The following is a 112,591-nucleotide window of genomic DNA, read 5'->3' on the forward strand; positions in this document are numbered from 1 at the left end:
GGGTCGGTCGTCCGCAGGTCCTGCGGTGCCACGACGAGGCGCTCGCTGCCGCGCACGCCGCCGCCCGAGATCAGCCGCAGGGGTGAAGCGAGGACGCCGCCGGTCGCGCGAAGCCCGTGCCTGGCCAAGAGCATGGCCAGCCGCCAGCGGTCTCCCATTGCGCGTGTCGTCACGGCCCGGCCACTCCGAACGCCCGGCGGTCCGGGCCCGCCGTCCTCTCGCCCCATCCGACGGACGCCGGTCAGATCACCCTGCCGCCAACATGGTTAACGCATGCTTACCGCATCCTGCGCAGGCGCCCGACGAAGAAACCGTCGCAGCCGGAAAGCCGGGGATCCTCGTGGGGGAGCATGTTCGGCAACGTGCGCACGTCGCCCTCCCCCGTGATGGCACCCTCCAGTCCGGGAAGCTCCTCCGGCCGGATCGGCTCGCGCTCCAGCTCCAGATGGCGGGACAGGGCCGCAGTGACCTGGCGCTCGCCCTCCTCCTTCTCCAGCGAGCAGGTGCAGAACACGATGCGTCCGCCAGGCTTCACCACGGCGACGGCGCGGTCGAGAAGACGCGTCTGCAGGGCAGCGAGGCGGAACACGTCCTCCTCCGTCTTGGTCCAGGCCACGTCGGGGTGGCGGCGCAGCGTCCCCGTGGCGGTGCAGGGCGCATCGACGAGGACGGCGTCGAAGCCGGTCTCCTCAAGCTGCGTGGCGTCGGCCGCGAGCGTGCGCACCGCCAGTCCGAGGCGCTTCATGTTGGTGGCGAGCCGGACCAGCCGCTGCTCGGAGCGGTCGACGGCCAGGACGTCTGCGCCCGCAGCGGCGATCTGGGCCGTCTTGCCGCCCGGTGCGGCACAGAAGTCGGCGATCTTCTGTCCCGGGCCGGCACCGAGGAGCCGCGCCGGCAGGGCCGCGGCGGCATCCTGTACCCACCAGCCGCCGTCGGCGTAGCCGGGCAGATCCTGCACCGCCGTGCGCTGGCGCAGCCGCAGCGATCCCGTGGGCAGCAGGAGGGCATCGAGCCTGCCGGCCCAGCCCTCCGCGTCTGCGGCGACGCTGATGTCGACGGGCGCCTCGTTGCGGTGGGCGGCTGCGATGGCGCGCGCCGTCTCCTCGCCCCACGCCGCCACCCAGCGCGCCTTCAGCCAGGCGGGGGTGTCGTCGTCCAGCGGGTCGGACGCGGCCAGGATCGCGTCCTTCTCGCGCGACACGCGGCGCAGCACGGCATTGGCCAGGCTGGAGAAGCGGTCGGCCTCGCGGTCCTCGTGGATGAGGCGCATGGCGAGGTCGACGGCCGCATGGTCGGGCACGTCGAGGAAGAGGAGCTGCGCGCAGGCCGCGACAAGAATGTCGGCGAAGCGGCCGGCCCGATCCGGCATTCCCGAGCGAAGCCGCGCCAGGAGCACGCCCCGGATGGTGCCGAAGCGGCGGATGCCGACCGTCGCGATGGCGCGCGCCAGCCCGCGGTCGCGCGGTTCGAGATCGCCGCCCTCACGCTGCAGCAGCCGGTCGAGGGTCTCGTCCAGCGCCTTGTTCTCGTTCAGCACGGCGGCGAGAGCGGAAACAGCGATGCGGCGCGCGGCGAGCCCGGGCGAGGTATCAGGCTCGCGAGGCCGCTGTTCGCCAACCGGCGCCTTGCCTGCCGGTGCCTTGCGCCCAGGCGACTTGCCCCCGCGTGGATTTCCCCCCGTATTGCCGCCCTGCCTTGCCATCGTTCCGTCCATGCCACGCCCCTGCGGCGCGCGCATTGCCTCCGCCCGTTCCACCCGGTTGTCAATCACGCAGGGCAGGCCTACTTGCCCTCCATGACCGACACGGACCCGAACAGGACGCTGGGACGATGACGGACGAGACAGAAGCCGGCCTGCCGCCGGAGGTTGAACCGGCGCCAGAAAAGCCTCTCACCGAGGCGGCGCGCCGTGCGCTCGCGGAAGCCGAGGCGAGGCGCGTGGAGCTGGACGAGCGCCGCCGCGCGCTGGAACAGCGGGCCGAGACGAACGGCCGCGAAGGGCCCGAGCCGGTGCGCTACGGCGACTGGGAAGTGAAGGGCATCGCGACCGACTTCTGAGGATGGTGCGGCCTCGATTGCCGTCCGGCTCACTTCACAACCATAAGTTGTGCCCACTAGAGTGCCGCTCCCCGGAAGGAGGAGCGATGCGAGACGACAAGGCCGAGACGAGGCTGCGGCTGTTCAGGGAGATCGTTGAGGAGGCGCACCGCACCCTCGGCCTGCGGTTCGGCTTCGGGCTCTGGGACGGAACCCTCGTGCCTGCCGGCTGGCCGCAGGACGGCCTGCGGCTCGTGCTGAAGGACGAGGGCGTGGTGGCCGAGATCATCCGGCGCCCGCGCATCGACACTCTGGTCGCCGCCCACATGGCCGGACGCATCGACCTCGAGAATGGCAGCCTCTTCGATTTCGCCAAGGCCCGTCCGGAGGGCCGGCCGGGACGCCTCCTGCGCAAGCTACCCAAGCTGAAGCTCGCCCGCACCGCGGCCCTGTTCTGGCGCGCGCCGAAAATCGCGGAAGGCGGGCCGCTCGACGCCGTGAAGGAGGAGAAGGACGCGCGCGCCGGCACGGCTGCGGTGAACAAGCGCAACGTCTCCTACCACTACGACGTGTCGAACGCTTTCTACCGCCTCTTCCTCGACGAGGAGATGGTCTACACCTGCGCCTACTTCCAGCCGGACTGGCACGACGACCTCGATCGCGCCCAGCGCGACAAACTCGACATGATCTGCCGCAAGCTCCGCCTGATCCCGGGGGAACGCCTGCTCGACATAGGCTGCGGCTGGGGCGCTCTCGTCTGCCATGCCGCGCGCCACTATGGCGTGACGGCAGTCGGGGCGACGCTGTCGGAGGAGCAGGCCGCCCTGGCGCGGGAAAAGGTGGAGCGGCTGGGCCTATCAGGCCAGGTGACGATCATGGTGCAGGACTTCGCCGCGCTGGAAGGCCCCTTCGACAAGGTCTCTTCGATCGGCATGTTCGAGCATGTCGGCATCGACAACCACCGCAAGTACTTCGCCGCCGTCAATCGCGTGCTGAAGCCGGGTGGCCTTTACCTGCACCACGCCATCTCGCGCCCGGCCAAGGGCGACGACCGCAGCTTCCGCAAGATGCGGGCCGAGTATCGCGCGCTGACCCGCTACATCTTCCCGGGTGGCGAGCTCGACCATCTCGGCATGTCGATCGCCAATCTCGAGCGCGCAAAGTTCGAGATCCACGACGTCGAGGGCTGGCGCCGGCACTATGCGCGGACGACCCGGCTCTGGTGGGAGCGTCTCAACGCCCGCCGGGCGGAGGCCGAGGCCGAGGTCGGAGCGGAGAAGACGCGGCTCTGGCTGCTCTATCTCGCCGGCTGCTCGCTGGCCTTCGAGCGCGGCGCCGTCGGCATTTTCCAGACGGTGGCGCAGAAGCGGGCGAAGGGCTTCAGCCCGCTGCCGCCGACGCGCGCCGACCTCTACGAGGCCTCGAGCACGGCCGGTGATTGACATTCCGCGCGCGAGGGTGTTTCACCTCGCAAAGGCTCACCGGCCCCGGACCATCGCGCTCATGCCGTTCGCATCGTCGACGAAAACGACGGAGAACACGCCCGCCGCCAAACGCGGCGCGGCGCGCTGACGCGTCCTCGCTCCGGTCTCTCCTCCGGCGGAGGACAGAGGCCGATCCGCCCCGGCGGGTCATGAGAGCCGGGGGAGACCACGTTCCGAAAAGGGTTCATGTCATGGGTTTCAAGGTCGCTGTCGCAGGCGCAACGGGCAATGTGGGCCGCGCCATGCTCGACATCCTCGCCGAGCGCGCCTTCCCGGCCGACGAGGTGGTCGCTCTCGCCTCCCCGCGGAGCCAGGGCACCGAGGTCTCGTTCGGCGACCGCACGCTGACCGTGCGCGCCATCGACCATTACGACTTCGCCGGCACGGACATCTGCCTGATGTCCGCAGGCTCGGCCGTGGCCAAGGAATGGGGCCCGCGCATCGGCGCGCAGGGCTGTCTCGTCATCGATAACTCGTCCTTCTTCCGCTACGATTCCGACGTTCCGCTGGTCGTACCGGAGGTCAATGCCGGGGTTCTCGCCGGGTACATGGCGAAGACGGACCGGCGCAACATCATCGCCAACCCCAATTGCTCCACCGCCCAGCTCGTCGTCGCGCTGAAGCCGCTGCACGAGGCGGCGACGATCAGGCGGGTTGTCGTGTCGACCTACCAGTCGGTGTCCGGCGCCGGCAAGGAGGGCATGGACGAGCTCGACCGCCAGACCAAGGCGCTCTACTCGCTGCGCGACGTGGAAGTGAAGAAGTTCCCCAAGCGCATCGCCTTCAACCTCATCCCCCACATCGACGTGTTCATGGAGGACGGGTTCACGAAGGAAGAGTGGAAGATGATGGCCGAGACCAAGAAGATCCTCGACCCGAAGATCAAGCTCACGGCCACCTGCGTGCGCGTGCCCGTCTTCATCGGCCATTCCGAGGCCGTGAACATCGAGTTCGAGAACCCGATCTCGGCCGAGGAGGCGACGCAGATCCTGCGCTCGGCCCCCGGCTGCCTCGTCATCGACAAGCGCGAGCCCGGCGGTTACATCACCCCGCACGAGGCGGCCGGCGAGGACGCGACCTACATCTCGCGCATCCGCGAGGACATCACGGTCGAGAACGGGCTCGCCATGTGGGTCGTCTCCGACAACCTCCGCAAGGGCGCCGCGCTCAACGCCGTGCAGATCGCCGAGGCGCTCATCAACCGCAAGCTCCTCACCCCCCGCGCCGCCGCGGCGTGATTGACTGAGTGCAGGCGCGGGGAACCCTCCCCCGCTTGCGGGGGAGGGCAGGGAGGGGGGACGCTACCGGGCCGAAACGGGCTAACGCCCCCTCTGTCCGCTGCGCGGACATCTCCCCCGCGGGCGGGGGAGAGTTGACCCGGCATGCCGGGCTAGAACTTCTGGATCATCCTCCAACCATTGAACCATCGCAGGGTTGGCGCGCGCCTCTGCCTCCGTCACAATGGTGCGGTGCACAAGCGGAGGAGCCGGACGTGACGGCGGAAACGCGCGACAAGCCCTGGATCTTCCGCACCTATGCGGGCCATTCCACCGCGTCGGAGTCGAACCGGCTCTACCGCGCCAACCTGGGGCGTGGGCAGACCGGCCTCTCCGTCGCCTTCGACCTGCCGACGCAGACCGGCTACGACCCCGACCACGTGCTGGCGCGCGGCGAGGTCGGCAAGGTCGGCGTCTCCATCGCCCATCTCGGCGACATGCGGGCCCTGCTCCAGGACATCCCGCTGACGCAGATGAATACCTCGATGACCATCAACGCCACGGCCGCCTGGCTGCTGGCGCTCTATGTCGCCGTCGCCGACGAGCAGGGCGCGCCGCGCACGGCGCTGCAGGGAACGACCCAGAACGACATCGTCAAGGAGTACCTGTCGCGCGGGACCTACGTCTTCCCGCCCGCGCCCTCGATGCGGCTGATCAAGGACGTCGTGGTGTTCAGCACCGCGGCGCTGCCGAAGTGGAACCCCACCAACGTCTGCAGCTATCACCTGCAGGAGGCCGGTGCGACGCCGGTGCAGGAACTCGCCTTCGCGCTCGCCACCGCCATTGCCGTGCTCGACACGGTCCGCTCCTCCGGAGAGATCGCGGAGGCGGGCTTCGCCGAGGTGGTCGGCCGCATCTCCTTCTTCGTCAATGCCGGCATGCGCTTCGTCACCGAGCTGTGCAAGATGCGGGCGTTCTCCGAGCTCTGGGACGAGATCACCCGCGAGCGCTACGGCGTCGAGGACGAGCGCCACCGCCGCTTCCGCTACGGCGTACAGGTGAACTCCCTCGGGCTCACCGAGCAGCAGCCGGAGAATAACGTTTACCGCATCCTCATCGAGATGCTGGCGGTCGTGCTGTCGAAGCGGGCCCGCGCCCGCGCCGTTCAGCTGCCGGCCTGGAACGAGGCGCTGGGCCTGCCACGCCCGTGGGACCAGCAATGGTCGCTGCGCATGCAGCAGGTGATGGCCTACGAGACAGACCTCCTCGAATACGGCGACATCTTCGACGGCTCCGTCGAGATCGAGCGCAAGGTTGCCGAGCTGAAGCATGCTGCCCGCGCCGAGCTCGCCGCCATCGAGGCGCGCGGCGGCGCCGTCGTCTGCGTCGAGGACGGCACGCTGAAGCGGGCCCTGGTGGAATCCAACGCCCGCCGCATCGCCGGCATCGAGGGTGGCGGGCAGGTGGTTGTCGGCGTCAACCGCTGGGGCGAGAGCGAGCCGTCGCCGCTGACCGCGGGCGAAGGCACGGTGCTCACCGTGCCTGAGGCGGTCGAGACGGAGGCCATCGCCGGCATCCGGCAGTGGCGCTCGCGGCGCGACGCAGGCGAGGTGGAGGCCGCGCTGGAGGACCTGCGCACCGCCGCGCAGGAAGGCCGCAACGTCATGGAGCCCTCGATCCGCTGCGCCAAGGCCGGCGTCACCACCGGCGAATGGGGCGAGACGCTGCGGCGCATCTTCGGAGAGTACCGCGCGCCGACCGGTGTCACGCCCGAGACCCGCACCGAGGCGGAGCAGCGTGAGGTGGCGCTCGTGATCGCCGACCTTGCCGCCCAGCTCGGCGAGACGCCGCGGCTCACAGTCGCCAAGCCTGGCCTCGACGGCCATTCCAACGGCGCCGAGCAGATCGCGCTGCGGGCCCGCGACGTCGGCTTTTCCGTCACATACGAGGGCATCCGCCTGACGCCGGAGGAGATCGTCCGGCAGGTGCGCGACAGCCAGGCACACGTGCTGGGCCTCTCGATCCTCTCCGGCTCGCACGTCCCGCTGGTGCGCGACGTCATGGCGAGGCTGCGCAACGAGGGGCTGGGGCATGTTCCCGTCGTCGTCGGGGGCATCGTGCCGCCGGAGGACGAAAACGTCCTGCGGAACATCGGCGTCCGTGCGGTCTACACGCCCAAGGACTACCGGCTCGACGAGATCATGAAGGATATCGCCGGCATCGTCCGGCGGACTTTGCCTGAGCGGCAGCCCGCCTAATGCAGGGTTGATGCAACATTCTGCTTTCGCTTTAACGTCGTGGCAGTCGGTGTTGCCTAAAGTCATGCCATGGCGCATGGCGCGCCCCGCGGAGTTGCCGCGATGCTGCAGTATCTGGGGTTCGGTTCCGTTTCCAACGACGTGCTGATCGGCGTGGTCGGCATCGTCTTCTTTTTCAGCGTGGCCTCGGGCTGGCTGTGCGACGCCGTGATGAGGGCGCGCGGGTTCGGCATCATCGGCAACGGTGTGCTGGTCTTCCTCGGTGCACTGATCACCCTGGCGGCGTGGCAGCGCTTTGGGTCCGGCGCGAGCACGGCGGATCTCGCCGGCGTCGCGATGCTCTGCATCGGCGCGTCCTACGCCTTCCTCTTCGCCATGGCTCTCGGCAAGCGCCTCGCCCGCTGAGGATACGTCCCGCGCCTGGACGGGTGCCGCACCGCGCGCCGATGCGCTAGGACTGTGGCCTGATCCCGTTCACGGACGCAGCCATGATCCCCGCTCCCCTTCCCGTCACCCGCGCCGACATCGAGGCCGCGGCCGAGCGCATTGCCGGCCATGTCCGCCGCACGCCCCTACTGGAGGGCGATCCCGGGCTGGCGGGCGACGCCTCGGTCAGCCTGAAGCTCGAACTGCTGCAGCACGCCGGCTCCTTCAAGTCGCGCGGCGCCTTTAACACGCTACTGTCGAAGCCCGTGCCGCCCTCCGGCGTCGCGGCGGCCTCCGGAGGCAATCACGGCGTCGCCGTGGCCCTGGCGGCGAAACGGCTGGGACACAAGGCCCGCATCTTCGTCCCGGAGATCTCGCCCGCCGTGAAGGTGGCCGCCATCCGCGCCCATGGCGCGGAGGCGGTGGTGGGCGGCTCCCGATACGCCGATGCGCAGGAGGCCTGCAACCGCTACGCCGCGGAAACCGGTGCCCTCCTCGTCCATCCCTACGACGCGGTTCCCACCCTCGCCGGCCAGGGCACGACGGCGCTGGAGTGGGACGAGGACCTGTCCGCCCTCGGTCTCGCGCCGCTCGACACGGTGCTCGTCGCCGTCGGCGGCGGCGGACTCATCGCCGGCATGGCCGCCTGGTGGGAGGGCCGCGTGAAGGTGGTCGGCGTCGAACCCGAGGGCTCGCGCTGCCTGCATGCCGCGCTGGAGGCCGGCGAACCCGTGGACGTGCCGGTGGAGAGCATCGCCGGCGATTCGCTCGGCGCGCGCCGGGTGGGGACGCTGGCCTTCGCCGTCGCCCGGCAGGCCATCGACCACGTCGCCCTCGTCCCCGACGACGCCATCCGCGCCGCCCAGCAGCGCCTCTGGCGCGACTGGCGCCTGCTGGCCGAACCGGGAGGAGCCGCGGCCCTCGCCGCCCTCCTCACCGGCGCATACAGCCCTGCACCCGGCGAACGCGTCGGCGTGCTGCTGTGCGGCAGCAACGTGGACCCGACAACGGTGGTGGGGTGACGTGGGTCACGCTCGGACCGCGCGTCTTCAGACGCGCTTGGCCGAATGTGCAACTGGGTCAGAACATGCGGGTCTGGAGACCCGCGCTCCACTCCTCACCCTTGACTCCCGCCGCCCTATCCCCTATCGGCTGCCCACTTCAACGGCGATCCTTCGTCCTTGAGCCACCGCCCGGGCCTTGAGCCCGGAGGTCCACGCCCGACAGCGCGATGCGCCCTCGGGCGCGTTCGGCTTTGGGTCGGGGTTCGTCCTCCGCCATTGCGGGGCCGCTATTCTCCGGCAGGAGGTGCGGCTTCCGCAGGCAGAACACGAGGCGCTGATGTTCGAGGGCCTTTCCGACAAGCTCTCCGGCATTCTGGACAAGCTGACGCGGCGCGGTGCGCTGACGGAGGAGGATGTCAACGCGGCGCTGCGCGAGGTGCGGCGCGCGCTGATCGAGGCCGACGTGGCGCTCGAGGTGGTGCGCAGCTTCACCGACAAGGTGCGCGGCCGCGCCGTCGGCGCCGAGGTGGTGAAGTCCGTCAGCCCGGGCCAGATGGTGGTCAAGATCGTCCACGACACGCTCGTGGAGACGCTGGGCTCCGACGCCGACCCGATCAATCTCGACGCCGTGCCTCCCGTGCCGATCCTCATGGTCGGCCTGCAGGGCTCGGGCAAGACGACCTCCACCGCCAAAATCGCCAAACGCCTGCAGGAGCGCAACGGCCGCAAGGTCCTGATGGCGTCGCTCGACACACGCCGGCCGGCCGCCATGGAGCAGCTCGCCGTGCTGGGCCAGCAGGTCGGCGTCGCCACCCTGCCCATCGTCGGCGGCCAGTCGGCCGTGCAGATCGCCCGCCGCGCCATGGAGGCCGGGCGCCTCGGCGGCTACGACGTGGTGATGCTCGACACGGCGGGCCGCGTCACCGTCGACGAGGGCCTGATGGCCGAGGCGGCGGAGGTGAGGGACGCCACCAATCCGCACGAGGTGCTGCTCGTCGCCGACGCGCTCACCGGCCAGGACGCGGTGAACACGGCGCGCGCCTTCGACGGCACGGTGGGCCTCACCGGCATCGTGCTCACCCGCGTCGACGGCGACGGCCGCGGCGGCGCCGCGCTCTCCATGCGCGCCGTCACCGGCAAGCCGATCAAGCTCGTCGGCACCGGCGAGAAGATGGACGCGCTCGACGAGTTCCACCCCTCGCGCGTCGCCAACCGCATCCTCGGCATGGGCGACATCGTCTCGCTCGTCGAGAAGGCGGCGCAGTCGATCGACCAGGACAAGGCAAAGCGCATCGCCGAGAAGATGCGCAAGGGCAAGTTCGACCTGGACGACATGCGCGAGCAGCTGGGCCAGGTCGAGAAGATCGGCGGGCTCGGCGGCCTCATGGGCATGATCCCGGGCATCTCGAAGATGAAGGACCAGATCGCCGCCGCCAATCTCGACGGCAAGGTGATCGGCCGGCAGATCGCCATCATCAACTCGATGACTCCGTCGGAGCGCCGCAACCCCGACGTGCTGAAGGCCTCGCGCAAGAAGCGCATAGCGTCCGGCTCCGGCACCAGGGTCGAGGAGGTGAACCGCCTCCTCAAGAGCCACCGCCAGATGGCCGACATGATGAAGATGATGGGCCAGGGCGGTAAGCGCGGGCCCATGGCCGGCCTCGCCAACATGTTCGGCATGGGCAGCGGCGGCGGCGGCATGCCGAACGTGACGCCCGAGATGATCGAGCAGATGCGGGCCAAGCTGCCTCCCGGCACGCTGCCGCCCGACATGCCCGGCCTTCCCCCCGCCGGCAAGGGCGGCGGCCTGCCCCCTCCTCCTCCCGGCCTCGGCGCCCCCGGCGGCTTCCCCGGCCTGCCGGGCCTCGGCGGCAAGCCCACCCTCCCCGGCCTCGGCGGTCCCAAGCTGCCCGGGCTCGGCGGGTTCAACCCGTTCGGCAAGAAGAAATGAGCAACTTCGCGCAATCGCAGGTAACGGCGAGCGAGCTGGTGCAGCGGGTGTGGTCCATCCGCAAGCAGCTCGACGACGCTCTCATCTGGAACGAGGTGCGCATGTTCCGCCTGGACGGCGTGACCATTCTGGCTCACGTGCCCGGCGCCTATTGGGAAATCGACGTGCTGGAAGACGGCAGCGTGGATTTCGAGGTTTTCAAGTCTGTTGGCGATCTACAGCCCGGAAATGATCTCCAGGCCGCCATCGCCGAGATGCGCAGTTACGAAACTCAAGACCAGGAGTAAACTATGGCCCTCAAGATCCGTCTCGCCCGTGGCGGCGCCAAGAAGCGCCCGCACTACTCGATCGTCGTCGCCGACAGCCGCTATCCGCGCGACGGCCGCTTCATCGAGAAGCTCGGCACCTTCGATCCCATGCAGCCCAAGGACTCGGCCGAGCGCGTCAAGTTCGACGTCGAGAAGGCGAAGGATTGGCTCGCCAAGGGCGCCCAGCCGACCGACCGCGTCGCCCGCTTCCTCGACGCCGCCGGCGCCCTGAAGCGCGAGGCGCGCAACAACCCGCAGAAGGCCCAGCCGAAGAAGAAGGCCCAGGAGCGCGCCGCCGCTGCCGCCACCGCTTCCGGCGAGGCCGCCGAGTAAGGGCGCTTCTTTCCGCGGCTTACCGCCCTCGTCATCCCCGGCGGCCCGAAGGGCCGGGACGGGGATCCAGGGGCGGCGTCCCGCGGGAACAGGCCTGGGTCACCTCCCCGCCGTTGCGCGGCGGCGGGGGATGACAGCGAACCGGAACCGCCATGTCCAGCGATCTCATCCTCGTCGGCGTGTTCGGGGCCCCGCACGGCGTGCGGGGCGAACTCCGGCTGAAGTCCTACACGGCCGACCCCATGGCCATCGCCGACTACGCGCCGCTGACCGATGCGGCCGGCAAGCGCCGCTTCGTCATCGAGGCGGCGCGGCCGGTGAAGGACGATATGCTCGTCGTGCGCGTCGCCGGCATCGCCGACCGTGACGCCGCGGCGGCGCTGACCAATGTGCGCCTCCACGTCCCCCGATCGGTCCTTCCACCGGTGGAGGAGGAGGACGAGTTCTACCAGGCCGACCTCGTCGGCCTTAGGGTGGAGACGTCCGGGGGCGAGGCGCTGGGCGTTGTCGGAGCCGTGCTCGATTTCGGCGCGGGCGACATCCTCGAGGTGACGCCGCCGGGCGGCGGAACGCCGTTCCTCCTGCCCTTCACCAAGGCCACCGTACCTGTCGTCGACATCGCGGGCGGGCGGCTGGTGGCCGAGCCTCCGGCCGAGACAGAGGCTCGAGAGGAGAAGGCGGACGGGCCGTGAGCTGGTCCGCCACGGTCCTCACACTCTTCCCCGACATGTTCCCCGGCCCTCTCGGCCTGTCGCTCGCCGGCGACGCGCTGGCCCGCGGCGCGTGGAGCCTTTCGCCCTACGACATCCGCAACCATAGCCTCGGCCGGCACCGGGCGGTCGACGACACGCCGGCCGGCGGAGGCGCCGGGATGGTGCTGCGCGCCGACGTGCTGGCCGCCGCCGTCGATGCCGTCTCGCCGCCGGACGATCGCCGGCCGCGCCTGCTGATGAGCCCGCGCGGAAGGCCGCTCGACCAGGCTCGTGTCCGCAGCCTCGCCGCGGGGCCCGGCGTCGTGCTGGTCTGCGGCCGGTTCGAGGGAGTAGACGAACGGGTGATCGCCGGGCGTGGGCTCGAGGAGGTCTCCATCGGCGACTACGTGCTCTCCGGCGGGGAACTCGCGGCCCTCGTTCTTCTCGACGCCTGCGTGCGCCTGCTGCCGGGCGTCATGGGCAAGGCCGAATCCGGCACCGAGGAGAGCTTCGAGAACAGCCTGCTCGAATACCCGCACTACACCCGCCCGCGCGACTGGGAGGGCCGCGCCATCCCCGAGATCCTGCTCTCCGGAGACCATGCCCGCATCGCCCGCTGGCGCAGGGACGAGGCCGAGCGGATCACGCGGGAGAGGCGCCCGGACCTGGCGGCGAAGGCCCGGCAGGGCTAGCAGCCGTGCCCGCGTCGCTGCGGGGCATGTTCGCGACGCATGCCGGATTGACGGGGAAGGGTTTCGCACCTAGCGTCCGCTCGACGGTTCCCTTCGGGGATCAAAAGGGAACGCAGTGGGGGCACATGCCCGAAACTGCGGCTGCCCCCGCAACTGTGAGCGGTGAGTCATCGTCATCTGGGCCACTGGGAAACCGGGAAGGCGGACGAATGACGGCGAACCGCGAGCCAGGAGACCTGCCGTCGGCCTAGTCAGCGTGAACACACCGGGCGGGGTGCACCGGTGGGTAGCCGGATGATGACGTCAGGTCATGGATCCGGACCCCGTTCGCGGTGACGTGACACGCCCGAGAGGCCCTTCATGTCCACGTCGCTCACCCAGGCCCGCTCTCCGGCCGCCGCCCGCCCCGCTTCCGCGCTGCTGGCAGCCTTCGCCGCGATGTTCGTCGGTGCTGTGCTCGTCTATGGCGTGGGCTTCGCCAGCCCCGCCACGATCCACAACGCCGCGCACGACGCGCGCCACTCCTTCTCCTTCCCCTGCCATTGAGCGGCGGCTCCATGGTTTACCGCGTCTTCGCCGCCGCGCTCGTAGCTGGCGTCTTCGCCGGCCTGGCCGCCTTCGGCCTGCAGCAGGTGCGTATCTCGCCGCTGATCCAGCAGGCCGAGGTCTATGAGGCGGCGGGCGAGCCCGCCGGCCATGACCATGCGACTCACGACCATGCCACCACCGGCGACGCGCAGGCGGCCGCTCCGGCAGGCCACGATCATGGTGGCGCCTGGGAGCCGGAAGGCGCGGCGCGCCATGGCCTGACGCTTCTGGCCGACATCCTCGCCGGCGTCGGCTTTGCGCTCCTGCTCACCGGCGCGATGTGCCTCGCCGAACTCCGCGGCCATGGCGTGGACCTCAAGCGCGGTCTCCTGTGGGGCGCGGCGGGCTTCGCCGTGTTTTCGGCCGCCCCGGCCATGGGCCTGCCTCCCGAACTGCCCGGCATGCAGGCCGCCGACCTCGAGCTGCGCCAGCTCTGGTGGATCGGCACAGCCGCTGCCACAGCGGCAGGCCTCGGCGTCGCGGTCTTCGCGCGGTCGACGCTCGCCAAGGCGCTCGGCGTCGTTCTCATCGTCCTGCCGCATGTCTTCGGTGCGCCGTCTCATACCGGCGCTGGCGGTCTCGTACCGCCGGAGCTCGCCGCCCAGTTCGTGACGGCCTCGCTCGTGACCTCAGCCCTGTTCTGGCTCGTCGCGGGCGGCGCGGCCGGATGGCTCTACGAGCGGCTCGGCCGCCAGGGCACGCCGGACATCGCGGCTGTTTAGGTGAAAGGCGGCGCCAGGGGGCAGACCCCGCGCCGCGATCTTCTCCGCCGCCGCCCGGGCAAAGGCGGTCTCGTTCGCAGCGAAATACGCCAGGCAGTCTCGTGAGCCCGGCTCGGGGTCACCCAGCAGCACGCGAAACGCGCGCCGGTGCACGACGCATCGCCCGCCATGCTCCCGCGGCGTGAAGGCGAGCGAATCGATCTCCTCCAGCCAGCCCGGCATAGCTCACGCCGCGATCAGCTTGCGCCCGTCATGGCCGGTGATCGCAACCTCGACCAGGCGGCCGGGCTCCATCGCGACCGGCAGGCTGACGGGAGTGAAGTCCTCGGTGCGTGCCGTCGCATTGCGCTCGGTCAGCACACCCCGGATCCGCCCGACCTGGGCGTCGAGATGCGCGCGCAGCGCGGCCTCGCCTCTCTCCCGGAGCCGCCGGGCGCGCTCTCGCACCACGGCCGGTTCGACCTGAGGCATGCGCGCGGCCGGCGTACCCGGCCGGGGCGAGAACGGAAAGACGTGGAGGTGGGTCAGCCCGCACTCGTCCACGAGGTCCAGCGAGCGGGCGAACATCGCCTCGCTCTCCGTGGGAAAGCCGGCAATGAGATCCGCCCCGAGCACGATCTCGGGCCGCAGCCGGCGCACCGTGTTGCAGAAGGCGACGGCATCCGCCCGCGTATGACGCCGCTTCATGCGCTTCAGCACGAGGTCGTCCCCCGCCTGCAGAGACAGATGGAGATGCGGCATCAGCCGCGGCTCGCAGGCCAGCGCGTCGAGCAGGTCGCGGTCGGCCTCGATCGAGTCGATGGACGATATGCGCAGCCGCTTCAGGGCCGGCACGCCGCGCAGGATCGCCTTGACCAGCGCGCCCAGGCGGGGCTGCCCGGGCAGGTCGCCGCCCCAGCTCGTGATGTCGACGCCGGTCAGCACGATCTCGGCATGGCCGGCGTCGACCAGCTCGGCGGCACGCTGCACGGCATGCTCCAAAGGCACGGAGCGGGAATTGCCACGGCCGAAAGGGATCACGCAGAAGGTGCAGCGGTGGTCGCACCCCGTCTGCACCTGCAGGAAGGCGCGGGTCCGGTCCGCCCTGCCCTCGGCGAGCGACGGCGGCCCGGCGCGCGGCGCGAAGATGTCGGGAACATCGATCCGCGACGCCGCGGACGCCGGAGGGATCCAGCTCTCGGGCGCCAGCTTCACGGCATTGCCGAGCACGCGGTCCACCTCCGGCATGGCGGCAAAGCGGCCCGGCTCAACCTGCGCGGCGCAGCCGGTCACGACGATGTCGGCATCGGGCTTCTCGCGGCGGGCGCGGCGGATGGCTTGCGCGGCCTGGCGGACCGCCTCCTCCGTCACGGCGCAGGTGTTCACGATGACCGCGTCGGTCGATCCCGCTTCCTCCGCGGCGCGCCGCATCGCCTCCGACTCCGCGAGATTGACCCGGCAGCCGAAGGTGAGCACCTCCACCGGCATCAGGCGGCCCCGGCGAAGAGCGCCGGCGACAGGACGCCTTCGTGCTCCAGCTCGACCGGGCCGGTCATCAGCACGTGGCCGTCCGATTCGCGCCAGTGGATGAGGAGGTCGCCGCCGGGCAGGGTCACGGTGACCCCCCGTCCCGTGAGCTCCTTGCGGACCGCAGCCACCGCGGCGGCGCAGGCGGCCGAGCCGCAGGCCTGCGTCAGGCCGACGCCGCGTTCCCACACCTTCAGGGTGATGGAGGCCGGCGAGGTGACATGCGCGAGCGAGATGTTGGCGCGCTCGGGAAAGATCGGGTGGTTCTCCAGGAGCGGGCCGACGCGCTCGAGCCCGTAGGCCTCGACGTCGTCCACCCAAAAAATGGCATGCGGATTGCCCATGTTGACCGCCGACGGCGTGTGCAGCACCGGCGCGTCGATGGGACCGACCTGCAGCTCGAAGCCGGTCGTGTCCGGGAACTCCTCGGCGAGCGGGATCTCGTCCCAGCGCAGCCGCGGCGCGCCCATGTCCACGGTGAAGGACGTCTCGCCGTCGCGGCGGACCGGGAGCAGCCCTGCCACCGTCTCCACGGCGAATGCGTCCGGGACGCCGTCTCGCACGAGATACCAGCCGACGCAGCGCGTGCCGTTTCCGCACGCCTGGGCCTCCGACCCGTCGGTGTTGTAGATGCGCACGAAGGCTTCCGTCCCCGGGGTCACGGGGTCGTGCAGCACCATCATCTGGTCGAACGGCGTGTCGCGACCGGCCGCGACGGCGCGGGCCTCATGCGGCTGGACGCGGAGCGAGGTGCCCCTGAGGTCGAGGACGACGATCTCGTTGCCGAGACCGTTCATCTTCAGGTAGGGCCGGCCGGCGAGCGGGCTCATGCTTGAATTCCAGGCGTGGGCGCGGCAGCGAAGTTTGGCACGCCGGCGGCGGAGCCGCGATTCCGTCGCGCGAGAGGCGCAATTCCGCCGCCCCGCACGGGCATCGCGCATTGCACGGCGTTGATATAGCAAGTACGGGACGAAACGCGAGTCCCGCCCTGATTCCGCCGCGGGCGGGCACGCCAGGCGAGGCAACCATGACACGATCCTTGACGGTCCTGACGGCGCTCCGCGGCGCGGTGGCAGCCCTCGCGCTCATCGCGCTCGGGACGACAGGACCCGGCCCTGCCTGGGCCCTGCAGGATACGTCGCAGGCGCAGCAGCCTGCCGTCGCTCAGGCCGCGCCGGCGGAGGGGCAGGCAACGGAGGGGCAGGCGCCCAAGCCGGGCGTCGTCGAAAGCCAGCCGCTCGCACCTCCGCCCGGCACCGCGGAAGCACAGCAGGATCCTGCGCCCCTCAACGATCCATCGCCGGGTTCGAACACCGCGGCACAGCCCGCGCCGACGCAGGGTCCTGCTCCGGCCGATTCGGCCGACCTGCAGACCCTGGCCCCGCCCCCCGGAGACCAGGCCAACCCCGACGAGGTCGACGTCGTGGCGCGTCCGGCAGCCACGATCCGCTCGAAGTCGAGCTGGGATGACGGCTACGACACGCTGACGGCCACGTTCGCGAAGCTGGCCGAGGAGATGAAGAAGGCCGGGATCAAGGTGACGGGCAAGCCGATCTCGACCTTCGTCGAGACCGACGACAACGGTTTCGGCTTCGAGGCGCAGCTGCCGGTCGAGGCTGCTCCGGCTCAGCGCCCGGCGGGGCTGTCGCCGGACGTGACCTTCGGCCAGACGCCGTCGGGGCACTTCATCCGCTTCGTGCACCGCTCGCCCTATGACGACATCGACAGCACCTACGAGGCGGTGTCGGCCTATCTGGATTCGAAGGGTATCGAGGTGAAGGACAGCTTCACCGAGGAATACGTCAACACCGGCAAGGATGCCGGGGACCCCGCGATGGAGCTGTTCATCTACGTCCAGCCGCGCGGGTAGCGTCTAAACGGTTTGGGTGCCGGGTTCACCCCAGCGCGTAGACCTGTCCCGGCCGAAGCGGCTGGAAGCGCTCCTGGGGAATGTCTTTCGCCTTGCAGGCGGCCGCCAGCGCTTCCAGGGGGCGCTCGATTCCCTCGTCCGTCAGCTTGAACGTGCCCCAATGGTGCCCGACGGCGTGTCTGGCGCCCGTGAGCTCCAGGATGCGCACTGCTTCCTCGGGATTGACGTGCTGGTCCTGCATGAACCAGCGCGGCTCATAGGCGCCGATGGGGATGATGGCGAGTTCGGGCCGGCCATGCTTCGCGCGCACCCCGCCGAACACCTCCCCGGGGCCGAAGCCGGTGTCTCCGATGTGGTAGACGAGGCCCGCGGGCGTCTCGAGTACGAAGGCCGCCCACAGCGCATGGCGACGGTCGAAGAGGCCGCGCGCCGACCAGTGGTAGATCTCCTCCAAATGCACGGCCACATTGTCCGAGAGCGGCACCCGCGCCCCCCAGTCGTGCGCCTCCGGGCCCTCGATCCCGCCCTGCCGCATAATCGTGTCGTTGCCGAGAGGCGTGACGATCCGCGGTCTGAAGGTCTTCGACAGGCGGCCGAGCGTCGCCATGTCGAGATGGTCGTAGTGATTGTGCGTGACGAGCACGACGTCGATCGGAGGCAGGTCCTCGAAGGCGATTCCGGGTGCGTTGACGCGCTTCGGACCAGCGAAACTGACCGGCGAGACGCGTTCCGACCACACGGGATCGACGAGGATGTTCAGCCCACCGGTCTGGATCAGCATGCTGGCGTGCCCGACATGGGTGAGCACCAGCCGCTTGCCGCCCACCCGCTCCGCGGGCTTGGCCCGGAAGGGGCTGGGATAGCTTGACGGCCAGTCTTCCTTCCCCTCCCGCGAGAACTGCCACTTCAGCATGTCGGACGGGCCCTTCGACCACGGCTTGCCGGGATTGAAGAAGACGGTCCCGTCGAAATGGTCGGAGGCCGGGCCCTGGTAATAGGCATTGCCGCTGCGTGCCATGGCGGCTGTTCCCGTGATGGCGGCGCCGAGCGCGGCGAGGCCGGTGGCCTTGAGGACGGTGCGACGTTTCATGCCGGTGAATGTGGTCGTGGCCCCGGCTTCGGCAATGCTTGCAGCGCGACACGATGGCGTTTCGCCGCAGTTGGGGTTAGATGTGAACGCTCACTCACTTCTAAGAACAAAAGCTGTGAGCGAAGTGAGCGCCTGTTCACATCACGGCTTCTCGGATCGAGAGAGCAGGAAGACGGCCTGTTCGGCAAACAGGTTCCAGACCCACCAGGGCAGCGAAAGGCCGATCTGCTGGCCGCCGGCGTCGAGCGCCATCGAGCGGTCGATCCGAGCCCCGGCCTTGCCGACGAGGTCGACGAAGTCGCGAAGCGTGCAGAAGTGGATGTTGGCCGTATCGTACCAGGGAACGGGCAGGTTCTCGGTCATCGGCATGCGCCCACGCACCGCCACCTCGTAGCGCACCCGCCAGTGCCCGAAATTGGGAAACGACACGATGGCCTTGCGCCCGATCCGCAGCATGTGCTCGAGCACCACCTTGGGCCGGCGCGTCGCCTGCAGGGTCTGCGAGAGAATGACGTAGTCGAAGGCATCGTCGGGATATTCGACGAGATCCGTGTCGGCGTCGCCCTGGATGACGGACAGTCCGCGCGCCACGCAGGCGTTCACGCCTTCGCGGCTGATCTCGATGCCGCGCGCGTCGACGCCGCGCTTATCCTGCAGCATGCGCAGCAGGGTGCCGTCGCCACAGCCCACGTCGAGCACGCGCGAACCCGGCTCGACGAGCCCGGAGACGAGCACGAGGTCGATGCGGGTGGCGCCGCTGGATGTCGGAAACAGCGCGTCGGCCATCCGGCTCATCCCCTGCGCACGGCAGGCAGCCCGCGTGCCTGGGCGCAACCGTCGATGAAGCCCTGCGTGGTGGCGAAGAATTCCGGCTCGTCCAGCAGGAATGCGTCGTGTCCCTTGTCGCTCTCCACCTCGACGAAGGACACCGATGCGCCCGCCGCATTCAGCGCATGGACCAGTGCTCGCGAGTCCGAGGTCGGGAACAGCCAGTCCGAGGTGAAGGAGACGAGGCAGAAGCGCGTGCGCGTCTTGCCGAAGGCGCGCGCCAGCGAGCCGCCATGGTCCTGGGCGAGGTCAAAGTAATCCATCGCACGGGTGAGGTAGAGATAGGAGTTGGCGTCGAAGCGCTCGACGAAGCTGCGCCCCTGGTAGCGCAGATAGGACTCGATCTCGAAATCGGCGTCGAACGAGAAGGTCGGCGCTTCGCGGTCCTGGAACTTGCGCCCGAACTTCCGGTGCAGCGCGGCCTGAGAGAGATAGGTGACGTGCGCGGCCATGCGCGCCACTGCGAGCCCCTTTTCCGGCCGCGTGCCCTCGGCGAGGTAGCGCCCGCCGCGCCAGTCGGGATCGGCCATGACAGCCTGCCGCCCAACCTCGTGGAAGGCGATGTTCTGCGCCGAGTGCTTGGCAGCGGTGGCGATCGGCAGGGCCGAGAACACCCGGTCCGGGTAATCCGCCGCCCATTGCAGCACCTGCATGCCGCCCATCGAGCCGCCGGCCACGCAGAACAGCGTCTCGATGCCGAGATGGTCGATCAGCATGGCCTGGGCGCGCACCATGTCGCGGACCGTCACGACCGGGAAGCCGAGCGCATAGGCTGAGCCGTCCGGCGACGTCGAGGCCGGGCCCGTCGTGCCCAGGCAACCGCCGAGTACGTTGGAGCAGATAACGAAGAAGCGCTCGGTGTCGATCGGCCGTCCCGGCCCGATCATCGTCTCCCACCAGCCGGTCTTGCCCGTGACGGGATGGACGTTGGCGACATGCTGGTCGCCGGTCAGCGCGTGGCAGACCAGAATGGCGTTGGAGCGGTCTGCGTTCAGCGTCCCGTAGGTCTGGTAGGCGACGCTGAGCGGCGCCAGCGACACGCCGCAGTCCAGGCGCAGAGGCTGCTCGGCGGGAAAGCGCACGACGCGGCTCGTCGGTGCGTCCGCCTGGTTGACGCTCGCTGGGCCTGGCGCCCGGCTCGGTTGCATCGTTCCGCCCTCAGCCCGGTTCGTTCGGAATACGGAACGGAAGTGCTAGCGGAACCCGGGCGGGGCGGCAAGGGGCGATGGAACGCGGGTCTCCAGACCCGCTTCCACATGCAACGGCGCGAGGCGCGTCCGAAGACGCGCACTCCCGATCAGGACGCCCGGCGGTTCTGCCGGTTGTCGATGAGGTCGTTGACCACGCCGGGATCGGCGAGGGTCGACGTGTCGCCGAGACTGCCGAACTCGTCCTCGGCGATCTTGCGCAGGATGCGGCGCATGATCTTGCCGGAGCGGGTCTTGGGCAGGCCTGGCGCGAACTGGATGAGGTCGGGCGAGGCGATCGGGCCGATTTCCTTGCGCACCCAGACGACGAGCTCCTTGCGCAGGTCCTCCGTCGGCGTGATGCCCTCCATCAGGGTGACGTAGGCGTAGATGCCCTGACCCTTGATGTCGTGCGGATAGCCGACGACGGCCGCTTCGGAGACCTTGGGGTGCGCGACCAGCGCGCTCTCCACCTCGGCCGTGCCCATGCGGTGGCCGGAGACGTTGATCACGTCGTCCACGCGCCCGGTGATCCAGTAGAAGCCGTCCGCGTCACGGCGGCAGCCGTCGCCGGTGAAATACTTGTTGGGGTACGTGGAGAAGTAGGTCTCCATGAAACGCTGGTGGTCGCCATAGACCGTGCGCATCTGGCCAGGCCAGCTTTCGGCAATCACGAGGTTGCCCTCGCAGGCGCCCTCCTGGACCTTGCCTTCGGCGTCGACCACCTGCGGCTGCACGCCGAAGAAGGGCCGCGTGGCCGAGCCCGGCTTCAGCGGAGTGGCGCCGGGCAGGGGCGAGATAAGGATGCCGCCGGTCTCGGTCTGCCACCACGTGTCGACGATCGGGCAGCGGCTGTCGCCGACGACGCGATAGTACCACTCCCAGGCTTCCGGATTGATCGGCTCGCCCACCGAACCCAGCAGGCGCAGCGAGGCGCGCGACGTCTTCGTGACCGGCGCCTCGCCGGCGCCCATCAGCGAGCGGATGGCGGTGGGGGCGGTGTAGAAGATGTTGACCTTGTGCTTGTCGATCACCTCCCAGAAGCGGGAGATCGACGGGTAGGTCGGCACGCCCTCGAACATCAGCGTCGTCGCGCCATTGGCGAGTGGACCGTAGACGATGTAGCTGTGGCCGGTCACCCAGCCCACATCCGCCGTGCACCAGTAGACGTCGCCGTCATGATAATCGAACACGTACTGGTGCGTGATGGCGGCATAGACGAGATAGCCGCCCGTCGTGTGCAGGACGCCCTTCGGCTTGCCGGTCGAACCCGACGTGTACAGCAGGAAGAGCGGGTCCTCCGCGTTCACGGGCTCCACGGGGCAATCGGCGGCCACGGTGGCGGCGATCTCCTCGTAGTAGACGTCGCGGCCGGGCGTCATGGCCACGGCCCCGCCGGTGCGGCGGACGACGAGGATCGTGTCGACCGACACCTTGTCCGCGGCGGCATCGACATTGGCCTTGAGCGGCACCTTGCGGCCGCCGCGCAGGCCCTCGTCGGCGGTGATCACCACGGACGAGCCGGCATCCTCGATACGGCTGGCCAGGCTGTCGGGCGAGAAGCCGCCGAAGACGATGGAATGGACCGCGCCGATCCGCGCGCAGGCCAGCATGGCGTAGGCGGCCTCGGGGATCATGGGCAGGTAGATCGTGACGCGGTCGCCCTTCTTGACGCCGCGTGCCTTCAGCACGTTGGCGAAGCGGCAGACCTCGGCATGGAGCTGGCGGTAGGTGATCGTCTTGGAGTCGCCGGGATCGTCGCCTTCCCAGATGATCGCGACCTGGTCGCCGCGCGTGGCGAGGTGCCGGTCGACGCAGTTCAGGGCGACGTTCGTGACGCCGTCCTCGAACCATTTGATCGAGACCGCGCCCGGCGCGTAGCTGGTGTTCCTGACCTTCGTGTAGGGCTGGATCCAGTCGATCCGCTTGCCGTGCTCGCCCCAGAAGGCATCGGGATCCTTCACCGAGGCGTCGTACATCTCCCTGTACTTCGCGTCGTCGATCCAGGCCCGCTTCGCCCAGTCGGCAGATACAGGGTACAGCTTGTCCGACATGTCGACCTCCCTGGACGCGGCCGCTCGGGCGGCACTGCGGTATAGCGGCGGTCCGTCGTTGGGGGTCCGCGCCTGGGCGCGGAAAAGGCGGACCGTTCGTCGCCTTATTATGCGACCGCACCCGGGAGCGTCCAGCCGTCCGCCGTCGCACTTTGGTCGCTGAAACTTTGGACGGAGAAACCCTTGCCTGGCGATCCTCGCCATGCGCAGACCATCGCAGGATGCCGCCGGCCTATCCCATGTGCCGCAACGGCTCGGCCTTGGTCCGCTTCACCACGGCGATCACGCCTTCGAAGAAGGTGATCGAGAAGATGTGCCGGCAAATGTCGTCGGGCATCGAGCGAGGGGCCCTTTGGGCGAGGAGCACGGTGAAGCGCCCGCCGATCTCGGAGAAGCGGAGGTAGTCGAGATTCAGGCGGCCAGCGAGGCCCTTGAAATAGTCGTAGACGTCGAGGCCGTAGAAGGACTTGGCGTGCTGGTCGGAGTGCACGGTCGACGTGTCCTCGATCAGGTAGATCGCGCCCTCCTTGAGGCGGGGAAAAAGCATCAGAAACGTCACGATCATGTCGTGCTGCTGGTGCGACGCGTCATCGATGACGATGTCGAAGGGCGGGTTCTCGGCCAACGCCCGCTCCAGCAGCCCCGCGTCGGTCTGGGATCCGATGTAAATGGCGTCCGCGATGCCCGTGCCGGCGAGGGCCCCGACCCTCTCGTCGATATCCAATCCGGCGATGCGCGAGCCGGCTCCGAACAGCAGCCGGGCGATCTCGAGAGACCCGCCATTCTGCACTCCGATTTCGAGATAGGAGATGTCGCGGCCGTAGAGCTGCCCGAACACGTGGTCGTAGATCTCGAAGTAATTGTCCCACTTGTCGCAGCGGTGGCGTCTCGGGGCGAAGAAGGCGTCGCGATAGCGTGCAGGCCGGCCCATGGTCACCACCCCGTCGATCTCATCTCGTCTGCGGGCCGCGCGAGCGCCGGGCCGGATGCATCACATCCCGCCCATCCGGCACACCGTGTGCCACTCCTCGTCCGTCACAGGCTGCACCGAGAGCCGCATGGAGGTGACGAGCGACATCTTGGCCAGCTTCGGCTCGGCCTTCACCTGCGCCAGCGTCACGGGTTTGGGCAGCTTCTCGACGGCCTTGAGGTCGACGACGACCCACGGCTCGCCCGGTCCGGCGGCCGGATCGGGGTAGGCCTCTCGGATCACCTCGACGATGCCGACGATCTCCTTGCCCTCGTTGGAGTGGTAGAAAAAGCCGCGGTCGCCCGTCTTCATGGCCATCAGGTTGAGCTTGGCCGAGTGGTTGCGAACGCCGTCCCAGAGCGTGCCTTTCTCCCCGGCCGCGACCTGGTGCTCCCAGGACCATTTGTGGGGTTCGGACTTGTAGAGCCAGTGGGCCATGGACGCTCCGCTGCGTTGGACCGGCGGAGCATAGGGCGGCCCAGCCCCCGCTCAAGGCCCGCGGAGCGGAACTCCACCGCCAAAGCCGCGTTCGTGCCGCGCAGCAGACACCGGAGAACCACCATGGCGAGCAAACAGAGCCCTTCGCAGAAGGCCACCGTCGAGCGCGTGATGCACGAATTCAAGGAAGGCGAGCTCGAGAGCCAGGGCGGCAAGGTAAAAAACCCCAAGCAGGCGATCGCCATCGCCCTGAGCGAGGCCGGCAGCTCCAACCGCCAGTCGCCGCAGGAGAACAAGGAGCGGCAGGCGAAGACGAAGGCCAAGGAGAAGGCCGGCAAGACCGCCGAGGCCGAGAAGGAAGGCAAGCGCGCCCAGGACCGCACGCTGGAGAAGGGCGCCCATGGCGGCAAGCCGAACCAGACCACCAAGGGTAATGGCAGCAAGGCCGATCTCTATGCGGAAGCCCGGAAGCGCGACATTCCCGGACGCTCGAAGATGAACCGCGCGCAGCTCGAGCGCGCCCTGGCGCACTAGGAGAGCACCGGAGCGCGGGTCTCCAGACCCGCTCTCGCTCCTTCCGCAGATGCGCGTCTGAAGACGCGCGCTCCGTGCGCAAAGCCTAGTCGTGCTCCGCCTTGAGCGGGCGGCTGAGCAATGCTTCGGCCGCCCGGTCCACCGTCGTTTCGCCGGACAGCACCGCGTCGACGGCCTCCGCCAGCGGCATGTCGACGCCGCGCGCGCGCGCCATCTCGACGAGGGCCCTTGCCGTGAAGACCCCCTCGGCCAGCTTGCCGCGACCGGCCTCGGCCACGGCCATCCCGCGCCCGAGGTCGACGCCGAACGCGAAGTTGCGGGACTTCTCCGACCCGCAGGTCAGGATGAGGTCGCCGAGGCCGGACAGCCCCATCAGCGTCTCCGGCCGGCCGCCATAGGCCTTGGCGAAGCGTCCCAGCTCGGCGAAGCCGCGGGCCGTCAGCGCGGCCCGGGCGCTCTCCCCGAGCCCCCGCCCCTCGACGATGCCGGCCGCGATGGCGAGCACGTTCTTCGCCGCGCCGCCGATCTCGACGCCCCGCATGTCGGCAGAGTGGTAGATGCGGAACGAGGGCGAGCTGAGCGCCGCCGCCAAGGCCTCGGCAATGGGCTCCACCGGAGCGGCCAGCACGACGGCGGTGGGCAGGCCGCTCGCGACGTCATGCGCGAAGCTGGGGCCGGAGAGCACTGCGGGCATGGCGCCGCGCACGACGTCGGCCACGATCTCGGTCATGAACTGGCCGGTCCCGCGCTCGATCCCCTTGGCACAGACGACGACCGGCAGTCCCTGCTTCAGCACCAGGACGAGCGCTTCCGCCACGCCGCGCACCGCCTGCGCCGGAACGGCCAGCAGCACGGCCCTGACCGGCGCGAGGTCGGAGAGAGCAGCGGTAGGCTCGACCGTGTCGGCGAGGCGGATGCCGGGCAGGTGGGCGAGGTTCTCCCGGGCGGCCCGCATCACCTCGGCCTGCGCGGGGTCGCGGCCCCACAGGATCACGCGCCGCCCTGCCCGTGCCGCCGCGTTGGCGAGCGCGGTGCCCCAGGCGCCGGCTCCGACGACGGCGAGGGGGTCGAACATCACGGCGCGGCCGGTGCCACCGACGGCTCCGCCGCGGGCGCAGCCGTCTCCGCCGGTCGGCTCTCGAGAGGCCAGCGGGCGCGCGGGGCGACGTCGAGCGGATCGGTGAGGCCCCGGCGCAGCCGCTCGATGCCGGCCCATGCGATCATGGCGCCGTTGTCGGTGCAAAGCTCGGGCGCCGGCGCCACCATGCGCAACCCCGCTTCGGCCGCGAGGCGCTGAAGCGCGCGGCGGATCGCCTGGTTGGCGGCGACACCGCCGGACACGACGAGAGCCGTGGGGTGGCCGGCGAGATCGCGGAAGCGCTGCAGGCCGACGCGGGTGCGATCGACCACCACGTCGACGACGGCGGCCTGGAACCCGGCACAGAGGTCGGCGACATCGCGCTGCGACAGCGGCGCCACCTTCTCGGCTTCCAGGCGCACGGCGGTCTTGAGGCCGGAGAGCGAGAAATCCGCCGAGGGCCGGTGCATCATCGGGCGAGGGAGCGTGAAGCGGTCGGGATCGCCCTTCAGCGCTTCCTTTTCGACCTGCGGGCCGCCGGGATAGGGCAGGCCGAGAAGCTTCGCCGTCTTGTCGAAGGCCTCGCCGATGGCGTCGTCCATCGTCGTCCCCAGCCGGACGTAGTCGCCGACGTCGCGGACCGCGACGAGCTGCGTGTGGCCGCCCGAGGCGAGCAGCAGAAGGTAGGGGAAGGCGAGAGCGTCGGTGAGCCGTGCCGTCAGGGCGTGCGCCTCGAGATGGTTCACGGCCACCAGCGGCTTGCCGGTGACCATGGCCAGCGCCTTGGCCGTCGTCAGACCCACGATGACGCCGCCGATGAGCCCCGGCCCGGCCGCCGCGGCGATGCCGTCGAGCTTGTCGAGGGGCACGCCGGACACCTCGATCGCCCGCGCCACCAGCGTGTCGAGCACCTCGACATGGGCTCGTGCCGCGATTTCCGGCACCACACCCCCATAGGCGGCGTGCTCGGCGATCTGGCTCAGAACTTCGTTGGACAGGATCTGGCCGCCGCCGGCGGCCCCTTCCGCCGAGACCACGGCCACGGCGGTCTCGTCGCAGGTAGTTTCGATTCCGAGGACGCGCATCTCGTCTCCCAGCCAGCGCCTTCCGCCTCGCGCCGCGACCCCCTATAGTCCGCGCCGCCCGCAAAGGAAACCAATGGCGGGCCAGAACGGGGGCGGAACAGTGGCCGGGGCGGGACGCATCGAGGTGAGGATCGGGACGCGCGGCAGCCCGCTGGCGCTGTGGCAAGCCAACGAAGTCAAGGCGCGCCTGCTGGCGGCCCATGGCTGGCCGGACGAGGCCGTCGCCATCGTCGTCATCAAGACGTCCGGCGACATGATCCAGGACCGCGCACTGTCGGAATCCGGAGGCAAGGGCCTCTTCACCAAGGAGATCGACGCGGCGCAGCTGGCCGGCGACATCGACATCGCCGTGCACTCGGCCAAGGACCTGCCCACTCTCTTCCCCGACGGCATCGTCGTAGCGGGCTACCTGCAGCGCGAGGACGTGCGGGACGCCTTCATCGGCGCCAAGGCAAAGACGATTGTCGAGCTGCCGCAGGGTGCGGTCGTCGGGACGGCGAGCCTGCGCCGCCAGGCACTGATCCGCCGCCTGCGGCCCGACGTCACCACCACGCTGCTGCGCGGCAATGTCGAGACGCGGCTGCGGCGCGTCGAAGCGGGCGAGCTCGACGGCACCCTGCTGGCCCTGGCAGGCCTCAAGCGGCTCGGTTTCGCGCACCGCGCGTCGTCGCTGCTGGACGTGGACAGCTTCCCGCCCGCGGTCGGCCAGGGCGCCATCGCCATCACGGCCCGGGAGGGCGACGACAAGGGCCAGCGGCATGTCGCTGCAATCTCGGACGCCGCCACCGGCGTGGCGCTCGCCGCCGAGCGGGCCTTCCTCACGGTCCTCGACGGCTCCTGCCGTACGCCGATCGCCGGCCACGCACTCGTCGACGGCGACCATGTGCGCTTTCGCGGGCTCGTGCTGCGGGCGGACGGGACCGAAAGCTTCGAGGCTTCGCGCACCGGTGCGGCGGCGGCGGCTGCTTCGCTGGGAGCCGAAGCCGGGCGCGAGATCCTGTCCCGCGCCCCCTCCGACATCCTCGCCCACTGAAGCGCCATGCGCGTCCTCCTGACCCGCGCCGCGGAGGACGCCGGGGCAACGGCGGAGCGGCTGCGCGCCATGGGTCATGACCCCATCGTCGCTCCCCTGGGCAGCGTGACGACGCTCCGCACGGCGTGGCCGGATCCACTGCCTGGCGCGCTGGCCGTGACCAGCGCGCATGCGCTGCCCGGCCTCCTTCCCCTGCCGGATGGAGCCATAACGGTGCCGGTTTTCGCGGTCGGCGAGCGATCCGCCGCGGCGGCCCGGGCAGCAGGGTTCGCGGCAGTCGAAACCGGGCCGGGTGACGGAGAGGCCCTGGCAACGCTGATGGCAGCCCGGCTTCCGCCGGGAGGCAGTGTCCTCTACGCAGCGGGACGCGTCCGCAAGCCGCTCCTCGAGGCGGCGCTGGGCAGCGCCGGCCTCTTCGTGATTGTCGCCGAAACCTACGCGGTCGAGCCTGTCACGACGCTGCCGGATGAGGCGCGTGCCGTGCTACAGGACACGCGCGACGTGTGTGCCCTGCACTATTCCCGCGGAACGACGGAGCGATTCGTGGCGCTCGCGCGTTCCGCCGGCCTTGAAGATGCCGTTGTTGCAATGCGGCATCTGTGCCTGTCGGCCGATGTCGCCGCGCCGCTTCACGCGGCGGGCGCCCGGTGGGTCGGCATTGCCGGTTCACCCCGCGAGCCGGTTCTGCTCGACCTCGTCGGGCAGAAGGGATGAGGATGCCCGGACTGTCGGCGCGGTAAAGCCCGTGCTACAGCCAGAACGGGTGGAAATGCGAGACGCCGCCCCGCCGCGGGGCGCAACCGGACGGGTTTCATGACGGGCGACGACGACACCAGGGCAAGGCCGGAGCCACGCCCCCGCCGCAAGCGCGAGCCAGCCACCATCGACCTCACAGCACGCACCATCGGGGAGACGAACGCCGGCGCGCCGGCGGATCATTCCCCGGCGGAGCAGGGCGTCGAACCCGACGTCGTCCAGGTGCCGCCACCGGCCGCAGGGACGGAGATGCCGCAAGCCGTCGACGCCACGCAGGACCACTTGGCAGGAATATCCGGGGCCGAAGCGACGGTGTCGGCCGCTACGGTCAGCGAGAGCGCTGCCGAAGCCGTGGCCGAGGCACCCTCGCCTGCCGACACCCTTCCGCCGGAGCCACCCGAGCCGGCACCCAGCAGCGTGCCGCCTTTCACGCCCAAGCCTTCGCCCCCACCCCCCGTCCGCACCCGCGGCCCGGGCGCGCCGGCGCTGATCGCTTCCGCCGTCGGCGGGGGTCTGCTGGGAGCGCTGATCGTGGCAGCCGGGTTGTGGCTGTTCGGCCCCGACATCGGCGGCCGGTTCGCCGCGGTTGAAACGCAGATGGGCGGACTGGCACCGGCCACGTCCGTGCAGGCTCTCGACGGCCGTGTCGCGGCCGTCGACCAGGGCCTCAAGGCGCTGGGCGGCCAGGTCGACGCGCTGGCCAAGCGCCCTGCCGTGCCGCCGGCAGAGGTGGCGGGCCTGGGCACCCGGCTGGGCGACGTCGAGCGCCGTGTCGGCGAGATCGAGTCCCGGCCTGCTCCCGCGCCGTCCGGCGAGGCCTCCGCCGAACCGGCGCCCGTCGCCCCTGCCCCTCCGCCGCCGCCTCCCGCCCCGGTCGTCGGCGCGCGGGAGAGTGCCGTGCTCTCCGTCGCCATGCTGGTTCGTGATGCGCTCTCGTCAGGCCGCGGCTATGAGCGCGAACTCTCGGCGCTGAAGCAGGCCGGCGTCGAGCAGGATGTTCTCTCGGCCCTCGACCCGTTCGCCCGCACCGGCGCGCCCTCGGGCACGGCAATGGCGGCGAGCTTCGCGCCTATCAAGGAAAAGCTGTCCCAGTCGCAGCCCGTCTCGTCCGGGGCGACCCTGTCCGAGCGGGTCCAGAACGGGCTGGCACGCATCTTCAAGGTCAGGCGCAGTGGCGACGTGGCGGGCGACGATCCCGCGTCCATCGCGGCGCGGGCCCAGCACCAGCTGGGCCTGGGCCAGTTCGCGGCCGCGGCGCAGACGCTCGAGGGACTGCCCGAGCCCCAGCGGTCCGAGGCGGCGGCCTTTGTCGCGCAGATCCGGACCCGGCTAGCGGCCCAGCAGGCCGTTGACGTGCTTCTTTCCCAGGCGGTGGACAGGCTCCTCGCCGTGACCAGCGCGCCCGGAGGCGCCGCGCAATGATCCGGATCCTCGTTTTCCTCGCCGTCCTGGTCGCGCTCGCCTTCTTCGGCGCCTGGCTGGCGGACCAGCCCGGCGGCATCGTTCTGACGCTGGGCGGCGATACAGTCGAGATGTCGCTGTGGACCGGCGTCGTCGCCGTCGCTGCCGCGTGCATCGCCCTGATGCTCGCATGGTGGCTGATCCGCACCGTCCTCCGTCTGCCCCAGTCGATCGGGTTTGCCGCCCGGGCGAGGCGCCGTGCCAAGGGCTTCGCGGCGATCTCGCGCGGCATGATCGCTGTGGGCGCGGGCGACCCGCGCACCGCCAAGCGCCATGCCGACGATGCCGGCAAGCTGCTCGGCAACGAGCCGCTCGCCTTGCTGCTGAAGGCGCAGGCGGCGCAGATGGCCGGTGACCGCGGCTCCGCCGAGGGCGCCTTCCGCCAGATGCTCGACGAGCCGGAGACCAAGGTGCTCGGATTGCGCGGCCTCTTCGTCGAGGCACGGCGCAAGGGCGACGCCGCGGCGGCGCGGGCCTACGCGTCCGAGGCGGCACGGATCGCGCCATCGGTCAGCTGGGCCGGGGAAGCGCTGCTCGAGTACCAGTGCGCCGACGAAGACTGGACCGGCGCCCTGGCGACGCTGGACCGTGCCGCAAAGGGCATGGACAAGGCGGAGTACCGCCGCAGGCGCGCCGTGCTCCTCACCGCGGACGGCCTGTCGCGTGCCGAGAAGCAGGCCGACGCCGCCCTTGCCCGCGCCCAGGAGGCGGTGAAGCTCGCACCGGATCTGGTGCCGGCGGCAACGCTTGCCGGACGGCTCCTCGCCAGGCGCGGCGACCTGCGCAAGGCGGCGAAGACGCTGGAGGCCGCCTGGAAGGTGCAGCCTCATCCCGAACTCGCCACCGCCTACCTGGCCGTCCGCCCGGGTGATTCGGCTCGCGACCGCATGGCCCGCGCCGACCGGCTTCTCGCCATCTCGCAGCATCACGAGGAAGCGCGCATCGCCGCGGCCGGTGCCGCCGTCGACGGGCGGGACTTCGCCCGCGCCCGCGCCGTGCTCGCCCCTCTCCTGAACGAGCGCCCGAGCGTCCGCGTCTGCCTGTTGATGGCCGACATCGCCCATGCCGAGGGCCTCGACGACGGCGCCGTGCGCGAATGGCTGGGCCGCGCCGCCCGTGCCCCGCGCGACCCCGCCTGGATTGCCGACGGCGTGATCTCGGAGCGCTGGGCTCCCGTCTCCCCCGTGAGCGGCCGGCTGGATGCCTTCGCCTGGGGCACGCCCGTCGAGCGTCTCAGCGGTCCCGATGCCCTCGCGCCAGACAACGCCTACCGGCCCGGCGACCGCGCCCGGCTCGGCGTGCCGGCTCACGATGCCGTGCTCGCCGATGTCGACGAGCCCCGCGCAGCCGCCATCGAGGTCGTGGCGGAGCCGGTGCCCCAGGTCCCGGCGGAGCTACCGCGGCCAGTGGCGGAGCCCGAGGTCGTGGCCCGTCCTGCCGCATTGCCGGAGGTGGTGGCTCCCGAAGCACCGGTCCCGGCTGCCGCACCCCAGCCTCCCTCGGTCGAGGAAGCTCGCGCCGTGCCCGCGGTGCAGGCCCGTGCGGAGCCGGCCGCAGTGATCGAAGAGCACGCGGCAGCGGCACAGCCGGGGAAGGCGACGCAGGACATCGCCGAGCCAGCCATTGTTCCGCACAGCCCCGGACTGCACGAGACGGCGCCGGGTGATGGAAAGACTGGCGACGCGAAGGTCCATGAGACACGCCCGGACGGAGAGCCGGTTGAGAAGCCGCGCGAGGCCACGGCGCTGCCCCTTCCCGCGCCGAGGCGCCCCGGTGCACCGACGCCCGTCGTTTTCCCCATGCCGGTTCCGCCAGACGACCCGGGCCCGGAGGGCTTCGACGGCCCGGGCGGCAACCGGTCGCGCTTTCTGCAGTAAAGGGACGGCCGCTGCCGGTCAGCCTGCGATGGTCATCATCGCGGCGCCGGCGGCGATGAGGACGACACCGGTCCAGTGCACGGGCGAGAGCCTTTCGCCCAGCACCGCGACACCCAGGATCGCGACCAGCACGACGCTGAGCTTGTCGACAGGCGCGACCCGGGCGGCATCGCCGAGCTTGAGCGCGCGGAAATAGCAGAGCCACGAGGCCCCCGTCGCGAGGCCGGAGAGGACGAGGAACACCCAGCTGCGCGCCGGCACGCTGGCCGGTGCCTGCCATTGCCCCGTCGCCGATACGAGGGCCGCCGTCACCAGCAGGATCACGGCCGTACGAACGAAGGTGGCATAGTCGGAATTGACCGCCGTGACGCCCACCTTGGCGAAGATGGCGGTCAGTGCCGCGAACGCCGCCGACAGGACGGCCCAGAACGCCCACGACTCCAAAAGCTTTTCCATGCCGCCGTACCTGATCCCCGCGAAGGCGGGAGAGCCACGCAAGCGTGGCCCGATGGGAGCGCGGGATCAAGCGGGTGAGGTCGCGGCGTTTCCTGTGTTCCCGCCCGGCCCGTTCACGCCGCAGTGGATGCGGCGGGCTTGCGGCCGGCGGTGCGCAACCCGCTCCGCTGGGCGCGGGCCATCTCGTCGGCCTGACCGGCGAGGATGAAGGCGGCAACGGTGAACGCCAGAACCAGAAGATAGGCGAAGGTGGCGGCCAAAATCATGGTGCGTCGTCCTCCCGTGTCTGTTTCAGGTCCGTGAACACAGGCTGAGGGTGCGCAATGGCCAAGGCTTGGCACCCCCATGGCGATTGCAGGGTCTGGCTGAGGCGCTGCTGCCTTATTCGACAACCTGGCGGTGGCTCGGGCAGGCGTGGGGGCGCGGCGTCGAGACGCATCGGCGGCTCATTGAAGTTAAGCCTATGTACAACTATTCAGTGCCATTCCTTCAACTCAAGACACTTGTCGCTTCGCATTATAAAGTCTTGTCGGGGATCCTGGCTGGACGACATCGATCATAAAGGCCGGACAGCAATGGCTGAAATGGACGTGTTGCCGCCCAGGACTACGGCCCGCAGCGCGGGCACCGCCCGCAGCAGGACATACGGGAGTTCCACGTTTCCGTTGGACCGGTCCCTGAAGTCCTACAGGACCGCCGCAAAGTTCGAGCATGACTTTGCCTGTCGGCTCCACACCGATTCGGCGGACGTCGAGCGTGCCATAGCGTTTGCGGCGCTGTTCGTGATCTCCCGACAGCTCGGCCGCTCGACCGTCCGGGTTCGCGCCGTCAACGCCATGGGACGCGAACAGGTCTTCTCGGCGGACTTCGAGGCCGGCGCGAAGCTGTCCCAGGCGTACTCGGCACTCCGCGCCGTCGATGATCCCGACACCGATCGCCCCGATCTGCTGCTCCGTGCCGAGGGAAAGGGAGGCGATCGGGATGGCCTCGTTCTCGACTACAGCGCGGCAGGAGATCGTCTGAAGCTCGTTCTGGACATTGGTGACAGGCAGGTCGCGGCAACGACCGCGACAGACTTCCTGGAGAAGATGGAGGCGGCCCTCCGGGCGCTCACGCAGCAACCCGAAACCGTCTGCGACAAGGTCGAGCTCATCGGGCCGACAGCACGGGCGATGCTGCCCGATCTGTCGCGTCCCATTCCGACCCGGTATCACGAGCCTGCCGCGGTAACGTTCATGACGGTGGCGGCACGGCAGCCCTCGGCGCCCGCCATCAGCAGCGAAGGCAGGCAGTACACCTATGGACAGCTTGCCGGCGCCGCCATGGCGCTGTCGCGCCAGCTGCACGAGGCGGGCCTGCGACCCGGTGAAGTGGTCGCGATTGCCGGCCCGAGCTGCTTCGGCACGATAGCCGCCCTGCTCGCGATCCTGGCAGCCGGCGGGGTGGTGGTCACACTCGACCCAGCCTTGCCGGGCGAGCGCCGGGACCTGATCCAGCGGATCAGCGGGGCGACGAAGCGGATCGAGGTCGATCTGGACGGGAGCGTTTCCACCGGCGGCGAAGTCATCCGGGTGGCCGCCTGGCCTGATCCCTCCACGATCCCCTCCGGCCATGTCGACCAGCCGCTCGAGGCCGAGCGGCTGCTGGAACTTGACGCCTACATCTTCTTCACCAGCGGCAGCACCGGCACCCCGAAAGGCGTTCTGGGCACCCAGCTGGGGCTGGCGCACTTCCTCGAGTGGCAACGCCGGTCCTTCCCGCTCGGACCGGGCGACAATGCCTCGCAGATCACGGCCCTGTCCTTCGACGTCGTTCTCCGGGACATCCTGTTTCCGCTGACCAGCGGAGCCTGCCTGCACATCCCGGCCCGTGAGCGCATCCTCGACGCCGATGCGATGCTCGACTGGCTGGAAGAGAAACGCATCAGCAGCATGCACTGCGTGCCGTCGCTCATGAAGGCCTGGCTGCAGGCCTCCCGCACCGGGCGGACCGGGCACACCCTTGGAGCGCTCCGCTACCTGTTCTTCGCCGGCGAGCCGCTGACCGATGCGCTGCTGCAGCGCGTGAAGGCCCTCGCGGGCCCCAACACGTCCATCGTGAACCTCTACGGCCCGACGGAGACGACGCTCGCCAAGCTCGCCAATGTCGTCGACACGATCGAGCCGGGCGTCCAGCCAGTGGGCCGGCCCCAGCCGGGCGTCGACGTCGCGATCATGCGCGACCGTGCCAGCCTGTGCGGGTTGTGGGAGACGGGTGAGATCGTCATCCGGACGCCGTACCGGTCGCACGGCTACGTCAACGCGCCGGAGCTGACCCGGCAGGTCTTCGTCCCCAACCCGTTCCGCGACGATCCGGAGGACCTCCTCTACTTCACCGGGGACCTCGGGCGGCTCCGCCCTGACGGGAAGGTGGAGATCTTCGGCAGGATCGATACGCAGGTTAAGATCAACGGCGTCCGCATCGAGCCGAACGAGATCGAAGGCGAGATCCTGAAGCATCCGGCCGTGAAGGACGCTGCGATTGCCGTAAGGCCGGACGGGCAGGGCGACAAGGCCCTGGTGGCCCTGCTGGTCCTGAATGGCTCGCAGGACACCGGCGCCGTCATTGCGGAGGTGCGGACCGGGCTCGCGCAGCGGCTCCACCCCGCCATGATCCCAGGCCGCTTCGTCGTCCTCGATGCCCTTCCCTACCTGCCCAACGGCAAGCTCGACCGCAAGGCGATCGCCGCGATGGACTTCCCCAGCGATGGCGGCGGGGAGAGTGGCGCCGGCCTAGACGGGGCGGATCCGCGCATGCGGGCCCTGGTCCGGCGGCTCGAAACAACGCTGAACATGCGGATCGACAGTCTCGACCACTCGTTCATCGCGCTGGGTGGCAATTCGCTGTCCTACATCGTCGCCTCGTCTTCGGTTTCCGGGATGCTGGGCTACCTGCCCAAGCAGTGGGAGCGGCGCCCGCTCAGGGAACTCGGCGAGCTTCTGGGGGACCCGGCGGACGCGAAACCGGAACCGCCGTTCTGGGCGCCTGTCGATACCACGGTGGTCTTCCGCGTCCTCGCGATCATGCTGGTGGTGGTCAGCCACACCGAGGCGTTCCGCTACATCGCGGCGACCTCCGTGCTGTTCGTGATCTCCGGCATGAACTTCGGCCGTTTCCTGCGGCCGAGGATCCAGGCCACCGGCAGCATCAAGCCGGTCATCCGCATGATCCTCGAGTTCGGGATACCCGCGGGCTTGTGGCAGGCCCTGCGCAGCGTGGTGTTCCACTCCTGGTGGCTTCCGGATCTCGTCCTGCTCGGCACCGTCTTCCAGAACCCTGCCGCGCCTCACTACACGTTCTGGTTCCTCGACGTTCTTGCAGCGAACCTGCTCGTCCTCGCCCTGTTCGAAAAGGCGGTCCACGCCGTCCGGCAACGGGAAGGCGTGTCACATGCGCCGCCTGCGGACACGTTCGGGCGCGACCTCGCCCTGCTCGGCGTCTTCGTGCTGATCGCAATGGTCCAAGTCGGATTCGGGTTGTGGGACGGCCAGGTTGGTGAAAGCAGCGTCGCGCCCTTCAAATGGGGTTGGCTGCTCGCCCTCGGTCTCGTGGCCGCCTCCGCCACGACCCGCGAGCGCAAGTTGGTGGTCACACTGATCTTGATTGCAGTCTTCGCGACCGTGCTGGTGGAATATCCAGTCCTGTCACGAGGACTTGCATATGTCGACCTGTTCTTTCTGGTGTGTACTCTCGTCCTCGTCTGGACCGAGCGGCTGCCGATGCCGCGTTTGCTCGTCAGGCCGATGATCGTCATCGCATCGGCAACGCTCTTCATCTATATCGTCAACTTCTCAGTCATCAACCACATCATGCCCCGGCTCGGCCTTCCCGCCTGGTGGCCGCTCCAGCTCCTGCTCGCCGTAACGGCCGGCATATGCGGAAAGTTCGTCTGGGACGTGGTGAGCGCCAGGGTCATCGGCGTGGCGCAGGACCTGCTCGGCCGGGCGGGGAGCCCGCAATCCCGTCCGCATTCTCAGCGCGCCGCGCCTGAGATCCGGGAGAGCGCCAAGTAACCCAAACATGCCGGGCTGAGCACGCTGCTCGCATTGCATTCAGTCCCGGCTAGCCATCCGCCTCGATGTCGTCGTCGCTCTCGCTCGACCAGGCACGGGCAGCGTTGGGCGGCACGGCCGGCCTGCCGGCGACGTCGGCCTCCCCGGCGTCGGCGTCCATCATCTCCAGCATCTTGCTCTGGTAGGCGCTCACGGCAGCCCTGGCGATGATCTGTGCTTCGTCCTGGTCGTAGCCCTCGTTCATCACGGCCTGAACCGCTGCCGAGAGGGCGACCTCGTCGGGCGTGCTCATGTTCTGGACGCCTTGCCGGACGTGTCGCGCGCGAGCCGGAGAGCCCTCAGCCTGGCTGTCCGTTCGTCGCGCTCCCGGCTTTGCTGCTCCACGACGGCCTTGGCCGTGGCGGTCGTCCGCTCGTCCCGTGCGTCCAGGCGCAATGGTCGCATCACGGCCTCCCTGTCGACCTCAAAACGGCAAAGCGGGATTCGGGTTGCGTCGGGCATTCGTTCGGAAGAACTGCCAAGCTGCAACGAACCCGATCCTCGCCGGCCAGTTCTCGGGGCTATCGCCACGACATTGGCCGGGAGCCGGTGCCACTTCGGATCCAGGCCGGCCTGCGGGAACGTCTCGGCGCCTCAACCCTCGTCATGAGAGCTGACCTCCGAAAGCCGGCAGCCGCTCACTCGGCTTGTGTCTGCCCCTGAGACGGCGCCCCGCGGTCGTTCGTCTGCATCTTCTGCTGCTTTGCTTTCTTGGCCTCATGGTGCCCCACAGCGCATCCTGCTGCGGCCCCAAGCACGCCGTGGCCCACCACGTGACCGGCCAGACCACCGACGACAGCGCCGGACGCGCAGCCTGCCGCCTGAGCTTGTGATGCACCCGCGAGTGCCGCCACAGCCGCGAGGGAGAGTATCAACGTCCGCATATGAGCCTCCATTTCGACGGACAACGAACTGCTCGTCGCGTTGGTTCAATCCGTCTGCCGGTTGGCTGGCTCAGGCCGGGAACTTCGCACATCTGCCAGCATGGCCCGCCGGACGTCCCTTTGACGTGCTGATGCCGCAGGCGAATAAGTTCGCTCCGGCTGGAACGACCCAGGCAGCTCCGCTTTCGAATATATCTCAGATTCCAAGTCGGCGTCCGCATTTTACCTGTATCGGAGCCGCAACCACTCCTGTCTGCTCATCGTTGACGTGCTGATTCGGAGAGCAGCCATGGTCAAGACTGTCGTACTCGGCGCGTTGAGTTCTGCCGTTTTATGGGCAGGACTGGCCTGGATGGTGATGCGGGCGACGGGCCACTGAGCAGCCTCTCTCAGGCTCAGCCCTCCCCGCGGCGGAGTTCATCGGCGTTCGACCCTGTGTGTTGGCGTCCAGTGCAACGCGACCCGGTTCACCCGGGCGATCGCTGCCGCAGACGTCGCGGGGGGCGTTGGCCCGTTCTGGCGGCCTGGTCAGGCCAGCAGGTCGACCGCGCGACCCACCGGTGTCGCTTTCGGCGATGCGTCACCGCGCAGGCCGGCGAGCGAGCCGCCGAACGACACCGCGTCATCCTGGTTGCTTGCGTTCACGCCGCCCCGATTGACATCGCCCGGCTTGGTTTCGCCCGGCTTGACATCGCCCGGCTTGGCCACCTTGCCGCTTCCCCCTGCCGCGTCCGCAGGACCCGGATGCGGGTTCTCGCCACGCTTCGCCTTGGCGATGTCGGCGCAGTCGCGGCACGCGTAGCCATTGACGATGGTGAGCGACATGCGGCGGCTCCGAGCAAGCCCGTCGGGATGAGGCGGCGCCGGGACACGGCGCGCCAAGCCACACCATGGCCCCGCAAGCGTGAACGAAGCCCTTGTTGGCCCGCGTGCTCACGAAGCTGTGACGCATGGCCCGCGTTCTTCCTGCCCCGCAGTGGACCGGCTGTAATCCACAACCGACGTGTTCACGGCGGATAAAGGGCGATGGCGCAGGCCACAGCGCGTGATCAGCAGGATTTCGTGGCTGGTTCAGGCCGAGTTAATGGTGCCGCAAGAGGGATTCGAACCCCCGACCCCCTCATTACGAATGAGGTGCTCTACCAGCTGAGCTATTGCGGCGACGGCGTGGTCAATAGCGGCATCTTTCAGCGTTGGCAAGCGCGGACGAGGCCGCGCATGCGTTGGCTCAGCGCCGGCCGCGGCTGATCAGCTCGGCGCGGCCGGTGAGTTCCGCGCGCCCGGTGAGTTCGGCGCGGCCGGTGAGTTCTGCCCTTCCCGTCATTTCGGCGCGGCCGGTCAGGTTGGCGCCGGCGCTCATTTCGGGGTCGAGAAGGATGTCCGACAGGCTGCCCGAGAAGCTCTCGAGGCGGATCGAGTGGTCGCTCTTGTCATAGGCCCACATGGTGACGCCGGACGCGAACACCTGGCTTTTGAACTCGACTCCGGAGATGCCGAGCTGGATCGGATCTTGCCCCGCCGTGACCTCGAAGCCGTCGCCATGGACGAGGAAGATCGCGGGGGCGGCGAGCTTGAAGTAGTTGCCCTCGAAGCTGAAGCCGTAGATGCGCGCCAGCGCCGGCCGCTCCGGCTTGGCCTTCTTCTCGTCGAGCTTGCCGAGGGCGGGATCGCGGCGAAACTTGTCGGCCTGCGCGTTCCAGTAGGGATTGGGGGCACCGCCGCCGTCCTTCCCCAGGTCGATATCGGTGTAGCCGTCATAGGCGGCGACGTTGATCACGAGGTCCGTCAGCTTGCGGCCGAAGAGCCTTACGAGGGACCCGGACAGCAGCGTCTCGTTCAGCCGATTCATGTTGCTCATGAGACTTCTCCCGCGGCTGTGGCCTGATCCGGCGGTGATTCCTGCGCCGGCATAACCCGAACTTGTTAAGACTCAGCTACTTTTGTCTTAATGACAAGCCGGCGCACCGCACACTGCTTCACGATTCCGGCGCACGGTGGCCGCGGCGGATCATCTGGCCCACGCCGGTGGCGCGTTCATGGTCGAGAAACCCGTGCCGGACCCCGCAGCACACCTGCGCGGCGTCCGCCACCTGCAGCGCGAAGGCGCGCCGGGGGGTGTAGCGAATCGGGGCAGCGGGGGCCCGCTGCCGCATCCGCTCCGGCACGATGCCGCGCCAGTCGAGATCATCCCGCATCATCTGCGCATAGTGCTGTGGGAAACGCGCTGCGACCACGTCGATCAGCACCTCGCCCGCCGCGTCGAATGTGAACCCGTCCGGGTCTAGGCGCTGCACGAGCCCGGCGAGCGTTTCGCCGACGACGTCCCGGGCCTCCAGCAGGGCAGCACGGAATTCGCCGTGAAACAGCTCGAACCGGGCCGCGAAGGCGGCAGCGAGCTCTGCAAGCGAGGCTGCCATCGCCTCGCGGCTCCAGCCGCGCGCGTCCAGCACGTCGTTGATGAGGCCGCGCGCCACCAGCCGGTCCTGATAGACGTCGACGAGGAAATCGAACATGGCGCCCGTGAAGGGCTGGGCGAGGTCGTGGGCGTTGCGGTCCTCCCCGGCGGGATCGATCCACTCCCCGTCCGGCCCGACAGTCAGCCCGGCGAGGTCGGCCATGCGGGTCTCGTTGTCGGCGACGCGGATCTGCTGCGTCCCCGACAGCTCGCCGATCCGGCTCATTTCGTTGAGGACGTAGAGATTGCCTCCGGTCCGGTGCAGCACGCGCCGCACGACCCCATCCAGCCGGAGCGATGTCAGCATCGCCGTGAGATCCGAGAACGACTCGTGGAAGGCGAGGAATTCGGAAGTGAGCTGGCCCGGCGCGGGAGCGCCCAGCTCGGCGAAGAGCACCATGTGGCCCGTCTCGTGCGCGACGACGTCGAGGTTCAGGCAGAAGCGGCTGAGTTCGCCGAGGTCGTTCACCTTGGCGCCGGTCTCCAGGAAACCGAAGCCGGACTGCGCGTTCTGCCAGTCGAGATGCGGGATCAGCTCGAAGCGGTCGTTCAGGCCGAGCCGGTGCACCGGCACGGGCCGGCCGAGATAGATCTCCCACACGTCGAGTGCCAGGCGCATGCAGCCGAAGAGATGCTGCTGGTCGAACTCCGGCGTGCCCGGCGGGATCGAGGCGAAGTCGCCCTGCGCATCCGGCAGAGCGGGCGGACGTACCGGGCCCCGCCAGGGCGGCACGTCGAGCGGCGGATCGTAGGGCGGCTTGCCGATGGCGTCGACCACGGTGAGCCAGCCATCGGTGGGCCCCGGCCCGAGGCTGCCGGCGGGGGAGGACACCTCGACCAGCTCGGGCTCGGGGTAGGACCCGTCGGCCTGCGGGTAGAGGGCGAACAGCGTGCCGCGTCTTGCCGCGCGTCTCATGGCGTCTCTCCCGCACTGTCGAGCAGGTGCCTGCGCCAGAGGGCGTCCTCGAACGCGTCGATGTCGGGATAGCCCAGCCGCGCAGCCGTGGCCTGGAGCGGTTCGCGTGCGAAATCCGGGCCGGACAGCCCGTAGCGCTCGGCGAGCGCGCGCATGTCGGCGGGGCGCCGCGCCGGGCTGAGCGCATCGAGCCGCTCACGCCGTCGCCGCGCCTCGCGCAGGGCCGCGGGAAAACGTCCGGTCAGGATCAGATGATCGACCACGTCCCGCGCGCCGGCCGGCGTGGCGCCGGCTCCGCCCCGGTCAGCGGCGCGGCGGAACAGGGCGGTGAGGGCAGTGTCGTCCAGCCCGTTCTCGGCCATCCAGCCTGCCAGCGCGGGTCGGGACCCGAGCCCGTGGGCCGTACGCCAGGCCTCGAAGGCGGCGCGCATGCCGGTGTCTCCGCTCGGATGCGGCATGCGCCCGGCCTCCCGGGCCAGGGCGGCCCAGCGGGGCGGGTCGAGCCGGAGGTCGTCGACCACCAGCGCCTCGTCATCCGACAGTGCATCCGCCAGTCGGGTCTCCTCGGCGGCCACGAAGAGGTCCCAGACGCTCGACCCGTGAAACACCGGAGAGGCCGGAACCGGCCGCTCCTCGCCGGACACGATCGCCTGCAGGCGGCCGACGAGCGCGAGCGCGTCGCGGCGCTTTTGCGACACGGCGGCTTCATCCCACCATGAGCGGAGTGCCCCCGCCGGCTCGCCGTCGATCAGGGCGCAGAGCGCGTCGATGGTGCGCTCGCCATAGGGCAGCGTTGCCGCCGCGGCGGCCAGGCGGTCACGCGTCGCTTGGTCGATGATGCCGGCCTCCGCGGCCTCCGCGAGCCCCTGGCGGAGATCCACCAGAGCCTCGCTGAGGCGGAGATAGCCTGTCTCGGGCGGCCCGTGCAGGACGGCGACCTCGTCGTCGTTCTCGAACGGTTCGTGGTAGGGCGGGTAATGCCCGTCCCGGTAGGCCTGGTAGATCCGGCCGACCCCGATCATGCCGAAGGCGTCGAGCTCCGCGGCGCGCAGCGCGCCCATGCTGGCGGCTCCATAGACCGGGATCCCCTGTGCCAGCGTCCAGAGCATCTCCTTGTGCCAGACGGAGGGCTGCTGGTGGAAGTAGCCGTCGACGATGCCCACCGCCCTGGGCCGGAACTGCCGCACCGCCCGGTAGAGGTCCCCCTGGGCCACGGGCGGCAGCATCTCGATGCCATCGAGATTACCCGCCTCTCCGGGCGGCAGCGTCGGGCCGGCGAAAAGAAGCACGCTCATGCCGCCCTTCCCCGCGCCGCGCGGGCCCGTGCCGAGAGCGGCCGGCCTGCCTCGCCCGTGCCTGGCCCCTCAAGGCCGGGAACCAGGACCCGCGCCACGTGCAGCCCCCAGTCCGGCCGCGTCAGGTCGACGGCCAGAATTCGTGGAAATCCGGCGCCGTTCAGGCGCGAGAGCAGCGCGGCGAAGTCGCCCTCGAGCGTCGGCGTGGCCATGTCCGGACGGGCCCGGGCGTCGGCCCGGCACGGTGCCTGCAGCCAGACGCGGCTCGCCGCCGCGCGCGAGCGCCGGGCGCTGGGAGCGTAGAGGGAGGGGTCGAAGTCGTCCCGGGCACCGGCGATCCACGTGGTGCGCGCCTGCGCTGCCTCGGCGAGCGCACGCGCCGCCGCCACTGCGGGGCTGGGATGGCAGCCGGCGCCGATCTCGGGGTCCGTGTCGGATGCAGCGCCGTCGGCCAGCAGGCAGACGAAGGCGGGGACGCCGATGTCGGAGGTGGCGTCCCAGAGGCGTACATCAATTTTGGCCGCGGCGAAGCGCTCGAGCATCCAGCGGCAGTGCGGATCCTCGATCGTGCCGGGATCGATGGCGGCCTCGCGATGCCCCTCCCGCAGGCGCCACAGCGCGACTGCGTCGCGCTCGACCAGCTCGCAGAGCGCGTGGTTCACGGCCTCCTGCAGCGTGTTGCCGGAGGCCAGCCCGTTGGTATTGGTCTCGAAGTGACGGCCCATCCGGGCGGCCGCGGCGGCGGTGTAGTCGGTCGAGACGATCTCCAGCGGGACGAAGGCGCCGGGGCCGCCGTCGAGGCCGTCGGCCGCGATCCACGGCACAGGAGTATGCGCGTCGAACGCGGCACCGGGGGCCAGGGGCCAGCCCTGCCAGACGGGGTCGTGACCCGCCGCGGCGAGTTCGGCGGCCCGCGCCAGCCGGCAGGGATGCAGGATCGTCTCGGCGTGGAAGGTCTCGGCGGCTTCCATGAAGGCGGAGACTTTCGCCGCCGCCACCGTCGCCCCCTTGCCTTGCGAGACGCTGATCGAGCGCGACATCGGGCGCGCGGCAAAGGCCACCGGGATGCCGATCGTGTCGAGCCCCGTGATCATGCCGACGCGGGTGATTCCCATGCGGGAGGCCAGCGGAAGGAAGCGCTGCAGCGTCTCCTCGGGCGTGCAGGCGCGATGGGTGCCGCTGGTGTAGCGCTTGCGGCAGCCGCTCTCGGGCGCGGCCTGCCACGCCGGGAGCGCCGCCCCGGCGCTCATGCCGACACGCCGCCCAGCCATGCCGCGAGGGTGGGGTCGGAGCCGATCTCGCGCGTGCCGCGACCGAGCGCCTCGTGGAAGGCGCGCGCGGCGGCAACGTCGCCCTTGCGCAGCCACTCCGGCGTGCCCGAGAGATACGGCGCGATGACAGCGGCGGCCTGTTCCCGCGCTCCTGCCCTGGCGAGGTGGCGCGCCAGCGACAGCGCGCTGCGGACCGCGAGCGCCCGGGCGCCCTGCGCCTCCGCCTCCGCGAGGCTCTCGCGCAGCACGCCGGCCGCTTCGCGGGAGCGCGGATCGAGCATCTGCATCAGCTCTCCCATCCGGCGCCTGACATCGGGCAGCCAGATCTTGAGGCCGGCCCGGTCGCAGATCTCGTGCACGGTGCGCAGCTCCTCCAGGGCGCTGTCGAGATGGCCGGTCTTCTGCAGAACCTCGGCCAGCAGGGAATAGTAGACAGGCAGGTCCTCCACCGTTCCGCTGTCGAGCTGGCGCGCCAGCCCGGCCCGCAGCAGCTCCAGCCCGGCCGGAGCCTCCCCCGCATGGGCCATCGCCCAGCCGAGGAAGATGCGGCCCTTGGAGAGATGGTCTGCGAAGCCCTTCTCCTCCGCAAGCTCCAGCATCGTCGTCGCCCGCTCGCGTACGGCAGTGAGATCACGGCGGTAGGTGCTGTGCATCACGGCGATGTCGATGAAGTGGCTGAACGAGCCGTCATGCGCGATCTCGTTGGCCCACGCCATGGCCTTGCGCTCCTCGCGCAGCGCCCGTTCCGGCTCGCCGCGCAGCCAGTGCACGAGAGCCAGTTCGCCGTGCCCGCACACCTTGGCATCGTGGTTGCCGTAAAGCGTGGCGTGCTGGCGGTAATCGCCGGCCTCGTAGATGGCCAGCCCCTGGTGGATATGGCCGCAGCACTCGTCGAATCGTCCGAGCCCGAACGTGCTGCCCCAGGCGCAGTGGTGGGCCTGCAGCATCATCTCGGGGTCGCCGCGGCCCTCCGCCCGCTCCAGCAAGGCAAGGTAGCGCCGCGTCTTGTCGTTGTAGTCCCGCGACATGCGCCACCAGCCCCAGTAGACCGGGAAGTGGCTGCGCGACTCCGGCAGGCGCAGACTGGTTTCGTAGGCGCTGGTGTAGACTTCCTCGACTTCGGCGGAGCCCGGCCCCTTCAGCGAGATCAGCGCCGGTCCCAGCAGCACGAGCACCTTGAGCCGCTGCTCCAGGTGGCGCGTCGTCGCCGGCAGCGTGGCGAGGAGGTCGAGGCAGCCCCGGAGCTGGGCCACCGCCTCCTGCAGCGACGAGCGCTGCAGGCTCTTCTCGGCCGCCGCAATCCAGCACGGCACGGCCTCGGCCACCTTGCCGGCCGCCGCCAGATGATGGGCGAGCAGCTCGGGCTGCTCGCGCCGCGCATTGGGCTGCAGAGCCTCCAGCGCCTCGGCCGTGCGGGCATGCAGGCGGGCGCGGTCCTCGCGCACCAGCGTGCCGTAGGCGGCGTCCTGCACCAGCGCGTGCTTGAAATGGTAGGCCCTCTGGACGCCGGTGATCTCCTCGTAGATCAGCCCGGCATCGACGAGGCCGGCCAGCCCCGCCTCGATGTCGGCCACCATCCCCGCCGCCACGGTGTCGAGCAGAGGGCGCAGGAAAGAGCGGCCGATGACGGAGCCGACCTGGGCCAGCGCCTTGTGCTCCCCGGCCTGGTCGAGCCGGGCGACGAGCAGTTCCTGCAGGTTGGACGGCACGACCGGCAACCCGGCCGCGCCGGACCGGCCGGAGCTGTCGACCCGCTCCGCGTTGTCGGCGACGCTGCTGGTGAACTCCTCGAGAAACAGGGGATTGCCGTCGGTCTTGCTGACGATCTGCGCCTCGAACACGGGATCGAGGAGGCGGTCGCCCAGCACGGTCTGGATCAGCGTCCGGGAATCTTCCAGGCCGAGCCGCTCCAGCCGGATGGTGGCCAGGCCGGAGCGGGTGATCCACTCGGTCTGCTCGCTGTCGCGGCAGGTCAGGACGAGCATGATTCGGTGCCCGTCGAGCCTGGCGATCATCTGCTCGAGCAGCTCCAGGGAGGTGGGGTCGAGCCAGTGCAGATCCTCGACGAGCAGCAGGACGGGGCCGACCTCGGCCGCGCGGTGCGCCTGTTCGACGAGGAAGGCGAAGGTCCGCTCCCGCACCTGCGTCGCGCTCAGCGCCGCCTCCTCGCCGAGCCGGGTGATGGAAAGGAGGTCGGCCATCACCGGCAGGCCCCTGGCCCGCGACCCCTCGTCGCCGAGGACGATGCGTTCCAGCTTCCGCCGGCGCGTCGCGGCGTCGTCGGCGGGGCGGATCATCGCCGCGCGGGTCAGCATCTCGACGAGCGGCGCCAGGGGAGTGCTGGCGGAGAAGGAGTCCGCGACGAAGCGGTGCACGAACGCGGGCGTCTCGCCGAGCTGGTCGGTGAAATGTTCGACCAGCCGCGACTTGCCGATGCCTGCCTCGCCTATGACGACGACGCCTGCCCCCCCGCCCGTCAGGCAGCGCTCCCAGCGCGCCCGCAGTTCCGCCAGCTCGGCCACGCGGTCGACCATCGGGGCTCGTCTCCGGCCCCGCCGCGCCCGCAGGCGCGGGCCGACGCGCTTTTCCGTGACGACTCGCCACAACGACGTGGGCGCGACGAAGCCTTTCACCGTCCGGGCGCCGCGGGGATCGCAGACGAAGACGCTGCGGACGAGCCGGTAGGTGCTCTCGGCCACCAGCACCTCGCCGGGCTCGGCGACGGCCTGGATGCGCGCAGCCAGGTTGGGAGCGGCTCCGACGATGTCCTGCCCGCCGGGCCACCCCTGGCCGGACCCGTCCCCGATGATGACCGTGCCTGTCGTCAGGCCGACCCGGACCTGGATCGGCGCCGGCGCAGCCGTGCGCAGCAGCCTCACGCCGCCCGCGATGGCCAGCGCAGCGCGGACGGCCCGCTCGGCGTCGTTCTCGTGCGCGAGCGGATAGCCGAAATAGCAGAGGATGCCGTCACCGCTGAAGCTTGCGACGAAGCCCTCGAACCGGTTGACGGTCTGGACGCAAAACGCACGATAGGCCTGCAGCACCTTGAGGTAGTCCTCCGTCTCCAGCTGCTCGGACAGGGCGGACGAGCCGACGAGATCGCAGAACATCACTGTCAGATGACGGCGTTCAGCCCCGTGCACGGCACTCTCTGGGACCGGCGGGCGCGACAGTTCGGTGAAGGAGGCGAGGTCGGCGATGGCGAGCCGGAGGCGCTTGCGCTGGCCGATATTCAGGCCGAGCTCGCGCATGTCGGCTTCGGTCAGCTGGACCACGACGTCGAGGTCGATCTGCTGAGCCAGGAAGACGGGCTCGAGTTCAGACAGTCCGACGCGGTTCAGCCAGTCCGACAGGGATGACATCGGCGAGGATCATCCATTCGCGCGATACGTGAGTTGGAGATGTATCACGCGACGAAAGCTGCGCAACCAAAGCCACAATCGGCGGTATGTCGGGTTTCGTACCGCCGGTTGCTGCTTGCAAGCCGTGCAGTCCGCACGGGCGGCCGGAACGACGCCTGGTGTGGCACCGCCCCGGCCTGGGCCGTGCAGGTGCGACTGACACGACTTGATCAGTATCATCCGGAAGCGAACTTCCGTCACGCGCAGATTTCGGGCAAGCGGGCCGAAGTGGGTTCATTCCTCTGCCATTTCCGGGCTGTTTGAATGGTGGGGTCGCCCAATTGCGGCCTGCGTGCCATGATTTCGGGAACGCTGCCCGCGGGACGCACGGGCGCCTTGCCTTCCGGGTTTTGCGAAATCAGCGGTTGAGGACTTTCCGGCAAAGTGCGTGCGATGCCCGCCGGAGGTGACCATGGGACTCGAAAGCAGACTTGAGCGGCTTTACGCCTCATGGGTGTATGGCGGCTCGCTGGCTGGTTGCATGCTCCTGCTGCTGATGCCCGTGCTGACGGCAGGGTGGCCGATGCGCGACGTGCTCGTCCTGGCTCTCCTTCCCGCCTACATGCTGCACCAGTACGAGGAGCACGACGCCGACCGTTTCCGGCGTTTCGTCAATGATCGCATCGGCCACGGGCGCGAGGCACTGACGCTGCGCGACGTCTTCGTCATCAACATCGCCGGAGTATGGCTGCTGATGGCCCTGGTGGTTGTAGCGGTCCGCACGCTCGATCCCGGGCTCGGAGCGATCGCCGTCTACCTCGTCCTCGTCAACGCCGTGCTGCACGTCGGCCAGGGAGTTGCCCTGCGCTGCTACAACCCCGGCATGCTGACGGCGATCATCGTGTTCCTGCCGCTCGGCATCGCCGCGTGGCGCGGGCTGGGGCCCGCTGCGACGCCGGGCATGCATGCGATCGGGCTTGCCGTCGCGATCGCGGTTCACGCCGCCATCGTGCTGCATGTGCGCAGGCGCCTCGCGTCACCGTCAACCGCTCCCGCGGCTCCCTAGAAGGCGGGCCTGACGCGCTCCTGCTCGACCTGCGCCTGCCCTTCCTGGCTGGCGAGGAAGGCCGTTGCGGCGGCACGGTCCGGGAAGGCGTGGCTCATGACGCGTGGGCTGAGCTTGCCGGCGATCGGCACGACGATGCGCCATGCCCGGCCGAGTTCAGCGACGTAAGGAGGAGAATGCCGGACGAGGCGCACGAACCGATCTCCGGAGCAGGATCACGTTTTGATCGTGCCAAGGCGACACCATTGGCGCATCAACAGGGTTTCGAATTGGTTAACGCTTTCTGTCGAATTTTAACCGCGGCCACGGCAGGCCAGTCCGCCATTGCTGATTTCCGCAAGGGGTGAGTTGATGTCGGCCGGCCCAGGACTGACCTGGCCGGAGACCGCCAGCGTCGTGTGCAGGCGCACAGGCTCCCGCCTGAATCGGATTACGAAGGAGTGCGCCTCGCGCACAATCAATACGTCGCTGCCGGCCGACGCCGGCGCGACGGGGAGGACAATATGAAAGCGTCGTCTCTGAGCTTCCAGGCTGCAGTGCTGTTCGTCCTGGCCGGCATGATCTGGGGTATCGTCATGGCCGCCTCGGGCGACCACAGCACCCTGCCCGCCCATGCGCATCTCAACCTGCTCGGCTGGGTGTCCCTGTTCCTGTTCGGCATCTACTACCGTCTGCATCCCGCGCTGGAGAACAGCCGCAAGGCCTTCGTGCAGATCTTCGTCTGGTGCATCGCCACCATCGTGCTGGCCGTGGCAGTCGGGCTGATCCATTCCGGCCACCCGGCTGCCGACCCCTTCGCCGCCATCGCCTCGATCGTCCTCGTGGCCGACATGGTGCTGTTCGGCTGGCTCGTCTTCCGCGGCGACCGCAGCCGTATCGGCGCCGTCGCACCCGCTCCGGCGGAGTAACGGGCCACGACAGGGAGGGCCCGGGCCCTCCTCAGTAGAGCTGCGAGGCGGCGGGGTCGTCGCCGGCTTTCGCCTGGGGCGTGCCGAACGGCAGTGTCGAGGTGATGACCGAGACGATCGCGGCCGTCTCGCCCTGGACGAGATCGATGCCGCGCTGCGCAACCGGAAGATGCTTGCCGAGGAAGCCGGGGTCCTGAGCCCTGGCCGCCGAAGCCACGTCCACGGGCGCGCTGGCCGGGGCAGGAACGGCCTGCACATGCGCGGCCGTCACCGGCTCCGCCGGGAGCGGCGGGAGGGGAGCGACCTCGATCTCGCGCCGCATTTCCGGGATCTGTGCCTGCGGCAGCCGCGCGATGGCCTCGGTCTCGGCCCGCGCATGCGCCGGCTGCACGGCGGGGGTCTCCGCCGTCACCACCGGGGCCGGTAAGGGCGGCGATCCGACCGACAGGAAGAGCGGCATTTCGGGACGCCGGATCGCACCGGCGGCGAGCGCCGTTTCGGCAAGCGGCGCAACCCGCTCGACCACGAAGACCGGCTGCGCCTGCGCGGCGGGGGGCGGTGTTTCGGTCCGCAGCAGCCAGTTCGTCGCCATGGCAATGCAGACGCCGGCCACAACAGAACTCGCGATCTGGCCCAAAGCCTTGGGGAACATCCCCGCAATCGACTTCGCCAGCCCCTTCATCGTCATTGCGACCATCTCCGCGGAACCGTGACAGGTCTCCTGCGGCGTTGAGGCTTCAATATGGCGCGAAAACGGCTTGAAACACGCAGGCACTCTTTTCCGGCCGCGTTTGCGCCTTCAATCCTGATCCTCGTCGCCGAGCGGATGCAGGTCGCGCACCAGCCCCTTCAGGCGATCCCCCACGACATGGGTGTAGATCTGCGTGGTCGAGATGTCGGCATGGCCCAGCAGCTGCTGCACGACTCGCAGGTCGGCGCCGTTGTGCAGGAGATGGCTGGCAAATGCGTGGCGCAGCACGTGCGGGCTCACCCGGTCGCCGCGGATCCCGGCCGCGCCCGCGCAGGCCTTGAGCTCGCGGGCGAAGAACTGCCGGGTCATGTGGCCGGATGCACTGTCGGCCGGAAACAGCCACGGGCCGGTCGCGCCGAGCCCGGCCTGCTCCCTCAGGCCGAGGTAGAGGGCGAAGGCCTGTTTGCAACGGTCGGTCAGCGGCACGAGCCGCTCCTTGTTGCCCTTGCCGCGGACCACCAGGATCTGGTCGCGAAGCCGCGCGGCGGAAGACGGCAGCGCCACCAGTTCCGAGACGCGCAGCCCGGTGGCGTAGAGCGCCTCCAGCAGGGCCGTGAGCCGCGCAGCGCGCATGCGTTCCCCAATGGGCCGCGCGGCGTCCTCAATGCCCTCCGCAGCGACGGCCAGAAGCCGGTCGACTTCGGCAATCGACAGGATCTTGGGCAGGGGCCGCCCGCGCTTGGGGCCGCTGAGCGCAACCGTGGGATCGTCCGGACGCCACGATTCCGAATAGAGGAACTTGTGCAGCTGGCGTACGGCCGAGAGCCGGCGGGCCGCCGAGCTCGTCTTCAGCCCACGCGCCGAGAGGTCTGCGAGAAACCCGCGAATGTCCTCCGCAGTCGCCCCGAGCACGTCGAGGCCGCGCGATTCCAGGCGCTCGCGGTAGTCCTCCAGGTCGCGCTCATAGGCATCGAGCGTGTTGCGGGCCGCCCCGCGCTCGGCCGACATCATCGCGAGGAAGGCTCCCACGGGATCGCGCGCCGACGCCCGTGGCTTCGCTGCCTTGGCCCGCCCGGCGCTCATCGCGGCAGCTTGGACGAGGGAATCGTCACCGTGATCTCCCGCGGCTGCGGCTCATAGAAGAAGACGAGCGCCAGCATCCCTCCATAGATGCAGCCGCCAATCAGCGCGACCACGATCAGAAAACGCAGGATGACGGGCACGGACGACTCGTTCTGGAGGGCGTACCCACTATGCACCATGTGGCCCGGGGCTTGGCAAGACGAGCACGGCGCAGGCGTTGCAACCAGGCTTCTCCCTGTATCAGGAGATGGCGCCGCCACAGGACGGGTGAAAGCCCCGCCAATCTCGTGCTACTAGGCCGGCTGGAGCCGGGCGGCACGCCGACCGGCGCAGGGAAGGACGGGCCGGACCCCATGCGAGAGACCGACGTGACGCGCCTCAGGCAGGCGCTGGGCGGGCGATCGGTCGTGCTCGTCGGCATGATGGGCGCCGGCAAGAGCTCGGTCGGGCGCCGGCTTGCGTTGCGCCTGGGCATTCCGTTCGCCGACGCCGATACCGAGATCGAGGAAGCCGCGGGGATGACCATCCCCGAGATTTTCGCGACGCGTGGCGAGGCGGAGTTCCGCGACGGTGAGCGCCGCGTGATCGCGCGCCTGCTGGCCGAGGGACCGCGCGTGCTGGCCACCGGCGGCGGCGCCTTCATGAGCCCGGAGACGCGCGAGCGGATCGCCGGTTCGGCCGTCTCGGTCTGGCTCAAGGCCGACTTCGACGTGCTCATGCGCCGGGTCCGGAAGCGGTCGAACCGGCCGCTGCTCGCCAATCCCGACCCCGAGGGAACGCTGCGCCGCCTGATGACCGAGCGTTACCCGGTGTATGGAACGGCCGACCTGACCGTGCATTCCCGCGACGTACCCCACGACGTCGTCGTCAGCGACATCCTGCACCGCCTGCACGCGCTCCTCCTGCCCGACGCAACGCCGCGCCTGGCGGACGGCAAGGAGACCACCGGAGACACCAGCGCCATGCCGACCGAGCCCGTGGCCCATTCCGCGCACGAGACTGTCCATGTTCCGCTGCCAGGATACGCCTACGACATCCTTATCGGACGAGGACTGATCGGCCGGGCGGGCGAGGCCATCGCCGCGATCGCGCCCGGGGCAGCCTGCGCCATCGTCACCGACGAGACGGTAGCCCGGCACCACCTCGCCACGCTCGAAGAAAGCCTCGAAGCGGCAGGCCTGCGCTCGACCGCAATCGTCGTGCCGCCCGGCGAGGCATCGAAGTCGTGGCCCGTCCTGCAGGAGGTGTGCGACGGCATCCTCGCGGCACGCATCGAGCGCGGTGACCTCGTCGTGGCGCTCGGCGGCGGCGTGGTGGGCGACCTCGCCGGATTCGCGGCATCCATCGTGCGGCGCGGCGTGCGCTTCGTGCAGGTGCCGACGACACTGCTGGCGCAGGTCGATTCCTCGGTCGGCGGCAAGACCGGCATCAATTCCAGTCACGGCAAGAACCTCGTCGGCGCCTTTCATCAGCCCGTGCTGGTGCTGGCCGATGCGGGCGTGCTCGACACGCTCTCCCCGCGCGAGTTCCGCGCCGGATACGCCGAGGTGGCCAAGTACGGCCTCATCGACGACGCGCCCTTCTTCGGCTGGCTGGAGGAGAACCACCGCGCCGTCTTCTCCGGCGGGCCGGAGCGCATCCACGCCATCCGCACGAGTTGCGCCGCCAAGGCCGCGCTCGTGGTGAAGGACGAGAAGGAGACGGGCGACCGCGCCCTGCTCAATCTCGGCCACACCTTCGCGCACGCCTTCGAGCGCATCACCCGCTACGACGGTTCGCGCCTCGTCCATGGCGAGGCCGTCGCCATCGGGCTCGCCTGCGCCTTCCGCTTCTCGGTGCGCCTCGGCCTTGCCTCGGGACAGGACGCGTCGCGGGTGGAAAACCATCTCCGCACCGTCGGCCTGCCCACCCGCATCCGGGACATACCGGGGTGGGACGCCGGCACGGACGCGGTGCTCGACGCCATGGGGCAGGACAAGAAGGTCGTGCGCGGCCAGCTCACCTTCATCCTGGCGCGCGGCATCGGCCAGAGCTTCATCGCCAAGGGTGTCGCGGCCGGCGACGTGGCCGGCTTCCTCGACGCCGAACTCGGCCCGGAGAAGGGCTGACCGCCATGGAAGGCCTGGACGTCCACACCAGCCCCTGGATCGCGCTCGTCATCGTGATCGGGTGCCTCGCGCTCTCCGCCTTTTTCTCGGGCTCGGAGACGGCGCTCACGGCAGCCTCGCGGGCCCGCATGACGGCGCTGGAGACCGCCGGCGACGCGCGGGCGAAGATCGTCAACCGCCTGCTGCTCGCCCGCGAACGGCTGATCGGCGCCATGCTGATCGGCAACAACGTCGTCAACATCGGCGCTTCCGCCTTCACCACCTCCGTGCTCGTCGAGCTGTTCGGGCCGGAGGGCGTCGTCTACGCGACGGTGGCCATGTCGGTCCTCGTCATCGTCTTCGCCGAGGTGCTGCCGAAGACGGCGGCCATCAACACGCCCGACCGCGCTGCACTGGCGCTCGCCCGGCCGGTGTCTTGGGTGGTGGCCTTCCTCGGGCCGCTCACCATGGCCATCGAAGCCTTCGTCCGCCTTGCTCTCCGGCTGTTCGGCATCCGCATCGGCGAAGGCACGGCGGTGCTGTCGGCCAGCGACGAGTTGCGGGGGACAGTGGACCTGCTGCACCGCGAAGGCGGCGTGCAGAAGGATGCCCGCCGCATGTTCGGCGGCCTCATAGACCTCGACGAACTCGAAGTGTCGGACGTGATGGTCCATCGCACCAAGATGCGGACCATTTCGGCCGACGCACCGTCCGACGAGATCGTGCGCGAGGTCTTGTCCTCGCCCTACACCCGCCTGCCGCTCTGGTCGGATCGGCCCGACAACATCATCGGCGTTCTCCACGCCAAGGACCTGCTGCGGGCTCTCGACGCCGCCCAGGGCAACGCCTCCGGCCTCGACGTGCGCGCCATCGCCAACGCGCCCTGGTTCGTGCCGGACACGACGTCGCTGACCGACCAGCTAAAGGCCTTCCTGTCGCGCAAGACGCACTTTGCCCTCGTCGTCGACGAGTATGGCGAGGTGATGGGGCTGGTGACGCTCGAGGACATCCTCGAGGAGATCGTTGGCGACATCAAGGACGAGCACGACCTCAGCGTGCAAGGCGTCCGCCCGCTGGCCGACGGCTCGGTGAACGTCGACGGTTCCGTGCCCGTGCGCGACCTCAACCGGGCCATGGACTGGACGCTGCCCGACGAGGAGGCCACCACGGTCGCAGGCCTCGTCATCCACGAGGCGCAGATGATTCCCGAAGCCGGGCAGGTCTTCACCTTCTACGGCTTCCGCTTCAAGGTGCTGCGCAAGTCCCGCAACCGCATCACCGCGGTCAAGGTCACGCCGGTGCCACGGCTGCCCGCGCCGGGAGGATGACGGCGGGGGCGCCCTGGCAGGTACTCGCCCGTCAGGCGGGACAACCCGGCGGCCCCGGCTAACCCAGCTTCTCCTTCAGAAACGCCACCGTACGGTCGAACGCCAACGTCGCCGCGGCCCTGTCGTAGCGCTCCGCGCTGGTGTCATTGTGGAAGGCGTGGTTGACGCCCTCGTACATGTGCAGCGTGTAGGACTTGCCGGCCGCCTTCAGGGCGGCTTCGTAGGCGGGTATCCCGGCATTCACGCGCTGGTCCAGGCCGGCATAGTGCAGCAGCAGGGGTGCACGGATGTTCGCGACGGCATCGGACGGCGGCGACACGCCGTAGAACACGACCGCGGCGTTGAGCCCGGGATCGCGCGCGGCCAGCACATTGACCATGCCGCCGCCCCAGCAGAATCCCACGGCCCCGACCTTGCCGTTCCCGGTCTGGCGCAGCCATGCGTCCGCGGCCCTGGCCTGGGTGACGACATCCTCGCCGCCGAGCTTGCCGATCATCTCGCGCGCTTTGTCGGCGTCCCGGGGGGTTCCACCCAGCGGCGTCAGGAAATCGACGGCGAGGGCCAGGAATCCGCGTGCGGCGAACCGACGCGCCACGTCCTCGATGTGCGCATTGAGCCCCCGGTTCTCGTGGATGACGAGCACGCCGGGATAGCGTCCCTCCGCCTTTGGCCGGGCCCAGTAGCCCGCCAGCTTCACCCCATCGACGCTTTCGGCCAGCCGCCCGGTGGCGAGCGCGGGATCGTCCGGTGGAACCAGCGCCGCGCGGGCGTAGTTCGGTTCCAGGACCGCGAGGGCCGCCGCAGCCGCGGCGGGCCCACCCGCCAGCGCGGTCAGCCTTTCCAGGAAGGCCCGGCGGGGCAGCGGCCGGTGCGTGTATTCGTCGAACAGGTCGATGATGCGCTGGTCCAATGCCAAGGGCGGTCCTCCCGAGTTTTCTCCAGGAGCGGAGATCGGGGCGATCCGGCTGCCGTCAAGGGCAGCCGTGATCCGCGGGACGGGCCGGTGCGTAAGCGGATTGAAATCGTCAAGGAGACGGTCATGGGCGAAGTTGCGGGCATGCGCCGGACATTCGTGAAGGCCGCGATGGATGCGCCTTTCCTGACGCGCGAGGCGGAGCATGAGCTCGCCGTCCAGTGGAAGGAAAAGCGCGACCAGGTCGCCCTTCACAAGCTCGCGAGCGCGCACATGCGGCTCGTGATCGCCATCGCCGCGCGGTTCCGGCATTACGGCCTGCCCATGGCGGACCTGATCCAGGAGGGCCATGTCGGCCTCCTCGAAGCCGGAGCGCGATTCGAGCCGGAAAGGGAAGTGCGCTTCTCCACCTATGCGACGTGGTGGATCCGTGCCTCCATCCAGGACTACATCCTGCGCAACTGGTCGATCGTGCGCGGCGGAACGAGCTCTGCGCAGAAGGCGCTGTTCTTCAACCTGCGCCGCCTGCGCGCCCGCCTTGCCCAGACAGCGGCTGCCGACGCCCGCTTCGACATCCACCAGGAAATCGCCACGGCGGTCGGCGTGTCGCGTTCCGACGTGGCGCTCATGGAAGCGCGCCTCTCTGGCTCCGACATGTCGCTCAACGCCCCGCTGGTGGAGAGCGACCAGGGCGGCTCTTCGGAGCGGATGGATTTCCTCGTCGATGCCGCGCCCCTGCCCGACGAGACTGTGGGCGAGGCCATCGACTCCGAGCGCAGGGTGAAGTGGCTCCGCTCTGCCCTGACCGTTCTCTCTGACCGCGAACTCAAGATCCTGCGCGCCCGCCGCCTATCGGAAGAGACGGCGACGCTGGAGGCTCTCGGCGAGGGGCTCGGCATCTCCAAGGAGCGCGTACGCCAGATCGAGAGCCGCGCCATCGAGAAGCTGAAGCGCGCCCTGATCGAGCGCCATCCCGACGCGGCAATCGCGCTCGTCTCCTGAAGCGGGTCTACTCCACGACGATCTTGTAGAGCCCGCCCGACTTGACGGGCGCGGAGCGGTCGAGGCCGTTGAGCACCTGGAAGCGCTCGGCCGGCCTGTCTCCGACGCTCGCCATGCGGGCGGCCAAGGCATCCGCTCCCTCGCCCGCCTTGGCGGTGACGACGACGATGCGCAGCGGCCGGACGCTCTCCGCTTCCTCCGGCGTCAGCACGCGGAAGCTCTGGATGCTCTGGAGCATCGCCTTGTCCGTCTCCGGCGTCATCGCCTTGGTGGCGAAGATGAAGCGGTAGGTCGCCGAGCCCGACTGCACCGCCGCCATGCGGAACGTCCACTCCTCGCCCTTGGCCAACGCGGTGACGGCCGGCAGGCCATTCACCGTGATCTCCTCGACGTCACCCGTCTCGACGCCCTCGATCCAGCCCGCCTTGAGGTACGATGCGAGCGTCGATCCGGAGGGCAGCTTGACGCTGTCGAAGCGCAGCGCCTGCGCCCCGCCGGGCGTCACGCCCACGACGGCGCTGGCGGAGTTCTCCAGCACGAAGCCGTTCGGCGCCGTGAAGGTGAAGCCGAGCTGCGGGTGCACGAAGCGCTGGCCCCGCACCATGCCTTCGCTGGGGTCGTCACCGAAGGCGATGCCGTCGATGGCGGTGAGGTATTTCGAGCGGTCACTCTCGCCGATGCCGGGCCCGGCAATCTGGCGCGCCGCCATCAGCGCCTTGGATACGCGCTCCGGCGTCGAGGGGTGCGTCGACAGGAAGTTCATGTTCTGCTGACCCGGCTTGTCGCCGAGCAGCGTGGCGCGCATGGCAGACTGGCGGCCCAGCGAGGCGAGGAAGCGGGCCGCCCCATAGGGATCGTAGCCCGCCTTGGCGATGGTCCGCACGCCGATCTCGTCGGCTTCCAGCTCCTGGGCGCGCGAGAAACTGGCCAGCGAGAACTGGCTCTTCACCTGCACGGCCGCGCCCGCCACGGGGTCGTCGAGCACCTCGGCCACCACGCGGCTGACGATCTCCGACCGCCGCTCAAGCTCGGCCCGCTGGGTGGCGTGGCTCGCGGTGACGTGGGCGATCTCGTGCGCCATCACGGCGGCGATCTCCGCCGTGTCGTTGGCGAGCGCCAGCAGCCCGCGCGTGACGTAGAGATTGCCGCTCTGCAGCGCGAAGGCGTTGACGACGGGAGAGTTGAGGATGGTGACCTTGTAGGTCTGGTCCGGCCTGTCGCTGGCCAGCGCCACGCGCGCGACCACCTCGTTCAGCATCTTCTCGGCCTGGGGCGCCTTGTAGTCGCCGCCGAACATGGACACGAGCTTGCGATGCTCGCGCGAGCCGCCCGTATCCTGGCCCGTGGTGCGCGGCACCGCGGGAGGCAGCGGCACCTGCTGGGGTGCCGAGGGGATGCCCATGCGGTCGGCGGTACAGCCGGCCACGACCAGCAGGGCGAACCCTGCCGCGAGCCGCCGCAGCCACCGCCCTGCGGAATGCCCTGCCTGCACCGACACGCTCACTTCCGTCCCGCCCAAGGCGACCCCTAATCGAGACGCTCGATCTCTTCGGGGAGCGCCACTTCGACGCGGGGACCCCCTTGCCCGACAACGACGCCCCGGACCCGTATTCTGCGGCCCTCGAGCGTCACCAACCTCATGCCCGATGCCTCGAATTTCTGCAAGGCACGCGTCGGAACGCTGACGGAGAAGCTTTCCCCGCGGATGGCGCCGAAGTTGAGGTAGAAGCGGCTGGCCGTGCGCCCGATGCCGGTAACCCGCCCTTCCGCCACGATGAAACGCCCCTCCTGTGCGGCGACCGCTTTGCCGTCCGCCGCGTCGAGCACTCCGCCGGCCCAGCGCCCGCGTCCGGCGCGTCGCGCCGCATCCTCGATGGCGAGGAGTGACCGGGTGCAGGCGGCAGGCAATTCCCCCGGCCGCACTGCCGCAGCGCCGCTGGCGAGGAGGGCCGCCGCGACATGCGACCCGCCGGCCACGATCTCGACGGGGAAGCGGCTCCAGCGGTCCGCACGGCCGGCGGAGCGCGCCTGCGGAGAGCCGCCCTGCAGCAGTACAGCGAGGGCCTCGCGGTCGACGGAGGCGTGAGCCAGCCCGGCGATCCGGGCACGGGTACCGTCGGACAGAGTGACGTCGCCCTCGGCTGAAAGCACTCCGGTCGGTGCGGAAGCGAGCGCCCCGCGATAGCAGCCATCCGGGATACCCGCCGGCTGAGCCTCGCCCGCCCATACCGTCACGCCCGGCCCGGCCAGCGCCGCAAAACAGCACGCGAGGCAGACACCAGACACGATGTTCAACGCAATCCGGGCCACCCCAGCCTCTGGATCGGGACCCAACAGCATGCTATTTCCCCGCACGCGCGGTTCCGTAGCTCAGCAGGATAGAGCAGCGGTTTCCTAAACCGAAGGTCGGAAGTTCGAGTCTTCCCGGGACCGCCATCTCTCCCGCATAGGGCCTAGGCTCTCTGTCCGGCCGCGAACGTCGTGGCAGCCGCCGGCGCGCCATTCTTCGGCGTCACGGCCGCCAGCCATTCGGCGAAGACCTTCGGCGGCAGCGGGCGGGAGAAGAGGTAGCCCTGGCCTTCCTCGCAGCCCCAGCGGGCCAGCAGCGCGCGGGCCTCCTCGGTCTCGATCCCCTCGGCCACCACGCTGTAGCCCAGGCCGTGCGCGAGGGAGACGATGGAGCGGGCGAGCCGGGTCTGGCGCTCGTCCGTGCCGAGCGGCTGGACAAAGGATCGGTCGAGCTTCAGCACCTGTGCCGGCAGGCGCGTGAGGTACTGCATGTTGCTGTACCCCGTGCCGAAATCGTCGATGGCGAGGGTGATGCCGCAGTCGCGCAGGGCCGACAGGCTGTCCACCGCCTGCGCGTCGCCTGAGGCCATGGCGCCCTCCGTGAGCTCCACTTCCAGCGAGGCCGGGTCGGCGCCGTGGCGCGCCATGGTGCGGGCGAGGCGCTCGACGAAGTCGGGCTCGCGCAGGTTGTTCTGCGAGACGTTGACGGACAGCTTCAGGTCGCGCCCGGCGCGGCGCCACTCGGCGCCCTGCCGCAACGCTGCGTCCAGCACCCAGTGCGTCAGCGGCCCCATCAGCGCCGTCGCCTCGGCGAGCGGAATGAACTCGGCGGGGCTGATCGGGCCGAGCCGCGGATGCGTCCAGCGCAGCAGCACCTCGGCGCCCGCGCACCGCAGCGTGTCCATGGCGAGGCGGGGCTGGAAGGCGAGGCTCAGCTCGCCCGGGGTGTCCAGCGCGGAGCGCAGATCCTGCAGCAGCCCGAAGGCACGCTGGTGCGCCTCGTCCGAGCGGCGGTCGTAATGGGCCCAGCCGCGCGACAGCGAGCGGCTGTGCTGGGCCGCCGACAGGGCGGAACGCAACGTCTCGGCGGCGGCATGGCGGGCCGGCTCCAGCTCGGCGATCCCCACCCCTGCCTTGGTGATGACGGGCAGGCCGTCGCACTCGAGCGGGCGGGAGAAGCGCTGCACGGCGGCAGCGGCGAGGCGCTCGGCCTCGTCCATCGAGGGCGGGATCAGAGCGAAGCTGAGCACGCTGACGTGGAAGAGCTGCAGGCCGGGCGGCAGCAGTTCCGCGAGCGCGGATTTACCCGCCCGCACGAAATCATCGGCGAACTGGTGCCCGAGCGCCCGCAGGATCTCGTTGTAGTGGCGGGCGTCGGCCAGCGTCACGAGAACGAGCGGCGTTCCCGCCGCCCGCGACCGGGCGTGGTCCAGGAATGCAAGGCGGTTCGGCAGGAAGGTGACGTGGTCTGTCCGGCCGACGACGATGCGAATCGGGTCTGTCGGATCGGAGGGGAGCGGGTCGATGTGCACGGCCTGGGCGCTGGATGGTCAGGTCCGCGAGTGTCGCGCGAACTCGTATCCTTTCCCTGAATGCGGCAGCGGACCCGTCCGGCCATCCGGCGACTTGACGGGGCAGGGCCAATGCAGCCGAGTCCGTCGGCGCGCGCCGGAACCTGGCCGGCGCGCCGCGGGCGGGAGGACGACATGGAAACGGGACAGCCGGCATCAGGAAACCTGGCAGGCCTGGGCCTCGAAGGGCGGCGCGTGCTCGTCGTGGGCGCGGCGCGCGGCATCGGGCAGGCCACGGCCGTCCAGCTTTCGCGGGCCGGGGCGCAACTCGTCCTCGCGGACCGCGACGACTGCACGGAAACTGTGGCGGCGTGCGCCGGGAGCCACGCCGTGGAGCGGCTGGACCTCAGCGAGCAGTCCGCCTCGGAGGAGTTGCTGCGGCGCCACGCGACGCCCGGAGTACCCCTCTTCGGCCTCGTGAACTGCGCCGGGCTGCTGCTGCGCCGTCCGCTGGAGGAGACCTCGGTCGAGGACATGGAGCGCCAGATCGCCGTCAACCAGGTCGGCGCGTTCTATCTCGCGCGCGCCGCGCTGGCGCACATGCAGGCACGGGAAGAGGGGCGCATCGTGCTCTTCACCAGCCAGGGCGCCTTCACGGGCGGCTACTTCGGCTCGATCCCCTATGCCATGACCAAGGCCGCCGTCACGGCACTCGTCAAGTCGCTGGCGAGGATCGGAGCGCCGTCCAACGTCACGGTGAACGCGGTGGCGCCCGGCGCGGCCGACACGGCCATGTTCCGCAGCGGCATGAGCACCGAGGACATCGCCAACTTCACGCGGCAGATCCCGATGGGCCGGGTGGCTGATCCGGTTGAGGTTGCCCTCCCCACCGTGTTCCTGCTCAGCAAGTGGGCGAGCTACGTCACGGGGACGACGCTGCACGTCAATGGCGGCCAGCTGATGCTCTAGAGCGGCGGGAGACCCCGCACTACCAGCGAAGCAGGCGCCGCCCCAGGAGCGTGCCGGCCACGACGACGATGCCGATCCCGAGCGTGTACCAGACCGCGACGAAAAAGGGCGAATCGTCCGGGCAGTGCGAGCCATAGAAGGTCGCGGCGACGGCGCCCGCGAGCAACCCGGCAGCCGCCCCCGCGCGTGCCGGCCGCGTGGGCGCGGCGGACCGCATGGCAAGCAGGACGGCGGCGAGCGGTGCCAGCGCGATGACGGGAATGCTGGCGACACAGATGGCCGCGTTCACGCCGACCAGCCGCGCCGCCCACTGCGACTGCGGCACCGTCACGGCCTCCCAGAGCACGGTCGCCGCGACGATGCCGAAGAGCGGCAGCAGCATGGCGGGCGTCGCTCTCCGTCCGGGACGGGAGAGCTGCAGGGCAAGCACCAGCCCGGCCAGGAAGGCGGCCGCCGTGACGACGAACTTGAGCTGGAAGCGCAGGCTGTGCATGGCGGACGGCAGGTCGTGCCGGGGCCCGAGCATCATCATGAAGACGGCCAGTCCCACGATCGCGCCGCCGGCCAGCGCCAAGCCGATGGCCCGGCCCGGGGGCGGCCCGGCCCCCCTTGTGTCGTGTGCGAGCGCGGCGATGAGAGCGTCGGTCTTCACTCCTCGCCCTCCCTGTAGAGTGCGGCCAGCGCCTTCAGGCCGCGATGCAGCGCGACGCGCACGGCGCCTTCCGTCATGCCGAAGCGCTTGGCCGTGTCCCGAATGCCGACGCCCTCGACGGTCACCGACCGCACGACGTCACCCTGACGTCCCTTGATGGAGCCGACCAGCTGCTCGGCCTGGCGCCGACCCAGTTCCTCCTCGGGATCGGAGGCATCCGGGATCAGATCGAACATGTCGTCGATCGGCACCTCGGCGCGGCGGCTCTGGCGGCGTATGACGTCGACGTACTTGTAGCGTGCGATGGCCGCGATCCACGGCCCGATCGGCTCGCCCCGCCGCCACGTCGCCCGCTTGAGGTGGATGGCGAGGAGGGTCTCCTGCACGATGTCCTCGGCATCGCCGGCCGGGGCGCGGCTGCGGGCGAGGGAGCGCCGGGCACCGGCGCGCAGCACGGGCGTCACCGACTCCAGGAAGCGCCGGTATGCCGCTTCATCCCCGTCGAGCGCCGCCGCCATCCACACAGCCCAGGCCCTTTCGCGCTCGTCGCCGTTCGACATCCAGTTGAGTCTCTTCGCGCGGTGAGGCGGTGGCGTTACATGGGTCGCGCAGACGTGCGAATCCGGCGCGACCTTAGCATGCCCGAAAGGTCGCCGACGATGCGAGGGATGCCGTCAACCTTCTGTTACGCATTGGATGCGCAAGCTCCCGCGCGTAATCTACGCAATCTCTTGCACGCAAGGCGGGGCACTCCCGCCGCGTCCGCACAGGCGAGGGAGCGAACCTCCGTGCAATGGCAGCCGATCGAAACCTCGCCTCCCGCGACGAGGCTCCTCGTCAGCGACCCCGCCGGGCTCGTCCTCATCGCCCGCCGCGTCGGCACGAACTGGACCGACGACGCCGGCAAGCGCCTCGTCATGGAGCCGCATGCCTGGATGGAACTGCCCGAGCCGCACCTCGCCGGCGAAGAGGTTCCGATCTTCCTCTCCTGACCAGTTCGCCGGCTTCCCCGGCCTGCCGACAGCCTCGGCGTGAGCGCTGGCGTGGAACCAAGCCTTGCCGCGCCGGTTGTCTGGCCGAAGCGGGCCACGCGGTGCGGCCCCGGGGAGTAGGTCACATGCTGAGCTGGGCCATCGCATTTCTCGTCATCGCCCTGATCGCGGCGGTGCTCGGCTTCGGCGGAATCGCCGTCGCGGCGGCGGGTATCGCCAAGATCATCTTCTACGTTGCCATCGTCCTGTTCGTGATCTCGCTGGTCGCGGGCATGGTCAGGGGCCGCTCCGCCAGGGTTCCCTGAGGCGGCGGCTCATTCGAGATTGGTGTGATTGGCGCGCATCGCCTCGGGTGTCACCCCGAGGCGATCGCGCAGCTTCAGGATCATCACCTCGAACAGCACGTACTGGCAGCCCTCGAACAGAGAGCCCATTGGCAGGACGGACAGGCCGGGACCGCGGTCGTCTGCCATCGTCTGCGCCGGGATGACGAGCACCACGTCGGCGAGCTTCGCCGCCCGGCCCTGAGGCTGTGCTGTGACCAGCATGGTCCTTGCGCCGGCATCACGAGCCACCTGCAGCAGGGCTTCCGCCGTCGGCAGCGCGCCGGGTCCCGCCGAGACGATCAGCATGTCGCCCGGCCCCACGGCGAACGTCGTCATGTCGCCCACCATCGCGACCCGCAGGCCGAGATGGAACATGCGCATGCAAAAACCCTTCAGCTGCAGCCCCTCGCGGCCGCAACCGTAGAGCGCGATGCGCCGTGCCCCGGCGATGGCCTCCACGGCGCGGTCGACGCCAGCCTCGTCCAGCCGGTCGAAGACGGCGCCCATCTCGTCGAGGGCGCGACGGTAGATCGTGGTCATTGCTTTCCTCCCTGTCAGGGCCCGCTCTCGCCGCCGTTCGGGAAGATCATGCTCTTGACCAGACCCGGGGCGTTCTCGGCGTGCTCACGAAACAGCGCCGGGGCCTGATCGAGGCCGACGCGGCGCGTCACCATGGAGCCTACGTCCACCCGCCCCTCGCGCACCAGTGCGATGGCCCGGGGGTAGACCTCCCCCATACGCCGGGCGAACTTCACTTTCAGCGCCCGCCTGCGCGCCTCGGCTGCAGGCAGCGTGTAGATATCGCCGTCGGGAATGCCGACGAGCAGCACCCTGCCGCCGATGCGGGCCGCGAGAACCGCGTCACGGAAGCCTTCGGGCGAATTGGTCGCCTCGACCACGAGCTTGGCCCCGAGCACGTCGAGCCCGGCCGCGGCCTGCGCGTCCTTCAGCCCGGTGAGGTCGGCGCAGGCGAGGGCCGCGCCGTGCGACAGTGCCATGGCGCGCCGGTGTTCCTGCGGCTCGACCACATGGACCGCCCCCGCTCCGGCCGCGTGCAGCACCTGCAGGATCAGGAGGCCGATCGGCCCGGCTCCGAGAAGCGTCACAGTCTCCAGCAGGCGCGGTTTGGCGAGATCGACCGCGTGGACCGCCACTCCCAGGGGCTCGAGCATCGCCGCCTCCAGCGGCGTGGTGCCCTCCGGCACGGGCACGAGCTGCCCCTCGGGCACCCATATGCGTCCCGTCATCGCCCCGTCGTTCGGTGGCGCTCCCATGAAGCGGACATTGGGACAGAGGTTGAAGTAGCCTTGATGGCACCATTCGCAACGATTGCAGGCACCGTTGGGGTCGACCGCGACCAGCGTCCCGCGCGCCAGCCCCAGCCCGGGGACGTCCTGCGTGAGCCAGCCCGCGAACTCATGGCCGGGAACGAAGGGCTGGCGGATCTGCTGCAGGGAGCCGATCCCGCCATCCTTGTAGTAGTGCAAATCGCTACCGCAGAGCCCGACCGCGGCGACGTCCAGCAGGACCTCTCCCGGCTTCCCCTCGCGCAAGTTGAACGGCGCGAGCCGCGCATCGTGGGCACTGTGCAGGAAAAGCGCGCGGGACATTCGAACCCTCCTCGGCGCGGAATCCCGCGCGGATGTGCAGTGCAGGGCAGACTAGCGCAGTCGCAGCGTCTGCGTCTTCGCCTGCGCCCCGCGCATCAGGAGTCTTCCGTGTGGACATTGCTTAAGGCGGTGACGCATAAGCTGCCTCCTCGTCCTGCCGGATGGCATGTGCCTTGCTGAACGGCTTCGAAAGGCGCCCTGGCGCCGGCCCCCGATCGACGGAACACGCCATGACCTCAACCGCGCTCCCGACCGACCGCCCTCTCGCGACCCGCGAGCGCGACGTCGAGCCCGATGCGGCGTCCATGAAGGCGCAGATCCTCGCCAAGCTCGTCTACTCGGTCGGAAAGATTCCCGTGGCCGCCAGCCGGCGCGACTGGTTCGTGGCCACGACGCTCGCGGTGCGCGACCACATCGTCGACCGCTGGATGACATCGACCCGGCAGACCTACCGCAATGGCAACAAGCGCGTTTACTACCTGTCGCTCGAGTTCCTCATCGGCCGCCTGCTGGGAGACGCGCTCACGCAGTTCCAGCTGACCGACCCGGTGCGGGAGGCGCTGGACGAACTCGGCGTCAACCTGGACGACCTCCGCTCGATCGAGCCGGATGCGGCACTCGGAAACGGCGGTCTCGGCCGCCTCGCCGCCTGCTTCATGGAGAGTATGGCCACTCTCGGCATCGCCGCCTATGGCTACGGTATCCGCTACGACCACGGCCTGTTCCGGCAGGTGATCCAGGACGGCTGGCAGCACGAATTTCCGGAGGAGTGGCTCTCCGTCGGCAATCCGTGGGAGTTCGAGCGGCCGGAGGTCGACTACAATGTCGGCTTCGGCGGGCATGTGGAGTCGGTGAACGGCCATGACGGCAATCCCCGCCAGGTCTGGCACCCCGCAGAAACCGTCGAGGCCGTCGCCTATGACACGCCGGTCCCCGGCTGGCGCGGGAGCCACGTCAACACGCTCAGGCTCTGGTCGGCGCGCGCCGGCGATCCGCTGAAGCTCGACGCCTTCAACTCGGGCGACCATGTCGGCGCGTTGTCGGACAGGGTGCGGGCGGAGTCCATATCCCGCGTGCTCTACCCCAGCGATGCCACGCCGGCGGGCCAGGAATTGCGCCTGAGGCAGGAGTACTTCTTCGCTTCTGCGTCGCTGCAGGATCTGCTGCGCCGCCACAAGAAGCAGTTCGGCGACTTCGCCACTCTGCCGGACAAGGTCGCCATCCAGCTCAACGACACGCACCCCGCCATCGCCGTTCCGGAGATGATGCGCATCCTCGTCGACGTGCACGGGATGGAGTGGGAGAAGGCGTGGGACATCACCAACGCCGTTTTCTCCTACACCAACCACACGCTCCTGCCCGAGGCTCTCGAGACGTGGCCGGTGCCGCTGATGGAGCGGCTGCTGCCGCGCCACATGCAGCTGATCTACCTCATCAATGCGCTGCACCTGGCGCGCCTGCGCAAGGTCGAGAAGGCGGATGACGCGCTGCTCTCCTCGCTGTCGCTGATCGACGAGGGCAATGGACGGCGCGTGCGCATGGGCCACCTCGCCTTCCTCGGGTCGCACAAGGTCAACGGCGTCTCGGCGCTGCACACCGACCTCATGCGCCAGACCGTGTTCCGTGACTTCAACACCGTCTTCCCAGACCGCATCGTCAACAAAACCAACGGCATCACGTTCCGGCGCTGGCTGTTCGAGGCCAATCCGGGATTGACGAAGCTGATCGTCGAGGCCCTGGGCCCGGGCTTCATGGACCAGCCCGACAAGCTCGAGGGGCTCGCGCCCTTCGCCGACGACGCTGCGTTCCGCGAGCGCTTCGCGGCCGTGCGCTCGGTCAACAAGGGCGCGCTCGCCCGGATGATCCAGGAGCGCGTCGGCGTGCGGGTGGATCCCAGTGCGCTCTTCGACGTCCAGATCAAGCGCATCCACGAGTACAAGCGCCAGCTCCTGAACATCCTCGAGACGGTCGCGCTCTACGACATGATCCGGGCCAAGCCGACGCAGGACTGGACGCCGCGCGTCAAGATCTTTGCCGGCAAGGCGGCGGCGAGCTACCAGCAGGCCAAGCTCATTATCAAGCTGGCCAACGACGTGGCGCGCATCGTCAACGGCGACCCCACGGTGCGCGGCCTGCTCAAGGTGGCGTTCCTGCCGAACTACAATGTCAGCGCGGCCGAGATCATCATCCCCGGCGCCGACCTGTCCGAGCAGATTTCGACAGCCGGCATGGAAGCGTCCGGCACGGGCAACATGAAGTTCGCCCTCAACGGCGCGCTCACCGTCGGCACGCTCGACGGCGCCAATGTCGAAATCAACGAGCGCCTCACCCCGCAGGACATCTTCATCTTCGGGCTTACCGCCCAGCAGGTGGAGGAGCGCCGCGCCAGGGGCATCGACGCGACCGAGACCATCACCGCCTCGCCCATTCTTGCCGAGGTGCTGGACGCCATCGAATCGGGCGTGTTCTCGCCTGACGATCCCGGCCGCTACCGCGGCCTCGTCAATGCGCTGCGCCACCATGACTGGTTCCTGGTGACCGCCGACTTCGACGATTACTGGCGCACACAGCGGCGCATCGACCAGCGCTGGCAGGATCCTGCAGGCTGGTGGCGCTCCGCCGTGCTGAACACGGCGAACATGGGCTTCTTCTCGTCCGATCGCTCGATCCGCGAATATGCCGAGCAGATCTGGGACGCTCCCATAGCGCGCGATCCGGGCGCCTGAGCTGTGCGGGAGCGGCGTTGCGCCGCTCTTCCTCTTCGGAAGCGAACCATTGCCGAGACTTTGGTGTTGAAGCGGCCACCGTGTCGCGAAACACTGGACCCAGGCAAGGCGCGCAGTCTCCCCTCCGGGGAGGCATCCCAAGCGCCGGCGAGCCCCGGGCGTCCGGAGGGGAGGAGTGCATGACCAAGGTGCCGACGAGTACGCCGCTCGCGAGGACGGCGATGGCCTATGTCCTCGCCGGTGGCCGTGGCAGCCGCCTGATGGAACTCACCGACCGCCGCGCCAAGCCGGCCGTCTATTTCGGCGGCAAGTCGCGCATCATCGACTTCGCCCTGTCCAATGCCCTGAACTCCGGCATTCGCCGCATCGGGGTCGCCACGCAGTACAAGGCGCACAGTCTCATTCGCCACCTGCAGCGGGGCTGGAACTTCTTCCGGCCCGAGCGCAACGAGAGCTTCGACATCCTGCCGGCCAGCCAGCGTGTGGCCGAGGACATGTGGTATGCCGGCACTGCCGACGCCGTGTACCAGAACATCGACATCATCGAGAGCTACGCCCCCCGCCACATCGTGCTGCTGGCGGGCGACCATATCTACAAGATGGACTACGAGGCGATGCTGCAGCAGCACGTCCAATCCGGCGCCGACGTGACCGTCGGCTGCCTCGAGGTGCCGCGCATGGAAGCTGTCGGCTTCGGCGTGATGCATGTCGACGAGCAGGACCGCATCCTGTCCTTCCTCGAGAAGCCGAAGGACCCGCCGCCTATGCCGGGAAGGCCCGACAAGGCGCTGGCGAGCATGGGCATCTACGTCTTCGAGACGGAGTTCCTGTTCGACCAGCTGCGCCGGGACGCGGCGGACCAGGAATCCGAGCGCGACTTCGGCAAGAACATCATCCCCTACATCGTCAGGCACGGGAAGGCGGTGGCCCACCACTTCTCCCGCTCCTGCGTGCGGTCCAACTTCGAGAGCGAGCCCTACTGGCGCGACGTGGGAACGGTGGACGCCTACTGGGAGGCCAATATCGACCTCACCGCCATCGTGCCCGACCTCGACCTCTACGACGCGGAGTGGCCGATCTGGACCTTCGGCGAGATCACCCCGCCGGCGAAGTTCGTGCATGACGAGGACGGGCGGCGCGGCCAGGCGATCTCCTCGCTGGTCTCCGGCGGCTGCATCGTTTCCGGCGCATCGCTGCGCAACTCGCTGCTCTTCACCGGCGTCCGCATCAACTCCTATGCGAGCGTCGAGGGCGCGGTGGTGCTGCCCTACGTCGAGATTTCGCGAGGTGCGCGGCTGAGCCGGGTCGTCGTCGACAGGGGCGTGCGCATCCCGGAGGGCCTGGTCGTGGGCGAGGATCCCGAACTCGACGCGATGCGGTTCCGCCGGACCGACAAGGGCATCTGCCTCATCACGCAGAACATGATCGACAGGCTGAACGCATGAGCCTGGCGGTCCTGTCGGTCGCCTCCGAGATCTTCCCCCTCGTCAAGACGGGCGGCCTCGCGGACGTCACCGGCGCGCTGCCCGGCGCGCTGGCGGGTGAGGGCGTCGCGGTGCGCACGCTGGTGCCCGGCTATCCCTCCGTCACCGCCAGGTTGGAGGGCGGCGAGGAGGTGAAGGCCTACGCCGACCTCTTCGGCGGCGCCGCCCGGGTCGTCGCCGGCCGGGCCGCTGGGCTCGACCTGCTCGTGCTCGACGCGCCGCACCTCTTCGACCGGCCCGGCAACCCCTATGTCGGCCCCGACGCGCTCGACTGGCCCGACAACGCCTTCCGGTTCGCCGCGCTCGGAAGGGCCGGCGCAGACCTGGCCTTGGGGTCGACGGGCTGGCAGCCAGACCTCGTTCACGTTCACGACTGGCAGGCCGGTCTCGTCCCGGCCTACCTGCACTATGACGGCGCGCAGGCCCCACCGACGGTGGTCACGATCCACAATCTGGCATTCCAGGGCGTGTTTCCCGCCGGCCTGATGGTGCCCCTCGGATTGCCGGCCCGCGCCTGGTCGGTGGACGGTGTCGAGTATTTCGGGGCCATCAGCTATCTCAAGGCCGCGCTGCTGATGTCGGCGCACATCACGACCGTGTCGCCCACCTACGCCGTCGAGATCCGCAGTGCGGAGGGGGGCATGGGTCTGGAGGGCTTGCTGCAGACCCGCGCCGCCTCCGTGACCGGCATCGTCAATGGCATCGACGACACGGTCTGGGACCCCGCCACGGACCCGATGCTGCCGGTCCACTTCGATGCCCGGCGCGTCAAGGCGAGGGCTCATGCCAAGCAAGCGCTCCAGCAATGGTTCGGGCTCGCACAGGACCCCGACGCCCTGCTCTTCGGGCTGGTCAGCCGCCTGACCTGGCAGAAAGGGATCGACATTCTGTTCGACCGCATGGGCACCGTGCTGCTGGAGGGCGGTCAGCTCGCGGTGCTCGGCGCCGGCGACCCCGCCCTCGAGGAAGGCTTCCGCAATCTGGCAGCCGCCCACCCGGACCGCGTCGGCTGCCGCATCGGTTATGACGAGCCGCTCGCCCACATGATCCAGGCCGGCTCGGACGCAATCCTGGTGCCATCCCGCTTCGAGCCCTGCGGTCTCACCCAGCTTTGCGCCCTGCGCTACGGCGCCATCCCGGTGGTCGCGCGGGTGGGCGGCCTCGCCGACACGGTGATCGACGCCAACGAGGCCGCCATGGCGGCGGGCGTCGCGACCGGCATCCAGTTCAACCCCGTGAACGGCGCCATGCTCGACCATGCCCTGCGGCGTACAGCGGCGCTGTGGCGGGACCAGAAGGCGTGGCGCGCGATGCAGAAGAACGCCATGCGCGCGGACGTCTCCTGGCGTGCCTCGGCGCGCCGCTATGCCGAGCTCTTCCGGGAGGTCGTCGGCGCATGAGGCAGGGCATCGGCCCGGGTTCGCCGGAGCCGCTGGGCGTCGTTCCCGTCGAGGGCGGCGTCAACGTGGCGGTGTTCTCGGCGAACGCCACATGCGTGTGGTTCTGCCTCTTCGACGAAGCCGGAGGCCAGGAGATCGAGCGTGTCGCCCTGCCGGAGCGAAGCGGCGACGTGTTCCACGCCTTCGTGCCCGGGATTACAGCCGGCCAGCGCTACGGACTGCGGGCCGACGGCCCCTGGGAACCCGGCGCAGGGCACGTCTTCAACCCGGCGAAGCTCCTTCTCGACCCCTACGCCGTGCAGATCGACCGGCCGTGGTCCCTTCACGCGAGCCAGTTCGGGTTCGTGGCCGGCGACCCCGGGCGCCGCGACACCGGCGACAGCGCCCAGCATGTGCCCAAGGCCATCGTGACCGTGCCGCATGCGCCGGCGCCCGGACGCGCCTTCGTCCCGTGGGCGGAGACGGTCGTCCAGGAGATCCACGTCCGCGGCCTGACGATGCGCCACCCCGGCGTGCCGGAGACGCTGCGCGGGACCTTCGGTGCCCTGGCCCGGCCCGCGGTGATCGATCATTTCGTCCGGCAAGGCATCACGACCCTGGAGCTGATGCCGGCCATGGCCTGGCTGGACGAGCGCCACCTGCCGCCGCTCGGCCTCTCCAATGCGTGGGGCTACAACCCCGTCGGCTTTCTCGCCCCCGATCCGCGTCTGGCGCCTGGCGGCTGGGACGAGATCGCAGGCGCAGTCGCAGCCCTGCACGCCGCCGGCATCGAGGTCATCCTCGACGTGGTCTACAACCACACGGCGGAGAGCGACGCCTTCGGCCCAACCGTCTCGCTGCGCGGGCTCGACCAGGCCTCCTACTACCGTCTCACGGACGGCTCGCCCCGCGGCCTCGTCAACGACACCGGTTGCGGCAACACGCTGGCGCTCGACAACCCCGCCATGCTGCGGCTGGCGCTCGATTCCATGCGGCAATGGGCGGGCCGGGCCGGCATCGACGGCTTCCGTTTCGACCTTGCGGCGACGCTGGGGCGGCACGCCGGCGGGTTCGATCCCGCCCACCCCTTCCTGTCTGCCGTGGCGCAGGACCCCATGCTGCGCGGGCTGAAGCTCATTGCCGAGCCCTGGGACATCGGGCCCGGCGGCTACCAGCCCGGCAACTTTCCGGCTGCCTGGGGCGAGTGGAACGACGCGTTCCGCGACGATGTCCGCCGCTTCTGGCGCGGCGAGCCCGGGCGCCGGGGGTCGCTGGCGACGCGTCTCGCCGGGTCCCAGGACCTGTTCGGCCGCAAGCGCAGGCCCTCGCGCAGCATCAATTTCGTCACCGCCCATGACGGCTTCACGCTGGCCGACCTCGTCTCCTACGAGGCCAAGCGCAACGACGCGAATGGCGAGACCAACCGCGACGGCACGAACGCCAACCATTCCTGGAACAACGGCACCGAGGGACCGACCGGCGACGCCGCCATCCTCGCCGCCCGGGCCCGCGACCAGCGCGCCCTGCTGGCGACGCTGTTCGCCGCGCGCGGCACGCCGATGCTCTCCATGGGCAGCGAACTCGGCTTCTCCCAGAGCGGAAACAACAACGCCTATGCGCAGGACAACGAGACGACCTGGGTCGACTGGGACCACGCGGACGAAGACCTCGCGCGCTTTGCAGCCCGCTGCGCAGCCCTGCGGCGCGACCTGCCTGTGCTGCGGCAGGACCGGTTCCTGACCGGGGCGGCGGTCGATGGCGGCGACCTGCCAGACGTCGACTGGCGCGACCCCGACGGCGCGAGGCTGGACTCAGGCCGGTGGTCCGACGGCCAGGCAAGGGCGCTGGTGATGATCCTCGCCGGGCCCGACCCGGAGCAGCCGGAAGAACCGCTGTCACGCGTCGCGGTGGCGTTGAATGCAGGACAGTCCAGCCTGCCGCTGACGCTCCCCCCGCCCCGGCCAGGCGCGCGCTGGAGCCTTCGCCTCGACAGCGCCGAACCCGAGCGGACCCTTCCGTCGCCTCTCCCGCAGGGCGGAACGACCCTGCCCGCGCGGGCCGTGCTGATCTTGGCCGAGGAGGCAGACCCCGGCGAGGGAGGCATACGCCGCACCGCCGGTTCGTCCGGCCGGGAGCTGGAACGGCTCGCTTCCGCCGTCGGGATCGCCCCGGAATGGTGGGAGGAGACGGGTGTCCACCATGCCGTCTCCCCGGAGACCCGCCGGGCCCTCCTCGCCTGCATGGGAATTGCCGCCGGCACCGACGCGGAAGCCCGGGCGGCTCTCGGAGAACTGGCCAAGCAGCGTGACCGGCGCGCCCTGCCCCTGAGCATGGCAGCAACGGTGGGCCGTCCCGCTTCGATCGCGCTGGGGCCGGGCGGCGACGCGAGCGGCGGTGCGATCCGGCTCTCGATCACGGGAGAGGATGGTCGCACGACGCTGGTCGACCTCGACCCCGGTACGCTGCCGCGCACCACGCGGGAGGCCGCCGACGGGCGCATGGCCAGCCACGCCCTCGCGCCCCTGCCGGTATTGCCGCCCGGCCGGTACGAGGTGGTCCGCGACGACGCGCCGGACACAGTCTGCCGTCTCACTGTCGCGCCCGCCACGTGCTACCGCCCGCCCTTGCTGGAGGGCGGAACACGGCTCTGGGGCGTCGCGGCCCATCTCTACACGCTACACCGTGCCGGCGACCATGGCGTCGGCGACTTCGGTGCTCTCGCGGAACTGGCCGAGGCGTCCGCCGGCCTTGGTGCGACGATCGTCGGCCTGAACCCGCTTCATGTCATGCCGCCCGAAGATCGGGAACGAGCGAGCCCCTACAACCCCCTCGACCGGCGCTTCCTCGACCCGATCTACCTCGATCTCGCCGCGCTCGGCGCCGCCGACCCCGACGGCGCGGCGCGGCGCGTGACGGCCGGCCTTTCCGACGATCTTCAGGCGCTGTCCTCGGCGACGGCCATCGACTATCCCGGCGTCTGGGCGATCAAGGACCAGGCGCTCCGCGCTGCCTTCGCCGGCTTCGAGCGCCTCTCGCTGCGCAATCCCGACGACCATGCCGTGCGCAGCTTCCGCAGCTTCGTGCGCGAGGGCGGCCCGGCGCTCGATCGCTTTGCCTCCTTCCAGGCCATCGCGGCCACACGGCCGGGCGAGCGCTGGACGGAGTGGCCGGCCGCACTGCGCGATTCCTCCTCGCCCGCCGTCGAGGACGCGGCGGCGCACGCGGCTTCGGAAAAAAGCTTCTCGCTCTGGACGCAATGGCTCTGCGACCGCCAGTTGGCCGGTGCCGCCCGGCGAGGCCGGGACGCCGGGCTGTCGCTCGGCCTCTACCGCGACCTCGCGGTGGGCGCGGCGCCCGACAGCGCCGAAGCCTGGGCGGGCGGTGCCGCGTTCGGCCGCGGTGCCTCAGTCGGGTCGCCGCCAGACCTGTTCTCGCGCGACGGGCAGATCTGGGCGCTGCCTCCCCCGAGCCCGCTCGCGATGGAGGAGGATGGCGGAGCGTGGTTTGCCGGGCTGGTCGCTGCCAATATGCGCCATGCCGGCGCCCTTCGCATCGACCACGCCATGGCTCTGCAGCGCCTGTTCTGGGTGCCGGAGGGCGCGAGGCCGGCGGACGGCGCTTATGTCGCCTACCCCCGCGAGGCGCTGATCGGCCAACTCGCGCTGGAGAGCCATAGCGCCCGTTGCATGGTGGTGGGCGAGGATCTCGGCACGGTGCCGGAGGGCTTCCGCCAGCGCCTCGACGATGCGGGAGTGCTGAGCTACCGCGTGCTCTGGTTCGAACGCAGGGGCGCGGGTTTTATTCCGCCCAGGGACTATCCAAGGGCAGCCGCCTCCTGCGTCTCCACCCACGACCTGCCCACCCTGGCCGGCTGGTGGCAAGCGTCCGACGTGGACGAGCGGGAGGCGCTCGGCCTGTTCTCGCCGGAAGAGGCGAAGGCAGGCAGGCAGGCACGACGGGCCGAGAAGGCCGTGCTTCTGGACACCCTGCGCGCCGCCGGGCAGGACCCCGGCCCGGTCGACCCCGGCGGGCCGCTGACGCCGGCCATTGCCGCCGCCGTGCACGCCTTCGTCGCCGCCACGCCCTGCCATCTGATGCTGGCCCAGGCCGATGACCTCGCAGGCGAGACGGTGGCCGTGAACCTGCCGGGCACCGATCGCGAGCGCCCCAACTGGCGACGTCGCCTGTCGGTCGACCTCGCCGCCCTCCTCGACGGCCCCCTGGCAGCCGCGATCATCGCGGCCGTGCGGCGGGAGCGCGGCTGAGGCGCATCGGCGGATTGATGGTTGCCGCGGCTCAGACCGGCAGCATGCCGTCCGTCTTCACCTCTTCCATCACCGCGTAGGTCCGCGTTTCCTTGACGCCCGGCAGGGACAGAAGGATCTCGCCAAGGAAGTGGCGGTAGGCCGCCATGTCCGCCACCCGCGTCTTGACGAGGTAGTCGAACCCGCCGGCCACCATGTGGCACTCCAGCACCTCCGGCGAGCGCTTCACGGCCTCGGCGAAGCGCTCGAACACGTCCGGCGTAGTCTTGTCGAGCCCGACCTCGACGAAGACGAGCAGCCCACGGCCGAGCTTCACGGGATCCAGCATGGCGCGAAAGCCGGTCACGAAGCGCTCGCGGAACAGGCGCTTGACGCGCTCGCTCGTTGCAGTCGGGGACAGTCCGATCCTGTCAGCCAAGTCGACCGTGGTGACACGTCCGTCCTCCTGGAGGATCTTCAGGATGCGGCGATCAAGGGCGTCAAGATCCGACATACAGGAAATCTCTACAAAGCGGCTTGGCCGTAGGGAATAGCACGGACAATCAGCTTGGGCGAGGCCTACGAACACCGTCCATCTTCGGATATGATGGAGATCTCACGCCAGAGAGGCCAGCCCGCAATGTCCGCCCCCTTCCGCGCCGCCTATGCACCCGACGATGCGGCGATTGCCCGCCGCCTCCTGGCCCATGCCGATCTCGGTCCGCAGCGCGAGGCCCGCATCGATGCCAGGGCGACGATGCTGATCGAGGCGATCCGTGGGCGCAGCGCCGGCCTCGGCGGGGTCGAGGAGCTGCTGCGGGAGTACTCGCTGTCCACCAAGGAGGGCCTCGCGCTGATGGTGCTGGCCGAAGCGCTCCTGCGCGTGCCGGACTCCATCACGGCGGACCGCCTGATCGAGGACAAGCTCGGCCAGGGCGACTTCGCCCACCACGAGACGAAGTCGGGCGCGCTCTTCGTGTCGGCCTCGGCCTGGGCGCTCGGGGTGACCTCCCGCATCATCCAGCCAGGCGAGACCCCCGAGGGCATCCTCGGCCAGCTCGCCAAGCGGCTGGGATTGCCGGCGGTGCGCACGGCGACGCGGCAGGCCATGCGCGTGCTCGGCAGCCATTTCGTGCTGGGCCAGTCCATCGGCGAGGCGCTGGAGCGGGCCCGCTCGGGCCAGGGCCGCCTGTTCCGCTACTCCTTCGACATGCTGGGCGAGGGAGCCCGCACGCAGGACGATGCCGAGCGGTATGCCGCCTCCTATGCCGATGCCATCGAGGCGATCGGCCGTGCGGCCGGCAACGAGCCGCTGCCCAACCGCCCTGGCATATCGGTCAAGCTCTCCGCGCTCCATCCGCGCTACGAGGCGCTGTCGCGCGACCGGGTGATGCGCGAGCTCGTGCCGGCGACGCTGCGCCTCGCCCAGGCGGCGCGCCGCCACGAGCTCAACTTCACCGTCGACGCCGAGGAGGCCGACCGACTGGAGCTCTCGCTGGACGTGTTCGAGGCCGTCCTCGCCGACCCCTCGCTGGCGGGCTGGGACGGCTTCGGCCTCGCCATTCAGGGCTACCAGAAGCGCGCAGCCGAGGTGATCGATCATGTCGAAGGCCTCGCCCGCCGGTACGGGCGGCGGCTGATGGTGCGCCTGGTCAAGGGCGCCTACTGGGACACCGAGGTGAAGCGGGCGCAGGAGCGCGGGCTCGCCGGCTATCCCGTCTTCACGCGCAAGGCGATGACGGACCTGAACTACGTCGCCTGCGCCGAGAAGCTGCTTGCGGCGCGCCCGGTGCTCTACCCGCAATTCGCCACGCACAACGCTCTCACCGTCGCCACCATCCTTGAGCGCGCCGGCGATACCCAGGGCTTCGAGTTCCAGCGCCTGCACGGCATGGGAGACGCGCTCTACCAGGCGCTCATCGAGGATGTGCCCGGCCTCGCCGTGCGCACCTACGCCCCTGTCGGCGGCCATCGCGACCTCCTCGCCTACCTCGTACGGCGGTTGCTGGAGAACGGTGCCAACTCGTCCTTCGTCTCCGTGGCGGCAGACCCGAACGTGCCGGTTCGCGAGCTGCTCCGGCGGCCGCAGGACATCGTCGCCCGGCCGGATGCCGCCATCAACCCGAGGCTGCCGATGCCGGCGGACCTCTACGGTCCCGGCCGCCGCAACTCGGCCGGCGTCGAGTTCGGCCACGCCGGCAGCCTCGCCGCGCTGCTCGCCGAGATCGAGGCGGGCGCGAAGGCGCCTTTCACGGCAACGTCGCTCGTCGACGGCAAGGCACGCGGGGGACCGATACGCCCGGTCGTCGCCCCTGCCGACATCGCCCGAACGGTCGGCACGGTCAGCGAGGCCGACGAGGCGACTGCCGATGTCGCCATGGCAGCAGCCCGCGCCGGCTTCCGTGCCTGGGAGCGCACGCCGGTGGCGCGTCGCGCCGACGTGCTCGCGCGTGCCGCCGACCTGCTGGAAGCCCGGCGCGGTCGCTTTCTCGCCCTTCTGCGGGACGAAGCGGGCAAGACGCTGGACGACGGCGTCGCCGAATTGCGCGAGGCGGTGGACTTCTGCCGCTACTACGCCCAGCAGGCCCGGGGCCTGTATGGCGAAGGCGTCCTGCTGCCCGGTCCGACCGGGGAGGAGAACCGCCTGCTGCATCGCGGCCGGGGTGTGTTCCTGTGCATCAGTCCTTGGAACTTCCCCCTCGCCATCTTTCTCGGCCAGGTGGCGGCGGCGCTGGCGGCCGGCAACGCCGTCGTGGCAAAGCCCGCCGAGCAAACGCCCCTCGTCGCGTTCGAGGCCGTGAGCCTCCTGCACGAGGCCGGCGTCCCCGCCTCGGTCCTCCACCTCGTGCTCGGCGACGGCGCCGTGGGAGCCAGGCTGACGGCACATCCGGCGGTCGCCGGCGTCGCCTTCACCGGCTCGACGGACGTGGCGCGCCGCATCAACCGCGCGCTGGCGGCAAAGGACGGGCCCATCGTTCCGCTCATCGCCGAGACCGGCGGCATCAACGCCATGATCGTCGACGCCACCGCCCTGCCGGAGCAGGTGGCCGACGACGTCGTGACCTCCGCCTTCCGCTCGGCCGGCCAGCGCTGCTCGGCCCTTCGCCTGCTGTGCCTGCAGGAGGACGTCGCCGACCGCATGCTGGAGATGATTGCCGGCGCCGCCCATGAACTGAAGCTGGGCGACCCCCGGGATGTCAGCGTCCAGGTCGGGCCGGTCATCGACACCGAGGCAAGGCAGCGGCTGGACGCGCACATCGCCGCCATGAAAGGCGGCGCAGCCATCGTGCGCTACGCCGGCGAGGCGCCCGCGGGCGGCCATTTCGTTGCGCCCCACATCTTCGAGCTGAAGCGCGCAGCAGACCTTGCCGAGGAGGTCTTCGGCCCAGTGCTGCACGTCGTGCGCTGGAAGGCGGGCACGCTGGACTCTCTGCTCGACGCCATCGCCACCAGCGGCTACGGCCTCACGCTGGGCGTCCACTCGCGCATCGACGCCACGGTCGAGCGCATCGTGGAGCGGCTGGACGTGGGCAATTGCTACATCAACCGCAACATGATCGGCGCGGTTGTCGGCACGCAGCCTTTCGGCGGATCCGGCCTGTCGGGAACCGGCCCCAAGGCTGGCGGCCCCGATTACCTCCGCCGCTTCGGCCTGGAGCAAACGGTGACGGTCAACACCGCCGCCGCCGGCGGCAACGCCGCCCTGATCGCGTCGGGGGAGTAGGGCTCGGACCGCGCGTCTTCAGACGCGCACTCAGCGTTGAACCTGAAAAGCGGGTCCGAAAACCCGCGCTCCGGCGCTGGACGAACACGCCCCGCCCCTCCATCGTGGTAAGATGAGCGCTCTCCCCTACCGTCCCAATGTCGGCGTCGCCCTGTTCAACCGCGACGGGCTGGTCCTGATCGGCCAGTCGATGTCGGCAGGGCCCGAGATCGTCTATCCCGGCCTGGAATGGCAGATGCCCCAAGGCGGCGTCGAGGCCGGCGAGGACATCGCGGAGGCCGCACGCCGGGAGCTTTTCGAGGAGACGAACGTTCGCAGCGCCTCGCTGCTGGCCGTCACGGACGAAGCCTGGCGCTACGACTTCCCGCCCTATGAGGGCCCACCCCACAAGCTCGACCGCTTCCGGGGCCAGGAGCAGCGCTGGGCGGCGTTCCGCTTTGAGGGCGAGGACAGCGAGATCGACGTGGTCAACCCCGGCGGCGCGGAGCGGGCCGAGTTCCTGGCGTGGCGCTGGGAAAAGCTCGCGGCGCTGCCGGACCTCGTGGTGCCCTACAAGCGGCCGGTCTACGAGCAGGTGGTGCGAGCCTTCGCGCGGTTTGCGCCGTAAGTGCGCCAGTATAAAGCGCGGAGCGCGGGTCTTCAGACCCGCCCGTCCGCCTGGCGTCCAACGACAGGAGTGCGCGTCTGAAGACGCGCGGTCCGGCCGCTCAGGTGCGGAAGGCGGTCTCGCGCAGGCCGACGAGCTGGGCAAGGCGCTCCTGCGCGACACGGCGGGTCTCGTCGTCGGCGGCGCCCTGGAACTCCGCCTCGGCGGCCTTTATCTCGGTCGCCAGCAGGTCCTCGGACATCTCCTCGACCGGCACGGCCTGCTCGGCGAGGATGGTCAGGCCGTTCGGCGACACGTCGGCGAAGCCGCCGCGGACGTAGAGCGCCTGGCGGGGTGTCTTGCCGCCGGTGACGACGATGACGCCCGGGCGCATCGTCGACATCAGCGGTGCGTGGTTCGCCATCACCGTGAACTCGCCCTCGGTGCCGGGCACGACGACCTGCTCGACCTCGGCCGAGAGGACGAGGCGCTCGGGCGATACGAGCTCGAAGTGGAAGGTGGCCATCACGGTCTCCAGCCCCAAGGGGCGTGTGTCACGGTGTCAGGCGCGGCGGGCACCGCCCGCCACGCTCGGGAGGCTTCGCTTACGCGGCCTCGGCGGCGAGGCGCTGGGCCTTCTCGACCGCTTCCTCGATGGTGCCGACCATGTAGAAGGCCGCCTCCGGGAGGTGGTCGTACTTGCCCTCGACCAGGCCCTTGAAGCCCTTGATCGTGTCGGCCAGCGAGACGAGCTTGCCGGGCGAGCCGGTGAACACCTCGGCGACGTGGAAGGGCTGCGACAGGAAGCGCTCGACCTTGCGGGCGCGGGCCACCGTCAGCTTGTCCTCTTCCGAGAGCTCGTCCATGCCCAGGATCGCGATGATGTCCTGCAGGGCCTTGTAGCGCTGCAGCACCTGCTGCACCTGGCGGGCGACGGCGTAGTGCTCGTCACCGACGACCAGCGGCGACAGCATGCGCGACGTCGAGTCGAGCGGGTCCACCGCCGGGTAGATGCCCTTTTCAGCGATCGAGCGCGACAGCACGGTCGTGGCGTCGAGATGGGCGAAGGAGGTGGCCGGCGCCGGGTCGGTCAGGTCGTCGGCCGGGACGTAGATCGCCTGCACCGAGGTGATCGAGCCCTTGTTGGTCGTGGTGATCCGCTCCTGCAGGGCGCCCATGTCGGTGGCCAGCGTCGGCTGGTAGCCCACCGCCGAGGGAATGCGGCCGAGAAGCGCCGACACCTCGGAGCCTGCCTGCGTGAAGCGGAAGATGTTGTCGACGAAGAACAGCACGTCCTGGCCCTTGTCGCGGAAGTTCTCCGCGATGGTCAGGCCGGTCAGCGCGACGCGGGCGCGGGCGCCCGGCGGCTCGTTCATCTGGCCGAACACCAGGGCGCACTTGGAGCCCTCGCCGCCGCCCTTCTTGTTCACGCCGGACTCGATGAACTCGTGGTAGAGGTCGTTGCCCTCGCGGGTGCGCTCGCCGACGCCGGCGAACACCGAGAAGCCGCCATGGGCTTTCGCGACGTTGTTGATCAGCTCCTGGATGAGCACGGTCTTGCCCACGCCGGCGCCGCCGAACAGGCCGATCTTGCCGCCCTTGGCGTAGGGAGCGAGCAGGTCCACGACCTTGATGCCGGTCTCCAGGATCTGCGCCTCGGTCGACTGCTCGGCATAGCTCGGCGCCGGAGCGTGGATCGGGCGCATGCCCTCGTTGATCACGGGACCGCCGTCGTCGATCGGCTCGCCGATGACGTTGATGATGCGGCCCAGAGTGCCGTCGCCGACGGGAACGGCGATCGGGGCGCCGGTGTCGGCCACAGGCTGGCCGCGCACGAGGCCCTCGGTGGTGTCCATCGAGATGGTGCGTACCGAGCTCTCGCCGAGGTGCTGCGCGACCTCGAGGACGAGCCGGTTGCCGCCGTTCGTCGTCTCGAGCGCATTGAGGATCTCAGGGAGGTGTCCGTCGAACTGAACGTCGACGACGGCGCCGATCACCTGGGTGACGCGTCCGGTGGGTGTGCTGGCCATTTTCAGTCCTCGATCCATTCGGTGGGGCGCCTGAGCGCTCGAAAGTTCTTGCCGCGCGACGCTCTCAGGCGTCGGCCAATTCCAGACGCCTCTCGATGCGGCTGACACGCTCGTCGAGGCGGTCCATCCGGGATCCGAACGTCGCCATCTGGAGCTGCAGGTTCGCCATGTGACCCTCCATGGCGGACATCCTGACCTTCATGTCGCCAACCTCGAGTTCGACGCGCTCGACCGACAACCTGATCTTGCGAAGCAGGTCCAGAACGAGGTTTTCGGTCTCGGCAGTCATCTCGACGTCCTCGGCTCCCGATCCTTTGACCCTATCACAGCGCCTCGGCGCCCGAGATGATTTCGATGAGTTCCTTGGTGATCATCGCCTGACGTGTCCTGTTGTAGGTCAGCGTCTGCTTCTTGATCATCTCGCCCGCGTTGCGGGTGGCGTTGTCCATGGCGCTCATCTGGGAGCCGTAAAACGACGCCTGGTTTTCCAGCAGCGCACGCAGCACCTGCACCGAGATGTTGCGCGGCAGCAGCGTGGCGAGGATCTCGCCCTCTTCCGGCTCGTACTCGTAGGCCGCCACGGCCGTGCCGGACGACGCCTCGGAAGCCGGGATCTCGGCCGGGATGATCTGCTGCGCCGTCGGAATCTGCGCGATCACCGAGCGGAAGCGGGCGAAGAAGATCGTCGCCACGTCGAACTCGCCGGCGTCATAGAGCGCCAGGATCTTGCGGCCGATCATGTCGGCCGTGTCGAAGCCCAGCGTGCGCACGCTGCGCAGCTCGATCTGCTCGATGATCTGGCGGGCGAACTGGCGGCGCAGGATGTCGCCGCCCTTCTTGCCTACGCACATAATCTTGACGGTCTTGCCGTGCGCCTGCAGCTGCAGGATGCGGTCGCGGGCGAGGCGGGCGATCGAGGAGTTGAAGGCGCCGCACAGGCCGCGTTCGCCGGTGAAGACGACGACGAGGTGCACGTCGTCCTTGCCGGTGCCGGTGAGCAGGCGCGGGCCGCCGGTGCCCGGCGTGATGCCGCCGGCCACGTTGGCGAGAACCTGACCCATGCGCTCGGCGAAGGGACGCGCCGCCTCGGCCGCCATCTGCGCACGGCGCAGCTTGGCCGCGGCCACCATCTGCATGGCCTTGGTGATCTTCTGCGTCGCCTTCACCGAAGCGATGCGGTTTCGCAGATCCTTCAGAGACGCCATGCCCGGTCCCTATTCCTCGTCGCCACGATCATGCCCGGCGCAAGCGCGTCAGGCGAACGACTTGGCGAAGGTGTCGACGACGTCCTTCAGCTTCTTCGCCGTGTCGTCGCCGAGATCCTTGGAGGTGCGGATCGCGTCCAGCACATCCTTGTGGCTCGTGTGCAGCGTGCCGAGCAGCCCGTCCTGGAAGGCCCGGACGCGGTTGACCGGCAGCGGGTCGAGATAGCCGTTGACGCCGGCATAAATCACCGCGACCTGCTCTTCCATCTGCAGCGGCGAGAACTGCGGCTGCTTCAGGAGTTCGGTCAGGCGCGCGCCGCGGTTGAGGAGGCGCTGCGTCGTGGCGTCGAGGTCGCCGCCGAACTGGGCGAAGGCGGCCATCTCGCGGTACTGGGCGAGCTCGCCCTTGATCTTGCCCGCGACCTTCTTCATCGCCTTCGTCTGGGCCGAGGAGCCCACGCGCGACACCGAGAGGCCGACGTTCACCGCCGGGCGGATGCCCTGGTAGAAGAGGTCGGTCTCCAGGAAGATCTGGCCGTCGGTGATCGAGATGACGTTCGTCGGAATGTAGGCCGACACGTCGTTGGCCTGCGTCTCGATGACCGGCAGCGCCGTCAGCGAGCCTGCGCCGAAGTCCTTGTTGAGCTTCGCCGCACGCTCCAGCAGGCGGGAGTGCAGGTAGAACACGTCGCCGGGATACGCTTCGCGGCCCGGCGGGCGGCGAAGCAGCAGAGACATCTGGCGGTACGCGACGGCCTGCTTCGACAGGTCGTCATAGATGATCACGGCATGCATGCCGTTGTCGCGGAAGTACTCACCCATGGTGCAGCCCGTGAACGGGGCGAGGAACTGCATGGGGGCCGGATCCGACGCCGTGGCGGCGACGATGATCGAGTACTCGAGCGCGCCCTGCTCCTCCAGCACCTTCACGAACTGCGCGACGGTGGAGCGCTTCTGGCCGACGGCGACGTAGACGCAATAGAGCTTCGCGCTCTCGTCGCCCGACTGGTTGATCGCCTTCTGGTTCAGGATGGTGTCGAGCGCGATGGCGGTCTTGCCGGTCTGGCGGTCACCGATGACGAGCTCGCGCTGGCCGCGGCCGATCGGGATCAGCGCGTCCACGGCCTTCAGGCCGGTGGCCATGGGCTCGTGCACCGACATGCGCGGAATGATGCCGGGCGCCTTGACGTCCACGCGCATCCGCTTCTCGGCGACGATCGGGCCCTTGCCGTCGATCGGGTTGCCGAGCGCGTCGACGACGCGGCCGAGCAGGCCCTTGCCGACCGGGGCGTCCACGATGGCGCCGGTGCGCTTGACCGTCTGGCCTTCCTTGATGTCGCGGTCGGAGCCGAAGATCACGATGCCGACGTTGTCGGTCTCGAGGTTCAGCGCCATGCCGCGCACGCCGTTCTCGAACTCGACCATCTCGCCCGCCTGGACGTTGTCGAGCCCGTAGGCGCGGGCGATACCGTCGCCGACGGACAGAACCTGGCCGACTTCGGTGACTGCGGCCTCGGACCCGAAATTCTTGATCTGGTCCTTGAGGATCGCGGAGATTTCTGCGGCGCGGATGTCCATCAGCCGACCTCTTTCATCGCGGTACGAATTCCATTGAGCTTGGTGCGCAGCGAGGAGTCGACCATGCGCGAGCCGACCTTCACCACGATTCCGCCGATGATGGCCGGGTCGACCTTGAGTTCGACCGCGACATGCTCTCCGGCGACGTCCTTCAGTGCCTGCTTGATCTCGCCCAGGACGCGCTCGGACGGCGTCTCGGCCACGGTCACCTGGGCGCGCACAGTGCCCTTGGCCTGGTCGACCAGCGCGCCATAGGCGCGCACCATGTCGTCCACGGCGAAGAGACGGCGCTTCGAAGCGACCAGCAGGAGGAAGTTGGCGGCAATGCCGGTGATGCCGAGCTTTGCCAGGATGGGATGCAGCGCCTTGACCTGCTCCTCGGAGGAGAAGACCGGGCTTTTGACGAAGCGCGTGAGATCGGCGTTTCCGGCGACCGCCGTCCTGAACGTATCGAGCGAGGACGCCACCGCGTCCACCTGCCCCTCGTCCCGCGCCAGCTCGAACAGAGCCGTCGCGTAGCGCCCGGCCACACCTGACACGATCGAGTTCTCTTGCGCCACGGGCGTTCTCGCTGCTGCCGACCGTCCGCGCCCCGTCGCCGGTCTCGCGGGAGCGAGCGGCCAATACGGGGCGACGCCGTCTGGATGGGACCGGATCCGCGCGGCTCCGGTGACCGCGCACGCGCGTTTCACCATCGGCACAGACCCGAAAGGCGGGGGTGAACTAGCATGACAAACCGGGGGGCGCAACCCGAGCGGGACGGGTTGCAGGGGCGACTTTGGGGGAGGGTGGACGGGTCCTACGTTCAGGACATGAGAGGTGCGGCCCTTGCTTCCCGGCGTGCTAGCTTCGGCATAGCTTTAGATTGTCGTTACGCTTGACGTAATGAGTATTGGGCTCCATAGATGGCCATCATCGATTTCGCGGACAGGAGAACCGAGCAATTCGCGCGCGGCGGCTTCGTGAAGGAGTTCGAGGTCTTCGCACGGCAGGCGGAGAAGAGGCTCGACATGCTCGATGCCGCTACGTCGGTGAGTGATCTCGGAGCCGTAAAGGGGAACCGTCTCGAGGCGCTCAGGGCTGACAGAAGGGGCCAGTACAGCATCCGGATCAACGACCGTTGGCGCATCTGCTTCGCGTGGCCAGAGGGGCAGGTCGGCCCGTCGCAGGTCGAGATCGTCGACTATCATTGAGGCAATTGGTATGGCGCGCACTCCGATCCACCCCGGCGAGCACCTGGCAGACGAGTTAAGGGAGCTCGGGATGTCGGCCGCAGCACTGGCCCGGCAGATCGGCGTGCCCACGAACCGTGTGACGGGAATCATCAACGGCAGCAGGGCGGTGACGGCCGACACTGCGCTGCGGCTCGGTCACTGGTTCGGCACGTCACCAGAGCTCTGGCTAAACCTGCAGAAGACCTATGAACTGCGGCTCGCGTTGCAGAACTCCGGGGAGGAAATCGCCCGCCTGCCCACCCGTGCTGCTTCCAGCGCCTGACCCCTACAGAAAGCTCATCGGGTCCACATCCACGGCAACGCGGATATTCCCGGTGGTTTTCGGGCAGAGCAACAGCCAGTTGCGCAGCCAGGACTGCATGTCCATGGCGCGCGGTGTCTTCACCAGCAGGCGGAAGCGGTGGCGGCCGCGGATCATGGCGATCGGGGCCTCGGCCGGCCCGAGCACCATCACCTCGGGATGGCCGGGCACGGCGCGCGCCATGGCCCGGGCATGGCCTTCCGCAGCATTCCGGTCCGTCGCCGAGATGACCAGGGCTGCCAGCCGGCCGAAGGGCGGCAGCTCCGCCGCTTCCCGCATGCGGATCTCCTCGCGGTAGAAATTCTCCGCGTCCCCCGAGAGCAGCGCCTGCATCACGGGGTGGCCGGACTGGAAGGTCTGCAGCAGAGCCCGTCCGGACGTGGCACCGCGCCCGGCGCGGCCGGTGACCTGCTGCAGGATCTGAAACGTGCGTTCGCCCGCCCGCGGATCGCCGGAGGCGAGGCCGAGGTCGGCGTCCACCACGCCCACCAGCGAGAGCAGCGGGAAGTTGTGGCCCTTGGCCACCAGCTGCGTGCCGATGACGATGGAGAACTCGCCCTCCGCCACCGCGTCGAGCTCGCGTTTCAGCCGCTCCGTGCCGCCGGGGAAGTCGGAGGAGAGCACCAGCACGCGCTGGCCCGGGAAGAGCTCCGCCACCTCCTCGGCCAGCCGCTCGACGCCCGGCCCGCAGGGCGCCAGCGAATCCGCGCTGCCGCAGGCCGGGCAGGTGTCCGGCCGGCGCTCGACATGGCCGCAATGGTGGCAGACGAGGGCGCGGCGGAAGCGGTGTTCCACCAGCCACGCGGTGCAGTTGGGGCACTGGAAGCGGTGTCCGCAATGGCGGCACAGCGTCAGCGGCGCATAGCCGCGCCGGTTGAGATAGAGAAGCGCCTGCTCGCCCCGGCCTACCGTCTCGCGCACGGCGGCGACGAGCGGCGGCGACAGCCAGCGCCCGGGCGAGGGGCCGTCGCGCCGCATGTCGATGGCGGACAGCACCGGCATAGCCCGGCCCCCGAACCGCTCAGGCAGGTGCACGTGACGGTAGCGCCCGCGCGTGGCGTTGACCCGGGTCTCGATGGAGGGGGTCGCCGAGGCGAGGACGACCGGCACGCCTTCGGTCTGCGCCCGCACCACCGCCATGTCGCGGGCGTTGTAGCAGACGCCGTCCTCCTGCTTGTAGGCGGCCTCATGCTCCTCGTCGACGACGACCAGCCCCAGCCTTCTGAACGGCAGGAACAGGGCCGAGCGCGCACCGGCAACGACCAGGGCTTCCCCGGACGCGACGGCGTTGAACACCCGCTCACGCTTGCGGCCGGACACGCCGGAGTGCCACTCCGCCGGCCTGACCCCGAACCTCCGCTCGAACCTTTGCAGGAACTGCGCCGTCAGCGCGATTTCCGGCATCATGATGAGAGTTTGCCGGCCCAACCGCACCGCCTCGGCGACGGCCTCGAAATACACCTCCGTCTTGCCCGAGCCGGTGACGCCCTCCAGCAGCGTGGCCGAGAAGGCCTGCTCGCGCACGGTAGCGACGAGGGCGGCCGCGGCCTCAGCCTGCCCCGGCTCCAGCGCCTGTGCCGCATGGTCCGGGTCGGGCCTGGGTGCGACCGAGGCCGGCGCCAGCGCCAGGGTTTCCAGCGTGCCCTCGTCGACGAGGCCGTCGATGACGGCCTGGCTGACGGCGGCGGCTTCCGCGAGCGCGCGCTTGGAGTGCACCAGCCCGCCCGCCGCAGCGGCGATGACGCGCTGGCGGGCCGGCGTCATCCGCTCCGGCGGGGGCCCGGCCAGGCGTACGCCCACCTGCACGCGCTCGGGCGGGGACGGCTCCGTGCCGCGCAAGGCCATGCGCAGCACCATGCCGCGGGGCGCCAGCGTGTAGCGTGCGACCCGCTCGACGAAGCGCCGCAGCGGCGCCGACAGCGGCGGCGCATCCGCGGGACGCGCGACCGACTTGAGGTTGGAGGCCCCCGCCGAATGCGCCTCCGACAGCTCCCACACCACCCCGGGCCATTCGCGCGGGCCGAAGGGCACGTGCACGACGTCGCCCTCCGCCAGCCGCATCGTGGCGGGCACGTCGTAGCTGTAGGTCTGGTCGAGGCCGGTCGGCACGAGGATCTCGGCGCGCATCGGCCGGGCGGCGGCCTCGCTGTCCCGCTCTTCGTCGCGTTCACGGTTTGGGCCGGAGTCCATGGCCGGACACCTAGCACCGATTCGCGGCGGGCGCTCGATCGCCCTCGGGACGCGGCCACGAAAAGGCCTGTCCTTGCGTTAACCTGCGCTTCACCACGGGACGCCACCCTCCGCTCATGCTGATCGCCGCACCAGACCTCGCCGCCGCGCTGGAATCCTGGCGACGACACCTCGCCGTGGAGCGGCGCATGGCGGCAAAGACGCTGGAAGCCTATGACCGCGACCTGCGTCAGTTTCTGTCGTTCCTTGCCGCGGAGGGCGGCCCGCCGTCGCTGGCCGACATCTCGCGCCTCCGGCCAGCCGACATCCGCGCCTTCATGGCGGGACGGCGCAGCGAAGGGGTGGGCAGCCGTTCGCTGATGCGAAATCTCGCGGGCGTGCGCTCGGCCCTTCGTTTCCTCGAGCGGGAGGGCCACGCCAACGCCTCCGCGCTGTCGGCCATCCGCGGGCCCAAGATCGGGCGCAGCCTGCCCAAGCCTCTGCCGGCGCCCTCGGCGCGCCGCCTCACCGACCCCGACCTGCGCGCCGCCGAGGACCGGGAAACCTGGGTGCTGGTGCGTGACGCGGCGGTCATCGCGCTGCTCTACGGATGCGGGCTGCGCATTTCGGAGGCGCTGTCCATCCTGCGCAAGGATGCCCCGGTGGGTGACCGCGACACGGTCACCGTGAACGGCAAGGGCGGCAAGACGCGCATGGTCCCGGTCATCCCCGCCGTCCAGGAGGCGGTGGCCGACTACGTGAAGATGTGCCCTTACGTTCTCGCGCCAAATGAGCCCCTCTTCCGCGGCGCCAAGGGCGGCCCGCTGTCGCCGCGCATCATCCAACTCGCCATGGAGCGCCTGCGCGGTGCCCTGGGCCTGCCGGACACGGCGACCCCGCACGCCCTGCGTCATTCCTTCGCCACCCATCTGCTGGCCCGTGGCGGCGACCTGCGCGCCATCCAGGAGCTGCTGGGCCACGCCTCGCTGTCGACGACGCAGGTTTATACGGAGGTGGGCACCGCCCGCCTGCTCGCCGCGTACCAGGCTGCGCATCCGCGGGCGTGACGGTCGTCTTGCGGCCGGGTGTCGCGCCCCTGCCCAGCGGGAAGGTGCGCGCTTGCCGTGACGCTGTTCTGCGCTACCCTCTCCCGATCGAAACCCGGAGACGTTCCTCATGCGCAGCACGATCCTCGGTCTCGTCGTCGGAGCCGGCCTCGCCGCGATCTCCACCCTCCCGGCCCTTGCTGAGTGCGCCTGGAGCAAGCAGCACACCGCCCAGTCGAGCCAGTCCAGCGAGTACATCCCGCAGCAGACGGCCCAGGCCGACACGCAGTCGTCCCAGGAGACGACGCAGCAGTAAGCGGGCATTCCCAGTCAGCAACGCGAACGGCCCGGGTCAGCCCGGGCCGTTTTCGTTGGGCCGCAAAAAAGCGGGTCTGAAGACCCGCGCTCCGTGGCGCCGGCCGGACCGCGCGTCTTCAGACGCGCTTCCCCGGCATCTGCCCACTCACATATGGATTGCCCGCTTCTCCACGGCCATGGCGGCTTCCTTCACCGCCTCGCTCATCGTGGGATGGGCGTGGCAGGTGCGGGCGAGGTCTTCGGAGGAGCCGCCGAATTCCATCAGCACGGCCGCCTCGTGGATCATCTCGCCGGCACCGGCGGCGACGATGTGGACGCCGAGAACGCGGTCCGTCGTGGCGTCGGCCAGCACCTTCACGAAGCCGTCGGTGTGGCGGTTGGCGCGGGCGCGGCCATTGGCGGTGAAGGGGAAGGTGCCGCTCTTGTAGGCGACGCCAGCGGCCTTCAGTTCCTCCTCGGTCTTCCCGACTGAGGCGACCTCCGGCATCGTGTAGACCACGCTGGGGATGACCTCGTAGTTCACATGGCCGCCCTTGCCGGCAATGAGCTCGGCCACCGCGACGCCCTCGTCCTCGGCCTTGTGGGCCAGCATCGGGCCGCGCACCACGTCGCCGATGGCGTAGATGCCGGGCACGTTCGTCTGGAAATGGTCGTCGATGATCACACGGCCGCGCTCCGTGGCGATGCCGGCCTCCTCGAGGCCGAGCCCCTGGGTGAAGGGCCGCCTTCCGATGGCGACGAGCACAACGTCGGCCGGGATCTCCTTCTTCTCGCCGCCGGCGGCCGGTTCCACGGTCACCACCATGCCGTTGCCGCCCTTGGACACGCCCGTGACCTTCGAGCCCAGCACGAAGGTCATGCCCTGCTTGCCGAGGATCCGCTGGAACTGCTTGGCGACCTCGCCGTCCATGCCGGGCAGGATGCGGTCGAGGAACTCGACGACGGTCACCTGCGAGCCGAGGCGGCGCCAGACGGATCCTAGCTCGAGGCCGATGACGCCGGCGCCGACGACCACCAGCCGCTCCGGCACGTCGTCGAGGTCGAGCGCGCCCGTGGAGGAGACGACCGTCTTCTCGTCAATGGTAACGCCGGGCAGCGGCGCGACGTCCGAGCCGGTGGCGATGACGATCGACTTCGCGTCCAGCGTCTGCTTCGAGCCGCCCTGCGTGGTGACTTCCACCTTGCCCGGACCGGCGATCCTGCCCGTGCCCTGGTAGGTGTCGATCTTGTTCTTCTTAAACAGGTAGGAGACGCCGTTGACGTTCGCCGTCACCGTGTCGTCCTTGTGGGTCATCATCCCTTCGAGGTCGAGCTTGGGCTTGCCGACCTGGATGCCGAGCGCCTCGAAGCCGTGCCCGGCCTCGTCGAACATCTCGGAGGCATGCAGCAGGGCCTTCGAGGGGATGCAGCCAATGTTGAGGCAGGTCCCGCCATGGGTGCGCTGCTTCTCGACGACGGCGGTCCGCAGCCCGAGCTGGGCCGCCCGGATGGCGCAGACATAGCCGCCGGGGCCGGTGCCGATGACGATGAGGTCGTAGGACTGGGCCTGGTTTTCCGACATCGCTTGCATCTCCTGCCCGCCACCAGCGTCGTCATGGCCGGGCCTGTCCCGGCCATCCATGCTGAGGTGCGCGCCGGTTGATAGTCGTGGTGGCCCGGGGCGAGCCCGGGCCTGGTGTTAGAAGAGGTTCAGAGGTCCAGCACCATCCGCGCCGGGTCTTCCAGCGCCTCCTTGACGCGGACGAGGAAGGTCACTGCCTCCTTGCCGTCGACGATGCGGTGGTCGTAGCTCAGCGCCAGGTACATCATCGGCCGGATCTCGACCTTGCCGCCGATCGCCATGGGCCGTTCCTGGATCTTGTGCATGCCCAAGATGCCCGACTGCGGGGCGTTGAGGATCGGCGTCGACATCAGCGAGCCGTAGATGCCGCCATTGGTGATCGTGAAGGTGCCGCCCTGCATCTCCTCGATCTTCAGCTGCCCGTCGCGGGCACGCTTGCCGAAGTCGGCGATCGTCTTCTCGATGCCCGAGATGGAAAGCCTGTCGGCGTCGCGCACCACCGGCACGACGAGGCCCTTGTCCGTGCCGACCGCGATGCCGACGTGGTAGTAGTTCTTGTAGACGAGGTCGGTGCCGTCGATCTCGGCGTTGACGGCCGGGATCTCCTTCAGCGCCTGCACGCAGGCCTTCACGAAGAAGCCCATGAAGCCGAGCTTGGCGCCGTGCTTCTTCTCGAACACGTCCTTGTACTTCGTGCGCATGCCCATGACCTCGGTCATGTCGACCTCGTTAAAGGTCGTCAGCATGGCCGCGCTGTTCTGCGCATCCTTGAGGCGCCGTGCGATCGTCTGGCGCAGCTTTGTCATGCGCACCCGCTCCTCGCGGGAGGCATCCTCCGGAACGGACGGCGCGCGCACCTGCACGGGGGCCGGCGCGGCGGCGGCCGCAGGAGCGGCAGCCGGCGGGGCTGACTGAACCGAGGTCGACACCGCGAGCATGTCGCCCTTGGTGACCCGGCCGTCCTTGCCCGTGCCGGGAACCGAGGCGGGGTCGATGCCCGTCTCGGTCGCAATGCGCTGGACGGAGGGAGCGAGCGGCGCATCGGCCGGCGGCGCCTTGGCGGCGGCCGGAGCCGCGGGGGTGGCGGGCGCCTGGGCCGGCGTATCCTGCGGCTTCGGCTGCGCGGCAGCCTTCGCCGCCGTCGGCGTCTCGGCCACGCCCGAGCCCGCGGCGGAGATCGAGCCCAGCAGAGCGCCGACGCCCACTGTCTCGCCATCCTTCACGACGATCTCGGCCAGAACGCCCGAGGCTGGAGCATTCACCTCCAGCGTCACCTTGTCGGTTTCGAGCTCGACGAGAGGCTCGTCGGCACGGACGGCTTCGCCCGGCTTCTTGAACCACTTGCCGATCGTGGCCTCGGTGACGGATTCCCCAAGGGTGGGGACGCGGATGTCTGTCGCCATGGTCTCGTCTGGGATGCGGGCGCAAGGCCCTCGCATGGGGAAGGGTGAAGCGGAGGGCTGCGCCGTCAGGCGGCGTAAACCTCCTCCAGGAAGGTGCGGAGCTGGTCGAGGTGCTTCGACATGAGGCCCGTCGCGGTGGCTGCCGAGGCCGGCCGGCCGGCGTAGCGGGCGCGCTTCACCTTGAGGCCGGCGCGGGCGAGCACCCATTCCAGATAGGGCTCGACGAAGCTCCAGGAGCCCATGTTCTTGGGCTCTTCCTGGCACCACACCACGTCGGCGTTCTTGAAGCGGGCGATCTCGGTCGCGAGAGCCTTGACCGGGAAGGGATAGAGCTGCTCGACGCGCAGCAGGTAGACGTCGTCGATGCCGCGCTTCTCGCGCTCCTCGTAGAGGTCGTAGTAGACCTTGCCCGAGCAAAGCACCACGCGGCGGACCTTGGTGTCGCGGGCGAGCTTGATGCCCTCTCCCTTCGCGAGCTGGGCGTCGTCCCACAGCACGCGATGGAAGGACGATCCCGCCGAGATCTCGTCGAGCCTGGACACGGCGCGCTTGTGGCGCAGCAGCGACTTCGGCGTCATCAGGATCAGCGGCTTGCGGAAGTCGCGCTTAAGCTGCCGGCGCAGGCTGTGGAAGTAGTTGGCCGGCGTCGTGCAGTTGGCGACCTGCATGTTGTCCTCGGCGCACATTTGCAGGAAGCGCTCGAGGCGGGCCGAGGAGTGCTCGGGTCCCTGCCCCTCGTACCCATGCGGCAGCAGGCAGACGAGGCCGGACATGCGCAGCCACTTGCGCTCGCCCGACGAGACGAACTGGTCAAACACCACCTGCGCGCCGTTGGCGAAGTCGCCGAACTGCGCCTCCCACATGGTGAGCGCGTTGGGTTCGGCCAGCGAGTAGCCGTATTCAAAGCCGAGGACGGCTTCCTCCGAGAGCATCGAGTTGATGACCTCGTAGCGGGCCTGTCCGTCGCGGATGTTGTTCAGCGGCGTGAAGCGGGCCTCGGTCTCCTGGTCGATCAGCACGGAGTGGCGCTGCGAGAAGGTGCCGCGCTCGCAATCCTGGCCGGACAGGCGAACGGGGTGCTTCTCCAGCAACAGGGTGCCGATGGCGAGCGCCTCGGCGGTTGCCCAGTCGATGCCCTCGCCGGTTTCAACGGCCTTGCGGCGGTTCTCCAGGAAGCGCTGGATCGTGCGGTGGACGTTGAAGCCCTCCGGCACGGTCGTGATGCGCTCGGCGATCTCGTGCAGCGTCGAGGCATCGACCCCGGTCTGGCCGCGGCGAGCGTCGTCCTCGCTCTCCTTGGTCGCCTTCAGCCCGGCCCAGCGCCCGTCCAGCCAGTCGGCCTTGTTGGGCTTGTAGGCCTGGCCGGCCTCGAACTCGGCCTCGAGACGCTGGCGCCAGTCGGCGCGCATCTTCTCGACCTCGCCCTCAGTCACGACACCTTCGGACACCAGCTTGGCGGTGTAGAGCTCCAGCGTCGACTTGTGCTGGCGGATGGTCTTGTACATCAGCGGCTGCGTGAAGGCCGGCTCGTCGCCCTCGTTGTGGCCGAACCGCCGGTAGCAGAACATGTCGATGACGACCGGCTTGTGGAACTTCTGCCGGAACTCCGTCGCCACCTTGGCCGCGAAGACCACCGCCTCGGGATCGTCGCCGTTCACGTGGAAGATCGGCGCCTCGATCATCTTCGCCACGTCGGACGGATAGGGCGAGGAGCGCGAGTAGCGCGGATAGGTGGTGAAGCCGATCTGGTTGTTGATGATGAAGTGCACCGAGCCGCCGGTGCGGTGACCCTTCAGGCCGGAGAGGCCCAGGCACTCCGCCACGACGCCCTGGCCGGCGAAGGCAGCATCGCCGTGCAGCAGCAGCGGCAGGATCTTGGCGCGCTCGACCACGTCCTGCAGCTGGTCCTGCTTGGCACGCACCTTGCCGAGCACCACGGGATCGACGATCTCGAGGTGCGAGGGGTTTGCGGTCAGCGACAGGTGGATGGTGTTGCCGTCGAAGGTGCGGTCGGACGAGGCACCGAGATGGTACTTCACGTCGCCCGAGCCCTCGACCTCGTCGGGCGCGTAGGAACCGCCCTTGAATTCGTGGAACAGGGCGCGGTGCGGCTTGCCGAGCACCTGCGTGAGGACGTTCAGCCGGCCGCGATGGGCCATGCCGAAGACGATCTCCTTCACGCCCAGATTGCCGCCGCGCTTGATGATCTGCTCGAGCGCCGGGATCAGCGATTCCGCGCCGTCGAGGCCGAAGCGCTTGGTGCCGGTGTACTTGACGTCGATGAACTTCTCGAAGCCCTCGGCCTCGGCGAGCTTGTTGAGAATGGCGCGCTTGCCCTCGCGGGTGAAGGCGATCTCCTTGTCCGGCCCCTCGATGCGCTCCTGGATCCACGCCTTCTCCTGAGGATTGGAGATGTGCATGAACTCGTAGCCGATGGTGGAGCAGTAGGTCCGCTTCAGGATCGCGAGCATCTCGCGGAGCGTCGCGAACTCCAGGCCGAGCACGTTGTCGATGAAGATGCGGCGGTCCCAGTCGGCCTCGGTGAAGCCGTAGGAGGAGGGGTGCAGCTCCTCGTGGTCGCCGCGCGGCTCCAGGTTCAGCGGATCGAGGTCGGCGTGCAAATGGCCGCGCATCCGGAAGGCGCGGATCATCATCAGGGCGCGGACGGAGTCGCGCGTCGCCTGCTGGATGGAGGCCTGCGAGACCTCGCCGCCCTTGTCCTTCACCGTTTCCTTGGCACGGCTCTCGATCTTGGCGCCGACCACCTTCTCCACCGCCGGCCAGTTGCCGTCGAGGGCCGAGACGAGCTCGCCATTGGCCGCGATCGGCCAGTTCGCCCGCTGCCAGGAGGCGCCCTCGGCGCTCTTGGTCACGGCTGCCGGGTCGTCCTTCAGCGCGGCGAAGAAGACCTGCCACTCGGCGTCGACCGAGGCCGGGTCCTTTTCGTAGCGGGCGTAGAGATCCTCGATATAGGCGGCGTTGCCGCCATAGAGGAAGGACGTCTGCAGGAAGCTGTCGTTCTGGTCCTGGCGTGCCATCGGCGTGTCCTCGTCGCTCTCTTTGGACGGCCGGAGCGTGGCCGGTAACGCGAGGGAAACGTCATCCCCGGACTGGGCGGCGAAGCCGCCGAGGCGGAGGCCCGCTGTGGATACCGCCGGGGATGACGGGGATTGGCTTAGCCCTTCAGCACCTCGACGAGCGTCTTGCCGAGCCGCGCGGGCGAGGGGGAGACGCGGATGCCCGCGGCTTCCATGGCTGCGATCTTGTCCTCGGCCCCGCCCTTTCCACCGGAGATGATGGCGCCGGCATGGCCCATGCGGCGTCCGGGAGGAGCCGTGCGGCCGGCGATGAAGCCGACAGTCGGCTTCCTGCGCCCGCGCTTCGCCTCGTCGGCGAGGAACTGCGCCGCGTCCTCCTCGGCCGAGCCGCCGATCTCGCCGATCATCACGATCGACTTGGTCTCTGGGTCGGCCAGGAACATTTCCAGCACCTCGATGAACTCGGTGCCCTTCACCGGGTCGCCGCCGATGCCCACGGCCGTCGTCTGGCCGAGGCCCTCGCGGGTCGTCTGGAAGACCGCTTCGTAGGTAAGCGTTCCCGACCGTGACACAATGCCGACGGAGCCCTTCTTGAAGATGTTGCCGGGCATGATGCCGATCTTGCACTCGCCCGCCGTCATCACGCCCGGGCAGTTCGGCCCGATGAGGCGCGACTTCGAGCCGGAGAGCGCCCGCTTCACCTTGATCATGTCGGTGACCGGAATGCCCTCGGTGATGCACACGATGAGCGGGATGTCGGCCTGGATCGCCTCGCAGATTGCATCCGCGGCGCCGGCCGGCGGCACGTAGATGACGGAGGCGTCGGCCCCCGTCTTCTCGCGCGCTTCCTCGACCGTGTCGAAGACGGGCAGGCCGAGATGCACCGAACCGCCCTTCCCGGGAGAGGTGCCGCCGACCATTTTCGTGCCGTAGGCGATGGCCTGCTCGGAATGGAAGGTGCCGTTCTTGCCGGTGAAGCCCTGGCAGATGACCTTGGTGTTGGCGTCGATGAGGACGGACATCAGTTGGCCTCCTTCACGGCCTTGACGATCTTCTGCGCGGCGTCGTCGAGATCGTCGGCGGAGATCACGTTGAGGCCGGAGTCGGCGATGATCTTCTTGCCGAGCTCGACATTGGTGCCTTCGAGGCGCACCACCAGCGGCACCTGCAGGCCGACATCCTTCACCGCGGCGATGACGCCCTCGGCGATGACGTCGCAGCGCATGATGCCGCCGAAGATGTTGATGAGGATGCCCTTCACGTTCGGGTCGGCGGTGATGATCTTGAACGCCGCCGTCACCTTCTCCTTGCTGGCGCCGCCGCCGACATCGAGGAAGTTCGCCGGGCTCTCGCCGTAGAGCTTGATGATGTCCATCGTCGCCATGGCGAGGCCGGCGCCGTTGACCATGCAGCCGATCGTGCCGTCGAGCGTGATGTAGTTGAGGTCGTACTTCGAAGCCTCGATCTCCTTGGCGTCCTCCTCGGTCTCATCGCGCAGGGCGACGATGTCGGGATGGCGGTAGAGCGCGTTGGAGTCGAAGGAGACCTTCGCGTCGAGGCAGCGCAGCTTTCCGTCGGTGGTGACGATCAGCGGGTTGATCTCGAGGAGGCTCATGTCCTTGGCGGTGAACGCCGTATAGAGCTGACCGACGAGCTTCTCGGCCTGCTTGGCGAGGTCGCCGGTGAGGCCCAGCACCTGCGCCACGCGGCGGCCGTGATGCGGCATCACCCCCGTGGCGGGATCGACGGAGAAGGTGACGATCTTCTCGGGCGTGTCGTGGGCCACGTCCTCGATGTTCATGCCGCCCTCGGTCGAGACGACGAAGGCGACGCGCGAGGTGACGCGGTCGACCAGCATCGAGAGGTAGAACTCCTTCTCGATGTCTGAGCCGTCCTCGATGTAGAGCCGGTTGACCTGCTTGCCGGCCGGGCCGGTCTGGATCGTCACCAGCGTCCGGCCGAGCATCTCGCCGACGAAGGCCTTGACCTCGTCGATCGTCCTGGCGAGGCGGACGCCGCCCTTCTCGCCGGCCTCGGCCTCCTTGAACTTGCCCTTGCCGCGCCCGCCGGCGTGGATCTGTGACTTCACCACCCAGAGCGGACCGCCGAGCTCCTTTGCCGCCGCCTCGGCCTCATCGGCCTTGAACACGGCACGGCCGTTGGAGACGGGCACGCCGAACTCCTTGAGGACCGCCTTGCCCTGGTATTCGTGGATGTTCATCGAACGGTTCCTCTTTCGCTGTCATCCCGGCCGCAGCGCAGCGGAGAGCCGGGATCCAGGACCGCCATCGCGGCAGGTGGACGTTTCAGGGCCGCGAGGGCCTGGGTCCCGGGTCTGCGCCGCACCATTCCGCGCTGCGGCGCCCCCGGAACGACGATCACGCGAACGCCGGGTTGATCTGCTTGCAGGCCTCGACAAGGCCCTGCACGGCCTCGACGGACTTCGCGAACATGGCCTTCTCGGCATCGTTGAAGGCGATCTCGACGATGCGCTCGACGCCGTTCTCGCCGATCACGACGGGGACGCCGACATAGAGGTCCTTCACCCCGTACTGCCCCGTGAGGTGCGCGGCACAGGGCAGGATCCGCTTCTGGTCCTTGAGGTAGCTCTCCGCCATCGAGATGGCGGACGCCGCCGGGGCATAGAAGGCCGAGCCCGTCTTCAGCAGCGCGACGATCTCGCCGCCGCCCTTGCGGGTTCGCTCGACGATGGAGTCGAGCTTTTCCTGGGTGAGCCAGCCGGAGGCGACGAGCTCGGGCAGCGGGACGCCGCCGACCGAGGAGTGGCGCACCAGCGGCACCATGTCGTCGCCATGGCCGCCCAAGGTCATCGCGTGCACGTCGCGCACCGAGACCTTCAGCTCCTCGGCGAGGAAGTAGCGGAAGCGCGCGCTGTCGAGCACGCCGGCCATGCCGATCACCTTGTTGGCAGGCAGGCCGGAAGCCTTCTGCAGCGCCCACACCATCGCGTCGAGCGGGTTGGTGATGCAGATGACGAAGGCGTCGGGAGCGTGGGCCTTCAGGCCGGCGCCGACCGCCTCCATGACCTTCAGGTTGATGCCGAGCAGGTCGTCGCGGCTCATGCCGGGCTTGCGTGGCACGCCGGCGGTCACGATGACAACGTCGGCCCCGGCGATCGCCTCGTAGGACTGCGTGCCGGAATAATGCGTGTCGAAGCCCGACACGGGGGAGGATTCGGCGATGTCGAGGCCCTTGCCCTGCGGGACACCCTCGGCGATGTCGAAGAGGACGACGTCGCCCAGCTCCTTCAGGCCGGCGAGGTGGGCGAGAGTGCCGCCGATCTGACCTGCACCGATCAGTGCGATCTTCTTGCGCGCCATGGGCTGGGTTCCCTTCGGACTTGGACGGGTCGGTTCGACCTCGGTGGGCGTCGACCAGCGGGAAAGGCAGACATCCCCTCCGCTGCATTGCGGGAGAACGGCTTAGACCCAAATCCGTGAACGCTTCAAGTCGTCGGAAAGGCTAAGCCGGAGCGGTTTTGGACGCGGCTGAAACGGCGAAAAGAATACGACGGACAGGAAATTTATCAATTAGGCCAAAGCGTTGGAACTTAGAGGCGGTGCAGCGAGCTTACAATCAGTCACTGAAACGTGTCCGTGACAAAAAACACTATCTGTCATTTGTCATGGCTTTTTCAGGCCGTGGTGAGCGAAAGGTTTTCGCCTGGACGGCCGGCCCAGCCATTTCCGGCGTGTCTCGACAACCGCTGTCTTGCCTGTTCCCGGCGCTCAGGCGATACCTGATTTCAGCGCCCGCCGGACCGCCGCCAGGGTCAGCGACAGCCGCTCCTCCAGGGTCCGGCGCGGCACCTCCCGGTCGGCGAGGACGGAGGCGGGGGTCACGAAACGATGCACGAGGTCGAGGATCAGCGTCACCGCGCGATCGCGCCGCCGCACCGTGAAGACGGCCGACCCGATCCCTTCCTCGACCACCCTGTCCAGCAGCGTGCGCACGCGCGCCCTGTGCTTGCGCGCCACGCCCCGGCCCTCCTGCATGGCGTCGGCAAAGACATCGAAGAGGTAGGGGTCGGCCTCCAGCCGGTCGCGCTGGGCCCCCGCGAGCGCCGTCAGCATGCGCTCGAGCTTGTCGTCGGCCGGGTCCGGCGCATCCGCGACGTCGGCGAGCAGCAGCTCCAGCGGCTTCAGCCAGGCGGCCGTGACGGCATCCGCGAGTGCCGTCTTGGAGGGGAAGTAGCGGTAGACATTGGCATGCGTCATCCCCGCTTCCTGGGCGATGCCGGTGACAGTGGTCCGGGAGGCTCCGAAGCGGCGCAGATGCTCGGTCGCCACGGCGAGGATGCGCGCATCGACCGAGGCGTGGGAGGAGCCCGACTGCGGCATGGCGCTCCCCCCGTTCTCAGGTCTCGACGATCCCCGTCGTGTCGCCTGAAGCGCGGGAATCGCCGCGCCCGTGTGGCAGAGCCAGATACTCCTGCGAGCGCATCTCGATCAAGCGGGAGGCCGTGCGCGCAAACTCGAAGGCCTCCCGCCCGTCCTCGGCCGTGTAGAGCCCGTCCGGCTCGGCCTCGGCCGTCGCCACCAGTTTCACATGCGCGTCGTAGAGCGCATCGACGAGGGTGATGAAGCGCTTTGCCTCGTTGCGCTTCTCCACGCCCATGACCGGGATCCCGTCGATCAGCACGGTCCTGTAGCGCGCCGCGACGGCGAGGTAGTCGGACCCGCCCAGCGGCCTCTCGCACAGGTCGGCAAAGGTGAAGCGCGCCACGTCGCCCGCTGCGAGCGGCACCTCGACCTCCCTCCCCTTCACGGAGAGCACCTCCCTTTGCGGTGGCATGCCCCGGGCCAGGCTGCGGAAGGCGGCGTTCAGTGCGGCGCGGGACTCGGGACCGGGCGGCACGTGCCAGACATTGGCCCCCGCCAGCTTCTCGAGCCGGTAATCCGTGCGAGCATCGAGCTGCAGCACCTCCATCTTTTCCTGGATGAGCTCGACGAAGGGCAGGAACAGCGCCCGGTTCAGGCCTCCCTCGTAGAGCCGCGACGGCTCGACATTGGAGGTGGCCACCACCGTCACGCCGTCCGCGAACAGCGCCGAGAAGAGGCGCCCCAGGATCATGGCGTCGGCGATGTCGGTGACGGTGAACTCGTCAAAGCAAAGCACCGATGCCTGGTCCGCCAGCGCGGCAGCGACGCTCGGAATGGGATCGGTGTCCTTCACCTCGCCCCGCTTCACCTGCTGGCGGAAGGCGTGGATGCGGTCGTGCACATCGGCCATGAAGCCGAGGAAATGGGCCCGCCTCTTGTCGGGAACCGGCAGGGTCTCGAAGAAGAGGTCCATCAGCATGGTCTTGCCGCGCCCGACGGAGCCCCGGATGTAAAGCCCGCGCGGCACCGCCACCGGCGCCTTGCGGCCGAAAAGCCAGCCGAGTGCCCGGCCCTTGCGTGCCAGCGCCTTCTCGGCGAGCGCCGTGCGCAGCGCGTCGAGTTTGCGGACGACGGCGGCCTGCGCGGGGTCGGGGTCGATCAGTCCGGCGGAGAGGAGCGCCCTGTAGCGGCCCTCGACGGTCTGGCTGGAATGCGGCAAGGCGAACCCCGGAATGCGGATCAGGCAGAGGCAGCCTCTCGCAATTCCGTGAAGGTCGGGTCAAGAGGAACGACAGGCAGCACAGGCCCAAGCCGGGACCGCCAGAGTGGTTCCCGCGCGTAGTCCTGGATGGCTTCGTCGCTGTGCTCCTCGCAAAGCCGCATCGGCAACGGGGGAGCTTCTCGTTGCCCAGGTCCTCAGACGGGGACGCGCGGGCCGGGCATCAGGTCGTAAGGACCCTTCCAGTTCGGCAGGGCGGCGATGCGCTCCTTCCAGGCGGAAATCGCCTTGTAGCCGCTCCAGTCGATGCCGGTCGGCTCGTCATAGAAGACATAGCCGGCGAGGGAGAGGTCGGCGATCGTCGGGCTGGCACCCACCAGGAATGGCGACTGCGACAGCCGCTTCTCGACGATGGCGTTCGCCGACTGCGCGCGCCCGCGCAGGAATTCGGTGACGGGTGTCTCGCCGGTCTTGGCGAAGTTGAGCAGAAAACGGAGCGTGGCGAAGTAGCTCGTGAACTTGTGGTTGTCGAACATGATCCAGCGCAGCGCCTCGTAGCGCTCCTCGCCTTGCCCGGCGAAATGGCCGGTCGTGTCCGCCAGCCATTGCAGGATGGCGCCGGACTGCGAGCGACGATGTCCGCCGTGCTCCAGGACGGGCGCCTCGCCCATCTCGTTCAGCTCCGACCGGAACGCATCCGTGCGGGTCTGCTTGCCGACGAAGAAGTCGACATAGACCGGCTCCCAGTCGAGCCCTGCGAGCTGCAGGAAGAGCGCCACCTTGTAGGAGTTGCCGGACTGTCCGAAGCAATGCAGGCGATATTCGGCCATGTGCGTATCCCGCAGGTTGGAGCTCATCGGTTGTAGACCAGCGCCGCGCCACCGGCGAACTCGCCCCGGCCACCCAGCGCCTCCTCGATGCGTAGCATTTCGTTCCACTTGGCAGTGCGCTCGCCGCGCGTGATCGAGCCCACCTTGAACTGCCCGGGGTCCCAGCCCACAGCGAGATGCGCGATGGTCACGTCCTCTGTCTCGCCCGACCGGGCGGAGACGATGGTGCCGAAGCCCGCTGCCTGCCCGGCCTCCAGCGCCGCACGCGTCTCGGTGATCGTGCCGGCCTGGTTGGGCTTGACGAGCACGGCCGTGCAGTCCCCGTCCGCCGCGGCCTGCCGCACGCGGCCAGCATCCGTGACGAGGAAATCATCGCCGATCACCTGCACCGTCCCGCCATGGGCGGCGGTGAAGGCGCGGAAGCCGTCCGCGTCGTCCTCCGCCAGCGGATCCTCGATCGAGACGATGGGGTAGCGCGCGATCCACGTGCCCAGCAGGTCGATCATCCCGCCCGTGTCCAGCTCCCGGCCGTCGCGCGCCAGCCTGTAGAGCCCACCCCGGCCGAATTCGGAAGCCGCGATGTCCAGCGAGATGGCGACCTCCTCGCCGGGCCGGTAACCGGCCCGCTCGATGGCCGCGACCAGCGTGTCCAGCGCCTCCTCGCTGGAGGCGAAGGCGGGCCAGAACCCGCCCTCATCCGCCACGCCCTGCAGCAAGCCGCGCTCGGCCAGGATCTTGCCGGCCGCCCGGTAGACCTCTGCGGTGCGGTCCAGCGCCTCGGCGAAGCTGCCGGCCGAGGGACAGACCACCATGAAGTCCTGCACGTCGACGCGCCGCGCCGCATGGGCCCCGCCGCCGAAGATCTGGATCTCCGGCAGCGGGATCCGCACACGCCGTTCACCCGCGAGATGATGCCAGAGCGGCACGCCCTGGGCGGCCGCGGCTGCGTGCAGCACGGCCATCGACGTGGCGATCAGGGCATTGCCGCCCAGCCGCGTCTTGCCCGGCGTGCCGTCGAGATCCACCAGCGCGGCGTCGATCTCGTCCTGCCTGAGCACGTCCATGCCGCGCAGCGCTATAGCGATCTCGCCATCGACGGCCGCCGCCGCACGGCGCACGTCGAGCCCGCCGAACGCATCGCCTCCGTCTCGCAGGTCGAGTGCCTCGCCCGATCCCGTCGAAGCGCCCGCCGGCGCGATCGCCCGGCCCACCGCGCCGCCGGACAGCACGACCTCCGCCTCGAGCGTGGGCCGTCCCCGCGAGTCCCAGACACGGCGGGCACGGACGGTCTCGATCAGCGTGCGGGTCATGGACTGGTCCTGGTGTGGGAGGCGAGAGCGTCCGACCACCTTGCGCGGATGCTGGCGAGGCGGGCCGGGGGCGCGGCGATCAGGGGAAGTGCCGTGGCGCGGACGAGATCGCGCTGGCCATCGCTCGTGATGTACTCGACCGGCGACTTGCCGTCGACGCGCGCCAGGAACAGGGCCGGCAGCAGCCGCGCGGCGCGGCTCTCCACCTCGGCGTTGTGTTCCCAGTCCACGCCCGCCAGGTAGGCCGAGACCAGCGCGTCGAAGCAGGCAAGGAACGCATCGGCCCTGTCTGGCCGGGCCAGGCATTTCAGGAGCAGGTGGTTGGCGCAGAAGGCGATGTCGAAGGCGGGGTCGCCGTACCAAGCGCACTCCGCGTCAAGGAAGACCGGCCCGCCGGGGCCGTGCAGGAGGTTCTTCGGCGACACGTCGCCATGCACCAGCGCGACCTTGCGCGCCAGCGTGTCGCGCGAGAGTCCCATGAGCGCATCGGCAACGCCGGAATGCCGGGCTGCCGTCGCTTCGAGATAGGGTTCGAGCCGGATGGCATGGAAGATCGCGTCGGTGGCAAAGCGGTCCCGCACGTCCTCTCGGCCGGCGGTCGCCGCGTGGATTCCGGCGAGCGTTCGGCCGACGCGGCCGGCAAAGTCCGGCTCGGCGTGCCCGGCCAGCAGTTCGGCCTTCCAGACCGGATGGTCGGCGGGGTCGAGGTACTCCATCGCGAACAGTCCGGCCGCGGGGTCGTCGGCGAGGATCGCCGGGACGCATCCGGGCACGGCCCTGCCGGCTTCGCGCAGCCAGGCCACCTCGTAGACGTTCCGCTCGACCGGGGCACGCCAGTCGGCCGCCACGCGCAGCTTGGCGAGCGCCTGCTTGACGACGAAGGTCCCGCGCCCGGTGCGGATACGGAGGATGTCGGAGGAGACGCCGCCTGTCAGCGGCTCGGCACGCAGGTCTTCGCCTTCGGCCAGAAGGCCCAGCGTTCGCAGACGGTCCGCGAGGCCGTCGTGGTCGGCATCCTCTGTGGCGTCGTGCGGCATCGGCGTCTCCGGCCGCAGGATGTGCACGCGCGCGGACGGGTGACAAGGTGGCCGGGGCCCGCCGCCGTTGAGGCGGCTCCCAGGGTCAGGGGACCTTGCGCCGACGATACTCGGACGGGTCCATGAACTCGCCCGCCCATAGCCCTTTCCGGCTCGCCCTCGCCTCGCCTTCCTCGGCGACATAGGCGGTGCTGTAGCGCCTGAATGCGATCGCGTAGCCCTCCTGCACCATCCAGCGCGAGAGATCCGTGCCGTCGTCGCGCACGCAGATGGCGACCATGCGTCCGTAGCGGTCGCGGTCGATCTGCTCGCATTCCACCGGGGCCGCTCCGACGAGGTCGGCGAGGGCGAAGGCCGCGCGCCGGCCACACGGCCAGGATATCCCGGACCCGCTGGTGCAACTCTGCGAGCTTTCCGGCGCGTCGATCCCGGTCAGGCGGATGCGTTCGCCCCGGATCTCGATCGTGTCGCCGTCGATCACCGAAGCGCGGCCGATTACGTGGGCGGGCCCGGCCAAAATCGGCGTGGGAATGAAGACCAGGAGAAGGGCGACGCAGAGCGGGATTCGGATGGTCATGCACCGTGCTAACCCAGAGGGCGCTACACGGCAAACGAGTGTGATAAAGATGTATAAGCTTTAGATTGCACAACCTGAATACTGATTGTCGCGCGTATTGCGCTTTCAGGCCGTTTTGGCCACCCCAGGACTGTGGAACGGCGAGTTACGAGATTTTTCTCCCGAAAAACGCACACGAAACAGATCAGCCTGCATTACCGAAGAAACGAAGAGGCGCGCAACAAGCCAAGATACGTAAAACGTCAAGGATACACGCGTCAGTATCCATTTACGGAAATACAAGCGTTGATCGTGAATACTCAGTGCAGACATCAAGCCCGGCGTATGACGTCGGCCATGACTCTCCGGAGGTCCACTTGGCAGTCGATCTGGCAACCCCGATCCTCGTCGTGGACGACTACTCCACGATGCGGCGTATTCTCCGCAATTTGCTGAAGCAGCTCGGCTTCGAGAATGTCGACGAAGCTCCCGACGGCCAGGAAGCCGTTGCCCTGATGCGCAAGCGCAGCTATGGACTCGTCATATCCGACTGGAACATGGAGCCGATGAGCGGGCTGGACCTGCTGCGCACCGTGCGCTCCGACGACAGGCTCTCCCGCACGCCGTTCATGCTCGTCACGGCTGCCGAGAAGCCGGAATACGCGGATACAGCGAGATCAGCCAAGGCGAGCAGCTACCTCGTCAAGCCCTTCACCGTTCACACGCTCAAGGCCCAGATCGATTCGATCGTAGGCCGCTGAGTTTGCATGGCCGGCATCTCCGGCCGGGAACTCTGGACCCTGTACCATCCGATCGGCGTTGGTCGGATCGCCGCGGCCGCGTGCCGGGGCGCATGGTGGTGACAGGGGGCGAATCGTATGCTCGAGGACGTGGCCGCGCCCGGACCGTCATGGGATCGGGACGCGGCAAGACCGGATGAGTCCGGCAGGCTCTCCTGGGTCGGAGTAGCCTCCGCTGCACCCTATTTCGTCGTCGACGACGGCACCCCGTGGACGCCTGTCGGGCACAACGACGCCATCACATGGCCCGAGCTGCAGGGACTTTTCCGCCGCCGCGATCTCGCCGGCGTGGAAGCCCATCTGCGCGCGCTCGTGGCGTCAGGCGTCACATGCATCCGGCTGATGCTGGAATACGCACAGGTCCGCCACCGCTACATCGAGCGTCCTGCCGGTGCCTTCCCGCCCGCCATGGTGCAGCTGTGGGACGATCTGTTCGCCCTGTGCGAGCGCACCGGGATGCGCATCCTGCTCACACCGTTCGATACGTTCTGGACCTGGCTGCACTGGCGCCACCACCCCTACAACGCGGCGCATGGCGGCCCGCTGGATCACCCGTCCCGCCTGCTCCTGTGCTCTTCCACCCGTGCGGCGATCAAGGCGCGCCTCTCCTTCGCGGTGCGCCGGTGGGGCGGGAGCGGGGCGCTCTTCGCCTGGGACTTGTGGAACGAGATCCACCCCGCCCAGGGCGGTGACAGCGCCGATGCCTTCATGGAGTTCATCGAGGACCTGTCGGTCCACGTCCGGAGCCTGGAGGAAGAGCTTTACGGCCGCACGCACCCGCAGACCGTGTCACTCTTCGGGCCGGAACTCGTCTGGCGCCCGCACATGCCCTTGGCCGAGCCGATCTTCCGGCATCCCTGCCTGGATTTTGCGACGCTGCACATCTATGAGCAGGGCACCATCGACGACCCGCGCGACACGGTCGCGCCGGCCCTCGCCATGGCCCGGATCGTCGCCGGCGCGATCGCGGAAACGGCCCAAGTCCGGCCCTTCCTCGACACCGAGCATGGACCGATCCACACCTTCAAGGACCGCAAGAAGACGCTGCCGGAGCGCTTCGACGACGAGTACTTCCGTCACATGCAGTGGGCTCACCTCGCTGCGGGCGGCGCGGGCGGAGGCATGCGTTGGCCCAACCGGAAGCCGCATGTGCTGACGCTGGGGATGCGCCGGGCACAGAAGGCACTCTCGGATTTCCTGCCGCTGATCGACTGGCCTCGCTTCCGGCGCACCCCGCTTGCAGAGGGGCTGACGGCCTCCCACCCGGCGCTCCGCCTGGTCGGATGCGGGGACGGTGAGCAGGCGGTGCTGTGGGCGGTCCGCAAGGACAGCGTCGGGCTTGACCGGCGCTTAAGGGAGGATGCGGCGCCCCTTATGGCGGCAATCGAGGTTCCGGGTTTGCACGACGGCGCATTCATCGCCACCCTCTGGGACACCCATCAGGGACGGGAGTGCGGCCTTGTGGAGGCTCACGCACATTCGGGGCGCCTCCTCTTCCCGGAAATCCCCGTGGGCAGAGACCTCGCCATCGCCGTGAAGCGGACACGATGATCCGCAGACCGGGCGGCTCGCAGCCGAGCAGCGCGGCAGTTCGGACTTTGCGCAACTCGCTCCGCCTTTGATCCACGTCAATTGGGGATGACGAACGGAGTGTCACTCTATGTTGACACTCTCCCGGAGGAAGCGGCCATGCGCATCCTGTTCGTGCACCCCAATTATCATTCGGGCGGCGCCGAAATCGCCGGCAACTGGCCGCCGGCATGGGTCGCCTACCCCACGGGGGCGCTGAAGGAGGCGGGCTACACCGACGTCCTCTTCTACGACGCGATGACCAACGACATCCCCGACGACCGCCTGCGCGAGTTGATCCGCGAGGCCCAGCCGGACGTCATCGGCACCACGGCCATCACGCCCTCCATCTACAAGGCAGAGCGTGTACTGGAGATCGCGCGGCAGGTCTGCCCGAAGGCGATCACCGTGCTGGGCGGGGTGCACGCCACTTTCATGTACAACCAGGTGCTGCCCGAGGCTCCCTGGATCGACGTCATCGTCCGCGGCGAAGGCGAGGAGATCATCGTCGATCTCATCCGCGCAATCGAGGATGGGCGCTGGGAGAGCGATCGCCAGTCGATCAAGGGCCTCGCCTATCTGGAGGCCGGCAAGGTGGTGGCCACCGCCGCAGCCCCGACCGTGAAGAACATCGATGCGCTGAAGCCCGACTGGAGCGTGCTCCAGTGGGACAAGTACATGTACATCCCGCTGGGCAAGCGCGTCGCGATCCCCAACATGGCGCGCGGCTGCCCGTTTACCTGCAGCTTCTGCAGCCAGTGGAAATTCTGGCGCGACTACCGCATCCGCGATCCCAAGAGCGTCGTCGACGAGATCGAGACGCTGGTGAAGGAGCACAATGTCGGCTTCTTCATCCTCGCGGACGAGGAGCCCACCATCAACCGCAAGAAGTTCGTGGCCTTTTGCGAAGAGCTGATCCGCCGCGACCTCGGCATCGAGTGGGGCATCAACACCCGGGTCACCGACATCCTGCGCGACGAGGAACTGCTGCCGCTCTACCGCAAGGCGGGGCTCCTGCATGTCTCGCTGGGCACCGAAGCGGCTGCCCAGATGAAACTCGATCTCTTCAACAAGGAAACGACCATCGACCAGAACCGCAAGGCCATCCGCCTCCTGCGCGAAGCCGGCATGGTGGTCGAGGCGCAGTTCATCGTCGGCCTGGAGAACGAGACCGCCGAGACGCTGGAAGAAACCTATCGCATGGCCTGCGAGTGGAAGCCGGACCTCGCCAACTGGGCGATGTACACGCCGTGGCCGTTCTCCGACCTGTTCAAGGAGCTCGGCGACAAGGTCGAGATCTTCGACTACGAGAAGTACAACTTCGTCACGCCGATCATTCGCCCCGAGGCGATGGACCGCGGCGAACTCCTCGACCGCGTGATGAACAACTACCGCCGCTTCTACATGAAGAAGGCGCTGTTCTCCTATCCCTGGTCGGGCACCGGCGCCCGGCGACGCTACCTGCTGGGCTGCCTCAAGGCGTTCCTGAAGGCCGGCTTCGAGCGCAAGTTCTACGACCTCGGCAAGGTCGACTACTGGGGCCCGCAATCGCGCAAGAAGGTCGAGTTCCGCTTCGACCCGACCCGCCAGCGCGCGCCCGACGAGCAGGTGGAGTGGCAGACGACGCACAACCGCAAGAAGAAGGGCCAGGCGGCGGCCGAGGCCATGGCCTGCGGCGGCGGACGGCAGCAGATGGAGGAGGTTGCCGCGCCGGCGCCCACCGGACCGCGCGTCGCCTTCACCCGGGGCGGTCCGCGGAAGCCGTGAGCCATGTCGGCTTCTGGCACGGCGGTCAATGCCGGCCTTGCGCCGGCCGTCACCCAGGGCCTGATCGGCCCCAACGCGATCACGCGGATGGACGAGGCGCTGGTGACGCTGCAGGGCGCGGCGGTGCGCAACGCCGTGTTCCGGCGCGCGGGTCTGATGCGGCACGTGCTCGCGCCGCCCGAGGCCATGATCCCCGACGAGGACGGCGCGCGGCTTCACCGTGCGGTTCTCGACGAGCTAGGCTACGAGGCTGCCCAGGCTGCCGGCCGCGATGCCGGACGTCGCACGGCGGCATACCTCCTTGCGAACCGCATCCCACGGCAGGCCCAGGCGGTGCTGCGCCTTCTGCCGCCCCGGTTGGCGCTCGCTCTTCTTCTGAAGGCGATCAGCAAGCACAGCTGGACGTTCGCCGGCGCCGGGCGCTTCAGCTACCGGACAGGCCCGGTGACGACACTCGTCATCGAGGGCGGCCCGGTGGCACGGGGCGTCAGGTGCGACGGCCCGGCATGCGCCTTCTACGCGGAAACCTTCCAGGCGCTGTTCCGGGCCATCGTCTCTTCGAGGGCAGATGTCAGGGAAGTCGAGTGCCAGGCGGCGGGAGGGACGGCTTGCCGCTTCGAGGTGAGGCTGTCGTGAACGGCCTCAGCGGAGGAACGCGAAGCCGATCGTCGGTGCGGCGACGATCCAGAGGAACAGAACGATTCCGATGATGCTGTGATCCATGGCTGCGCTCCGTGCAGGGCATGTGGCGGATTGCCTTGACGCGGCAACGTCCCGCCACCGGCCCGGTTCCGGACGGCACGGAGGGATCACGGGCCTGCGGAGTCGAGGGCGAGGCATGCGGCGCCCACCATGCCGGCGGCGTCGCCCAGCTCCGCGCGGGCGAGGTCAACCGCCCGGAAGTGGGGTAGCGCGCGCTTCTGGATGACTTCCCGGATCCCGGGCTCCAGCAGATCGAAAAGGGCCGAGACCCCTCCGCCGACGACGACGCGCCGCGGCGAGAACAGGTGCAGCAGGTTCACGATGCCGATGCCCAGCCAGCGCGCCTCGGCGTGGAGCAACTGCTGGGCCAGCGCGTCGCCCTGTGCGGCTGCCTGCCCGACATGGCGGGCGGTGACGGGTGCCGTCCCTGCACAGGCGGCGATCAGGGAGCCGGACCGCTCCCGCAGGGCCGCCCGGGCGGCGCGCCCCAGCGCAGTGCCGGAAGCCAGCGCCTCCCAGCAGCCGCGGTTGCCGCACGCGCAGGGCTCGGACGTGTCGGAGACGGTCATGTGCCCGACATGCCCCGCGAGGCCCAGGCGTCCGCGCAGCAGGCGCCCTCCGCTCACCACCCCGCCGCCGATACCAGTACTCACGGTGATGTAGACGAAGTCGTCCATGCCCCGGCCCGCACCGTGCCGCCATTCGCCATAGGCCGCCGCGTGGCCGTCATTGTCGAGCGTCACGGGAAGCCCGGTAAGCTCGGCCAGCGGGCCGGTGAGCGCGGCACCGTCCCACCCCGGCAGCGTCGGCGGCGTCAGCAGCACGCCGCGCTCCGCGTCCAGCGGCCCGGGCGCGCACAGGCCGATGGCCACGGGCGCTGCGCCGGTCGCGACCGACCGCACCATCTCCGCCATGGTTCTCACGGCCGCAGCGGATCCGGCGGCGACGTCGGTCGGGGTTGTCTCCCTGGCCAGAACGCTGCCATCCCCGGCGACGACGCCGACGCGGAGCTCCGTGCCGCCGAGGTCGATGCCGACGGCGTGCTTCACCGGGCGGCGGCTCCCGCGGGGCCCGGGAGGCCGCGCGCCCAGGCGATCCGGGCGCCGAGATCGGGCGCACCGAAGGCGAGCGAGCCCATCACCACCGTCTCCGCCCCGGCGGCCCGCAGCACCGGCACGGTGTTCTCGCGGATGCCGCCGTCGGCAGCGAGGACGATGCGCCCGGGACGCGCGGATCCCGCGATCAGCCTGCGCGCATCTTCGATCCGGCCGGGCGCCTCGGCGGCGAGCCCCTGCCCCTTGACCCCGATGGCCGTGCCGAGAAGCGTCAGGAAGCGAAGGCGATCCAGCCACGGGCCCGCCTGTGCCACCGGCGTCTCCACCCGCAGCACCAGCCCGGCAGGGACGCCGAGCCGATCGAGCAGGTCGAGCGCCTGCGGCAGCACCGCGGCGTTCTCGACATGGGCGCTGATGACGTCGGCTCCCGCCTCGGCAAACTGCTCGATCTGGGAGAGCAGGATGCCGTCGGCCACCATCAGGTGCACATGGATCGGCATGTCGGTGACCGACCGCACCCGCGCGACCTGATCGGGGAAGAACAGGAAGGCGGGGGCGAAATGTCCGTCGGCGACGTCGACATGCAGCACGTCTGCATGGCCCTCGATGCGCGCCACGTCGTCCGCCAGCCGGATCAGGTCGGCCGACCACAGCGAGAACTCGCAAAGCAGCCGGCTTTCGGGCAGCTGGTCCAGTCTCTCGCGCGCGGTTCGGGTCATCTGGGTCTCCGGTCAGTCGATCGTATCGAGGAAGGCGAGGAGCGCGGCGCGGAACTCCTGCAGGTAACGCGCCTTGTCGAGCGCCTTGGGCGTGATCTCGACGAGGCGCGCGCCCGGGATCATGCCGGCGAGCGCGCGTGCGTGGGCCAGCGGGTGGATGACGTCGCGCTCGTGGCCGATGACGAGGGTCGGCACGGAGATGGCCGCGACCTCGTCCGGCGTGACGCCGGGGCCATCGGCCGAGATCGCCCTCAGCAGCGCAGCCGTCACGGTCAACGGTTCGCGCGAGAAGAACGATTCCAGCGAGGCGAGATTATCGGGCGCCTCGCGGGCCAGCCTTTCCCGCAGCGGCGCGGCGTGGAACATCGCCCTCGCCTGCTCCGGCGGGTAGTTGGACAGAAGCTCGCCCACCACGGCGTTCGGTGCCAGCGAATCGGGTGCGGCCTCCGTCACCCAGGCGGGCCGGGCGAGAACGAGCGCCTTCACCAGCTCGGGCCGTGTCACCGCGAGGCGCAGCGCGATCGCCGCCCCCATCGAGATACCGCCGACGACGGCGCTGTCGACCCCGCGCCACGCCGCCGCCGCGGCGATGTCGCCCGCGAAGGTGGCGATGGAGAAGGCGGACGGGTCACCCGGCTCCGATCCGCCATGCCCCCGGCATTCCAGCGTCAGCCGACGGCGCGGGAGCGTCGGCGGGAACACCTCCGCGATCTGCTCCTCGCTGCCGCACAGCCCGTGCTGGAAGATGAAGGGTGGTTCCGTCGTGCCGCTGTCCACCAGACGCAGATAGACGCCATGTCGATCGAAGACGTGTTCGTTCTCATCCATGGCGCGCTCAGGCCCGGCCGGCCAGCAGGCCGCGCAGATAGGCGGCGACTTCGGGCGCTTCGGCCGCCGACAGGCCGTGCGTGACGAGCGGGCCGTCGAAGCCCGCCTGACGGAGGCGGCCGACGAAGTGAGGAAAGTCGACGACGCCCTTGCCCGCCGTCGCGAAGCCGCCGTCGGGCGCGCGGTCCTTGGCGTGCGCCATCGCGATCCGATCGCCGAGGAGACCGACGGCTTCCTCGACGAGGCGGCGCCGTTCCTCCACGCCCGCCACCTCGAACAAATTGGCGGGGTCGAGCACGATCCGGATGCGGGGCGAGCGGAGCTCATCGATCAGGCGGCGGGCCGCGGGGGCGCTGTCGACGACATTGGCGAGCTCTGGCTCGACGCCGAGTTCGAGGCCGTGGCGGTCCGCGATGCCGACCGCCTTTTCCATCTCCACGAGAAGGTCGCGCCAGGCTTCCGGTGTCTGGTTGTCGGGGTGGGCGCGCCACTGGTCGTCGGCATCCCGCGTGCCCGTGCAGAGCGTGACCAGCCTCGTCCCCATCGCGGCACAGGCGCCGGCGATGGCCTCCAGCCGGCGCAGACCCGCGGCACGAGCGGCGGGATCGGGGTGGATCATGTTGTAGGTGCCGGAGACGGCGGCGATCGACACGCCCGTCGCGGCCGCGGCTGCCGCAACGCTCGCGGCCAGGTCCGGCGGGACCTCGTCGGGCATGGAGGGCAGGCCGAGGCAGGCCATGTTGAACTGCACCGTCGCATAGCCCGCATCCCGCGCGGCGGCCAGAACGGTGGCGGCGTCCGATCCCTCGAAGGTCTTGGCGAAGATTCCGGGCTGCATTCAGAGCCCTCCGCTCACGTCGGCGAGCCTGACCGGCTTGCCGGTGCGTGCCGACTCGGCGACCGCCACCATGGCCCGCACCGAGGCGATGCCGTCCTCCACGCCCGCGCCTTCCATGGGCGCGCCTTTCAGGATCACGTCGGCGAAGCCTTCGACCTGGCGGCGGTAGAAGTGCCCGTCGGCGCCCAGCACCCGGCGGGTGGTGGCGTCCTTCTCGTGGAAGATGTCGACGTCGCTCGTCTTATAATACCAGGGATTGTAGGTCTTCCCGAGCACGCTGCCGTTCTGGCCGTAGATCTGGAAGCCCTCGTGCCAGTCCATGCGCACCGCGATGGTGAGGTCGAGGTGGCCCAGCGCACCGGAGGCGAAGGCCACGTCGACGAACCAGCAATAGGCGCCGAAGCGCTCGCGCAGCCGCGCCTCGACCTCGACGATGTCGCCCCCGAAATAGCGCGCGGTATCGATCAGGTGGCAGCCATGCGCGAGCATGAAGTATGTGCGCAGGTCCGCCTTGGGGTTCCCGGCCGGCTTCTTCGCCTTGGCGCTCGTCACCATCAGCGGCTGGACGGCATCGGTCATCGGATAGCGATGGGTGCTGTCGCAGTACCACGCCTTCAGCGCGAGCAGCTCGCCCATCTCGCCGTCGATGAAGGCCTTTGCGGCCTGCAGCCCGGCGTCGAAGCGCTTCATGTGGCCGACCTGGAGCACTTTGCCGGAACTGCTGACCGCGGCCCGCAGCCCCTCCACTTCCTCGACCGTGACCCCGAGCGGCTTCTCGCAGAGCACGTGCTTGCCGGCCTGCAGCGCGCGCAGGGCGGCGGGGACGTGGAAGGCATCGGATGTCGCGACGATCACCGCCTCGAGGTCGGGGTCGGCGAGCATCGCGTCATAGTCCGCGAAGCTCTTTCGCGGAGCATGCGTCCAGGCCATGCGCTCGCGCAAATCGTCCGCGACGTCGCAGATGGCGTAGAGCTCGGCATTGCGCGCCTTTGTGCAGCTCTCGAAATGCGCGGCCTGCGCGATGGGCCCGCAGCCCAGCACGCCCACGCGGAGGAGGCGGTCTTCTTTCTTGGGCACCGATATCTCCGTTCGCGACGGCAGGCGGCGCTAGCCGCCCACCATCAGCCGCACGATCTCGTCCGGATTCGTGTCGGCGATGCGGCGTTCGCCGGCGAGGATGCCGCGCCTCAGCACGACGATGCGGTCGGACACGGCGAAGATGTCGCCGAGATTGTGCGAGATGAAGATGACGCCGCGCCCCTGCGCCTTGAGCGCGTGGATGAGCGCGATCACCTTGCGCTGCTCGGGGACGCCGAGGGCTGCGGTCGGCTCGTCCATGATCAGCAGCTTGGCGTCCCAGTAAAGCGCCCGGCCGA

General features: G+C 69.4%; 102 protein-coding genes, 2 tRNA genes and 1 riboswitch (2 of these 105 running past the window's edge). Of the genes, 43 read left to right on the plus strand and 61 right to left on the minus strand.

Going from position 1 to position 112,591, the window contains the following annotated elements; genetic code table 11:
* A protein-coding gene (locus tag AC5JCN_RS15145; protein WP_495755912.1) for a heparinase II/III family protein crosses the window boundary here: on the minus strand, nt 1-173 show its beginning. Its footprint begins 1,540 nt before the window's first position; only the first 173 of its 1,713 coding nucleotides appear in the window; the start codon lies at nt 171-173; the stop codon falls past the left edge of the window.
* A 104-nt stretch (nt 174-277) separates the two neighbouring features.
* Nucleotides 278-1,714, minus strand: a complete 1,437-nt coding sequence (locus AC5JCN_RS15150; protein WP_495755913.1) for an RsmB/NOP family class I SAM-dependent RNA methyltransferase — start codon at nt 1,712-1,714, stop codon at nt 278-280.
* A gap of 116 nt (nt 1,715-1,830) precedes the next feature.
* Here AC5JCN_RS15150 and AC5JCN_RS15155 point away from each other — a divergent pair, with 116 nt between their 5' ends.
* From AC5JCN_RS15155 to AC5JCN_RS15215, 13 genes are all read left to right on the plus strand, one after another.
* Nucleotides 1,831-2,058 (plus strand): DUF1674 domain-containing protein, encoded by a 228-nt coding sequence (locus AC5JCN_RS15155; protein ID WP_495755914.1) that lies wholly within the window; start codon nt 1,831-1,833, stop codon nt 2,056-2,058.
* 86 nt (nt 2,059-2,144) lie between these two features.
* Nucleotides 2,145-3,479 carry a class I SAM-dependent methyltransferase gene (locus AC5JCN_RS15160; protein WP_495755915.1) on the plus strand — a complete coding sequence of 445 codons (1,335 nt, stop codon included), beginning with the start codon at nt 2,145-2,147 and terminating at the stop codon, nt 3,477-3,479.
* Nucleotides 3,480-3,712: 233 nt separating this feature from the next.
* On the plus strand, nt 3,713-4,759 hold the full coding sequence (locus AC5JCN_RS15165) for an aspartate-semialdehyde dehydrogenase (protein WP_495755916.1): 1,047 nt from the start codon (nt 3,713-3,715) through the stop codon (nt 4,757-4,759).
* Between the two features lie 209 nt (nt 4,760-4,968).
* Nucleotides 4,969-6,996, plus strand: a complete 2,028-nt coding sequence (locus AC5JCN_RS15170) for a methylmalonyl-CoA mutase family protein (RefSeq protein WP_495757659.1) — start codon at nt 4,969-4,971, stop codon at nt 6,994-6,996.
* 102 nt (nt 6,997-7,098) lie between these two features.
* Nucleotides 7,099-7,401 (plus strand): hypothetical protein, encoded by a 303-nt coding sequence (locus AC5JCN_RS15175; protein WP_495755917.1) that lies wholly within the window; start codon nt 7,099-7,101, stop codon nt 7,399-7,401.
* An 83-nt stretch (nt 7,402-7,484) separates the two neighbouring features.
* Nucleotides 7,485-8,444, plus strand: a complete 960-nt coding sequence (locus AC5JCN_RS15180; RefSeq protein WP_495755918.1) for a threonine/serine dehydratase — start codon at nt 7,485-7,487, stop codon at nt 8,442-8,444.
* Nucleotides 8,445-8,763: 319 nt separating this feature from the next.
* The gene (gene ffh / locus AC5JCN_RS15185) at nt 8,764-10,377 is read left to right on the plus strand and encodes a signal recognition particle protein (protein ID WP_495755919.1); all 1,614 of its coding nucleotides are present in this window, start codon (nt 8,764-8,766) and stop codon (nt 10,375-10,377) included.
* Nucleotides 10,374-10,664: a hypothetical protein gene (locus AC5JCN_RS15190; RefSeq protein ID WP_495755920.1), complete on the plus strand. Its 291-nt coding sequence runs from the start codon at nt 10,374-10,376 to the stop codon at nt 10,662-10,664. The genes ffh and AC5JCN_RS15190 overlap by 4 nt, the downstream gene beginning before the upstream one ends.
* Before the next feature lie 3 nt (nt 10,665-10,667).
* The gene (gene rpsP / locus AC5JCN_RS15195; RefSeq protein WP_495755921.1) at nt 10,668-11,018 is read left to right on the plus strand and encodes a 30S ribosomal protein S16; all 351 of its coding nucleotides are present in this window, start codon (nt 10,668-10,670) and stop codon (nt 11,016-11,018) included.
* 152 nt (nt 11,019-11,170) lie between these two features.
* Nucleotides 11,171-11,710, plus strand: coding sequence for a ribosome maturation factor RimM (gene rimM / locus AC5JCN_RS15200; RefSeq protein ID WP_495755922.1), 540 nt, complete (start codon nt 11,171-11,173; stop codon nt 11,708-11,710).
* On the plus strand, nt 11,707-12,402 hold the full coding sequence (gene trmD, locus AC5JCN_RS15205) for a tRNA (guanosine(37)-N1)-methyltransferase TrmD (protein ID WP_495755923.1): 696 nt from the start codon (nt 11,707-11,709) through the stop codon (nt 12,400-12,402). The genes rimM and trmD overlap by 4 nt, the downstream gene beginning before the upstream one ends.
* Nucleotides 12,403-12,469: 67 nt before the next feature.
* Nucleotides 12,470-12,660: riboswitch (cobalamin riboswitch) on the plus strand.
* A 102-nt stretch (nt 12,661-12,762) separates the two neighbouring features.
* The gene (locus AC5JCN_RS15210; RefSeq protein ID WP_495755924.1) at nt 12,763-12,948 is read left to right on the plus strand and encodes a CbtB domain-containing protein; all 186 of its coding nucleotides are present in this window, start codon (nt 12,763-12,765) and stop codon (nt 12,946-12,948) included.
* An 11-nt stretch (nt 12,949-12,959) separates the two neighbouring features.
* Complete coding sequence (locus AC5JCN_RS15215) at nt 12,960-13,712, plus strand: CbtA family protein (RefSeq protein ID WP_495755925.1); 753 nt, start codon at nt 12,960-12,962, stop codon at nt 13,710-13,712.
* A 225-nt stretch (nt 13,713-13,937) separates the two neighbouring features.
* Here AC5JCN_RS15215 and mtaB read toward each other — a convergent pair whose 3' ends face one another.
* Together mtaB and dapF are read right to left on the minus strand one after the other, a co-directional pair.
* Nucleotides 13,938-15,179: a tRNA (N(6)-L-threonylcarbamoyladenosine(37)-C(2))-methylthiotransferase MtaB gene (mtaB, locus tag AC5JCN_RS15220; protein WP_495755926.1), complete on the minus strand. Its 1,242-nt coding sequence runs from the start codon at nt 15,177-15,179 to the stop codon at nt 13,938-13,940.
* The gene (gene dapF / locus AC5JCN_RS15225) at nt 15,179-16,048 is read right to left on the minus strand and encodes a diaminopimelate epimerase (RefSeq protein ID WP_495755927.1); all 870 of its coding nucleotides are present in this window, start codon (nt 16,046-16,048) and stop codon (nt 15,179-15,181) included. Before dapF ends, mtaB begins: the two co-directional genes overlap by 1 nt.
* 197 nt (nt 16,049-16,245) lie before the next feature.
* Between dapF and AC5JCN_RS15230 the strand changes: the two genes are divergently transcribed.
* The gene (locus tag AC5JCN_RS15230) at nt 16,246-17,088 is read left to right on the plus strand and encodes a GyrI-like domain-containing protein (RefSeq protein ID WP_495755928.1); all 843 of its coding nucleotides are present in this window, start codon (nt 16,246-16,248) and stop codon (nt 17,086-17,088) included.
* A 25-nt stretch (nt 17,089-17,113) separates the two neighbouring features.
* On the opposite strand, the gene AC5JCN_RS15235 is transcribed toward AC5JCN_RS15230, so the two are convergent.
* The 6 genes from AC5JCN_RS15235 to AC5JCN_RS15260 form a co-directional block, all read right to left on the minus strand.
* On the minus strand, nt 17,114-18,178 hold the full coding sequence (locus AC5JCN_RS15235) for an MBL fold metallo-hydrolase (protein ID WP_495755929.1): 1,065 nt from the start codon (nt 18,176-18,178) through the stop codon (nt 17,114-17,116).
* Between the two features lie 141 nt (nt 18,179-18,319).
* Complete coding sequence (gene metW / locus AC5JCN_RS15240) at nt 18,320-18,964, minus strand: methionine biosynthesis protein MetW (RefSeq protein ID WP_495755930.1); 645 nt, start codon at nt 18,962-18,964, stop codon at nt 18,320-18,322.
* A 5-nt stretch (nt 18,965-18,969) separates the two neighbouring features.
* Nucleotides 18,970-20,154, minus strand: a complete 1,185-nt coding sequence (gene metX, locus AC5JCN_RS15245) for a homoserine O-acetyltransferase MetX (RefSeq protein WP_495755931.1) — start codon at nt 20,152-20,154, stop codon at nt 18,970-18,972.
* 149 nt (nt 20,155-20,303) lie between these two features.
* Nucleotides 20,304-22,247 carry an acetate--CoA ligase gene (gene acs, locus AC5JCN_RS15250; protein WP_495755932.1) on the minus strand — a complete coding sequence of 648 codons (1,944 nt, stop codon included), beginning with the start codon at nt 22,245-22,247 and terminating at the stop codon, nt 20,304-20,306.
* 232 nt (nt 22,248-22,479) lie between these two features.
* Nucleotides 22,480-23,178, minus strand: coding sequence for a class I SAM-dependent methyltransferase (locus tag AC5JCN_RS15255; RefSeq protein ID WP_495755933.1), 699 nt, complete (start codon nt 23,176-23,178; stop codon nt 22,480-22,482).
* A gap of 60 nt (nt 23,179-23,238) precedes the next feature.
* A complete protein-coding gene (locus AC5JCN_RS15260) occupies nt 23,239-23,655 on the minus strand; it encodes an EVE domain-containing protein (protein WP_495755934.1) in 417 nt (138 codons plus the stop codon).
* A gap of 123 nt (nt 23,656-23,778) precedes the next feature.
* On the opposite strand from AC5JCN_RS15260, the gene AC5JCN_RS15265 reads away from it, so the two are divergent.
* Nucleotides 23,779-24,189, plus strand: a complete 411-nt coding sequence (locus tag AC5JCN_RS15265; RefSeq protein WP_495755935.1) for a DUF6496 domain-containing protein — start codon at nt 23,779-23,781, stop codon at nt 24,187-24,189.
* An 85-nt stretch (nt 24,190-24,274) separates the two neighbouring features.
* Here AC5JCN_RS15265 and AC5JCN_RS15270 read toward each other — a convergent pair whose 3' ends face one another.
* Together AC5JCN_RS15270 and tsaD are read right to left on the minus strand one after the other, a co-directional pair.
* Entirely contained in the window at nt 24,275-25,264 is a 990-nt protein-coding gene (locus tag AC5JCN_RS15270) for an NAD(P)H-dependent glycerol-3-phosphate dehydrogenase (protein WP_495755936.1), read from the minus strand.
* Entirely contained in the window at nt 25,264-26,352 is a 1,089-nt protein-coding gene (tsaD, locus tag AC5JCN_RS15275; RefSeq protein ID WP_495755937.1) for a tRNA (adenosine(37)-N6)-threonylcarbamoyltransferase complex transferase subunit TsaD, read from the minus strand. The genes AC5JCN_RS15270 and tsaD overlap by 1 nt, the downstream gene beginning before the upstream one ends.
* A gap of 73 nt (nt 26,353-26,425) precedes the next feature.
* Here tsaD and hemC point away from each other — a divergent pair, with 73 nt between their 5' ends.
* The 4 genes from hemC to AC5JCN_RS15295 all read left to right on the plus strand — a co-directional run bounded on the left by hemC (nt 26,426) and on the right by AC5JCN_RS15295 (nt 31,479).
* On the plus strand, nt 26,426-27,385 hold the full coding sequence (gene hemC / locus AC5JCN_RS15280) for a hydroxymethylbilane synthase (RefSeq protein ID WP_495755938.1): 960 nt from the start codon (nt 26,426-26,428) through the stop codon (nt 27,383-27,385).
* A gap of 6 nt (nt 27,386-27,391) precedes the next feature.
* The gene (locus AC5JCN_RS15285) at nt 27,392-28,099 is read left to right on the plus strand and encodes a uroporphyrinogen-III synthase (protein WP_495755939.1); all 708 of its coding nucleotides are present in this window, start codon (nt 27,392-27,394) and stop codon (nt 28,097-28,099) included.
* Nucleotides 28,100-28,198: 99 nt separating this feature from the next.
* The gene (locus AC5JCN_RS15290; protein ID WP_495755940.1) at nt 28,199-29,563 is read left to right on the plus strand and encodes a COG4223 family protein; all 1,365 of its coding nucleotides are present in this window, start codon (nt 28,199-28,201) and stop codon (nt 29,561-29,563) included.
* Nucleotides 29,560-31,479, plus strand: a complete 1,920-nt coding sequence (locus AC5JCN_RS15295; protein WP_495755941.1) for a heme biosynthesis protein HemY — start codon at nt 29,560-29,562, stop codon at nt 31,477-31,479. The genes AC5JCN_RS15290 and AC5JCN_RS15295 overlap by 4 nt, the downstream gene beginning before the upstream one ends.
* Nucleotides 31,480-31,497: 18 nt before the next feature.
* Here AC5JCN_RS15295 and AC5JCN_RS15300 read toward each other — a convergent pair whose 3' ends face one another.
* Both AC5JCN_RS15300 and AC5JCN_RS15305 read right to left on the minus strand, forming a co-directional pair.
* Nucleotides 31,498-31,935: an EamA family transporter gene (locus AC5JCN_RS15300; protein WP_495755942.1), complete on the minus strand. Its 438-nt coding sequence runs from the start codon at nt 31,933-31,935 to the stop codon at nt 31,498-31,500.
* Between the two features lie 113 nt (nt 31,936-32,048).
* The gene (locus tag AC5JCN_RS15305; RefSeq protein ID WP_495755943.1) at nt 32,049-32,201 is read right to left on the minus strand and encodes a hypothetical protein; all 153 of its coding nucleotides are present in this window, start codon (nt 32,199-32,201) and stop codon (nt 32,049-32,051) included.
* A 399-nt stretch (nt 32,202-32,600) separates the two neighbouring features.
* Here AC5JCN_RS15305 and AC5JCN_RS15310 point away from each other — a divergent pair, with 399 nt between their 5' ends.
* On the plus strand, nt 32,601-35,987 hold the full coding sequence (locus tag AC5JCN_RS15310) for an amino acid adenylation domain-containing protein (RefSeq protein WP_495755944.1): 3,387 nt from the start codon (nt 32,601-32,603) through the stop codon (nt 35,985-35,987).
* Between the two features lie 49 nt (nt 35,988-36,036).
* Here AC5JCN_RS15310 and AC5JCN_RS15315 read toward each other — a convergent pair whose 3' ends face one another.
* The 9 genes from AC5JCN_RS15315 to AC5JCN_RS15355 all read right to left on the minus strand — a co-directional run bounded on the left by AC5JCN_RS15315 (nt 36,037) and on the right by AC5JCN_RS15355 (nt 46,209).
* Nucleotides 36,037-36,279: a hypothetical protein gene (locus AC5JCN_RS15315; protein ID WP_495755945.1), complete on the minus strand. Its 243-nt coding sequence runs from the start codon at nt 36,277-36,279 to the stop codon at nt 36,037-36,039.
* Nucleotides 36,276-36,431 carry a hypothetical protein gene (locus AC5JCN_RS15320; RefSeq protein WP_495755946.1) on the minus strand — a complete coding sequence of 52 codons (156 nt, stop codon included), beginning with the start codon at nt 36,429-36,431 and terminating at the stop codon, nt 36,276-36,278. Before AC5JCN_RS15320 ends, AC5JCN_RS15315 begins: the two co-directional genes overlap by 4 nt.
* Nucleotides 36,432-37,438: 1,007 nt before the next feature.
* A complete protein-coding gene (locus AC5JCN_RS15325; protein ID WP_495755947.1) occupies nt 37,439-37,735 on the minus strand; it encodes a hypothetical protein in 297 nt (98 codons plus the stop codon).
* Nucleotides 37,736-37,995: 260 nt separating this feature from the next.
* Nucleotides 37,996-38,071: transfer RNA gene (locus AC5JCN_RS15330), tRNA-Thr, on the minus strand.
* Between the two features lie 67 nt (nt 38,072-38,138).
* A complete protein-coding gene (locus AC5JCN_RS15335; protein ID WP_495755948.1) occupies nt 38,139-38,768 on the minus strand; it encodes a hypothetical protein in 630 nt (209 codons plus the stop codon).
* Nucleotides 38,769-38,886: 118 nt separating this feature from the next.
* Complete coding sequence (locus AC5JCN_RS15340; RefSeq protein ID WP_495755949.1) at nt 38,887-40,281, minus strand: gluzincin family metallopeptidase; 1,395 nt, start codon at nt 40,279-40,281, stop codon at nt 38,887-38,889.
* Nucleotides 40,278-41,576 carry a TfuA-like protein gene (locus tag AC5JCN_RS15345; protein WP_495755950.1) on the minus strand — a complete coding sequence of 433 codons (1,299 nt, stop codon included), beginning with the start codon at nt 41,574-41,576 and terminating at the stop codon, nt 40,278-40,280. Before AC5JCN_RS15345 ends, AC5JCN_RS15340 begins: the two co-directional genes overlap by 4 nt.
* Entirely contained in the window at nt 41,573-42,826 is a 1,254-nt protein-coding gene (locus AC5JCN_RS15350) for a YcaO-like family protein (RefSeq protein WP_495755951.1), read from the minus strand. Before AC5JCN_RS15350 ends, AC5JCN_RS15345 begins: the two co-directional genes overlap by 4 nt.
* Nucleotides 42,823-46,209 carry an AAA family ATPase gene (locus AC5JCN_RS15355; protein ID WP_495755952.1) on the minus strand — a complete coding sequence of 1,129 codons (3,387 nt, stop codon included), beginning with the start codon at nt 46,207-46,209 and terminating at the stop codon, nt 42,823-42,825. The genes AC5JCN_RS15350 and AC5JCN_RS15355 overlap by 4 nt, the downstream gene beginning before the upstream one ends.
* Before the next feature lie 451 nt (nt 46,210-46,660).
* Between AC5JCN_RS15355 and AC5JCN_RS15360 the strand changes: the two genes are divergently transcribed.
* Nucleotides 46,661-47,254, plus strand: a complete 594-nt coding sequence (locus AC5JCN_RS15360; RefSeq protein ID WP_495755953.1) for an HXXEE domain-containing protein — start codon at nt 46,661-46,663, stop codon at nt 47,252-47,254.
* Here the strand turns inward: AC5JCN_RS15360 and AC5JCN_RS15365 are convergent.
* Nucleotides 47,251-47,448 (minus strand): hypothetical protein, encoded by a 198-nt coding sequence (locus AC5JCN_RS15365; protein WP_495755954.1) that lies wholly within the window; start codon nt 47,446-47,448, stop codon nt 47,251-47,253. The genes AC5JCN_RS15360 and AC5JCN_RS15365 overlap by 4 nt on opposite strands.
* A gap of 309 nt (nt 47,449-47,757) precedes the next feature.
* Here AC5JCN_RS15365 and AC5JCN_RS15370 point away from each other — a divergent pair, with 309 nt between their 5' ends.
* Nucleotides 47,758-48,162, plus strand: coding sequence for a hypothetical protein (locus AC5JCN_RS15370; protein ID WP_495755955.1), 405 nt, complete (start codon nt 47,758-47,760; stop codon nt 48,160-48,162).
* A gap of 31 nt (nt 48,163-48,193) precedes the next feature.
* Here AC5JCN_RS15370 and AC5JCN_RS15375 read toward each other — a convergent pair whose 3' ends face one another.
* The 3 genes from AC5JCN_RS15375 to AC5JCN_RS15385 form a co-directional block, all read right to left on the minus strand.
* On the minus strand, nt 48,194-48,850 hold the full coding sequence (locus AC5JCN_RS15375) for a hypothetical protein (protein WP_495755956.1): 657 nt from the start codon (nt 48,848-48,850) through the stop codon (nt 48,194-48,196).
* 111 nt (nt 48,851-48,961) lie between these two features.
* Nucleotides 48,962-49,936: a site-specific tyrosine recombinase XerD gene (locus AC5JCN_RS15380; RefSeq protein WP_495755957.1), complete on the minus strand. Its 975-nt coding sequence runs from the start codon at nt 49,934-49,936 to the stop codon at nt 48,962-48,964.
* Complete coding sequence (locus AC5JCN_RS15385) at nt 49,933-50,076, minus strand: histidine kinase (protein ID WP_495755958.1); 144 nt, start codon at nt 50,074-50,076, stop codon at nt 49,933-49,935. The genes AC5JCN_RS15380 and AC5JCN_RS15385 overlap by 4 nt, the downstream gene beginning before the upstream one ends.
* Before the next feature lie 213 nt (nt 50,077-50,289).
* Here AC5JCN_RS15385 and aroB point away from each other — a divergent pair, with 213 nt between their 5' ends.
* On the plus strand, nt 50,290-52,044 hold the full coding sequence (aroB, locus tag AC5JCN_RS15390) for a 3-dehydroquinate synthase (protein WP_495755959.1): 1,755 nt from the start codon (nt 50,290-50,292) through the stop codon (nt 52,042-52,044).
* A 14-nt stretch (nt 52,045-52,058) separates the two neighbouring features.
* Nucleotides 52,059-53,351: an HlyC/CorC family transporter gene (locus AC5JCN_RS15395; RefSeq protein WP_495757660.1), complete on the plus strand. Its 1,293-nt coding sequence runs from the start codon at nt 52,059-52,061 to the stop codon at nt 53,349-53,351.
* 58 nt (nt 53,352-53,409) lie between these two features.
* Here AC5JCN_RS15395 and AC5JCN_RS15400 read toward each other — a convergent pair whose 3' ends face one another.
* Nucleotides 53,410-54,267, minus strand: coding sequence for a dienelactone hydrolase family protein (locus AC5JCN_RS15400; protein WP_495755960.1), 858 nt, complete (start codon nt 54,265-54,267; stop codon nt 53,410-53,412).
* Between the two features lie 123 nt (nt 54,268-54,390).
* Between AC5JCN_RS15400 and AC5JCN_RS15405 the strand changes: the two genes are divergently transcribed.
* Nucleotides 54,391-55,266, plus strand: coding sequence for an RNA polymerase factor sigma-32 (locus tag AC5JCN_RS15405; protein WP_495755961.1), 876 nt, complete (start codon nt 54,391-54,393; stop codon nt 55,264-55,266).
* Nucleotides 55,267-55,273: 7 nt separating this feature from the next.
* On the opposite strand, the gene AC5JCN_RS15410 is transcribed toward AC5JCN_RS15405, so the two are convergent.
* Together AC5JCN_RS15410 and AC5JCN_RS15415 are read right to left on the minus strand one after the other, a co-directional pair.
* A complete protein-coding gene (locus tag AC5JCN_RS15410) occupies nt 55,274-56,764 on the minus strand; it encodes a M48 family metalloprotease (protein WP_495755962.1) in 1,491 nt (496 codons plus the stop codon).
* Nucleotides 56,765-56,793: 29 nt separating this feature from the next.
* Nucleotides 56,794-57,606, minus strand: a complete 813-nt coding sequence (locus AC5JCN_RS15415) for a hypothetical protein (RefSeq protein ID WP_495755963.1) — start codon at nt 57,604-57,606, stop codon at nt 56,794-56,796.
* 19 nt (nt 57,607-57,625) lie between these two features.
* Between AC5JCN_RS15415 and AC5JCN_RS15420 the strand changes: the two genes are divergently transcribed.
* A tRNA-Arg gene (locus AC5JCN_RS15420) sits at nt 57,626-57,702 on the plus strand.
* A gap of 17 nt (nt 57,703-57,719) precedes the next feature.
* Here AC5JCN_RS15420 and AC5JCN_RS15425 read toward each other — a convergent pair.
* On the minus strand, nt 57,720-59,087 hold the full coding sequence (locus tag AC5JCN_RS15425; RefSeq protein WP_495755964.1) for a putative bifunctional diguanylate cyclase/phosphodiesterase: 1,368 nt from the start codon (nt 59,085-59,087) through the stop codon (nt 57,720-57,722).
* A 174-nt stretch (nt 59,088-59,261) separates the two neighbouring features.
* Here AC5JCN_RS15425 and AC5JCN_RS15430 point away from each other — a divergent pair, with 174 nt between their 5' ends.
* Nucleotides 59,262-60,035 carry an SDR family NAD(P)-dependent oxidoreductase gene (locus AC5JCN_RS15430; RefSeq protein ID WP_495755965.1) on the plus strand — a complete coding sequence of 258 codons (774 nt, stop codon included), beginning with the start codon at nt 59,262-59,264 and terminating at the stop codon, nt 60,033-60,035.
* Nucleotides 60,036-60,054: 19 nt separating this feature from the next.
* On the opposite strand, the gene AC5JCN_RS15435 is transcribed toward AC5JCN_RS15430, so the two are convergent.
* Complete coding sequence (locus AC5JCN_RS15435) at nt 60,055-60,687, minus strand: NrsF family protein (protein ID WP_495755966.1); 633 nt, start codon at nt 60,685-60,687, stop codon at nt 60,055-60,057.
* Complete coding sequence (locus AC5JCN_RS15440; protein WP_495755967.1) at nt 60,684-61,247, minus strand: sigma-70 family RNA polymerase sigma factor; 564 nt, start codon at nt 61,245-61,247, stop codon at nt 60,684-60,686. Before AC5JCN_RS15440 ends, AC5JCN_RS15435 begins: the two co-directional genes overlap by 4 nt.
* A 228-nt stretch (nt 61,248-61,475) precedes the next feature.
* Between AC5JCN_RS15440 and AC5JCN_RS15445 the strand changes: the two genes are divergently transcribed.
* Both AC5JCN_RS15445 and AC5JCN_RS15450 read left to right on the plus strand, forming a co-directional pair.
* Nucleotides 61,476-61,679, plus strand: a complete 204-nt coding sequence (locus tag AC5JCN_RS15445; protein WP_495755968.1) for a hypothetical protein — start codon at nt 61,476-61,478, stop codon at nt 61,677-61,679.
* 125 nt (nt 61,680-61,804) lie between these two features.
* Nucleotides 61,805-61,984 (plus strand): DUF1328 domain-containing protein, encoded by a 180-nt coding sequence (locus tag AC5JCN_RS15450; protein WP_495755969.1) that lies wholly within the window; start codon nt 61,805-61,807, stop codon nt 61,982-61,984.
* Nucleotides 61,985-61,993: 9 nt separating this feature from the next.
* Here AC5JCN_RS15450 and AC5JCN_RS15455 read toward each other — a convergent pair whose 3' ends face one another.
* Nucleotides 61,994-62,545, minus strand: coding sequence for an SIS domain-containing protein (locus AC5JCN_RS15455; RefSeq protein WP_495755970.1), 552 nt, complete (start codon nt 62,543-62,545; stop codon nt 61,994-61,996).
* A gap of 14 nt (nt 62,546-62,559) precedes the next feature.
* The gene (locus AC5JCN_RS15460) at nt 62,560-63,615 is read right to left on the minus strand and encodes a zinc-dependent alcohol dehydrogenase (RefSeq protein ID WP_495755971.1); all 1,056 of its coding nucleotides are present in this window, start codon (nt 63,613-63,615) and stop codon (nt 62,560-62,562) included.
* Between the two features lie 230 nt (nt 63,616-63,845).
* Between AC5JCN_RS15460 and AC5JCN_RS15465 the strand changes: the two genes are divergently transcribed.
* From AC5JCN_RS15465 to glgX, 4 genes are all read left to right on the plus strand, one after another.
* Nucleotides 63,846-66,341, plus strand: coding sequence for a glycogen/starch/alpha-glucan phosphorylase (locus tag AC5JCN_RS15465; protein WP_495755972.1), 2,496 nt, complete (start codon nt 63,846-63,848; stop codon nt 66,339-66,341).
* Between the two features lie 179 nt (nt 66,342-66,520).
* Complete coding sequence (gene glgC / locus AC5JCN_RS15470) at nt 66,521-67,786, plus strand: glucose-1-phosphate adenylyltransferase (RefSeq protein ID WP_495755973.1); 1,266 nt, start codon at nt 66,521-66,523, stop codon at nt 67,784-67,786.
* A complete protein-coding gene (gene glgA / locus AC5JCN_RS15475; RefSeq protein WP_495755974.1) occupies nt 67,783-69,225 on the plus strand; it encodes a glycogen synthase GlgA in 1,443 nt (480 codons plus the stop codon). The genes glgC and glgA overlap by 4 nt, the downstream gene beginning before the upstream one ends.
* The gene (glgX, locus tag AC5JCN_RS15480; protein ID WP_495755975.1) at nt 69,222-73,469 is read left to right on the plus strand and encodes a glycogen debranching protein GlgX; all 4,248 of its coding nucleotides are present in this window, start codon (nt 69,222-69,224) and stop codon (nt 73,467-73,469) included. Before glgA ends, glgX begins: the two co-directional genes overlap by 4 nt.
* A 31-nt stretch (nt 73,470-73,500) precedes the next feature.
* On the opposite strand, the gene AC5JCN_RS15485 is transcribed toward glgX, so the two are convergent.
* Nucleotides 73,501-73,962 carry an Lrp/AsnC ligand binding domain-containing protein gene (locus AC5JCN_RS15485; RefSeq protein ID WP_495755976.1) on the minus strand — a complete coding sequence of 154 codons (462 nt, stop codon included), beginning with the start codon at nt 73,960-73,962 and terminating at the stop codon, nt 73,501-73,503.
* Nucleotides 73,963-74,088: 126 nt separating this feature from the next.
* On the opposite strand from AC5JCN_RS15485, the gene putA reads away from it, so the two are divergent.
* Together putA and AC5JCN_RS15495 are read left to right on the plus strand one after the other, a co-directional pair.
* Entirely contained in the window at nt 74,089-77,172 is a 3,084-nt protein-coding gene (putA, locus tag AC5JCN_RS15490) for a bifunctional proline dehydrogenase/L-glutamate gamma-semialdehyde dehydrogenase PutA (protein WP_495755977.1), read from the plus strand.
* Nucleotides 77,173-77,284: 112 nt separating this feature from the next.
* Entirely contained in the window at nt 77,285-77,779 is a 495-nt protein-coding gene (locus AC5JCN_RS15495; RefSeq protein ID WP_495755978.1) for an RNA pyrophosphohydrolase, read from the plus strand.
* Nucleotides 77,780-77,879: 100 nt separating this feature from the next.
* Here the strand turns inward: AC5JCN_RS15495 and AC5JCN_RS15500 are convergent, their stop codons facing one another.
* The 6 genes from AC5JCN_RS15500 to AC5JCN_RS15525 form a co-directional block, all read right to left on the minus strand.
* Nucleotides 77,880-78,284, minus strand: a complete 405-nt coding sequence (locus AC5JCN_RS15500) for a F0F1 ATP synthase subunit epsilon (RefSeq protein ID WP_495755979.1) — start codon at nt 78,282-78,284, stop codon at nt 77,880-77,882.
* A 79-nt stretch (nt 78,285-78,363) separates the two neighbouring features.
* Nucleotides 78,364-79,788, minus strand: a complete 1,425-nt coding sequence (gene atpD / locus AC5JCN_RS15505; RefSeq protein ID WP_495755980.1) for a F0F1 ATP synthase subunit beta — start codon at nt 79,786-79,788, stop codon at nt 78,364-78,366.
* A 64-nt stretch (nt 79,789-79,852) separates the two neighbouring features.
* A complete protein-coding gene (locus AC5JCN_RS15510) occupies nt 79,853-80,077 on the minus strand; it encodes a hypothetical protein (protein WP_495755981.1) in 225 nt (74 codons plus the stop codon).
* A 34-nt stretch (nt 80,078-80,111) separates the two neighbouring features.
* Nucleotides 80,112-80,993: a F0F1 ATP synthase subunit gamma gene (locus AC5JCN_RS15515; RefSeq protein WP_495755982.1), complete on the minus strand. Its 882-nt coding sequence runs from the start codon at nt 80,991-80,993 to the stop codon at nt 80,112-80,114.
* Nucleotides 80,994-81,041: 48 nt separating this feature from the next.
* Nucleotides 81,042-82,571: a F0F1 ATP synthase subunit alpha gene (gene atpA, locus AC5JCN_RS15520; RefSeq protein ID WP_495755983.1), complete on the minus strand. Its 1,530-nt coding sequence runs from the start codon at nt 82,569-82,571 to the stop codon at nt 81,042-81,044.
* Nucleotides 82,571-83,131: a F0F1 ATP synthase subunit delta gene (locus AC5JCN_RS15525; RefSeq protein WP_495755984.1), complete on the minus strand. Its 561-nt coding sequence runs from the start codon at nt 83,129-83,131 to the stop codon at nt 82,571-82,573. The genes atpA and AC5JCN_RS15525 overlap by 1 nt, the downstream gene beginning before the upstream one ends.
* A gap of 345 nt (nt 83,132-83,476) precedes the next feature.
* Between AC5JCN_RS15525 and AC5JCN_RS15530 the strand changes: the two genes are divergently transcribed.
* On the plus strand, nt 83,477-83,764 hold the full coding sequence (locus tag AC5JCN_RS15530; RefSeq protein ID WP_495755985.1) for a type II toxin-antitoxin system RelE/ParE family toxin: 288 nt from the start codon (nt 83,477-83,479) through the stop codon (nt 83,762-83,764).
* A 10-nt stretch (nt 83,765-83,774) separates the two neighbouring features.
* On the plus strand, nt 83,775-84,068 hold the full coding sequence (locus AC5JCN_RS15535; protein ID WP_495755986.1) for a HigA family addiction module antitoxin: 294 nt from the start codon (nt 83,775-83,777) through the stop codon (nt 84,066-84,068).
* A gap of 3 nt (nt 84,069-84,071) precedes the next feature.
* Here AC5JCN_RS15535 and AC5JCN_RS15540 read toward each other — a convergent pair whose 3' ends face one another.
* Nucleotides 84,072-86,297, minus strand: a complete 2,226-nt coding sequence (locus AC5JCN_RS15540) for a primosomal protein N' (RefSeq protein WP_495755987.1) — start codon at nt 86,295-86,297, stop codon at nt 84,072-84,074.
* Between the two features lie 116 nt (nt 86,298-86,413).
* Between AC5JCN_RS15540 and AC5JCN_RS15545 the strand changes: the two genes are divergently transcribed.
* Entirely contained in the window at nt 86,414-87,343 is a 930-nt protein-coding gene (locus AC5JCN_RS15545; protein WP_495755988.1) for a tyrosine recombinase XerC, read from the plus strand.
* A 109-nt stretch (nt 87,344-87,452) separates the two neighbouring features.
* Nucleotides 87,453-87,638: a hypothetical protein gene (locus AC5JCN_RS15550; protein WP_495755989.1), complete on the plus strand. Its 186-nt coding sequence runs from the start codon at nt 87,453-87,455 to the stop codon at nt 87,636-87,638.
* Nucleotides 87,639-87,785: 147 nt separating this feature from the next.
* Here AC5JCN_RS15550 and lpdA read toward each other — a convergent pair whose 3' ends face one another.
* The 12 genes from lpdA to AC5JCN_RS15610 all read right to left on the minus strand — a co-directional run bounded on the left by lpdA (nt 87,786) and on the right by AC5JCN_RS15610 (nt 102,958).
* Nucleotides 87,786-89,201, minus strand: a complete 1,416-nt coding sequence (gene lpdA, locus AC5JCN_RS15555) for a dihydrolipoyl dehydrogenase (protein WP_495755990.1) — start codon at nt 89,199-89,201, stop codon at nt 87,786-87,788.
* A gap of 128 nt (nt 89,202-89,329) precedes the next feature.
* A complete protein-coding gene (gene odhB, locus AC5JCN_RS15560) occupies nt 89,330-90,604 on the minus strand; it encodes a 2-oxoglutarate dehydrogenase complex dihydrolipoyllysine-residue succinyltransferase (RefSeq protein ID WP_495755991.1) in 1,275 nt (424 codons plus the stop codon).
* A 65-nt stretch (nt 90,605-90,669) separates the two neighbouring features.
* On the minus strand, nt 90,670-93,642 hold the full coding sequence (locus tag AC5JCN_RS15565; RefSeq protein ID WP_495755992.1) for a 2-oxoglutarate dehydrogenase E1 component: 2,973 nt from the start codon (nt 93,640-93,642) through the stop codon (nt 90,670-90,672).
* Nucleotides 93,643-93,779: 137 nt separating this feature from the next.
* The gene (gene sucD, locus AC5JCN_RS15570) at nt 93,780-94,664 is read right to left on the minus strand and encodes a succinate--CoA ligase subunit alpha (protein ID WP_495755993.1); all 885 of its coding nucleotides are present in this window, start codon (nt 94,662-94,664) and stop codon (nt 93,780-93,782) included.
* Entirely contained in the window at nt 94,664-95,863 is a 1,200-nt protein-coding gene (gene sucC, locus AC5JCN_RS15575) for an ADP-forming succinate--CoA ligase subunit beta (protein WP_495755994.1), read from the minus strand. Before sucC ends, sucD begins: the two co-directional genes overlap by 1 nt.
* A gap of 157 nt (nt 95,864-96,020) precedes the next feature.
* Nucleotides 96,021-96,983 carry a malate dehydrogenase gene (gene mdh / locus AC5JCN_RS15580; RefSeq protein WP_495755995.1) on the minus strand — a complete coding sequence of 321 codons (963 nt, stop codon included), beginning with the start codon at nt 96,981-96,983 and terminating at the stop codon, nt 96,021-96,023.
* Between the two features lie 408 nt (nt 96,984-97,391).
* Nucleotides 97,392-98,003 carry a TetR/AcrR family transcriptional regulator gene (locus tag AC5JCN_RS15585; RefSeq protein WP_495755996.1) on the minus strand — a complete coding sequence of 204 codons (612 nt, stop codon included), beginning with the start codon at nt 98,001-98,003 and terminating at the stop codon, nt 97,392-97,394.
* A 16-nt stretch (nt 98,004-98,019) separates the two neighbouring features.
* Nucleotides 98,020-99,204, minus strand: a complete 1,185-nt coding sequence (zapE, locus tag AC5JCN_RS15590; protein ID WP_495755997.1) for a cell division protein ZapE — start codon at nt 99,202-99,204, stop codon at nt 98,020-98,022.
* Between the two features lie 197 nt (nt 99,205-99,401).
* Nucleotides 99,402-100,034, minus strand: coding sequence for a glutathione S-transferase family protein (locus AC5JCN_RS15595; protein WP_495755998.1), 633 nt, complete (start codon nt 100,032-100,034; stop codon nt 99,402-99,404).
* 23 nt (nt 100,035-100,057) lie between these two features.
* Nucleotides 100,058-101,344, minus strand: a complete 1,287-nt coding sequence (gene eno / locus AC5JCN_RS15600) for a phosphopyruvate hydratase (RefSeq protein WP_495755999.1) — start codon at nt 101,342-101,344, stop codon at nt 100,058-100,060.
* Nucleotides 101,341-102,381, minus strand: coding sequence for a phosphotransferase (locus AC5JCN_RS15605; protein ID WP_495756000.1), 1,041 nt, complete (start codon nt 102,379-102,381; stop codon nt 101,341-101,343). The genes eno and AC5JCN_RS15605 overlap by 4 nt, the downstream gene beginning before the upstream one ends.
* 85 nt (nt 102,382-102,466) lie before the next feature.
* A complete protein-coding gene (locus AC5JCN_RS15610) occupies nt 102,467-102,958 on the minus strand; it encodes a thermonuclease family protein (protein WP_495756001.1) in 492 nt (163 codons plus the stop codon).
* Between the two features lie 356 nt (nt 102,959-103,314).
* Here AC5JCN_RS15610 and AC5JCN_RS15615 point away from each other — a divergent pair, with 356 nt between their 5' ends.
* The 4 genes from AC5JCN_RS15615 to bchJ all read left to right on the plus strand — a co-directional run bounded on the left by AC5JCN_RS15615 (nt 103,315) and on the right by bchJ (nt 107,709).
* Nucleotides 103,315-103,698, plus strand: coding sequence for a response regulator (locus AC5JCN_RS15615; protein WP_495756002.1), 384 nt, complete (start codon nt 103,315-103,317; stop codon nt 103,696-103,698).
* 117 nt (nt 103,699-103,815) lie between these two features.
* The gene (locus AC5JCN_RS15620) at nt 103,816-105,288 is read left to right on the plus strand and encodes a glycoside hydrolase 5 family protein (protein ID WP_495756003.1); all 1,473 of its coding nucleotides are present in this window, start codon (nt 103,816-103,818) and stop codon (nt 105,286-105,288) included.
* Between the two features lie 138 nt (nt 105,289-105,426).
* Nucleotides 105,427-107,073, plus strand: coding sequence for a magnesium-protoporphyrin IX monomethyl ester anaerobic oxidative cyclase (bchE, locus tag AC5JCN_RS15625; protein ID WP_495756004.1), 1,647 nt, complete (start codon nt 105,427-105,429; stop codon nt 107,071-107,073).
* A gap of 3 nt (nt 107,074-107,076) precedes the next feature.
* Nucleotides 107,077-107,709 (plus strand): bacteriochlorophyll 4-vinyl reductase, encoded by a 633-nt coding sequence (gene bchJ, locus AC5JCN_RS15630; RefSeq protein WP_495756005.1) that lies wholly within the window; start codon nt 107,077-107,079, stop codon nt 107,707-107,709.
* Between the two features lie 173 nt (nt 107,710-107,882).
* On the opposite strand, the gene AC5JCN_RS15635 is transcribed toward bchJ, so the two are convergent.
* The 6 genes in view from AC5JCN_RS15635 to AC5JCN_RS15660 are tightly spaced (at most 30 nt apart) and all read right to left on the minus strand, a layout consistent with a single transcriptional unit that may run on beyond the window.
* Nucleotides 107,883-108,824 (minus strand): ROK family protein, encoded by a 942-nt coding sequence (locus tag AC5JCN_RS15635; protein ID WP_495756006.1) that lies wholly within the window; start codon nt 108,822-108,824, stop codon nt 107,883-107,885.
* Complete coding sequence (locus tag AC5JCN_RS15640) at nt 108,821-109,549, minus strand: ribulose-phosphate 3-epimerase (protein WP_495756007.1); 729 nt, start codon at nt 109,547-109,549, stop codon at nt 108,821-108,823. Before AC5JCN_RS15640 ends, AC5JCN_RS15635 begins: the two co-directional genes overlap by 4 nt.
* A gap of 12 nt (nt 109,550-109,561) precedes the next feature.
* Nucleotides 109,562-110,377: an alpha/beta fold hydrolase gene (locus AC5JCN_RS15645; protein ID WP_495756008.1), complete on the minus strand. Its 816-nt coding sequence runs from the start codon at nt 110,375-110,377 to the stop codon at nt 109,562-109,564.
* A 7-nt stretch (nt 110,378-110,384) separates the two neighbouring features.
* Nucleotides 110,385-111,215, minus strand: a complete 831-nt coding sequence (locus AC5JCN_RS15650; RefSeq protein ID WP_495756009.1) for a sugar phosphate isomerase/epimerase family protein — start codon at nt 111,213-111,215, stop codon at nt 110,385-110,387.
* Nucleotides 111,216-112,292, minus strand: a complete 1,077-nt coding sequence (locus AC5JCN_RS15655) for a Gfo/Idh/MocA family protein (RefSeq protein ID WP_495756010.1) — start codon at nt 112,290-112,292, stop codon at nt 111,216-111,218.
* Between the two features lie 30 nt (nt 112,293-112,322).
* A protein-coding gene (locus AC5JCN_RS15660; RefSeq protein WP_495756011.1) for an ATP-binding cassette domain-containing protein crosses the window boundary here: on the minus strand, nt 112,323-112,591 show its 3' end. It continues 481 nt past the right edge of the window; the window shows 269 of its 750 coding nt (coding positions 482-750); its start codon lies off the right edge, out of view — the gene reads right to left on this strand; the stop codon is at nt 112,323-112,325.

The sequence above is a fragment of the Alsobacter sp. genome, from assembly GCF_059501845.1.

Bases quoted from the DNA above. Each gene is read 5' to 3' on its own strand.
- rpsP (WP_495755921.1), top strand. From the start codon at position 10,668: ATGGCCCTCAAGATCCGTCTCGCCCGTGGCGGCGCCAAGAAGCGCCCG.
- AC5JCN_RS15215 (WP_495755925.1), top strand. From the start codon at position 12,960: ATGGTTTACCGCGTCTTCGCCGCCGCGCTCGTAGCTGGCGTCTTCGCC.
- AC5JCN_RS15565 (WP_495755992.1), bottom strand. From the start codon at position 93,642: ATGGCACGCCAGGACCAGAACGACAGCTTCCTGCAGACGTCCTTCCTC.
- AC5JCN_RS15515 (WP_495755982.1), bottom strand. From the start codon at position 80,993: ATGGCGTCTCTGAAGGATCTGCGAAACCGCATCGCTTCGGTGAAGGCG.
- AC5JCN_RS15370 (WP_495755955.1), top strand. From the start codon at position 47,758: ATGAAAGCGTCGTCTCTGAGCTTCCAGGCTGCAGTGCTGTTCGTCCTG.
- AC5JCN_RS15440 (WP_495755967.1), bottom strand. From the start codon at position 61,247: ATGTCGAACGGCGACGAGCGCGAAAGGGCCTGGGCTGTGTGGATGGCG.
- AC5JCN_RS15460 (WP_495755971.1), bottom strand. From the start codon at position 63,615: ATGTCCCGCGCGCTTTTCCTGCACAGTGCCCACGATGCGCGGCTCGCG.
- AC5JCN_RS15535 (WP_495755986.1), top strand. From the start codon at position 83,775: ATGGCGCGCACTCCGATCCACCCCGGCGAGCACCTGGCAGACGAGTTA.
- glgX (WP_495755975.1), top strand. From the start codon at position 69,222: ATGAGGCAGGGCATCGGCCCGGGTTCGCCGGAGCCGCTGGGCGTCGTT.
- sucD (WP_495755993.1), bottom strand. From the start codon at position 94,664: ATGTCCGTCCTCATCGACGCCAACACCAAGGTCATCTGCCAGGGCTTC.
- AC5JCN_RS15380 (WP_495755957.1), bottom strand. From the start codon at position 49,936: ATGAGCGCCGGGCGGGCCAAGGCAGCGAAGCCACGGGCGTCGGCGCGC.
- AC5JCN_RS15335 (WP_495755948.1), bottom strand. From the start codon at position 38,768: ATGAGCAACATGAATCGGCTGAACGAGACGCTGCTGTCCGGGTCCCTC.
- AC5JCN_RS15510 (WP_495755981.1), bottom strand. From the start codon at position 80,077: ATGACTGCCGAGACCGAAAACCTCGTTCTGGACCTGCTTCGCAAGATC.
- AC5JCN_RS15295 (WP_495755941.1), top strand. From the start codon at position 29,560: ATGATCCGGATCCTCGTTTTCCTCGCCGTCCTGGTCGCGCTCGCCTTC.
- AC5JCN_RS15160 (WP_495755915.1), top strand. From the start codon at position 2,145: ATGCGAGACGACAAGGCCGAGACGAGGCTGCGGCTGTTCAGGGAGATC.
- AC5JCN_RS15150 (WP_495755913.1), bottom strand. From the start codon at position 1,714: ATGGACGGAACGATGGCAAGGCAGGGCGGCAATACGGGGGGAAATCCA.
- AC5JCN_RS15325 (WP_495755947.1), bottom strand. From the start codon at position 37,735: ATGTCGCTCACCATCGTCAATGGCTACGCGTGCCGCGACTGCGCCGAC.
- AC5JCN_RS15340 (WP_495755949.1), bottom strand. From the start codon at position 40,281: ATGAGACGCGCGGCAAGACGCGGCACGCTGTTCGCCCTCTACCCGCAG.
- bchE (WP_495756004.1), top strand. From the start codon at position 105,427: ATGCGCATCCTGTTCGTGCACCCCAATTATCATTCGGGCGGCGCCGAA.
- AC5JCN_RS15270 (WP_495755936.1), bottom strand. From the start codon at position 25,264: ATGTTCGACCCCCTCGCCGTCGTCGGAGCCGGCGCCTGGGGCACCGCG.
- glgA (WP_495755974.1), top strand. From the start codon at position 67,783: ATGAGCCTGGCGGTCCTGTCGGTCGCCTCCGAGATCTTCCCCCTCGTC.
- AC5JCN_RS15315 (WP_495755945.1), bottom strand. From the start codon at position 36,279: ATGAGCACGCCCGACGAGGTCGCCCTCTCGGCAGCGGTTCAGGCCGTG.
- AC5JCN_RS15350 (WP_495755951.1), bottom strand. From the start codon at position 42,826: ATGAGCGCCGGGGCGGCGCTCCCGGCGTGGCAGGCCGCGCCCGAGAGC.
- AC5JCN_RS15540 (WP_495755987.1), bottom strand. From the start codon at position 86,297: ATGGACTCCGGCCCAAACCGTGAACGCGACGAAGAGCGGGACAGCGAG.
- AC5JCN_RS15285 (WP_495755939.1), top strand. From the start codon at position 27,392: ATGCGCGTCCTCCTGACCCGCGCCGCGGAGGACGCCGGGGCAACGGCG.
- bchJ (WP_495756005.1), top strand. From the start codon at position 107,077: ATGTCGGCTTCTGGCACGGCGGTCAATGCCGGCCTTGCGCCGGCCGTC.
- AC5JCN_RS15465 (WP_495755972.1), top strand. From the start codon at position 63,846: ATGACCTCAACCGCGCTCCCGACCGACCGCCCTCTCGCGACCCGCGAG.
- AC5JCN_RS15495 (WP_495755978.1), top strand. From the start codon at position 77,285: ATGAGCGCTCTCCCCTACCGTCCCAATGTCGGCGTCGCCCTGTTCAAC.
- AC5JCN_RS15175 (WP_495755917.1), top strand. From the start codon at position 7,099: ATGCTGCAGTATCTGGGGTTCGGTTCCGTTTCCAACGACGTGCTGATC.
- AC5JCN_RS15235 (WP_495755929.1), bottom strand. From the start codon at position 18,178: ATGAAACGTCGCACCGTCCTCAAGGCCACCGGCCTCGCCGCGCTCGGC.
- acs (WP_495755932.1), bottom strand. From the start codon at position 22,247: ATGTCGGACAAGCTGTACCCTGTATCTGCCGACTGGGCGAAGCGGGCC.
- AC5JCN_RS15595 (WP_495755998.1), bottom strand. From the start codon at position 100,034: ATGGCCGAATATCGCCTGCATTGCTTCGGACAGTCCGGCAACTCCTAC.
- AC5JCN_RS15375 (WP_495755956.1), bottom strand. From the start codon at position 48,850: ATGACGATGAAGGGGCTGGCGAAGTCGATTGCGGGGATGTTCCCCAAG.
- AC5JCN_RS15320 (WP_495755946.1), bottom strand. From the start codon at position 36,431: ATGCGACCATTGCGCCTGGACGCACGGGACGAGCGGACGACCGCCACG.
- AC5JCN_RS15355 (WP_495755952.1), bottom strand. From the start codon at position 46,209: ATGTCATCCCTGTCGGACTGGCTGAACCGCGTCGGACTGTCTGAACTC.
- rimM (WP_495755922.1), top strand. From the start codon at position 11,171: ATGTCCAGCGATCTCATCCTCGTCGGCGTGTTCGGGGCCCCGCACGGC.
- mtaB (WP_495755926.1), bottom strand. From the start codon at position 15,179: ATGCCGGTGGAGGTGCTCACCTTCGGCTGCCGGGTCAATCTCGCGGAG.
- AC5JCN_RS15620 (WP_495756003.1), top strand. From the start codon at position 103,816: ATGCTCGAGGACGTGGCCGCGCCCGGACCGTCATGGGATCGGGACGCG.
- AC5JCN_RS15430 (WP_495755965.1), top strand. From the start codon at position 59,262: ATGGAAACGGGACAGCCGGCATCAGGAAACCTGGCAGGCCTGGGCCTC.
- tsaD (WP_495755937.1), bottom strand. From the start codon at position 26,352: ATGCGCGTCCTCGGAATCGAAACTACCTGCGACGAGACCGCCGTGGCC.
- AC5JCN_RS15255 (WP_495755933.1), bottom strand. From the start codon at position 23,178: ATGGGCCGGCCTGCACGCTATCGCGACGCCTTCTTCGCCCCGAGACGC.
- AC5JCN_RS15210 (WP_495755924.1), top strand. From the start codon at position 12,763: ATGTCCACGTCGCTCACCCAGGCCCGCTCTCCGGCCGCCGCCCGCCCC.
- mdh (WP_495755995.1), bottom strand. From the start codon at position 96,983: ATGGCGCGCAAGAAGATCGCACTGATCGGTGCAGGTCAGATCGGCGGC.
- AC5JCN_RS15155 (WP_495755914.1), top strand. From the start codon at position 1,831: ATGACGGACGAGACAGAAGCCGGCCTGCCGCCGGAGGTTGAACCGGCG.
- AC5JCN_RS15345 (WP_495755950.1), bottom strand. From the start codon at position 41,576: ATGAGCGTGCTTCTTTTCGCCGGCCCGACGCTGCCGCCCGGAGAGGCG.
- AC5JCN_RS15290 (WP_495755940.1), top strand. From the start codon at position 28,199: ATGACGGGCGACGACGACACCAGGGCAAGGCCGGAGCCACGCCCCCGC.
- dapF (WP_495755927.1), bottom strand. From the start codon at position 16,048: ATGAGCCCGCTCGCCGGCCGGCCCTACCTGAAGATGAACGGTCTCGGC.
- AC5JCN_RS15605 (WP_495756000.1), bottom strand. From the start codon at position 102,381: ATGCCGCACGACGCCACAGAGGATGCCGACCACGACGGCCTCGCGGAC.
- AC5JCN_RS15180 (WP_495755918.1), top strand. From the start codon at position 7,485: ATGATCCCCGCTCCCCTTCCCGTCACCCGCGCCGACATCGAGGCCGCG.
- AC5JCN_RS15550 (WP_495755989.1), top strand. From the start codon at position 87,453: ATGCGCAGCACGATCCTCGGTCTCGTCGTCGGAGCCGGCCTCGCCGCG.
- AC5JCN_RS15650 (WP_495756009.1), bottom strand. From the start codon at position 111,215: ATGCAGCCCGGAATCTTCGCCAAGACCTTCGAGGGATCGGACGCCGCC.
- AC5JCN_RS15265 (WP_495755935.1), top strand. From the start codon at position 23,779: ATGGCGAGCAAACAGAGCCCTTCGCAGAAGGCCACCGTCGAGCGCGTG.
- atpA (WP_495755983.1), bottom strand. From the start codon at position 82,571: ATGGACATCCGCGCCGCAGAAATCTCCGCGATCCTCAAGGACCAGATC.
- atpD (WP_495755980.1), bottom strand. From the start codon at position 79,788: ATGGCCAGCACACCCACCGGACGCGTCACCCAGGTGATCGGCGCCGTC.
- AC5JCN_RS15305 (WP_495755943.1), bottom strand. From the start codon at position 32,201: ATGATTTTGGCCGCCACCTTCGCCTATCTTCTGGTTCTGGCGTTCACC.
- AC5JCN_RS15450 (WP_495755969.1), top strand. From the start codon at position 61,805: ATGCTGAGCTGGGCCATCGCATTTCTCGTCATCGCCCTGATCGCGGCG.
- aroB (WP_495755959.1), top strand. From the start codon at position 50,290: ATGCGAGAGACCGACGTGACGCGCCTCAGGCAGGCGCTGGGCGGGCGA.
- AC5JCN_RS15640 (WP_495756007.1), bottom strand. From the start codon at position 109,549: ATGACCCGAACCGCGCGCGAGAGACTGGACCAGCTGCCCGAAAGCCGG.
- hemC (WP_495755938.1), top strand. From the start codon at position 26,426: ATGGCGGGCCAGAACGGGGGCGGAACAGTGGCCGGGGCGGGACGCATC.
- ffh (WP_495755919.1), top strand. From the start codon at position 8,764: ATGTTCGAGGGCCTTTCCGACAAGCTCTCCGGCATTCTGGACAAGCTG.
- AC5JCN_RS15545 (WP_495755988.1), top strand. From the start codon at position 86,414: ATGCTGATCGCCGCACCAGACCTCGCCGCCGCGCTGGAATCCTGGCGA.
- eno (WP_495755999.1), bottom strand. From the start codon at position 101,344: ATGACCCGCACGCTGATCGAGACCGTCCGTGCCCGCCGTGTCTGGGAC.
- AC5JCN_RS15260 (WP_495755934.1), bottom strand. From the start codon at position 23,655: ATGGCCCACTGGCTCTACAAGTCCGAACCCCACAAATGGTCCTGGGAG.
- AC5JCN_RS15645 (WP_495756008.1), bottom strand. From the start codon at position 110,377: ATGGATGAGAACGAACACGTCTTCGATCGACATGGCGTCTATCTGCGT.
- glgC (WP_495755973.1), top strand. From the start codon at position 66,521: ATGACCAAGGTGCCGACGAGTACGCCGCTCGCGAGGACGGCGATGGCC.
- AC5JCN_RS15415 (WP_495755963.1), bottom strand. From the start codon at position 57,606: ATGCTGTTGGGTCCCGATCCAGAGGCTGGGGTGGCCCGGATTGCGTTG.
- AC5JCN_RS15360 (WP_495755953.1), top strand. From the start codon at position 46,661: ATGGGACTCGAAAGCAGACTTGAGCGGCTTTACGCCTCATGGGTGTAT.
- AC5JCN_RS15190 (WP_495755920.1), top strand. From the start codon at position 10,374: ATGAGCAACTTCGCGCAATCGCAGGTAACGGCGAGCGAGCTGGTGCAG.
- AC5JCN_RS15165 (WP_495755916.1), top strand. From the start codon at position 3,713: ATGGGTTTCAAGGTCGCTGTCGCAGGCGCAACGGGCAATGTGGGCCGC.
- AC5JCN_RS15405 (WP_495755961.1), top strand. From the start codon at position 54,391: ATGGGCGAAGTTGCGGGCATGCGCCGGACATTCGTGAAGGCCGCGATG.
- AC5JCN_RS15585 (WP_495755996.1), bottom strand. From the start codon at position 98,003: ATGCCGCAGTCGGGCTCCTCCCACGCCTCGGTCGATGCGCGCATCCTC.
- AC5JCN_RS15300 (WP_495755942.1), bottom strand. From the start codon at position 31,935: ATGGAAAAGCTTTTGGAGTCGTGGGCGTTCTGGGCCGTCCTGTCGGCG.
- metW (WP_495755930.1), bottom strand. From the start codon at position 18,964: ATGGCCGACGCGCTGTTTCCGACATCCAGCGGCGCCACCCGCATCGAC.
- AC5JCN_RS15485 (WP_495755976.1), bottom strand. From the start codon at position 73,962: ATGTCGGATCTTGACGCCCTTGATCGCCGCATCCTGAAGATCCTCCAG.
- AC5JCN_RS15230 (WP_495755928.1), top strand. From the start codon at position 16,246: ATGACACGATCCTTGACGGTCCTGACGGCGCTCCGCGGCGCGGTGGCA.
- lpdA (WP_495755990.1), bottom strand. From the start codon at position 89,201: ATGTCGGAAAACCAGGCCCAGTCCTACGACCTCATCGTCATCGGCACC.
- AC5JCN_RS15500 (WP_495755979.1), bottom strand. From the start codon at position 78,284: ATGGCCACCTTCCACTTCGAGCTCGTATCGCCCGAGCGCCTCGTCCTC.
- metX (WP_495755931.1), bottom strand. From the start codon at position 20,154: ATGCAACCGAGCCGGGCGCCAGGCCCAGCGAGCGTCAACCAGGCGGAC.
- AC5JCN_RS15455 (WP_495755970.1), bottom strand. From the start codon at position 62,545: ATGACCACGATCTACCGTCGCGCCCTCGACGAGATGGGCGCCGTCTTC.
- putA (WP_495755977.1), top strand. From the start codon at position 74,089: ATGTCCGCCCCCTTCCGCGCCGCCTATGCACCCGACGATGCGGCGATT.
- odhB (WP_495755991.1), bottom strand. From the start codon at position 90,604: ATGGCGACAGACATCCGCGTCCCCACCCTTGGGGAATCCGTCACCGAG.
- AC5JCN_RS15610 (WP_495756001.1), bottom strand. From the start codon at position 102,958: ATGACCATCCGAATCCCGCTCTGCGTCGCCCTTCTCCTGGTCTTCATT.
- sucC (WP_495755994.1), bottom strand. From the start codon at position 95,863: ATGAACATCCACGAATACCAGGGCAAGGCGGTCCTCAAGGAGTTCGGC.
- AC5JCN_RS15530 (WP_495755985.1), top strand. From the start codon at position 83,477: ATGGCCATCATCGATTTCGCGGACAGGAGAACCGAGCAATTCGCGCGC.